This window comes from Halomonas sp. KO116, assembly GCF_000734975.2.
Classification (GTDB): domain Bacteria; phylum Pseudomonadota; class Gammaproteobacteria; order Pseudomonadales; family Halomonadaceae; genus Vreelandella; species Vreelandella glaciei.
This window is the reverse complement of the sequence record NZ_CP011052.1, coordinates 1-114,573: the sequence shown is the minus strand read 5'-3', so window position 1 is coordinate 114,573 and position 114,573 is coordinate 1. Positions and strand designations below refer to the sequence as shown.

Genomic DNA, 114,573 nt, shown 5'->3' with positions numbered 1-114,573 from the left:
CACCCACCCCCGTAGGAGAAATGCTGCTTGAGTACTGCGAACGTCGCGGCGCACTCGACGAAGGCTTTATCGCGTCACTTGAAGCCTACCAACGCATGGAAACCGGCAGGATATCCCTTACGGTAGGTGAAGGTTTTGTCAGTGACTTAGTCGCTTCCCCGCTGCACGAATTTATCCAGCTTTATGCGGGTATCCAACTCGATATCCATACGGCAGGCACCTCGGGCATTATTGATGCCATTGTCGGCGATCATAGCCATATCGGCTTGATGTTCCATGAGCGTACCCATCCCCAGCTGCGTTTTTGGTCATCTACCCCTCAGCCACTCATGGCTATTCTGCCGCCCAACCACCCTTTGACCAGACAGACGTCACCGATCACACTGACCCAGCTTAGCGATCAACCGATGGCCATGTGGGACACCACCCATGGGGTACGTCAAATGGTCGACCAAGCATTTCAGCAGTCACGCATAGTCCCGCGCATGGCAATGAATACCAATTCAATGGTGGTATTAGCACAATATGTGCGCAGCGGCATGGGTATCACCCTGCTGCCTGACTTTGCTGTTGCGCACGATTTGGAAGCTGGCACGCTAGTGGCGCGTCCGGTAGATAATCCGCTGTTTCAGCGCTCCCAGGCCCACATGGTCACGCGGGTAGGAAGGCAACAGCCCAAGGCCAGCATTCTGCTCCTACGCCACCTGCAGCGCTGGATGCAAGCGTTTCGCGATGTGAATTAGCGCGCAGTCGCAGGCAGTCCCACCAGTCGCTCCAGCGGTTACGCTTTTTGTGACAATGGCGCCAGCACCGATTCGCGAGCCCTCACCAATTTCAATATTGCCGAGCACAACGGCGTTTGCACCCAGAAAAGTATTCTCACACAGTGATTTGAGAAAAACGCAGCACCGTTCCGCCTAACACTTCAGGCGGTATATCGGCCTGATGGACGTTCAGTGGTACAAAAGGTAGCGAGCGCTTCTGCCAGTGATTAATCGCCACGGCAATATCATCACAGGCCAGTGTTAACGCCACCGCTCTGGCGGGCACTGACGGGAGCCCTGCCAACATTTCAAAGCGCTCGCCTATTGCCCAGTCGCTTAATAAGTGGCAAACCCCTTTATCGGTGTGGATTTTAAAGCCTCCTGTTTGCGTTTGAATCGCTTCATCGCCATGGATACGACGAAACTGCTCCAAGTCTCGAGCAGGGCTATCTGACACATACCAAATATCGGTAATAGACGTCGCCGTATTAGCGTGCCGCTCAAGGGTCGGGTCTGTGCGAAACAGCTCAGGACGCAATTGCTGGCACAAGAACTGGGTAAGGAAAGGCTGCTGAGGGTCATGGAGGATATTTAACGCTACGCCCACTTCTACATCACCACTGGCAAGATGTGCCAGTCGGCGAAACTCAATAGGCAAATGGCCTTCAAAACCACGCGCAGTCAACAGCGCATGATCCGTCGACATTGCTTCACTTTCTAATGCCACCATGGCGATCCCCTCGCCAATGGCTAAGCGATCTTCCACCAATTTGGCAAATTGAAAGCCATTGCTATCCCGATAATCCGTTAGCTCTGGATGTGCAATGCCAATCAATTCAATGAAATTATTGTGTAAAAACAGCAGGTGATTATCGGTACCCCAGGGGTGGCTGTGGCGCGGATTGAGGGTAAAACCCAATGCGGCCGCGCGCTCGGCGGCCACATCTAAATCGGCTACCGCGACTAAGGGGTGATCAATGCCAAAGCTCATTGCAGTAACTCCTCACGCTGCTGGAGCGAAGCGCCCCAGCAAGTTAGAACAATATCCTCAGGTCCCATGGGACAATCAACCAACGCCGCTGCCGTAGCCAAATGCCACGCTGGCTTCCGGTGCCGTTTCCACCCAGACGCTTTGCGGCACCGTGTATTCGCGCAGGCCGTCCAAACCGCTAGAGCGGCCAAAGCCGCTATCGCCAAAGCCACCAAACGGTGACATCACGCTGATCGCCTTATAGCTATTGATCCACACCGTTCCCGCCCGTAACTGGCCAGCGACACGATGTGCCCGCGCCACATCCTGGCTCCAAACGGCGCCGGCCAGTCCAAAACGGGTTTCGTTGGCGAGCTGAATGGCTTCGGCTTCGTCATTAAAGGCCATGGCGATCAGCACCGGGCCGAAAACCTCTTGCTGAGCGATCTCCATATCCGGCGTGACCTCGACCAGCACGGTAGGGGCGATAAAATAGCCGTGGGCCTCGTCTGGCAGTCCTTCGGGACGCTTGCCACCCGTTAACACTCTCGCGCCTGCCGCTTCGGCGGCCTCAATCATCCGGGTGACCTGCTCAAATTGTCGGCGATTCTGCAAAGGCCCCATGCGCGTCGCTTCATCGCTGGGAAGGCCGACCGCAATCTGTTCCGCGGCCCGGGCCAAACGGCTGGTGACCTGCTCAAACACCGAACGCTCAATCAACAGCCGTGAGCCCGCCACACAGCTCTGCCCTGCGGCGGCAAAAATCGCCGCTTGGGCACCGGCGACGGCTTCGTCCAGCTTGGCATCGGCAAAGACGATATTGGCAGATTTGCCCCCCAGTTCTAACACGCTGGGCACCAATCGGCGTGCGCCGGCTTCAGCAATCATGCGGCCACTCTGGGGAGAGCCCACGAATACCAGCTTGCTGATAGTGGGATGATCGGTCAGCGCTGCACCGGTCGACTTGCCCAGCCCATTGACGATATTGATCAACCCTTTAGGGAGCCCCTGACCGAACTTTCCAGAGCATTCAAGCAGCTTGGCAATTACCACCGATGAGAAGGGCGTCAGTTCGGAAGGCTTCAGTACTACGCCGTTGCCCGCTGCAATCGCCGGGGCCAGTTGCCAGGCGCAGGTGAACATCGGCGCGTTCCAGGGGGTAATTTGCCCCACCACGCCGTAAGGCACGTGGCGTACATAGTTAAGGTGCGAGGTAGGCACTGGAATCACTTCGCCGTGCTGCTTGTCGCACCAGCCCGCGTAGTACTCAAACATTTCCCGCACTTTGCCTACTTCAGCGCGGCAGTCGCGAATCGGCTTACCGGCAACGACGCTTTCTAGCTGCGCCAGCGCCTCTTCATGGCCCTCCAGCCCGCGTATTGCAGCATTCATGCGCCGTCCACGCTCGCTGGCGGTGAGCGCCATCCATTCACGTTGCCCACGCGTAGCCGCTTGAGTAGCACGCTCAATCAACGCCGTGCCCGCATCACAATAGCTCACCAGGGCTTCGCCGGTGGCCGAATTGATCAGGGTGATTTCCTCACCCTCCCCTGCGACTAATGCCCCATCAATCCAGTTGCTTAGCGGCGTGGCAGCGGCTAAGCCGAAACCTTTAAGCAGTTCAGCAAGATGGTCACAGGCATATTGGCTAAGTGAGTTCACTGGTTGCCCTCCGCTTGGCTGCCACGCGCTAATATCGGCGTGGTGATATGGTTAAAGTCGTCGCTATCAGCTGGCTGTTCGGGGTTCGCATGCCAAGCATCAACAACAGCTTGTAGCAACGGCAAGGGGATACCGAGTTGCTCAGCGGCATCCCGCGCCAGACGCAGGTCTTTACGCATCAAACCGGAGGTAAAGCCAGAATCGAAGCGCTCGCTCAGCACCCAATCCGGGAAGTTCACCTCGCTAACCGCGCTGCGCCCTGAGCCGCTATTAAGGCCCGCCAAGCAGGCGGCGGGATCAACGCCCGCTTTGGCTGCCATCGCCACGGCTTCGGCGGTGGTTAACAAGTGCGCGGCACACAGGTAATTATTGGCAAGTTTGACCACATGGCCGCTGCCCGGGCCGCCCACATGGGTGCGCTTGGACGACATCGCTTCCAGCATCGGCAATACCCGTTCGATAGTGCGTTCATCGCCTCCCAACAACATCCCCAACTTGCCGCTGGCAGCGCCTTTCGGGCCGCCGCTAACCGGAGCATCCAACCATAGAAGGCCCGCTGCGGTTACTTTTTCAGCCAATTCACGCGTCACGGCGGGGTCGCTGGTGGAGGTATCAACAATCACGCTACCTTTCGGCGCAAGGTTAAGCAGGCCTGGAGATTGCTCGATCACTTCACGCACATGGGCAGAGGTGGGCAGCGACAGCAGGTAAACGTCGCTTGCGGGTAGTTCTTCGGGAACCACAACGGTTAACCCTTGAGCAGCAAGGCGCGACCGCGCTTGCTCAAATACATCGCTACCCGTTACTTCAAACCCTGCTGCTTTGAGGGTGAGCGCCATATTGCCACCCATCTGACCCAGCCCAATGACGGTAATGGTTAAAGGCTCAGCTATTAAAGACATCCTAAAACTCCCTAAGCGCCCTTTTGATAACGAGACGCTATGCTTGGTATGGATATTTGGCGTAGACGCTCCCCTGCCCAGTGGGCATCAGAGAGCGTGTAACGTTAGTTCTTAAAGAGACTTAACCCTGGGTTTAGACGAGAAGCGCCCTTACCAGCTCCACCCAGTAGCGCACACCCATCGGCAGCAAGGCGTCGTTAAAGTCATAGCGTGGGTTATGCAGCGAAGCGGAATCCTCGCCATTGCCCATCCAGATATAGGCCCCTGGGCGCTCGGCCAACAGGAACGAGAAATCCTCAGAGGCCATGCTTGGCGGCGGGTTGCGAATCACATTGTCGCTGCCAAGTAAGTTTTCCAGCACCGAGGCGCAGTGCTGGGCGTGTTCAGGGGTATTGATCGTGGCGGGATAGCAGCGCTGGTAATCCAGCTCAACGGTTAAGCCGTGGAACTCCGCCAAGCTGGCAATCGCCTGCTTAAAGCGTGCCTCCAGGTGCTCTTTAAGCGCCATATCAAAACAGCGCAGCGTGCCACGAAGCGCCACCTGTTCGGGAATCACATTGAAGGTATCCCCCGCGTTAATGCTGGTAATACTCAGCACGGCAGATTTGTCCGGCGGCGTTTCACGACTCACCAGCCCTTGCAGTTGGCTGATCAGTTGGCAGCTCGCCAAAACCGTATCAGTACCTAAATGGGGCATCGCCGCATGGCAGCCCTTGCCAGTCAGCATCAGGCTAAAGATGTCGAAGGCAGCCATGACGTCGGTATCGTGCACCGCTGCGACGCCTACGGGCAGACCCGGCCAGTTGTGCAGGCCGTACACGGCATCCATAGGGAAGCGCTCAAACAACCCCTCTTCGACCATGACGCGTCCACCGCCTGCGCTCTCTTCGGCGGGCTGAAAGATAAACACCACCCGGCCTTTGAAATCCGGCTGCTGCTTTAGCGCCCAGGCGGCGCCCAATAGCATGGTCGTGTGGCCATCGTGGCCGCAGGCGTGCATCTTGCCCGGCGTTTGCGACGCGTAGGCAAGCGCAGTCTCTTCTCGTATATCTAAAGCGTCGATATCGGCCCGTAGGCCGATGGTTTTGCCTTCACCCTGTTGACCATCCAGAGCGGCTACCACACCCGTTCCGGCAATCCCGGAGGTTACCTCAAAGCCCCACTCAGTCAGCAGCTCGGCAATACGCGCACTGGTGCGGTGCTCCTCAAACGCCGTTTCCGGGTGCTGGTGAAAATCATGGCGCCACGCTTTTAGTTCTGCGCTATCCGGTAAGTCTACTGAAGCAGTCATCGTCTATCCTTAAAGCATCACGTGAGCGACAACGGCAGAGCCGATAAAGGTGCCGGTGAATACCAGCAGGGCCACAATCACCAGCTTCCAGCCGGTTTGCTTGAACATGGCAAACTCACGCCCGGTAAGCGCCAGCCCTGCGTAGGCCAATACCGGCGTGACCACAGCCAGGAAATCCACCTCGGCCAGCCGTGCGATAATCCAGCCATTACCCGGGAAGAATGGCAGCGTCGCGATAATACTGATCAGCGATACCCAGGCCACACTAGGCAGGTAAAAGGGGCATATGCGCCCGATGACCAAGCCGATAATGACCATGACATACAGAATCAACATGCCGGGCAGCGCATCTAATAAAGGCGAACCGTTGACGATATTGCTAAACCATGCCGCCACACACACGGCTGCCAGTACCAACGCGGTTTTGCCTAGCTGGTTTTCGGGACGTAGCTCTTTTAACGCCTCAGCATCGAACTGATCGATTGGGCTCTCATGAGTTTTCATGGCTAACCTCCTGGCGCGAGCCTTTTAAGCGCTTGTACATCCACTCGGTGATCGGTAGCGCGATAAATAGCGATATATACAGACCGGTGGCGTAAGTAAGCAGGTTGCTTGCCCCGGCAAAGGCGAGTAGTTCGTCTTTGGATGCGGGTACCGCTTCAGCTAATGCGGCCGAACACGCCGCCACCATACTGCCACTGCCCACCCCGCAGGCCATGGCCAAAGCACGAATATCGAGAATATCCAGCGAGGCGATGTAGCCTGCCATTAAGGCGAAGTAGAGCGTACCGAACATGGTGCCTACTACGTAAACGCCCATAATACCGATACCTTCAGGGCTTCTCAGCCCGTAACGGTCTGAAATAATGGCAATATTGGGCTCACGGGCGATAGAGTAGGTGGCACCGATTGCTTCACGGCCCATCTTGAGAACTAATACGGCAAAGGGTAGCGCTATCAGCATGGTACCGAGATTACCCAGTTCCTGGAGAATCAGCGCGGGGCCGGCAGCGATAATCTGCTCGATCGCAGGGCCAATGGTAGAACCGAACTTGGCGATAAATGGCAGGATGGCGATGAGAATAATCGGGCCAGCCGCATTGCTAACTGGCTTGGGAATGACCTTGCCCATTGCCGAGAAAAGATGAGGATTGAACAGTACGCCAATGATAAAAGCATAGAGCAGCGGTAGTAACAGCAGTGTTCCAGGCCCGAGGGGGATGCGTACGATGCCGACCCACTCGGCAAACATCGACGTCACTATCACCGTAAGATGTAGACGCCAGTCCAGCAGTAGCTTGAGATCCATAGGAGTGTCCCTGTTTTTTTTAGAGTCACTCCGAGTATCGAAAGGTTACTGTTTCAATCATAGGGCTTTAGTGCGCTATTTTTTAGAACACCCAAACGTTGAGTGCAGAGTAGCGACATCCAACGCCTACGCATTTATACTAAAGTCTAATAACCATCTATAAGAGCCTTTATGCCCATAACTTTGCCGCTACGGCGCCTTTGGACCCTGGATAAATTCGCCTACAGCCTGCGCGTTTTTATAGCGTTCAGCGGTGCGTTGCTATTTAGCGGCTTAATGGGCGATGTGGCGCTAGTCATTCCGCTTTTTCTGGGCATTATCGCCTGCGCGCTGTCTGAAACTGACGATAGTTGGCAAGGCCGTTTTCAAGCGCTGCTGGTAACGCTGGTGTGTTTTACCTCGGCGTCATTTATCGTGCAGTGGCTGTTTCCCTGGCCGTGGCTGTTTGTTGTGGGGCTAGGGCTTTCGACCTTTACCCTGATTATGCTCGGCGCTATCGGTCAACGGTATGCCACCATCGCTTCCGGCACGCTAATACTGTCGATCTACTCGATGATCAATATCGAGCAGCACGGCGGGGTCGATGAAGACGTGGCGGCACGCCAACTGCTGCTATTGGCGGGTGCGGTGTGGTACGGGTTAATTTCGGTGGTGTGGTGCGCGCTGTTCTCCCGCCAGCCGGTCAAGCAGAGCATGGCGCGGGTGTACAAAGCGCTGGGCGAGTTTCTGATACTCAAATCAGCGCTGTTTGAACCGGTACGCGGTGTGGATGTGGAAGCCCGCCGGGTGGCCCTGGCACGCCAGAACGGCAAAGTCGTCGATGCGCTCAACCAAGCTAAAGAGATGATTTTCAGACGCTTAGAGGGCCAGCGTGGCGACCAAAAACTCAACCGCTACCTGCGCATCTACTTTATCGCCCAGGATATTCACGAACGCGCCAGCTCCACCCACTACCCCTACAGCGCGCTCAGCAAAGCATTCTTCCACCACGATGTACTGTTTCGCTGTCAGCGGCTGCTGGATCAACAGGGGCGCTCATGCCGTCAGTTGGCCAAATCGCTGCTACTCAATAGGCCGTTCGACCACCAGCAGAGCGAAGAGGCGCTGGCCGATTTACACGCTTCCATTGAGAACTTACGCGACCGAGGTAAGCCCGAGTGGCGCCCGCTGCTCTATCCATTAAGTGCGCTAGCAGAGAATCTGGCCACCCTGGAAAATCAGCTCGCCAGTGCCCATAACCCTGGTGTCAGCGATGATCGTCGCGATAGCTCACTGTATGACCGCTCGCCCTCCAGCGTATTGGAAGCGTGGAAGCGGGTGCGCCTAAACTTTACTCTCGGCTCCCCCACTTTTCGCCATGCAGTGCGGCTCTCCATTGCCCTCACGACCGGCTATGGGCTGATGCAGTGGATCGACCCCGAACAGGGCTTTTGGATTCTGCTCACCACTCTGTTTGTCTGTCGGCCCAACTTTGCTACCACGCGACGATTTTTGTCACAGCGGATTATTGGCACGGTATTAGGCCTGGTGGTGGGCTGGGCGTCGATCAGCCTCTTTCCGCATCCGCTAGTGCAAAGCATAATCGCCGTGGCCGCCGGGGTTTCGTTTTTCGCCAACCGCGAAAAACACTACGTGATCGCCACGGCGTCCATCACCCTGCTGGTGCTGTGCAGCTTCAACCAAGTGGGCGACGGCTATAACCTAATCCTGCCGCGCCTACTCGATACCCTGCTGGGCTCGCTGATTGCGGGCTTGGCGGTGTTTTTTATCCTGCCCGACTGGCAGGGCCGGAGGCTTTACCGGGAGGCCGCCAACGCGCTAACCAATCACCGCCGCTATCTGGACGAGATCATCCACCAGTACGAGGAGGGCAAGCAAGATGACTTGGCCTATCGCCTAGCCCGGCGCAATGCCCACAACGCCGATGCAGCGCTCTCCACCCTGCTCACCAATATGCTCCATGAACCGGGGCACTACCGGAAATTGGACGCGGACAACGGCCTACGCTTTTTAGTACTCTCCAATACCCTGCTCAGCCACCTTTCAGCGCTAGGCGCCCACCGCCACCAGTTAGCAGACGATGAAGACGACGCCACACTGGTGCCGGTAGCAAAACGTATCGGTGAGCTGTTGGGTCAGATTGCGGAACGATTACACCAGCGCCAGCCGGTTGAGGCGCTAACGGATCAAGCCGCTGAACTGTTAGCCCAGTTAGAAGAGCAGAATGCGGTAGCAGCAGACAAACAAGCGGTCACCCTCTACCGACCTATCCAGAGCCAGCTACGTTTTATTACCGAGCAATTGGCCCCGCTGGGCGAAGCCGCTAATCGATTGGTGGGAAGCGGCAATGAAGATCACAGCCACCGCTAACGCCTAAACCTGCCCATAACGCCCTGCCGCTTCGCCCAGCCAACGACGCACCAACACAGCGGTGATGTCTGCGTTGCCCTGTAGCGTTTGAGCGAGCGCTGTGACTCGCTCTAACAAATCGGCATCGCGCTCCAAATCGGCGATTTTCATCTGTGCCAAGCCAGTTTGGCGAGTGCCGAGCACTTCGCCGGGGCCACGAATTTCCAGGTCTTTCTCGGCGATGCGGAAACCGTCAGTGGTTTCGCGCATCACCGCCAAGCGCTGGCGGGAGCTTTTCGACAGCGGCGGATGGTAGAGCAGTACGCAGAAGCTTTCCGTGCTGCCCCGTCCTACCCGGCCCCGTAGTTGGTGAAGCTGAGAAAGCCCCAGGCGTTCAGGGTTTTCGATAATCATCAGGCTGGCGTTGGGCACATCCACCCCCACTTCGATTACCGTCGTCGCTACCAGCAGGTCCAGCTCCCCCGCTTTAAAGGCGGTCATTACTTCGGCTTTCTCGCTCGACTTCATGCGCCCGTGCACCAACCCTACCGCCAATTCAGGAAGCGCTACGGTTAGCTCATCCCGGGTGACTTCGGCAGCCTGACACTGCAGCACTTCGGATTCGTCAATCAGCGTACAGACCCAATAGGCCTGACGGCCTTCGCTACAGGCCAGTCGAATACGCTCAACCACTTCAGGGCGACGCTCATCGGGCACCACCACGGTTTTCACCGGCGTACGGCCGGGAGGTAGCTCGTCGATCACCGAAACATCCAGATCTGCATAGGCACTCATGGCTAAGGTGCGGGGAATCGGTGTGGCGGTCATGATCAGCTGGTGTGGAGTAAGCCCGCCCGCTTCGCCTTTCTCGCGTAGCGCCAGGCGCTGATGCACGCCAAAGCGGTGCTGCTCATCAATAATCGCCAACCCCAGGCACTGGAAGTGCACGTCGTCCTGAAACAGCGCGTGGGTACCCACCACCATACGCGCGCGGCCATCGGCAATCGCCGCTTTGGCATCCAGCCGCGCTTTGCCTTTGAGCTTGCCCGCCAGCCACGCTACTTCGATGCCCAGCGGCTCAAACCAGGCTTTGAACGAGCGGTAGTGCTGCTCGGCGAGGATTTCAGTGGGCGCCATAATCGCCGCCTGACAATTGCCCGCCAAAGCGCTCAGCGCGGCCATGGCGGCGACCACGGTTTTACCCGATCCCACATCCCCCTGAATCAAGCGCAGCATCGGCGCGGGGCGGCTCAAGTCGTGGCCGATCTCTTCGAGTACCCGGCGTTGAGCACCGGTTAAGGCAAACGGCAATTGGGCCAGAAAGCGCGCCTGTAGGCTGCGCCCGGAGGGCAGCGAAGGAGCGCCATCCGCCTGTATGCGCAAGCGAACCTCGCGCAGGCTAAGCTGGTGAGCAAGCAGCTCTTCCAGCGCTAAACGCCGCGTGGCCGGGTGTTGGCCGCTGGTGAGTTGCTCGATGTTCACATCGGGCGGTGGCTGATGTAGCAGGTGCAGGCTGGCGTGCAAGCCCGGCAGCTGAAAGCGCTGAAGCAGCGTCTCGGGAATCACATCGGGCAACGCTTCGGGTGCGTTGTCGAGAAGCCCGAGCGCCTGTTGAGCCAGCGCGCGCAGCCGCGGTTGGTTCAAGCCTTCCGTGGTGGGGTAAATGGGTGTGAAATACTCATCGACCGGCGTTTCACTGCCACCACTGAGGCGGTATTCGGGGTGGTAGATCTCTAAACCGGTTGCCCCGGCTCGCGCTTCGCCGAAGGCGCGGACCGTCGCACCAGGGCGTAGCTGTTGCTGCTGGGCGGGCGAAAAGTGAAAAAAGCGCAGGCTCAGAATACCGCTGGCATCGCGCAGTCGTACCAACAGGCTGCGGCGACGACCTTTAACCACATCGCAGGCGGTCACTTCGCCTTCTATCACCGCCTCCTGCCCTGCCCGCAGCAGGCTAATCGGCGTCAGCCGCGTGCGATCCTGATAGCGCAAGGGCAGGTGAAACAGTAGGTCGCTAACGCGCTCAATCCCCAGCCGGCCAAGCTTTAGCGCCAGCGCTTCGCCTACGCCCTTCAGCGCGGTAATCGGCGCGGAAAGATCGCTCATGGGGCGCTTTTCACGGCTTGGGCAGGTTGACGGCAGTGGCTGATCGCCTGAATCAGCGCCTCGATGGCTTTGGGCCGGGGAAAGCTCGCCCGCCAGGCGATCGCCACGGTGCGCGAGGGCGCTGGGTCAACAAAGGGACGGCTCGCCAGCATGGCATTTTCATACTGGTCGGTGCCCAGCGCGGACTGCGGCAGCACGGTGATGCCCAATCGAGAGGCCACCATATGGCGAATGGTTTCCAGCGACCCGCCTTCGGCAATCAGCGTATTGTTGGGGCTGTTGAGCTTTTGGGTAATCGCCGGGCAGGCTTCCAGAATCTGGTCCCGGAAGCAGTGACCTTCGCCAAGCAGCAGCAGGCGCTCTTCGAGTAAGTCCTCTTTATTGATCGCTTCGCGCGACGCCCAAGGGTGATTGGCGGGCATCAGTACCTCAAAGTCTTCCTCATAGATGGCCTTTGTCACTACATCGGTTTCAGTAAACGGCAGCGCCACAATAATCACATCCAGCTCGCCACTTCTGAGCTTGGCGCGCAGCGTGCCGGTCATGCCTTCTTCAATATACAGCGGCATCTGCGGGGCCGCGTTGGCCAGCGCAGGGACCAGATGAGGAAACAGGTAGGGTCCGATCGTATAAATCGCGCCAATGCGCAGCGGGTTGGCCAACTGATCTTTGCCGCTACTGGCCAGCTCAAAAATCAGCGTACTCTGTTCCAGCACACGCTGCGCCTGAGCAACGATCTTTTCACCCAGCGGGGTCACTTGTACGGTGGACTTAGAGCGCTCAAACAGCGGCGTTTCAAGCTCCTCCTCCAGCTTTTTCACCGCCACGGAGAGTGTGGGCTGTGAAACGTGGCAGCGTTCTGCCGCGCGTCCAAAGTGGCGCTCCTGGGCGAGGGTTACGATGTAGCGAAGTTCTGTTAAAGTCATAGCGGTGCCAGTGGCATCCTCTCGTAGCAGCTTGTGACTAGGGTATGTACGAAAACAGTGTTTGTGCGAAAACAGCGTTGTACGAAAAACCTAGCATCATAGCAGTCAGCGGGATGGTAAAGGACAAGCAAGCTCTGCCGACGGTTTTCTCACCCGACAATGACACAGTTCAATGTCAACGTTGGTAAAGACTTTGCATCTAATAGGGAATATTAATCAAGAGGAGTGAGCACGGTGAAGCTAACCGTACTGATTATCGGCTGTGGCGATATTGGGATCAACCTTGGGCGCGAGTTGCTTGAGGAAGGGCACCAAGTGATTGGGATGCGGCGCAACGTCGAGGCCTTAAAAGGCACCGGTATTAAGCCGCTGAAGCTGGATTTAAACGACCTCGAAGACGCCGATGCCAAAAGCCTTCCCCACGCCGACTATGTGGTTTATACGGTCAGCGCTGACCGTTTCGAAGAGAGTGCCTATCAAACCGCCTACCCAGAAGGGTTAAAGCGCGTGTTGCGTGTGATGGAGCAGCACAAGACGCCGCCGCGCCGGGTGTTTTTCGTCTCTTCAACCAGCGTACATGGCCAGCAGGAAGGCGAAGTAGTCAATGAAGAGAGCCCCACTGACCCCAGCAGCTTCTCGGGCACACTGATGTGCGAAGCCGAGCAGGCGCTGATCAATCATCCGCTGCCCGGCACGGTCATTCGCTTCTCAGGCATTTACGGCCCAGGCCGCGACCGGCTAATTCATCAGGTCGCTGAAGGCCGCGTGGCGGCGATCACCCCGGTGATCTATTCCAATCGCATTCACCGCGACGACTGCACCGGTATTATCGCCCACCTGATTCGCTATCAGGAGAGCGGTGAAACGCTGGCTGATATCTATCTGGGCAGCGACTGCGAGCCGGTTACGATGCATAACGTGATGATGTGGCTGGCGACTCAGTTAAAAGTTGAAGCCAGCGAAACCATGCAGTCACCGTTACGCCGCCGGGCCAGCAAACGGTGCGATAACCAGCGCATTGTTAGCACTGGCTATCAGTTCCGCTTCCCCAGCTACCGCGAAGGTTATGCACAGGTGCTGAAAGAAGGCGGCTTTCTAGAGGTCAACAGCGTCTAACTCGATCCGGTTAATCGCCGATTACCATGACCGCTTCGGCTTCCACCTGGCTGCCTTTGGGCAGCGCTTTCACGCCGACGGCGGCGCGGGCGGGGAAAGGAGCGGAGAAAAACTCTTCCATGACTTGGTTAACAATCGCAAAGTTATCCAAGTCGACTAAATACAGATTCAGTTTAACGATATCGCTCAACGAGCCCGCCGCTTCTTCACACACCGCCTGCAGGTTGGTGAAGACCTGACGTGCCTGAGCTTCAAAATCCTCAGAGACAATCGTCATGGTGGTAGGGTCCAGCGGAATCTGGCCCGAGAGATATACCGTGTTCCCCGCTTTAATAGCCTGGGAGTAAGGGCCAATAGCAGCGGGGGCTTTGCTGGTGTTGATAACAGCCTTATTGCTCATGCGATGTCTCGCTCCTTCAGTGGGTAATAAGTAGTTCGAATTAGGCCCTACCGACTCAGCCAATAGTGAACACTACCGATATACCATCAGCATGCCGTTATAGACATATTAGTTGGCGAGTCGGGTAATTTTGCTAACGTTGGGTAGATTTCGGATGCGTTTAATAATGCTTGCCAGATGCACGCGTCCTTTTACCGACAGTGTCAAATTGACGGTGGAAAGCCTGGCATCACGCTCTTCAATGCCGATACGCTCGATATTGGCATCGGCATCGGTGACCAGTCCGGCCAGTTCTGCGACTAACCCGCGGCGGCTCTCAATTTCAATACGCAGTGCGACCGGGAAGTCCTCATCAATCGTATCCGACCATTCCAGCGCGAAGAGCTTATCGGGATCGTTTTTATCCGCAACGTTTTTACATTCGGCGCGGTGAACGACCAAGCCTTTGCCGGTAGAAAGGTGGCCCACCACTGGGTCGCCCGGGAGCGGGTGGCAGCAGCGCGCAAAGTTGGTCACCATGCCTTCACTACCGCTGATCACGACGGCTTTGCTGCCTTCAATACCCGCGGGATGCTCATAAGTATCATCACCGTGGGCGGTATCCACTAGGCGGCGTGCTACCACGTGAGTCATGCGATTGCCTAACCCCAACGATTCCAACAGAGACTCTTCAGAAGTGACGTCCAACTCTTTAAAGGCGCGTTTAATGGCGCTTTCATCCAGCTCTTCCAGGCTGGTATCGAACGGCGCCAGGGCTTTATTGAGCAAGCGCCGACCCAGCATAACGGCTTCGGTCTGCTGCTGGTATTTCAGCGCATGGCGAATCGCCGAGCGCGCCTTGGCGGTGGTCACAAAGTTAAGCCAGGCAAGATTCGGGCGCGCACCAGGGGCAGTGATAATTTCCAACGTCTGGCCGCTCTCTAAGCGCGTCGAGAGCGGTGCCAAATGGCGGTCAATCCGGCAAGCAATACAGTTATTACCGATATCCGTGTGTACGGTATAGGCGAAGTCAATCACGGTCGCGCCTTGTGGCAGCTCCATGATGTCGCCTTTGGGGGTAAACACGTAGATATCGTCGGGGAAAAGATCGTTTTTAACGTGTTCGATAAACTCAAGTGAGTCGCCTGCGTGGCGCTGCATTTCCAGCAGCCCCTTCACCCAGGCACGGGCGCGGGCATGGCTGCCTTCGGCAATCGGATGCGAGGTCTGACCCGCCTTGTAAAGCCAGTGAGCGGCGATGCCGTTATTGGCCATGGCTTCCATTTCACGGGTGCGTATCTGCACCTCAATGGGCATACCGCGGGAGCCAAACAGGGTGGTATGCAGGCTCTGGTAGCCGTTGGCCTTGGGAATCGCAATATAGTCTTTAAAGCGCCCCGGTACCGGCTTATAGAGGTTATGCACCACACCTAAAATTCGGTAACAGCTGGCCACATCTTCGGTAATGATGCGAAATCCAAACACATCCATAATTTCGGCGAAGGGCTTACGCTGGTCGCGCATCTTCTTGTAGATCGACAGTAGATGTTTTTGCCGCCCAATCACTGTGCCGTTCAGGCCATCTTCATCCAGGCTTTTTTGCAGCGAGGACTGGATTTCACGCATCGCGCTGCGCCGATGCCCGCGCGCTTTGGCCACCGCACGCTTGATGCGTTCGGCGCGCATCGGGTGAATCGCTTGAAAAGAGAGATCCTCAAGCTCAACACGAATAGTGTTGATGCCCAGCCGCCCGGCAATGCGGGCATAAATTTCCAGCGTTTCACGGGCAATGCGGCGCTTCTTATCCGGGCGTAGGGCGCCCAGGGTACGCATATTGTGCAGCCGGTCGGCCAGCTTCACGATGATGACGCGGATATCCCGCGACATCGCCAGCACCATCTTCTGGAAATTTTCCGCCTGGGCGACGGCTTTGTCTTCAAAGGTGATTTGGGTAAGTTTGGATACCCCATCGACCAGTTCTGCTACCGGTTTGCCAAACTGAGCCTCCAAGGCCTTTTTGGAAACGCCGGTATCTTCGATAACGTCATGCAGCATGGCGGCCATCAGGCTTTGATGATCCATGTGCATATTGGCAAGAATATTCGCTACCGCAAGCGGGTGGGTAACGTAAGGCTCGCCGGAACGCCGCCGCTGGCCATCGTGGGCCTGTTCAGCATAATAAAAGGCACGTTTGACCTGCTGGATTTCATCCGAGGGTAAATAGCCGCCGAGTCGATCGGCCAGGTCATCAATGGTGAACATCTACCGCGCCTCTATCGGTTCGTTGTAACGTTAGTCGTCGATATGAGTAGGCGCCATAGCTGGGCGCGGACGCACAGCCGCTTCAACGGGTTCGTCCAGTACTGTGTGATCAACCAGGCCTGCGGCAATTTCACGCAGCGCCATGACCGTGGGCTTGTCATTTTCCCATGGCAGCAGCGCATCGCGGGAGCCACGCGCCAGCTGGCGAGCGCGCTGGGTGGAAATCATCACCAGCTTGAAACGGTTTTCAACATTTTCAAGACAATCTTCAACGGTTACGCGAGCCATGGGAGCCTTCCTGTTATGACGGAACCGGGCCGACACCGTAGAGAACGGCGCCGACCCAGTGAAAAAATGGTGCGACCAAAAATAGTGCAACGCAATAGAAAGTAGTAGAACCTGTTAGATTACTCGACCGCAGGCGTCTGTGACAAGAGCGCAGCTAACAGTGGCGCATGGCGCTCACACATTACCGGACGGCTTAAACGTCGGCTGATGACTAATGATTGTAACTCTTGCAGCGCCGTCGTGAAGTCATCATTCACTACTAAGTAATCATATTCATGGTAATGGGACATTTCGCTTATTGCATCGCGCATACGCCGGGCAATCACGGCATGCTCATCGGTGCCGCGGCTAGCAAGGCGCCGCTCTAACTCTTCGCGTGAAGGGGGAAGTATAAAAATCGACACCGCATCAGGCATTTGCTCACGCACTTGCTGGGCGCCCTGCCAATCGATCTCCAGAATAACGTCCTGCCCAGCTGCCAGTAATACCTCGACCGCCTTCCGCGAAGTACCGTAGTAATTATCAAAGACGTTGGCATACTCAAAGAACTCGCCGCGCGCGATCATCGCTTCAAACTCGGCCACATTGGTGAAATGGTAATTCACGCCATCCACCTCACCCTCGCGCTTGGCACGCGTAGTGTGCGACACCGACACTTGAATCCCATCCAGGCTTTCGATTAGCTCACGCACCAAGCTAGTTTTGCCAGCACCCGACGGGGCAGAAACGATAAACAGCGTACCTTGGGACATGAAGTACTTTCCCTTCAGTTAGCGAAAATAAGCAGCGGAAAACGTAGTAAACGCTAGTAAAGTGACTGCAGCAGAGCAGCAAGGCTGCGCAGTATCGCACACCCATCGCTGCGACTGTAGCGTTGGTAGTGACATACAGGGAGGTAAGCATGCGCAGTACGTTATTTATTTTAGGCCTGATTGCGCTGGGCGTAGCCCTGCAAAAAGGCATTATTGAGATTCCCCGCCACTGGGCGCCTTGGGCACCGCTGCATATTGACGACCCCATTACGCCGGTCACTCAACTGAAGCTAAGCCGCTTGGCCGATGACCGTACCGGCTGTTTAGCGGCGCTGAAAACCGCTCCCGAGGGCGAGCTGCACTATACACCGCTGGCCGATTACACCCCCACGGCAAGCTGCCCGCTTTCCAACGTCGTGCGCATGCAGTCAAGCGATGTGACGTTTAATCGGAGCTTCGTGGCGTCCTGCCCGATGGCGCTGGCGTGGGTCATGTATGAACGCCACGCGTTACAGCCTGCCGCCGAGGAGATTATAGGCAGCCGGGTGAGCCAGGTTAACCATGTGGGAAGCTTTGCCTGCCGTAACGTTTACGGCCGCGAAACCGGCAGACGCAGCGAACACGCCACCGCCGAAGCGCTGGATGTAGTGGGATTTCAGTTTGACAACGGCCAGCGTATTACGCTGCTCAATGACTGGGATGATGAAGGCGAGGTAGGTGAGTTTTTACGCGCTGCGCGGGATGGCGCCTGCCATACCTTCGGTAATGTATTGGGGCCCGATTACAACGCCGCGCATGCGGATCACTTTCATATGGGCATGCGCGGATTTAGGCTGTGTCGCTAAGAGATCAACCATTACTTATTCGAGATTGATGTCATCTGCATCCGTGGCGGCACCGGTGGCAGCACCCACGCCACCGCCGATAACGGCGCCTTGAACGACGCTACCACCGGTGACGGCTGCGGCACCCGCGCCAATGGCAGCCCCGACACCCGCGCCGCTAGTAGCGCGCTCGCCAGTGGAGGTACCGCAGCCCGCCAAGCCAATGGTTAACGCCACCACCGCGCCGAGGGTCAATATACGTGTCGAATTCAATACCTGAACGTGCATGGTCATCTCCTTATGGGTTACTACCCTTACACAGTAGAGAGAATTCGATTTTTTAGCCATGTTAATTATCACTGTTCGATAACTAGGCAACTGATCAATAGCGATGCAGCGCTAGGCTCGCTGAGCCACGGCGCCGTAGGTGCGCTTTTCCAACCAGCGCCCAGCGGCAAAAATCACCAAGCCACAGAGCGCCAATCCCGCGCCGACCAAGCCCGTGCTCGACCAGCTAAAGCCAGCGCTGATCGCCAGGCCTGCAAGCCACGCCCCTAAGGCATTAGCACCGTTAAAGGCCGCATGGTTCAAGGAGGCCGCCATGGTTTGGGCATCCTCTGCCACATCCATTAAGCGGGTTTGTAGCGAAGGCGCCAGCGCCATGCTGGTACCCACCAGACCAACAAACAGTAGCCCCGTCCAAACGTTATTCGCCGCAAAGTAAAACAGCCCCTGGATCACGCCACACCAGAGCAGAATAGTCGGGATGGCACGCATCAGGTTTTTATCCGCCATGCGACCGCCGATTAAGTTGCCGGCAATGGAGCCCAGGCCAAAAATGACCAGCACCAACGGCCCCAGCGCTTCGCTCATCCCCGCCTGCTGGGTTAACGTCGGCATCACATAGCTAAAAATGGCGAACATGCCGCCGCAGCCGATGCAGGCAAGCGCCAGCGTCACCAACACCCGCTGTTTAAGCAGCGCAGACAGTTCACGCACCGGGCTGGCTAGGGTATCAACGGGCTGCACCGGCACATAAAGCCGAATCAACAGGGCGGTGAGCAGCGCAATGCCGCCGACACCCGCAAAGGCGATCTGCCAACCCAACAGGTTACCCGCCCAAGTACCCAGCGGCGCACCAATCAAAATCGCCACGGTTAAGCCCATCATTACCCGGGAAATCGCCCGTGCTCGTTGGTCTACTGGCACCGCTCCCGCGGCCACCAGCGCCGCGATGCCAAAATAGGCCCCATGCGGTAGGCCAGCCAGAAAACGCAGCCCCACGAATGACCAGAACCCTGGTGCCATGGCGCTGGCAATATTGCCCACCGCAAATACCAGCATCAGAATAATCAACAGTGGCCGCCTCGGCACCCGCGCGGCCAGCGCAGAAATCAGCGGCGCGCCGACCACCACGCCCAGCGCATAGCTGCTGATGGCATACCCCACTTGAGGCACGGTAACCTCTAAATCACCCGCTACGCGGTTCATCAACCCCATAATAACGAACTCGCTGGTGCCAATCCCAAAGCCACCTAGCGCCAACACAAATTCGGCCAAGCGCGGGTTGCGCGCCAGCCCTTGAGACGACGATGCTGTCGAGTCCTGCATGCTTATCTCCTTGGGATACCGCACAGTTGGTATCACGATGGCGCAAATGATCGCAGGATTAGACGAAAGTAGAAACATACTGCGTTCAAAAAGTTAGCGGGCGAAGAAGATAATCGAGTAGATAGCCGCCAAGGTTCCCCCTTCTACGCTCGCTTTGCTAGTGTGAAGCTTTTACTAGACGCGTGAGGCAATGATGACGCCCGACACCATTGAACAAGCCATGCAAGCGTTAGCTCAGGCCGACCCAGATATTGCCCGCGCCTACCCATTGGTCGGGCCTCCTGGCCCACGCCAGCGCGACCAAGGCTTTGCAACGTTTTTCAGTACTATCGTCAGCCAACAGCTATCCACTGAAGCAGCCCGCGCCATCATGGGACGTGTTAATACGCTGCTGCCCGAGCTGCACGCCAAGGCAGTAATGGACGTGGAGGGCCAAGCACTGCGCGATGCGGGGCTCTCCTGGCGTAAGATCGAGTATGCCAAGGGGCTGGCGGAAGCGGAGTTAGCAGGCACTTTTAGCGCCGACGGGTTAGCGCATCTAAGTGATGATGAAGCGATTGCTGCGATTACCGAGCTACGCGGCTTTGGCCGTTGGAGCGCGGAGATCTACCTAATGTTCTCGCTGAAACGCCCGGATATCTTCCCCGCTGATGATCTTGCTCTGAGAGTGGCATTAGGGCGCTTAAAAGGCATGGACGACAAACCCACGCCTAAACAGGCCCGCCAAATGGTGGAGCACTGGGCACCCTGGCGCAGCGTGGGTTCGCTGTTTTTGTGGCATTACTATCGCGGCGAGCCGTTGTAGTGAGTGGCTCACCTGATCCCTACCGTTATCTACAAGGAGTCACTAACAATGGCCAACCGAGCTCCAGCCTACCGCGCCAAACCAGGCTCGCCTCTATTCGTTGACCCGGCTTTTTACAACCGGATTGCCAAAGCAACCGATCAGCGGAGGCTGATAGAAACGCTAGAGGTGCCAATTCGCGACGCCCGCGCCTGGAAAGTACCCGCCGGTCACGTGATGCGCCTGTGTACGCGTCAAGGCCCTCAGGTGGGAGATTTCAATCTGTGGTCTTTGCACAACCCACGAGAACGCTTCTGGGCATCACGCACGCGCCAGCTTCAGCGCGCGCATGTCAGCGTTCACGACCGGCTATGGTCTTCACTGCCCTATCTTCGGCCAATGGCGACCATCACCGCCGATACCTTGGAGAACTACGGTGTCGACGAGGATGGCGGTCGTGTTCACGATTTATTAGGTACGCGCTGTGATCCCTATGTGAATCACTTGCTGACCGGTGAGGATTTCGACTTCCACTGTCACTCCAACTTAACCCGAGCCGTGGCGCCCTTCGGACTCACCGAATTTGATGTCCACGATGTGCTCAACGTCTTCCAATGCACCGGCCTTAATGAACAGGATCAGTACTTCATGAAGGCTTGCCCAGCAAAAGAAGGCGACTACCTGGAGCTATTTGCCGAGATTGACTTACTTTGTGCCCTCTCCTGCTGCCCAGGCGGCGATCTATCGGTTGATCTATGGGGCAGCGACGCCACCGATGACGACCTGTTGGCCACTTGCCACCCTATCGGCATCGAAATCTACGCGCTTGATGACGCACTGCTAGAGGGCTGGTCGCCGCCGACATCACCTAACTATCGCGGCAACCATGGCTTGCGCCCGCCCGAAGAGGATTGGAACGCCAAACGCAGTCGATGCTGCTGACGCTCATATCATGCGTCGAGCCCGCCAAATTTGCCGTTCTGATAGTCCTCGACCGCTTGGACAATCTCTTCGCGGGTAGTCATCACGAACGGGCCATGGGAGTAGACGGGCTCCTCGATCACCTCGCCGTGGCCAAACAGCAAGCGTGCGTCGCTGCTGGCTTCGATTTCGAGGCTGGTGCCATCGCGATCGACTTCAATTAAATGGTGGGCCTGAACTGGCTCACCGCCCACCTCAACCTCCCCATTCACCACGTAGAGAAACACCTGCCGCCCTAGCGCCACGGGCAACTGTTCCTGGCTACCGGCAGGCAACCGTAGCGTCGACATAAATACCCCCGTCAGCGAGTCGATAGGGCCAACGCTACCCTGCCACTCACCGGCGATCAGGTTCAGCTCACCGCCACCCGGCAGCGCAATAGCGGGGATTGATTCCTGCTGCAGCCCCACATAGCGCGGTTCACTCATTTTCAAGCGCGACGGCAGGTTAACCCATAGCTGCAGAATTTCCAGCGGGCCGCCCTCGCGCAGAAACTCCGGCGGTGAAATTTCCGCATGCACAATGCCGCTACCCGCGGTCATCCACTGCACGCCGCCCGCGTTGATTACGCTTTGATGCTTGGCGCTATCCGCGTGGGCCAGCGAGCCCTCTAAAATAAAAGTGACTGTTTCAAACCCGCGATGCGGGTGCGGGCCAAACGGCAGGCCACGGTTATTGGCCGGATAGGTCTGCAGGCCGTGATGGTTTAGAAAAAGAAACGGATCGAGCTGCTCAAGCTGCGGTCCCGGCAATGGCCGCCGGGTGACTAAATCACCGATATCATCGCGCTTGGCCGGGTGCTGGGCGATCACGCGGCGTGCTGTTTGGTTAGTATCTAATGGCATAGCTGACTCCTTATCAATACGCCCAGCGTAAAACCTCAACCAGCATATGAGGAGCGAATAATTTGCCCCGTTTCATTGAAGGAAATTGTTATGAGACGCCTCAGCGGTTTCCTCAAAACTCGGTCACCACCGTTACACCCGCCCCTTCGAACTTATCCATGTTCATCAGCGCATCAATGGACTGCTCAAGATTGATGCGTTTGCCGATAAGCTTTTCAGGCGCCAGCTTTCCTGACTCTATCATCGCCAGCATGGCGTCATAGCGATGCGCCTGCATGCCATGACTGCCCAGTATCTCAAGCTCATTGGCGATCACCTTGCTCATGGGAATGGCGGGCGTGCTGTTCTCGGCCAACATCAACCCGACCTGAACATGCTTGCCACGTTTACGTAGGTTACTGATGGAGTTAAAGCAGGTCGTTGGGTGGCCCAGCGCATCCAGCGATACATGAGCGCCTCCTCGGGTTATCTCCGCCACCGCTTCCACCACATTGGGCACCTTAGCGGCATTCACGGTGGCAGTAGCGCCCAATTGACGGGCCAGATTAAGCGCCTCTTCTGAAATATCGATAGCGACAACGTTGGCGCCAATCGCATTGGCAATCATCACAGCAGAAAGCCCAACACCGCCACAGCCGTGAACCGCCACCCACTGCCCTGCCGATGTTTTACCCTGATCAACCACTGCCCGAAATGAAGTGACAAAACGGCAGCCCAAGCTCGCCGCCGTCGCAAAATCCAGTGTTTCTGGCAGCGCGACCAAATTCACATCGGCGTAGTGAATACTCACGTACTCAGCAAAAGAGCCCCAGTGGGTAAAACCGGGCTGAAACTGGCTATCGCACACCTGATGGTTGCCGGAGTGGCACTCAGGGCAAGTGCCGCACCCACCCACAAATGGAACCGTGACGCGGTCGCCAATACGCCATTTTTTTACGTCTTTACCCACGACTTCGACCACGCCCGAAAGCTCATGTCCCGGGACATGGGGAAGCTGGATATCGGTATCATGCCCCACCCAGCCATGCCAGTCGCTTCGGCAAACCCCGTTTGCCATCACCTTCACAACGACCCCATGCGCCTCAGGCGTAGGGTCAGGTAATTGCTGGATGCGGGGAGGAGCGGAAAATTGCTCAAAAACAACGGCTTTCATAAAGGATTCCTAAACTATATCGCTTTTTACTTTATAAAGTCTTATGCGGATAAGAAGCAAATTATTGGCCACTAACGCTTAACCGCCCCACGATCTGCATCTCATCACCCGCTGGGCGCACCACAATCATTTCTCCCGGGCCCACACCGCTACCTACCAATGCCGTGATATTTACCTGGTGGGTGACTAGCAGCAAATTGCCCGGCCCCTGCCATGCGGTAATCTGCTCTTGGGCGGTTTGGGTGATTTGCGCTTGATCACCGCGCCCGCGAAAGAAGGAGTCTAACCAGGGTGTAGGCTCTACAGGCCCCACGGCCATTAACTCAGCGGTATCTAGCGCCCGGCACCAGCGCGATGAATACACTGCCGCAATGGGGATATCCCGCTCACGCAATGCACGGCCAGCGGCTTGCGCCTGAGAGCGGCCAGCCGCAGAAAGATTGCGCTGAGTCTCGCAGTGGCCACGTTCAAAGCCCGGCGGGTCGCCAATGCCTGGGGCTAGGGAGTGGCGCATTAGAATTACCAAGCTGCCTTCTTGCAGTGCTTGCCAGGTTGTTTCGTTAGCCTGGGTGCTGATGGGTAGGATGCTCAACACAGCGAGCAGTAGGGTTAAGGTGATGTGGCGTAGGGTGGGCATGAGGAGGCGTCCTTAAATCGGCAAAATTTGCTATCGTTAGGCCTAAACCAACTGCCATTACTACTCTATGACACCAGGGGTTAAGCCGATGACGGAGCAGAACCCAATCGCCTTTAGCAGCCTTGTTAGCGCGATTACCCAACAGATAGAGCAGGCACGCGGGCAGGTTCGCCAAGCCGTGAATACGGCCATGGTACAAAGTTACTGGGAAATAGGCCGTTTAATTGTCGAGCACGAACAGCAAGGCAATAGCCGTGCCGAGTATGGTAAGCAACAACTACAGCAGCTCTCACAACAGCTTACCGAGCGACTAGGCAAAGGCTTCGATGTCCGCAACCTACGCAATATGCGCCAGTTTTATCAAAGCTTTCCAAAACGGAACGCAGTGCGTACCGAATTGAGCTGGACTCACTACCGCACTTTGCTGCGGGTGGAAAACGCCCAAGCCCGCGACTGGTATTTGCAAGAAGCGATCAACCAAAGCTGGAGCGCCAGAGCTCTAGAACGCCAGATAAGCACCCTTTATTACGAGCGCCTGCTGGCCAGCCAAGACAAATCCCTGGTAGAAGCCGAAGCTCAACAAAACACCCAGCCGTTGGCGGAAAGCGCCAAAGACTACCTGCGCGATCCTTACATTTTGGACTTCCTTAACCTGCAAGATAAAACCTACCAGGAAAGCCAGTTAGAACAGGCCATTATCAGCAACCTGCAGCAGTTTCTGCTAGAACTGGGCAAAGGCTTTGCCTTCGTTGAGCGCCAGCAGCGTATTCGCTTTGACGATGAAGATTTCTACATCGACTTGGTGTTCTACAACTTCAAACTGAAGTGCTTTTTGCTGGTGGATCTAAAACTCGGCAAGCTCAGGCATCAGGATATCGGTCAGATGGATACCTACGTGCGCTTATACGATGAACAGCGCAAAGGCAGCGACGATAACCCCACCATCGGCTTGGTTCTGTGCAGTGAAAAAAGCGAGGCCGTAGTGAAGTACTCGGTACTGGCCGAACAAAAGCAGCTGTTTGCGGCGAAGTATCTGCCTTATTTGCCCTCAGAGGATGAACTCAAGCGCGAGCTAGAGCGTGAGCGGGCTCAAGCAGTGGAACAGCTTCAGCAGAGGGAACTGGGCAATGAGTGATCGTTAGCATTAGAAAACGTAAACCGAACACCACTGTCGCCAACCTTCAAAAGTAGACTTAGCTAAGCACACCCTATTTCATTAGTATGGGGTTTGATGAAGCGTTCGCAACAAAGCCAATTTGCAAAACGTGGAGAGTAAATCTAATGACAACATCCTATCCACCCAGCAACTTTGGCTTTTTAGCAGAGCATGACGCGCTATTTGTCGAACTAACGGCCTCCGCCGAACGCGCCTTTTCTGGCGACCCCAACACCACCTTGATCAAGCTACGCCAATTGGGGGAAGCGCTCGCCCAGCATATGGCAGCGATGTCCGGGGTAGATTTTGATGACCAAACCAGCCAAGCCGACTTACTCTACCGTTTAAATCGCGAGCTGCGCCTCGAACCTCAAGTAAAAGAGCTATTCCACACTCTGCGTATCGAGGGCAACAAAGCCACCCACCAGTTTCGCACCCGCCACAAAGAAGCAATGGATGGCCTGAAGCTTGCCCGCGAACTGGCCATCTGGTTCCAACGTTCGTTTGGCAAGGCAGGCACTGCCTTCAAGCCTGGCCCCTTTGTACCCCCCGCTGACCCCAGCGCGCAGTCGCGCCAGCTTCAGGCCAATATTGAAAAGCTCCGCCACGAGCTTCAACACGCCAACAAGGCACTGGACAGTAGCCAGCAGCTTAACCAACTGGTCGAGCAAGAAAAGCGGGAATACGAGGCACTGGCCTTGGCCATGGACGAAGAGTCACGCGCCCTGGCAAAACAGGCACAAAGCCACGAACACGCACTAGACCAGCAACAACAGGCTTACGAAGCCAAAATCCGCGCCCTGCAAACACAAATCACCGCCCAGGGCGAAAGCAGCGTTAATCAGCAGCGCCAACAGGTAGCCAGCAAAACCCAAGCCGCCAGCAACACTCTAATACTGAGTGAAGAGTTAACACGCATACTGATTGACCAGCAGCTCAATGAAGCGGGATGGGAAGCCGACAGCCAAGAGATTACCTATCAAAAAGGCGCTCGCCCCGAGAAAGGTACCTACCGCGCTATTGCTGAATGGCCCACTCAGCCAGCGCATCAAACCAATGGCCAAAAGGAACGAGCAGACTATGTGCTGTTTTGCGGCTTAACGCCGATTGCCGTGGTCGAAGCCAAAAAAGAGAACACCAATGTGGCGGGCAAGATTGACCAATCCGAGCGTTACAGCAAAGGCCTAAACGTTGAGCCACCGCTGGTCGGCGCCTGGGAGCTTGCCGGGCGAACTGTTGCATGGCCCGCGGATGAAGAGGGCCACTTTAAAGTACCCTTTGTGTACTCCTGCAACGGCCGTCCCTATCTGCCACAGCTTGCTGAGCAGTCGGGCACTTGGTTTCGAGATACAAGGGAACCCAGCAACACTCGACGCGCCTTACCTCGCTTTCATACCCCCGGCGGCCTGCTAAACCTGCTGGAACGCGATAGGGAAAACGCTGACAAGCTACTCAAACAAGAGCCTTTCGGTTACCTGCGGCTCAGGGAGTACCAGCAAAAGGCGATTCTGGCGACTGAACATGCATTGGCCCACGGCACCCGCTATGCGCTGCTAGCCATGGCCACCGGTACTGGTAAAACTCGCACCATTATCGGCCTGATGTACCGGTTTTTAAAAACCGAGCGTTTTCACCGCATTCTGTTTCTAGTCGACCGCACCGCCCTTGGCGACCAAGCGATTGATGCCTTCAACGAAGCGCCGCTGGAGCAGAACCAAACCCTAAGCAAAATCTACAACGTGGCAGAACTGGGCGATATGGCGGCAGAAGCGGAAACCCGCGTTCAGGTCGCCACCGTGCAGGCCATGGTGAAGCGCATTTTTATAAGCGACCAGCCACCGCCGATTGATCAATTCGACTGCATCATCATCGACGAAGCCCACCGTGGCTACACGCTAGACCAGGAAATGACCGAAGGCGAGCTAGCCACCCGCGATGCTAGCCAGTACCTCTCCAGCTATCGCCGGGTGCTTGATTACTTCGATGCGATCAAAATTGCACTCACCGCTACCCCGGCCAAGCACACCAGCGAGATTTTCGGCAAACCGGTGTACACCTACTCCTACCGGGAAGCGGTGGCGGACGACTGGTTGATCGACCACGAGCCACCCATCCGCTATGAAACCCTGCTGACCCAAGAGGGCATCCTGTTTGAGAAAGGTAAGCCCATCGAGGTAATTAACACCCAAACCGGCGAAGTCGATACCACTGAACTTGAGGACGAGCTGCGCTTTGACGTCGATGCCTTCAATCGCCAGGTCATCAACGAAAACTTCAACCGCGTAATCTGCGAGCAGCTAGCCGAAGAGCTAGACCCGTTTGGCGATGAAAAAACGCTGATTTTCTGCGCCACCGACCTTCACGCTGACATGGTCAAACGGCTGCTGGATGACGCCTTTAAAGCGCTTTACAACGGTAGCTACAATCAAGCAGCGGTGGCTAAAATCACCGGCAAAAGCGACAAGGTCGACCAACTGATCCGCCGCTATAAAAACGAGCGTTACCCCAATATTGCGATTACCGTCGACCTGCTAACTACCGGTATCGACGTGCCCAAAATTTGCCATCTAGTGTTTATGCGCCAGGTGCGTTCGCGGATTCTTTTTGAACAGATGATTGGCCGTGCCACCCGCCGCTGTGACGAGATTGGCAAAACGGTGTTCACCATCTACGACCCGGTGGATATCTACGCCGCCCTGGCGGAGGTCAACACCATGAAGCCGCTGGTGAGAGACCCCAATATCAGCCTTGAGCAGTTGGTAGATGAATTGACCGATGAGCACCAGCTGGAAAATGCGCTAAATAGCCCCGGCGAACAGCAGGGCGAAAGCCAAGCTGATGTCGTGTTAAGCCAGCTCAGTCAAAAAGTAATGCGTGTACTACGCAAAGCCGAGACCAAAGCAGAAAATAAACCTGCGCTTAAACAAAAGCTCAATGACCTGCACAACCTATGGGGCGTGGAGCCGAATAAGCTCCATGAGCATTTACATAAGCTGGGGCCAAGGGAGGCATCCGTGTTTCTTCGCCAGCACAGCGGCTTGCTACATCAGCTAGCCGAGGTGAAGCACCTGGTGGGCAGCGAACGTATGCCGGTGATTTCCGACCACGATGATGAGATTCGCGAGCGCAGCCAGAGCTACGGCGTTCATAAACGCCCGGAAGATTACCTGGATAGCTTCAATGCGTTTATCAAAGAGCAGATCAACCAATCTGCCGCCCTGGCCGTGGTGGTTAACCAACCTCGTGATCTAACCCGTCAGCAGTTGAAAGACGTCAAAGTGCTGCTGGATAACCACGGCTACTCGGAAGCTAACCTGCAAAGCGCCGTACGCAACCACACCAACCAGGATATTGCCGCCAGCATCATCGGCCACATTCGCCGCGCAGCCCTCGGCGAGCCGTTAAAACCGTTTGAACAGCGCGTGGCCGATGCCATGGATCGTCTCTACACCCAGCACGACTGGACGCCCAACCAACGTAAGTGGCTAGGAAAGCTGGCCAAGCAGCTCACCAAAGAAGTGATTCTCGACCGGGACACCGTCAACCAACTCCCCGCCTTCCAAGGCGGCGCGAAGCAGCTGGATAAAGTGCTGGGCGAGCAGTTGGACAGCGTGTTGGAAGAGCTGAATGAGGCCATGTGGCCGCCCAAAAGTGCGTGACCGCGCTATATAGTTTGAGTATTTTTTCGTCATAGCGCTTTTATGATGAGCCGCCACATATATAGAAAACCGGCTTTTCTTAACATGTGCTCAGTAACGTGCAAAGATTTCGGTCTTTTCTAACCATGTCAGCGCTTCAATCGCTTTTTATCGCCCTAGGAACCTCATGACCCACAACGACATCGTTCAAAAACTCTGGAATCTGTGTGACGTATTGCGCGATGACGGCATCAACTACTCCGATTACGTCACCGAACTGGTGCTACTGCTGTTTATCAAGATGGTGCATGAGAATACCGAAGCGGGCACTCTGAAAAAACACCCGCTGCCGGAAGGCTGCCGCTGGACCGACCTTAACAATAAATCCGGTATTAACCTGCTGGACGACTACAAGCGCATTCTGCTCAGCCTCTCCAGTGGCCGCGATGGTACAGGGCGCTTGATTCATACCGACCCGCTAATCAGTGCCGTGTACGCCGATGCGCAAACCCGCCTGCGGGAGCCTCGCCACTTAGAGCAAATGATCAAAACCCTTGATCAGATCGACTGGTTTAGCGCCCAACAAGATGGCCTGGGCGATTTATACGAAGGCCTGCTGGAGAAAAACGCCAGCGAAACCAAATCCGGCGCAGGCCAGTACTTCACGCCCCGCGCGCTGATCAACAGCATGGTGCACTGCCTAAAGCCCCAGCCCGGCGAGCTTATTCAAGACCCAGCGGCGGGCACCGCAGGCTTTTTAACCGCTGCCGACCAATACATTAAAGAGCACACCGACGACCTCGCCGACTTGGACGCTCAACAGCAGCGGTTTCAGCAAAACAAAGCCTTTGTCGGTATTGAGCTGGTGCCCGGCACCCGCCGCCTAGCGCTGATGAACTGCCTGCTACACGGTATGGAAGGCGACGACGAAGGCGTGGTGCACCTAGGCAACGCCCTAGGCCAAGCGGGCGCAAGCCTCGCCAAAGCCGACGTGATACTAGCCAACCCGCCCTTCGGTACCAGCAAAGGGGGTGACGCCAGCATTACCCGCGACGACCTAACGTTTAAGACCAGCAACAAGCAACTGGCGTTTCTGCAGCATATTTACCGCAACCTAAAACCCGGTGGCCGCGCCGCTGTGGTACTGCCGGATAACGTGCTGTTTGAAGCCGGTGTGGGCACTGATGTACGCCGCGACCTGATGGATAAGTGCAACCTGCACACCATTTTGCGTTTGCCCACCGGTATTTTTTACGCTCAGGGCGTGAAAACCAATGTGCTGTTCTTTACCAAGGGCAGCGCGGCAGACAAGTATCAGGAAGAGGGTTGCACCGAGAACGTCTGGGTGTATGACCTGCGCACCAATATGCCCAGCTTTGGCAAACGCACGCCTTTTGGCGAGCAGCATTTACAGCCATTCGAGGCGGTTTTTGGCGATAACTCTAACGGCCAGAGTGAACGCCAGGAAGGCGAATGGAGCTTCCACTCCGATAAGATCGAACTGCCGGAAGCCACCAAAGCCACTGACGAAAACCAGGGCGTTGATGAGCGCATGATTCACAGCCGCTGGCGCTGCTTTAGCCGCACGTGGATTGCCGAGCACAAAGGCGACTCGCTAGATATCAGCTGGCTAAAAGACAGCGACAGCGTGGATGCCGCCAACCTGCCGGAACCCAGCGTATTGGCGGGTGAAGCTATGAGCGAACTGGTGCAAGCGATGGGTGAACTGGATAGCCTGATGCGGGAACTCGGCGCTGAGGAGGAAGCCGATGGGCAAAGTGTGCTTTTGAAGGAAATGATGGGTGAGGTGAAGAGATGAGTCAGGCCTCTTTCCCTAAATCTTGGGTTGAAATTCCACTAGGCGAGATGAACCAATATCAATCTCAAAACTCCCAGCCGAAAGATTCACCAGATGAAACTTTCGAACTATGGAGCGTACCGACTTTCCCAACAGGAAAGCCAGAAACGGTAAGTGGCAGTGAGATTGGCTCAAGCAAACAAGCAGTTGCGCCCCATGATGTATTAATATGTAAAATTAACCCACGCATTAATCGTGTATGGGAAGTAGGTGAAAAGGACGGCTATCGGCAAATCGCTTCTTCAGAGTGGATCGTAGTTCGTCAACCGCTGATTGAACCCAGGTTCTTTTTACGCTTTTTCCAATCCAACCAATTCCGTTCAAAACTCTGCGCCGACGTAACTGGAGTCGGCGGCTCTCTGACTAGGGCACAACCAAAAAAAGTGGCAACTTTTTCGGTTACGCTCCCCCCTACAGCAGAACAAAAAGTCATCGCCGATAAACTCGACACCCTACTGTCCCAAGTGGAAAACACCAAAGCTCGCCTTGAACGTATCCCACAAATCCTCAAACGCTTCCGCCAATCTGTGCTGGCGGCAGCGGTGAGTGGGAGGTTGACGGAGGAGTGGCGGGAAGCAGAGGCTTTTGAGCGCGTTTCTATAACGGACATCAAACAAAGTCATCGCAACTATTTAATCGCTAAGACAAAAAAATATTTGGAACCTATCCGTTTCAAAAAAAATAATATCGCATACCAACTTCCTGAAACATGGGAGTGGTTTAGAGCAGAGGAGCTCTGCGACCTTATTACTAAAGGCACCACACCCAAAAAAACAGACATGTCCAGCGATGGTAATGTTCCTTTTATCAAAGTCTATAATCTAACATTTGATGGAATACTCAATTTCTCTATCGAACCAACATACATTCCACAACACATACATGAAACCGTTCTCAAGCGATCAAAGGCATATCCAGGCGATGTTTTGATGAATATCGTTGGCCCACCACTAGGAAAAGTATCAGTAGTCCCAGATACTTTTCCTGAATGGAATCTAAACCAAGCTATAAGCATTTTTAGGCCTGTTTGCGGTGTAATACCAAACTATTTAGCTCTCTGCTTGAGAGATACTGAATTGCTTGAGAAAACTAAGGCAAAGGCAAAGGCCACCGCTGGCCAATTTAATTTAACCTTGGAAATATGTCGTGACTACGCAGTTCCGGTTCCACCACTCAAAGAACAAACCGAAATCGTCCGCCGCGTGGATCAACTCTTCGTTTACGCCGACCGTATCGAGCAACAGGTCAATCAAGCGCGAGCGCGAGTAAACAACCTCACCCAATCGATCCTCGCCAAAGCGTTTCGCGGCGAACTCACCGAGCAGTGGCGCAAGGATAACCCCGAGCTGATTAGCGGCGAGAACAGCGCCGAGGCGCTGCTAGAAAGGATCAAGGCAGAGCGGGTGGCTAAAGCGCCAGCAAAACGCCGCAAACATAGTGCATAAGCAGCTGAAGACATTGGCAATTCGGCGCAACAAAGGTTAGGCAAGAAAGCGAAACATGAACTTTTAAGCGGTGGATACATCAAATTGATTGGAAAAAGTTACCATTATGGTAAACAATACAACCAACGTTAGCGCCTATTCAGGGCAACCGCCTAGCGAAGCCGGTAGCAAACGAATTCATATTGAAGGCGGGCCGCTGTACGCCGTAACTGACGTACTGGCGCTGCTGGATGCAGGTGACAAGCAGACTGTGCTATGGACGCGCAAGTGCATAGCAGATGTTCAACAGCTTGCTTATGACATATCAGACGTCCGCGCATTGCTAAAACAAGCGCTTACCGGTGGTCGGTATTTAAAGTCTGAATGGTGTGTGCAGAAGCCAACAGGCCCATGGGCTGCATGCGATAGCTACCGCTTGCAGCGAATCGAGTGGATAGAGCATGCACACAAAGAAATGCACATAGAATATTATGTAAAATTTGCGATTGGCAAAACGGGCAAGCTACTGCTGCTGGTTTCTTGCCATACCTAGTACCGAGGAGTGTCATGGCTAATCACATTTGTCCGATCTGCGAATCTGGGCAGCTTCATGCCCGTAGCGAATGGATAGACGTTGAGCACATGGGCGAACATGGCCGCATTGAAAGCCACTTTTTGGCTTGTGATGGCTGTGGTAGCGAGCAGGCAGGAACAAAGGAAGCACGTGATAATAAGCGCGCAATGACTGCTTTCAAGAAACAAGCGCAGGGGTTACTCACTGGCGCAGAAGTGCTCGCATTGCGTAACCGTTGGCAGTTAAGCCAGCAAGACGCTGCCCGCATCTTTGGTGGCGGCCCTGTGGCGTTTTCTAAGTACGAATCAGATGATGTCATGCAGTCTGATGCAATGGATAAGCTGTTACGCGTCGCCGATCAGGTACCAGCTGCGCTGGAGAAGCTGAAAGCCGATGCGGGAGTGACAACCAGAGAAACTCGCCTTTGGAAAACGACCTCTATCGTCGGGCTACGCTCACTCCCACGCAAGGTAAATACTAAGGTGATCCAGTCTCATGAGATCGGGCGTGAGGTCTGTTATGGCTAAAGCTAAAGTCAGCAAAAAGCTGCAACAAGCGATTGATAGCTTGGTCATCAACGACGTTTATCTCAAGTCCGCGCAAGCTGAGTGCGAAGACGATTTTGATCCCAAGTCAGCCGATAGTTTAGAAGTGCTGTCGGTGCAGCAAATGCACATTGTGCTTAAAAGCGAAGTGATACAAGTAGATGGCGACGGCCAACTGGTACGCATCCATATTCGCCTTGGGGCTCGTTGGGTTTCACAACAAGAAGAGGATGAAGAGCCTGATATTAAAGCGCTTATAGAAGGGCAGTTTATTGCAGAGTACCTAGTAACCGACTCAATAGAGCAAGAAGCAATAGATGAGTACGCGCTTAAAAACGCCAGTTATCACGTTTGGCCCTATTGGCGCGAATTCTTGAGCTCACAATGCGAACGCTTGCGCTTACCGCGAGTGGTTTTACCCACCGTTCAGTTTAGCAAGCAACCCGATCCTATAGGCCTATAACATATTGGGTGCTGTGCACGGTGCTGCTAGACTCACTTGATCTACGCAAATCGTTACTAGGAAAGCCCCCGTATGACCAAGGCAAATATCAACACCCAGATGCTGACCTGGGCGCGCGAGCGCTCCGGCATTCAGGTGCCTGAATTTGCACATAAGTGCGGGGTGAATGAAGCAAAACTGCTGGCCTGGGAAGCGGGTGAACAGTCCCTTACTTTCCGCCAGGCGATGCAGTTTGCCGAAAAGGCCTATGTTCCTTTTGGCTACCTGTTTCTCACAGAGCCACCCGAAGAAGTGCTGCCCATTCCTGATCTTAGAACGCTGGAAGGCCAAAGTGTCACTCGCCCGAGTGCTGAGCTTTTAGATCTGATCAAACTGATGCTTCAACGCCAGGAGTGGTACCGGGACTATTTAAAGCAGCACTTTACCGAGCCCAATCCAAATGTTGGCCGCTTTTCTGCCAATCACTCTGTCGCTGACCTCGTCGCCGATATGCGCGTTCAGTTAGGCGTTGGCGATCATCCAAAGCGTGGCAAATGGGATGACTATTACCGCGATTTAACCCAGCGAATCGAAGCACTAGGCATCCTGGTAATGCGTCAAGGCGATATGGGCCACTACACACGCCCTTTGCGCGTTGAAGAATTTCGCGGGTTTGCCATTGTAGATGACTATGCGCCTATCATTTTCGTCAATCATGGCGATGCGCTAGGTGCGCGCTTATTTACTCTGATCCATGAGCTTTGTCATATTTGGATTGGGCAATCTGGCATTTCCGATGGAAACGCTAATACGCACCGCCAACAAGAAGTGCTTTGTAATGCCGTCGCGGCAGAGTTTTTAGTACCAGAACTAGAATTCAGCTCTCTTTGGCAACACGATTTAGCGCACTGGCAAGATAACTTACCTGCGTTGGAAGCCCACTTTCACGTCAGCACTTGGGCATTGGCACGCCGTGCGCTGACGCTCAATTTTATCTCTCAAGCGCAATACGGCCATTATATTGCTGAACAGCAGGCACAACACAAAGCAAATGAGAGCAGTGGCGGGCCAACCTACTACCAGACTAAGAAATCCCAAATCAGCCAATCTTTTTCTAGAGCGGTGGTCAGTGAAGCACTGAGTGGTCAGTTGATGTTACGCGAAGCGAGCGACCTGCTGGGTGGAGTCAAACCGAATAAAATAGAGCGCTTCGCTAAGGAGCTGGGCATTTGAGATATTTACTGGACGCAAATACCTATATCGAAGCAAAAAACCAGTACTACGGAATGGATATTTGCCCCGCTTACTGGGACTGGCTGGATAGGCAGTTTGCGCTAGGTACCATTGCCAGTGTCGACATGATTGGCCGAGAGCTAAAAGAAGGTAACGATGAACTGGCTATCTGGGTTCGCGAGCGGCCAGGTCACTTCATCAGTAATGATGATGAGCTTACACAAACACTGTTTGCTGATATCGTGCAGTTCGTTATGGAAGGCGACTATAACCCCGGCAATCGCGATAACTTCCTGGCAAAAGCCGATCCATGGATTATTGCCAAAGCAAAAGCTATCGGTGCCAGTGTGGTAACGCATGAAGCTGTCGCTGCCGTTAATACGCGAAAAGTTAAAGTCCCTAATATCTGTCAGCAATTCGAAGTCCCCTGCCTCAACACTTTCCGGTTTCTGCGGGAATTAGAAGCTCGGTTTGTTCTTGGTCAATGATTAGCAGTACAAGAGCGGTTTAAAAGGGCAAGCTTACCGCCGTATATTTGAGAGCCCTATAGCGTCGAGTTTGAGCCGCCAAGTATAAGCAATCACTCTATTTTTGAAACGGCAACACATCCGCTTGCTTCGACCGGCCAGCCCTCCCGGTATTATGCTTAAGCTTGAGAGGCACCACGTTATCCCCAGCATCAGACTGAACACTTAGGTAACCTGGGCGTAAATTACATAGCATCTCTATCGTTGCTGGCGGTAAACCAATCTGGTGAACCAGTTCAGTTCGCTCAAAGATGCCGTTATCTAACAGAAGGTGCGCGCCACGCATCATCAGCTTGGGCTGCTCGAAAGCCAGGGCATCATCACCTGGCTCGCCTTTCGTCCATTTACGCGCCGAACGCCCTTTCCACAGCCTTAGCTCTAATTGTTCTCTCAGCAGCGATAAATCACGGCAGCGCACAATCATCGACGCCACCGAGACTTTCCAGCGCGACTTGAGCGAAAGCAGGTTATCCAGCGTCGGCCATACGACCTCTTGCGCAAAGCTCTCGGGCGGCATTAAAAAAGCACTGGCAAAGCGATGCGCTTGCCCTTCTAACAGGTCATACAGCTCTTTTTTAGCGTATTGCGCAGCCGGTATTTTGGCGTGCAGCACTACATGCCCAAGTTCATGCGCGGCATCAAAGCGGCTACGAATTGCATTCGCTTTGTCTTCAGCGATAAGCACATAGGGTCGGCCATCTAAAACGGAGACATGGGAAACACCGTCCATTTTGACGTGCCCCAGGGTGGCGCGAGTGCAAATAATCCCCGCATTTTCCATTATTTGGATCACATTTGGGATAGGGGCAGAACCTAACTTCCAAGCCTCACGGCACTCTCTGGCGATGTCTTCTATTTCTTCATCGCTGATCAATCGGCAATCGTCCGCGTCCAGCATCGGCACATTGACTTCTGGCCAATCCATCGCATCTTGAAAGAAGTCAGAAATCTCTTGGAGCCACGCCAAATACAGCTGTGATCGTTCACGCGCCTGCTTATGAACAGAGGCTTGAGAGCGGAAAAAGTAAGGTCGCTGGCTTTCCTGAACGACAGGAGGAACAGGCTTCAAAAACCACATGCGAGAGACTTGAAACACATGGCAAAGACGATCAAATGACTCGACTTCAGGTAGCTGGGTGCCTTTTTCCCAGGCCGAAACCGTACTGGAAGAGCGGCCTAGCTGCTCTCCCAGTTCCGCGAGGGTCAGATTTTGGGCCATGCGCAGTTGGTTCAACCGCTGGCCTTGAAAGCCATCAACCCCTGTTCTCATGTCACTCGTTTCCACCTTCGATTTGATCTCGGTTCTCTGCGCGACGCATCCTATCACGCAGGGTCGGATAGGCAATATCTTCTACCTCATCGCCTGCTTCGCTGTAGTACTGCCACAATTGACCTACATCCATATACAAATGAAACCCTGCCCGAGGATCACTGTAGGGAACTGCTATCGTCACGCCGATTGGACTACTGTGATCACTTTCTGACCACTTTGTTGTATGCGGCAGCAATAACGCATGAAGAGCCTCTTGGCTAGGCCCTAAAGGTGAGCCGGATGCCTTAAAAAGATCAGGATGTTGTTTCTCCAGCCTTTCATTTTCCCTACTAAGATCGCGCCGGAATTTAGCATCTCGAATAGGGGGTGTCCTACCCATCGTAATAACGCTAGTAGTGATTTGCATGGTAGGGGCACGAATAAGTGCGTAATAGCCGCCCGCAGGCTTAGTCGCTTGGTTACTCGCTTCGAATTTTTCATCTTTTGGCAGGCTCAGCAATGCTTCCTGCACGGTGAAATGATGTGACTGGGGCCCTGGCCCAGCCAGCGGTACATGCTTATAAGTCTCTTTGAGGTGACTATCGCTTTTCTGAAAAGCCGCCTCTATGCTTTCGAGCATTTGCTGTAAACGGTGACTAGGTAATTCCTGGCAAATAAAGCGGCACAACTCTTCTTTGTTCAGTTCTGCTTGATTCACGAGCGACTCCTGGGCAGGAAAGCGATCCGGTAAAGCGGATTATAGACCCATATTTTCCTGTTATCCATGTAACCATAAGCATTGGGTAGAGCCATAACCAAAAAAACATTGTCAGTTACAACAATGTTCGTTGCACCATTGCGCCATAAATAACCGTGACACCCAAAAAATTTGAAACTATAATTTCAAAATTTACGTATTAATGAAGGTATAGCTCTATGCCATCTCGTTCAGCGGTTGTGTTCCCTAAGGATCTCAAGGTGTTAAAAACGCTGGGCGAGAACATCTTGCTTGCCATGAAGCGCCGTAAAATAACCCAAACCCAGCTATCAGAGCGCACGGGGCTCTCTATGCCGACGCTGCGCAATATTCTGCGTGGCGAGCCTAGCGTCTCAATGGGCCATTACCTGGTGGTGTTATCGTCGCTTGGCCTTGCTAACGATTTAGCGAACGTAGCATTAGACGATGAGTTTGGGCGCAAGCTGCAAGATATCGAGCTGCTAAAAACGTCTAATAAGGCCACTATTAAGTCGAAACACGCTAGCTCTGTGGTTTATCGCCCTACCACCGAAGGCAGGCGTTGATCATGAGTAAATCGATATGGGTCTATGCTGATTGGCTTGCTACGAAGCCACCTGAGCTAGTTGGGAGGCTAGAAGTCGACCTTGTTCGGGGCAGCGAAGTCTACCGCTTCGCCTACGCAAAGACATGGCTCGACTCTCCGCTTGCGGTGCAGATTGACCCTAAGTTGCAGCTGTTTTCGGGGGATCAGTTCAATAATGACGCGCGCAACTTCCGGGTGTTCCTTGATTGACACCAATCTCGCTGTGGGAATTCTATCAATCCAGGGCCACAGTGCTCTAAAGACCTCACGGACTTAGCTATCTGGGTTTGGATAGAGGATATGTGCAGGCCTTTCCCGGAGTTTCCATTCGTATTTTCAACACAGAGCCAGTAGCGGACTCCGTCATATACAAGATGCGTCGGTCAGCGCCACCGAAAGCTAGATTGGTGAGCGTTTTCCCCTGGGTAGGAGAACGCAGCCGCCATAACGGCACACCATGAGGATCAAACACCCATACACAGCCGTTGCCAGCATCACATACAAAGAGGTTGCCTGCTTCGTCAATCGCCAGACCGTCAGCGCCGGACACACCACCAGCGAGTGAGACGAACATTCCCACCTTGCCGGGGGGTCCGTCTTCGCGCAGCGGGAGTCGCCAAACGCCGTTGCCACGAGTCATGGCCACAAACAACGCTTTTTCTTCCAGGTCGCAGACCAGCCCGTTGGGGCTGATCCCGTTGCTCAGTAGTCGATCAATATGGCCCGTATTGGGATCGAAGCGGTAGACCCTCCCGCTGGGATCCTGCAGGCCAGTCTGTCCCTGATCGGTGAAGTACAGCAAGCCGCGTCGGTCGAAGAACAAATCATTGACGCCCTTGAAGCTCTCGCTGCCGCAATGGGTGAGGATGGGCTCCGGCGTGCCGCCCTCTGGCGAAAGCGTCAGGATGCCATGACGGTAGTCGGCAATCCACAATCGGCCATCCGGGCCGAAGGCCATGCCATTCGGCCAGCCATCATACTGAGCGATGACCCGCCAGTTGCCCTCGGGGGAGACGCAGAAGATGCGACCATGGGGGATGTCAGTGAGGTAAAGTTGTCCCTGGTCATCGAACACTGGTCCTTCCAGGAAGCTCGGCACCTGCTGCCCCGGCTTGTTGGCGTCGATCCAGGCGGAAGGCGTATCGGAGAGTTTCAGTTCTTCCGGTACCTGACTGAAGACTTCGCAATAGCGAGTTTCGGGGGGAGCGTACAGGCTCATGACGATATCTCCGAGTTGGTTTTCACAATAGCCACCGAGTGTCGTACCTTGACGGCGATGAGTACCATGATCAACGTGGCGGCCAAGGAGATCACCAGCCCCTGTGTTAATGCCGCAATGCCGGCTACCGCCAGTACAAAGCGCTCCCATCCCTTGAGCGAGCGCTTAAAGAAGCCAACGTTGGCGGCACTGATCGCCAGGGTGGCCAATGCCATCATTGCAACGGTGAGTACAAGGATGGGAAGGTCGCCACCTGACAATGTCTCAAGATTGATTTCAGGGTGAAAGACCCAGGCGAAGGGCAATAGGAAGGCAACTACCGATAGGCGCAGGGCGCTCAGAGCGATACTGATTGAGCGATCCCCTGTTATGGCCGCGGCGGCAAATACCGCCAGCGCCACCGGCGGTGTGATGGCCGAGAGCACGGCGTAGTAGAACACGAAGAGATGCGCCTGGAGCAGACCGACACCGAGATCCAGGATCGCGGGGCCAGCGACGAAGATGACCATCAGATAAGAGGCCGCTGTAGGAAGCCCCATACCGAGAAGGATCGAGCAGCAGGCTGCGAGAATCAGGGCTAGCACCAAGTTGTCCTGGCCGAGGCTGACGATGGCCTGGTTGAGGGTGACACCTAGGCCGGTCACGCTGACGGCGCCGATGACGATGCCGATGGCGGCACAGGAAACCAGAACCGCGAGGCCATCTTTACCACCATCGACCACAACATCGCGCAGTCCGCTCAGACTGAGGCGTGTGCCGGGTAGCAACATAGCGACGACGAGCACCACAGCGGCGGCGCTCATGCCGCACCAGGTGGGTGAGTAGCCAGCCAGCAGAAGGCCTATAAGCGTCGTGAAACCGGCCATCAGCACCAAGCCTTGCGCACCTCGCCGAGCATCGAAGGGTTCGTCCCCCTCTTGCTCGGGGGTCAGGTTCAGCCGGCCGGCTTCGAAAGCGACCGCACCGGACAGGGCCAATAGATACAGGAAGGCGGGAATCACCGCCGCCAACACTATACTTGGATAGGGAATGCCTGTGATCTCGGCCATGATAAAGGCGCCTACCCCCATAATGGGAGGCATTAGTTGGCCCGAGCAGGAGGCCACAGCCTCGACGGCGCCGGCAAAACGACTTTGGTAACCGGCGCGCTTCATCATTGGAATGGTCAACACGCCAGTCGACATGACATTCGCTGGGGCCGAACCATTGATAGAGCCGAACATGGCCGAACCGATGATGGCCGCCTGAGCTGCACCAGAGCGCTTGCCCTTTGCCAAGCGAAGGGCCAAGAAGTTGAAGAAGTCCCCTGCCCCGGTATGCCGAAGCGTGGCACCGAGAACTACGAACATCAGTACCACATCGACCACCGCCGCCAGGGCTATACCGTAGATGCCCTGATAGCTGTAGCTGACCTCCAGAACCTCGTCGAGCCAAAACTCTCTATGTCCCAGGACACCTGGCAGCCAATGGCCGTAGAGCAAGTACAGAATCGCGCCACCAGTGATAGCGACCAGGGTCCAGCCCTCGACCCGGCGAGCCCCCTCAAGGACTAGCAATGTGCCAACGGCGTAGCACAGCATGTCTTGGTGATTAGGCAGTCCCTCGCGGAAGGCGGCAATGTCTTGGTACTCGATCAGGTAGTAGCCGCTGCTGACCAGCGTCAGGCCGATCAGGAGCCACGACAAGGCCTGGTCGGCAACGGGTAAACGCGAGAAGAGTGGACCGGGCTTAAGGGCGAAGGTTGCAATCAGACCAAGCATGAGACTGATGCCGTACATGATCTGACCGGGGTAGCGCACACCAACGGTCGTCCAGACGATGAAGGCCGTCAACGCCGCGCAGGCAGTCAAGCCTAGAACCCGCAGCGCGGGTCCTGGCGTATGGGAGTGGGATACCGACATGGATACCTCTTGGCCGAGAGGCCAGTATTATTGGATCAGGCCAATCTCGCGGAAGTAGCGCGCTGCACCGGGATGCAACTCGGCGGTCAGGCCGGAAGCGGCCTCGTCCAGGCGCAGCAGATTCAAGGCGCTGCTGGTCTTCTTGATCTCATCCAGATTGGCCCAGAGGGATTTAGTCAGATCATAGGCGGTAGCGTCGTCCATCTCGGCATCGACCACGAACATATAAGGGAAGCTCCAGAAGTGTATGTCCCCCTCGGCGGTAGCACGCCCTTGATAGGCATCCTCGATATCCTCGGCGGTAACCGTTTTCAGTTGATAGTGCTCGCCAGCCGTGATGTGTTCACGGAAAGCCTCCATCTTGTCTTCTTCCGGTGAAATGAAGGCCAACTCCATACTGCGTGAAGCATTGTCGATCGCCGCCTGGGGCAGACCACCCCACACGAAGGTGCCGTCGAGACGGTTATTGGCCATTTGATTGAAGGCATCGCTGTAGTCGATGAACTGGGTGTCGACATCCTCCCCCGGGGTCAGACCATAGGCTTCGAGGAAGGCGCTTGAGACACGTCCGGCATTGCCGCCTGGACGGCCGATGGCAATGCTGTGGCCGGCCAAGTCATCGAAGCTATCAATGTCGGCGTCCTTGCGCACCACGTATTGGCCAGCACTGGTGCTAATGGCGAACAGGCTCTTGAACCCCTTGTAAGCCTCGGTATAACGCTCGGGATCCTCACTGAAATTGCCCTTTCCCTCGATGGCATCGAGATAGTGAGGCGCCCCGATCACAGCAACATCGACGCGGGAGGCGGCCAGTTGGCGGAGTCCCTTGACGCTGCCATTATCCACCACGGTCAACCGCAGTTCACCGTCGGCGTCGGCCAACTGGTTCGACCAGGCCACGGCTAGTGCGTAGTCGTCGGAGGTCTGCGATGTTGCGCTGACGACCAGATCTTCGGCAAAGACACTGGCACTGGCTAGGCAGGAGGAGAGAGCAGTGAAGGCAGCTAGGTATTTGAAAGAATTGTTAGTCATGACCTTATCTCCGTTTCAGGGATTGCGTGCTGTATTTGTCAGTGGTTTAGTTTGACGTTTTGGAAGTCGCGTCGTCGACGCAACGGGGAGGAGGGCCGTCGTAGTGCCACAACCATCCCTTAGGAATGGGTCCTTTGTTACGCCCCCCTTGGCATTTCTGTTCCCACGCATGGGCGAGAATACCCACCGATCGGGACAGGCAGAACAGGCCACGCGCGAGTGGGGCGGGAAATGCCAGTTCGGCGTAGATGGCCGCCGTGGCACCATCAATGTTAAGTGGGATCGGTTTGCCTTTGGTCTCAGCCAACTGACGTTCGATCTCCCGGGCGATAGCGGCATAACGACCGTTAATCTCGCCACGTTCTGCGGCTTCGTCGATTAACTGCAACAGGCGCGGTGCTCTTGGGTCGACAGGATGAAAGCGATGACCGAAGCCTGGAATTATCTTGCCTTTATGCTCACGCCAGACGGAGAGCCCCTCCCGAGTGGCCTCAGCCAACGTCAGGCCACACTGGAGTCGTTCATCAATGATGTTATAGAGTTCCACTGCCTGCTCGCCTGCGCCGCCGTGCACGTCGTCAAGGACATTGACTGCAGAGGCCATGGCGTTGTTGAGACTGCTGCCACATGTCATCGCCATGCGTGCTATGGCAATACTGGGCGCCTGGGGGCCGTGATCCACAGCACTCATCAGGGCCGCCTCCAGCAGCGCCGACTGCGCCTGGGAGGGCAGCTCGCCACGAGTCATCAGCCACACCATATCAGCGAAGCCGACACGACCGATCAATTCTTCGATGGGGTAACCGTGATAGCGAATTTCACCCGGTTTCATATCAATAATTTTGGTTCGCCACCACTGAGCAGCTTGAGTGTCTAGAGATTCTTGTGTCATGCGCCTGACTCCTGACGGGGTTTTGTGGGCTGGGTTCCGAACCAGCGAGCATTATCGGCACCGAGCAAGGGAGGAGGCGTTGTCACTCGCGGAGCCTGACCATCGATCCGATAGCCCCCACTGACGACCTTGAGGGGACGACCAATGCCGGCATCATCAAAGCGCTCAATCAATCCTCTCTCACGTACCTGGGGATGATTGAGGGCTTCTTCGACACTGTAAACAGGACCTGCAGGCACCCCGACGCCTACCATGGCATGCCACCAATGTTCAGTGGTGTTTTCACTCAAGGCAGTCTCAATCAGACTTTTCAGTTCCTTACGATGCTCGAGTCTTGCCTGACGATTCGCGAAGCGTGTATCAGTGATCCACTCTGAATGTTTTAGCAGGTGACTGAGTGCCTCAAACTGCTCCTGCTTGTTGGCGGCGATATTCAACAAACCATCCCCTGTCCGAAAGGTGCCAGAGGGACTAGCCGTCACGTTGTCATTGCCCAGCGGAGTCGGGGCATGGCCTGCTACCAAAAGATTCGAGACAGCCCAGCCCATTGTCGCCAGCACTGAATCGAGCATAGACACATCGATGAAATGAGCGCGGCGCTCAGGTTCAGCAAGAGCTGCATTGATCGCCATAGCTGCGGTCAGTCCACCGATGGTGTCGGCCAGCGGATAGCCGACCCGGTAGGGTGAATGCTCGGCATCTCCTGTGATGCTCATCACTCCGGACATACCCTGTATGATCTGGTCATAGGCGGGAAACGTGGAGAGCGGTCCATCCTGGCCGAAGCCTGATATGGCGCAATAAATCAGCTGTTTATTGACCTGCTTAAGGGAGTCGAAGTCCAATCCTAGGCGCGCCATGACACCGGGGCGGAAGTTCTCCACCAGGACGTCTGCCTCCTTGACCAGGGCGATGAACTTGTCTTGATCCTCGGCACTCTTCAGATCAAGTGTGACTGAGCCCTTGCCTGCGTTCTGAGCCAGGAAGGAGACCCCCATATGTTCACGGTTTAGGTCTGCATCAGCGCCCAGTTGCCTGGCTAGGTCGCCACCACCAGGGCGTTCCACCTTAATCACTTCGGCTCCCAGGTGGGCGAGCTGGTGACAGCAGAACGGACCCGCCAGGACATTGGTTAGGTCGAGAATCCGGTAGCCTTTGAGAGGAGCCGACATGCAGTTTCCTTTGAGAGAACAAGTTTCACTAGAGAGAATAGTGATCCATTTGTCGTCTTGCAACCTTGTAGTGCCTATAGCAACATTGTGCTTTAGTCGTATAATTTAGGAGGCTTCAGTGGCCCAACGACGTGTAGAGGCGGTGGAGCGAGCGCTTACTCTATTGGAGGCCTTCAATGAGGATCACCGCGAGCTTTCTCTGACGGAACTTTCCCAGGCCACAGGCTTTTACAAGAGCACCATTCTGCGCCTCATGGCGTCCCTTGAAGTGTTTGGCTTCGTCGTCAGGGATGAGCGTGGGATCTATCGCATTGGTCCAGCTTGCGCACGCCTGTCCCCTCTGGCCGGGGAGGGTGTGCGACTGGAAGGCTTGGTCCGTCCGGTGCTGGAGGCCGTCCGCGATGCTAGTGGCGAAACCGCCTCGTTCTATATTCGCGATGGCGATGAGCGGGTGTGCCTGTATCGGGAGAATGGACGCCATGAGGTTCGTCATCACCTGGAGCAGGGGGCGCGTCTATCACTCGACCGGGGCGCTGCGGGAAGAATCCTGCGCGGCGCTAGCAAGGCGGGCGAGATCCAGGTTTCGATGGGCGAGCGAGAACCTTCAGTGGCAGCGGCGGCCATCGGCATTTTCCGTCCTGGGGGCGAGTTGCTTGGGGCCCTGGCGTTGTCAGGCCCTCGTGAGCGTTTCACCGAGTCCCTGGAACGTCACCGCCAGACATTGATAGAGAAGGCTGCAGAGCTCGAGGCACGACTGCCGCACGGGCCCGTCACCTTTTAGCCCGCGATATCCGAGAGAGCCTTGTGGGAATCTGATGCCCTGAGACGTGAGTGGGTTTTAGCGATCACTGCGGGAGGCGATTTTTACCTATCTAAATTAATGATGGGAGCAATCAGTTCTGACACCTTAGTTAGCGCCTGTTTGCGCTCTTCGTAATAGTCTTAGCGGTCATAGATACCTTCCACGCCCTTGAGCTTGTGATTTAGACAGCGCTCAGCAACATGTCCCGGTACACCTGCAGCAGCTAACAAGCTGCGGCAGGTACGCCGAAGGTCATGCACCGTAAGCTCTGAGAGATCACCCATTCTATTCTCAGGCTGATGCTTCTTAACCGGTTCCTTACCAAATAGCTTAGCAATGGCTCGATTCAGTGTGTCCTTGCCCATATGAGGCTGCTTGCTACTGCGGCGGCTGGGAAACACATACGGCGAACCACAAGCACGTACCTGCAGTTCCTCTAGCCACGCTATAGTTTTGGAGGTAAAGGAATCATAATCCCAACCCCCGACTTGCTGCGCTCGCCCGGTAAATCCCATTTAGCATCGCTTAAGTCGAACTCTGACCACTTGGCCTGAGTAAGCTCTGTTTTACGCACTCCTAAAACGATCAGAAGCGCACAAGCGATAGAGTTATCACGGGTGAAGCTAGTACGGTTCTCTCTGAACACTGTAAAGGCTTCACTGAGCTCATCAGGACTTAATGACCTATCACGGCTTTTCCCAACCCCACCCGCATCGTTAACGTTGAAAGCTGAGGCAGGGTTATAGGTAAGCAGCCCCAGCTTGATACCGTGATTAAAAAGTTGCTTTAAGTACACTAAGGCATCATTTGCAATGGTGGGCCGACCGCTGCTGGTCACTCTTCTGACGATGGCACGTACATCCATTGGCGTAACGCTATCCAGCGTTAGCGAACCGATGGTGGAAGCAATATCTCTTTTAAATACGCGTTTCGGGATATTGGGATGCTTGAGGCGCTTTTCTAAATCTTGGTACCAATCGTCGAATAGGTTCTGCACCGTGTTGATCGTTTTTTGCTCATCACGCCTGCGCTCTGCAAGGGGATCGATACCGCTACGGATAGCCTTCTGGGTCTCGACAACTTGTTCACGGGCTTCAGCCAGAGAACTGGGAGTACTTACCCAGCGGCATACCACGGCGTTTACCCGCGAAGGTATAGCGGCACATCCAGTAGGCAGCTCCTGCCTTAGGAATCATCAAGTACAAGCCGTTGCCATCACCATAGCGCCCTGGATTGGCTTCTCTGATCAATGACTGTACTTTCTTGGCAGTAAAGCTTCCCATTTTCCCCCTCCGCTAAAGCTTCAATATTTTTGCCACGTTCCAAAGTAATTTCAATTACTTGCGCCAAAAATGGGTAGTATTTTCAAGAAATACTGCCTCACTGGTGGTTAGAATGACATTTCACTACCCACTTTACGGTGGTTTAAGCTGGATTTTGGTAGACCAGCGTAGACAACCATTAAGAATAAATCATTCAAAAACATTAATTTATGGAATATTACAGACCGCCATAGACATTACTCAATATTTTGAATCTGCTCCCGCATCTGCTCAATCAACACCTTTAACTCCACTGCGCAGCGGGTCGTCTCTGCCACCACCGATTTTGATGAGAGCGTATTGGCTTCGCGGTTGAGTTCCTGCATCAGGAAATCCAAGCGGCGGCCTTTGGGGCCTTTCTGAGCGAGCTGGTGGCTCACTTCTTCGATATGCGCAGTTAGGCGGTCTAACTCTTCATCCACATCGGCTTTTTGCGCTACCAGCACCAGTTCGGCTTCCAGGCGCTGCGGGTCGAGTTCGGTTTTAGCGACTTCCAGGCGTTCCAGCAGTTGGGCGCGTTGGCGCTCCAGAATCTGCGGCAGCAGGCTGCGCACGGTAGCGACCTGCTCGCTTACTGCCGCCAAGCGGGTGGTGATCATCTCGGCAAGCTTTTCGCCTTCACGGGCGCGGGCGTCGATCAGTTCATCCAGCGCTTGGTCGAACAGGGTTTTGGCGGCGAGTTTGATGGCCTCTTGGTCAAGGTGCTGGGTTTCCATCACACCAGGCTGGTTGAGGAGCGCAAGTGTAGTGGGCGGCACGGCGCTGGGTACCTGCTGCTGTATGGCGGTTAGCGCATCAGCAATGGCGGCTAAGCGGGCGCTGTTAACGGCGGGGGCTTGAGCGGTTTCGGCGCTCTCAAACCGGACACTGCACTCGACTTTGCCACGGGCTAAACGGGTGCGCAGCGCTTCGCGCAGTACCGGCTCTAAATCACGCAGGCTTTCGGGCAGGCGGAAATGGGGCTCTAAGTAACGCTGATTCACCGAGCGAATTTCCACCTGCAGGGTGCCGAAAGGAGCTGCCTGCTCGGTGCGTGCGAAAGCGGTCATGCTGTGTACGCGGCTGGAAGTGGCCATGTTTCATCCTAATAGAGAACAACGGTGTATAAAGCATTGCCAACAGTCTACCCGATAGGCCAATCAGCGCACTCCCAGACGTGTACAATGGAGGGCTTTTACTAGTTACGCGTTTATTGAGAGGTACTATTTGTGAGCAGCGCTAAGCGTCCTGATGTTGTGCGTCCCAGCGGTCGCGAAGCCGACCAGCTCCGCGATATTCGCCTGACCCGCGATTACACCCGTCATGCGGAAGGCTCTGTGCTGGTGGAGTTTGGCGACACTAAAGTGCTGTGTAATGCCAGCGTAGAAGCCGGTGTACCGCGCTGGCTGCGCGGTAAGAATCAGGGTTGGGTTACCGCTGAGTACGGCATGCTGCCCCGCGCGACCCACACCCGTAGTGGCCGTGAAGCGACTCGCGGCAAGCAAGGCGGCCGCACCCTGGAAATTCAGCGTTTGATTGGCCGCAGCCTGCGCGCAGCCGTGAACTTGAAGAAGCTGGGTGAGTTCACCATTACCGTGGATTGCGATGTCATTCAGGCGGATGGCGGTACCCGTACCGCAGCAATTACCGGGGGCTGCGTGGCGCTGATCGATGCGATCCGTTACCTGCAGCGCGAGAAAAAGATCAAAGCCGACCCTTTCAAGCAGTTGGTGAGCGCCATTTCCGTGGGCATCTATAAAGGCGTGCCGGTGCTGGATCTGGACTACCCGGAAGACAGCAAAGCCGATACTGACCTGAACGTGGTGATGACCGAAAGCGGCGAGCTGATCGAAGTGCAGGGCACTGCCGAGGCGGGTGCATTCACCCGTGCAGAGCTAAACGCCATGCTCGATTTGGCCGAGAAGGCAGGCGATGCGCTTCGCGACCATCAGCGCGAAGCGCTGGGTATTCGTGGGTAGATAGAGCAATCAAGCACTATTGCTGACGGAAAAGATCGCCAGCAATAGTGTTATGCCATTACTTAACCGCAGTCACTACTAACTCTAAAAGGACGTTCTCTCCAAGGTCAGCAACACCTAACGTAGCTCGGGCTGGCAAATGGTCAGCATCAAACCATTGAGTCCACACATCGTTCATACCTTTCTTGAGATTCAAGTCAGAGACATAGGCAGTTGCGGTAACGATTCGCTTATTATCTGTACCTGCTTCGGCTAGATAGTTTTCCAGTTTATCAAGCACTTGACGTGTTTGGCCTGCCATATCAAGCGTAAGATCATCGGCAATAATTCCACCGAAGAAAACAAAGCCATTCGCTTCTACAGCGCGGTGCATAATAGGTGTTTGGATATGTCGTTTAATCATAATAATCTCCAGTTTGCCTTAATTGGCGTACGTTAACTCGTCCTATTCAGGACAAGGTGTTTGAAACCTTTGAATAGAAAAAGGAGTGATGGGGAGCTTGGGCTCTCGCTCCATGGCAAGGTCGGCGACTATTTCTCCAGTAATGGGGCCTAACTGATAGCCGTGAGCTGAGAACCCAAAAGCGTGAATAACATTGTCGTGTTGACTGCTGAGACCTATTACAGGAATGTGATCCTGCATCACTGCTTCGACGCCTGCCCAGGTTCGCATGATGCGTGCCTCTTTCATGAACGGAAACAGGCTGACGACGGTATCGGCATTCTCCGCCAACCCATCCAAGCGGGTTTCGGCCACATGGCGAACAGTATCCACAACACCGCGCACCCCTCCTCCAATCAAAACCGTACCGTTCTCAAACTGCTTAAAAGATAATGGCCGTGACGTGGCGCCCACTACTGTCCCTAAAAATGGCGATAGTCGCTCAGTGATCATTAACATGGGAGCCTCAGCAGTGATGGGAACCGGCTCTCCAAGCCATTTACAAAGCTCTCCTGCCCAAGCGCCAGCACAATTGACAAGCAAATCGGCATCAAAATGCTCTTCGCCTCCACTCAGACGCCAGCCATTTCCCTTAGGCTCTATACCCGTTATCTCAATACCTTCACGGAAGCAGGCGCCCTGGCGTTCAGCTTCGCGACGCCAGGCAGTAACAGTGCGATAAGGATTGGCAAAGCCATCGCCATCACACGTAAGCCCTCCTGGACAATGGCCAGCCAACGCTGGTAGCCGCTTGCGTAGCTCATCACGGTTGATAAGCTTTTCATGGTGGTACCCCAGGTTTTGCAATTGGTGCTCACGTTCGTTGAGGATGACCATATCATTATCGTTTTCAGCCACCTTGATTTGCCCAACAGGACGAAACCCACAATCGTCACCGACAATATTCGCCATGTTCTGCCAGCGCTCCCAAGCAGCTATCGCTAACGGTATCTCTGCCGGGTGCCTGCCGAGCCGACGTACACCACCGGCATTGACGCCCGAGGCATGGCGACCGGCATAGGCCTTATCAATGACAGTGACCTCATACCCTTGATTGCTTAATCGCAACGCAGCACTACAACCATGAAATCCCGCGCCCACAACCACTACACGACGAGACATCAGCCTTCCTCCGCTGCCTTTGCAAGCTGTCCGAGGGTGATCGGTTTGAAAGGTGGTCGCAGCCTGTAATAGCCGGTTTCTTCAACACTCTGCTGATTGGCGTCTGCCAACAGTTCGCTCACGGTAATACCGCACATACGGCCTTGACACGGCCCCATGCCACAGCGAGTGAATGACTTGGTTTGATTAGGCCCTCGGCAGCCCATTTCGGCCATACGCCGGATTTCTCCGCCGGTTACCTCTTCGCATCGGCAGGCTAGCGTATCGTCATCGGGTAAACGCCATTGTTTTGCAGGTCCATACAATACATCGAGAAAAGGCCTAATCGCGGTTTCACGCGCTAGTGCTTTACGAATTGGTTGGGCGCGTTGAGTACTGTTCTCCAAGGTTAATTTACCTAGCGCCAGGGCAGCCCCCAGCCCCGCTAATTGACCTTGCATGGCCGCGCCCTTGGCTCCTACGATACCGCCGCCATCACCCGCTACGGCAATACCTGGAATATCGGTGCCCAGCCACTCATCCAGACGTGGTCTCCAAGCTAATTGCTGCTCATCCCACGCATGATGGCAATCCACCGCCCGAGTGATTTGGGTATTGGGGATAACGCCTTGATGAAGCAGCAAGGTAGGCGTTTCAAGTGTCTGCCAATTATCATCGCCCTGTTGCTTCCATAAAACGCGCTCCAACTGACCACCACCTTCGGCGCGCAGAGCGCTTACGCCTTTAATGTGGCGAACACCTGCACGACGTAGTTCACGTAATAGTCCCACCCCCTTTAATAGGGTGCTGGCATTACGTAACGCACCGGGAACGTGCTTAAGAGCGGCGCGATAGCGATCCCGTGGCGTAGTATCAAGAATGGCCGCTATCTCGACACCTGCGCGAAGATACTGAGTGGCCAGCAGCAATAATAAGGGGCCACAGCCGGCTAGTACGACTGGTGCCTGAGGCACGGCCCCGGCACTCTTGAGCAATATTTGACCACTTCCTGCTGTCATGACCCCTGGCAATGTCCAACCAGGTATTGGCATAGGCCGCTCCATAGCTCCTGTGGCAAGGATAATATGTCGCGCACAAATCATTTCTGCCTTGTCATCATGCAATAGCCCAATTTCGCGCTGTCGGGTCAATTGCCACACGGTGGTTGCAGGACGATAGTCAATTTGAGGGTCTTTAAGCCCCTTGATTAGAGACTCGCCAGACCAGTAATCCTCGCCAAGAATCCGCCGATCACGCACAGGGGTACGTTCCAATGCACGATAAATTTGACCGCCCGCGGCAGGCTGCTCATCTATTACCACCGGCGTAATGCCATGTTCGAGGGCAGTAGTTGCTGCGGCCATACCTGCTGGGCCTGTACCGAGAATGACTAGGTCATGCGTAATCATGAAATTAATCTCCTGGCACCCTGCTGTGTATGGACATGCATCCCATCGCGAACCTCCACTTGGCAAGCCTGAACATTGGGATTGCCATCAACTTCCACCAAACATTCAAAGCACACACCCATCATGCAGTAAGGGGCACGAGGGGCATTACTGACCGGCGTACTCCGGCAGATACTAATACCCGAAGTGAGTAATGCCGCAGCGACAGTATCGCCAGGGCGAGCCGTCACGGTCTGCTCATCAAAGCGGAAAGTTACTACCGCTTCGTTAGTGGCTTCAGGCGGGGATAGACGTTTGAACATGGAATCTCTCCGCAGTAAAAGGGGTAATTTCAGAAGGTGCTTCAGCGCCCGCAAACCAGGGCGCCAAACACTTTGCATGAGCTGCGGCTAAGGTCACACCGCTATGGCAACAAGCGATAAAAGCCCCGGGATGACTTTCAGATGCTTGATAAAGCGGGTAGCCATCAGGTGTCATAACTCTTAAGGCCCCCCAACTGCGAACCACTCGAGTATTTGCAAGTGCCGGTAGCGCTCTTACGGCGCGCTTAGCAATTTGAGCAAGCACGGGGGTTTCAGTACCATCATTGAAACCGACGTCTTCATGAGAGTCGCCCATCAGAATTGAGCCCTCTCCGGTCTGACGTAGATAGGTCGTTGGTAAGTTAAGCAGTGGTCGCATTCGCTCAGTAACCAGGATTTCACCCCGATTAGGGTTTAACGGCGCATCTAGCCCTACCTGCGGAGCTAGTTCTCGGTTGCCAAGCCCTGCAGCTAAAATGACACGGCCCGCCGTAATGGTTTGATGATTGCTCTCAATCACATAACTCTCCCCATTACGCCGAATCCCCTTTACCTTGCCAACAGCAAGGAAGCGGCCTCCATGGCAACGAATGCCAGCATGTAGCGCTCGAAGCAGATAAAGAGGATTAGCGTGCCCATCCCAGCTTGACCATGAAGCGCCCGTTACGCTTTCGCCAATTTCAGGAATCAAGTCACGTAACTGGCTATGGTTCAGCATTTTGAACGAAAACTGGCGATCCGTTGCTTGAGACAGTGCATCAAGATCTACTTCGCGACTCGCCAATTCCGCTTCGCTATAGCAAAGATGAACTCCCCCCGGGTTGTGGTGCTGAGTTGCGACCCCAGTCAATTCAAAGAGCTCTTGAGACAGTGCCGACCACTTGGATGCAGAACACATACTCCATTGGGAATAACGCGGTATTTCTTGCCCTTTTCCTTGAACCCAAACCAATCCAAAATTACCTCGCGATGCACGATAGGCCACATCACCTTCATCTAGCACGCTAACTTGGTGACCTTGGCTGGCCAGTCCATAAGCAATTGCACTACCTACTAACCCCCCACCAATGACGGCGAAATCACACTGCTGCATAGTTGGCTCCTTAACCTTTACCGATAAGAACTTTGTCAATTCCATAGAGCCGGTCGAGCAGCACCATAAATAGCACCGTCAGAACGATTAACACCGTAGAAACAGAGGCAATTAATGGGTCCACGGTATGAGCAATATGGTTGTACATCTGAACAGGCAGCGTTGTTGTGCTGGGAGAGGCCACGAAAATGGTCATCGACAACTCATCAAAGCTGGTAGTAAACGCTAAGATCCAGCCACCGGCGACTCCTGGGAGAATCATCGGCATGGTGATGCGCCGAAACATCGTCCACTGGGAAGCGCCTAGTGATAAAGCAGCCTTTTCCGCACTACGATCCATGCCAAATACAGATGCCATCACCAAACGCATGGTATAGGGCATAACGATAATCACATGAGCTGCAATGAGCGCCCAAAAGCTACCGTAAATGCCTATTTGGGAGAAGAAACTAAGAAATGCTACCCCAAGTACAACATGAGGGATCATTAATGGAGATAAAAATAAACCCACTAATGCATCACGACCACGGAAACTATATCGGACAATAGCTAGTGCTGCCGGCACCGCCAACAGGGCCGAAATACTGGCAGCAGCAACGCCAAGATAAAGACTATTCCAGAAAGCACGGATAAAAGCATGGTGTTCAAATATTGCCGCGAACCAGCGAAGAGAGAATCCATTCGTCGGGTAAGAGATATAGCCATTCGGTGTAAAAGCTACCAGCATTACCACTACTAAGGGTGCAAGTAGAAAAACAACAAATAACGAGTGAAACGTAAGGGCGAGTTTACTGTTATGTAGCATTCGGGAGTCTCCTAGCCCAGGGTGCGACGAAAACGTCGCTCCATCATGCGGTTATAACTCATCACCACGACAACATTGGCCACCAGCAGCACAATGGCTATTGCAGCCCCCATAGGCCAATTCATAGTGTTGAGATACTCATCGTAAGCAGCAGTAGCCGCTACCTTTAGACGGCGCCCACCAATAATGGCCGGAGTGGCAAAAGCACTGGCTGACAAGGCAAATACAATCAAGCTGCCGGAGAGGATACCGGGCAATATTTGAGGAATGACTACGCGTCGAAAAACAGTCCCGTGACTAGCACCTAACGACAAACCAGCATGTTCTACCGCAGGATCAAGCTTCTGAAGAGCGGCCCAAACCGAGATCACCATCAATGGAACTAAAACATGTACCAGCGCAAGAATTACGCCGGTGTGGGTGTACATCAAGTTACCTGCACTAGACTCAGCAATACCAATACCTTCCAAAAATTTACCCAGTAAGCCATTACCCCCAATCAGCAATACCCAACCAAGTGTTCGCACTACTACTGAGATTAATAATGGTGCCAAAGTAACGACTAGAAATAACGAACGCCATGGATTACGCATTCTTGAGAGGATATAAGCTTCTGGTACGCCGATAAGAATACAGAGAATTACTACTGCTATACTAATACCATAGGTACGCAGAAATATTTCGTGGAAGTAACTATCTCGAAGAACTTCATAATAGTTTTCAAGGCCAAATGAAGAAACAATACCAATCGAATAATCAAAGCTATTAAAACTAAGTATCAGCGTCATTATTAGTGGCATGCCCAATAGGGCAAGAAAAAAAATAGCTCCTGGCGCACTCAGTAACCACGGCACCGGGTTAATTGAGCGAGTACGCGACACAGAAGGAGATAGGCTAGAGGTGAGCTCAGTCATGCGCTTGATCCCCCAGAATACGTACAGCTCCTTCCTGCCAGCTAATTCCTACATCATCGCCAACTGCGGCCCCCTGCACGCCTAAATTAGGTTGAGTAATTAATAGCTCGCCGACACTACTATCCACTTGGTATAACCAGTGATTCCCTAGAAATAGCCGTGTACGAACACGTCCGTTTAGTTGGCCAGCACCTTGTTGTGTTAGCTCTAATTTTTCTGGGCGGATTGATAGTTGAACCTGATCACCTTGCATATCGTTAGGCACAGAGATTTCAAGCTGATAATCACCTAGTTTGACCTGAGCTTGGCTACCGACTTGCTGATCTATGTGGCAAGCAAATAAATTGGTCTTTCCAACAAAAGATGAAACAAAGTTATTTTTAGGATTTTCATAGGCTGAAAATGGCTCATCAACTTGTACCACCTTGCCCTCATTCATAACCACAACACGATCACTAAGTGAAAGTGCTTCCGATTGATCATGTGTAACCATCAGGGTTGTAGTGCCAACCTGCTGCTGAATATTCCGCAGCTCAATCTGCATGTTTTCTCTTAATTGTGCATCAAGATTTGAAAGAGGCTCATCAAGTAACAACAATGGCGGACGAATTACGAGGGCACGAGCTAAGGCGACGCGTTGGCGTTGCCCGCCAGATAGTTCGCGAGGATATCGATCTTCCAGATGGTCAAGACGAACCAGCTCTAACGCTTCCCGTACTTGTTGGCGACTTTCACTGATCGGAACTTTGCGCATTTCCAGACCAAATCGAACATTTTCTGCGACGGTCATATGGGGGAAAAGGGCGTAGCTTTGAAACACAATTCCTATTCCCCGCTGATTGGGTTTACAGGACGTAATGTCATCGCCGTTCATCCAGATGCGCCCGCGGGTAGGTTCAACAAAACCAGCAATCATTTGCAATGTAGTTGTCTTACCACACCCTGATGGGCCAAGCAGGGAGACAAACTCACCTTGGGCAATATCAAGCGACATATCTTGCACAGCTACGTTATTGCCATAACGCTTAGTCAATGATTCTAAATGCAGAAAACTCATGGGTTAGGGCTCCCACACACCCTTACCTATCATATTGAAGGCAAGGGTGTGCTGTCTTAAGTGTTATCAATAAAGAAAGAGATTACGCGCTGGATTAGCGCTCAACCTGACGGTTCCATCGATTAGTCCACTCAAGACGATTGGGATTAATAACATCCCAATCCACAGTCACTAGCTGGTCAACCTTTTCCCCATAAGGAAGGATTTCCGCTAAATCATCGGATAATTCTGCATTGCGCTGCGCAGGCCCCCAGCCTTGCGTATCAGCCAACAGTTCTTGAGACTCAGGGGTCAGCAAATGTTCAACAAATGCTTCGGCTAACTCGCGTTCTTCGCTACCTTCTATTACACAAGCGGCAACCATCAAAGCAACGGCGCCTTCTTCAGGATATGCAAAGGCGCCAGGAAAACCGGTATTAGCAAGCGCCCGTAAACGTCCGCTACCCCAAACTGATAAGGCAATTTCCTCGTTTTGGAAAAGTTCTGACATTTTCCCTGCAGAAGGCTCAAAAGAGAGAATATTGGGCGCGGCCTCCTCTTGCATAAAGATGAAGCCAGGATCGATATTGCTTTCACTCCCACCGTTGAGTCGCGCCGCCATCACCAAGGCATGCACACCATACGTATTGCTAATGGAAGGAACGACTAGCTTGTCGGCAAATTTTTCATCGGCCAGATCATTCCACGATGAAGGTGGCTCCCATCCATTGCGCTCAAACATTTCGGCATTGTATGCAAAACCCGAAGCGACTAAACCAACCCCAACAGCCTTGTCATCAGGGAAGCGAGCGATGTCGTAGACATCGTCCAACATAGCGGTATTTTGCATCGGTGAGCAGAAGCCCAGATTAATAGCTTGGTACATCGGGCCATCATCCATCAGCACTACATCAAGCTCTTGGTTTCCACGCTGGGCTTGCAGCTTAGCTAAGGTATCGGTTGAGTTTCCTGCTACATAGATGATTTCAGCCTCATGCTCTTCAAGGAAAGCTGGAATGATTTCATCACGCATAGCTTGTTCGGTAGAACCACCATAGGAGCCTACGTATAGCGGTTCAGCAAGAGCGCTATTCATGCCAAGAAATACCAGTCCTGCCATTGCGGTCGTTTGCTTATTCAGTCTTTTCATATTTGCAGTGTCCTGTCATTGATGTTGGTGTTTTGCTTGTTGTTATCAATGGCCGCCACCGCTTCTGGTATTGCTAGAAAACGGTCAGAAGGCGTGGGCAGTGCGACCTTCAATGAAGCTAGCACTGCTTCAGGCATCAGGACTAATGCCTTTTGTTAGGCACCTTATTCGCTAATGTTATGGGTTAGCCAAAAAAGGGATTATCAAGCTGATTAGCCAGATAAACTTTTACTTCATCCAGAAATTCCAAAACTAGACGTGATGGAGGTCGAAATGCAGGAAGAACGGCACTGTAATGAAAAGGTATTTTGGGTGAAAAAGGACGTATAACTAGACCACGCGAGGCATAGCTACCTGCTGTAATAGGATCTATTAATGAAACGCCTGCACCCGACAAAACGAGCTCACAAGCAACACTTGATAATTGAGTTTCGATGCGCATACGCCGCGCAACACCGGCTTGCTGGAAAACATGGTCAATAAGAGGTCTGACATCCTGTGTCTGACCCAGTGAAACAAACGGCTCGCCTTCTAAATCTTCTGCAATAATAGCTGCCTGCTGGGCCAATCTATGCTCAGGCAACATTACTAAGCACAACTCACCGCTAGCAATAGGAAGTACGGTGACAGAGGGATCCTCCAAATGCATGCCTATTAAACCTGCATCACACTGCTGAGTCGCCACCCACTCTAATACTCGTTGCGAGCTATGTGCTTGTAATGAGACCGTTATTCCCGGATGACGTGATGTGAAGGAGTGAATAATAGGAGGTAATGCACTAAGCGCGAGAGCTGGCATGCAACTTAAGAAAAGTCTACCCGTCCGAAATTCTCTAATTTCTTTAGCAGTATCGGTAATTTTATCAAGCCCTACAAATGCTCTATCAACATCCTCATATAGCGCTAAGGCTTCAGGTGTTGGAATTAAGCGCCCCTTGCTCCGCTGAAATAATGAAAACCCTACGTAATACTCCAAGTCATTTATCAAACGGCTTACTGCAGGTTGTGAAACATGCAGAGTCTGTGCCGCCCTAGTAACGGTTTTATGTATCATCACCGCACGAAAGGCTTCTATCTGCCTAAGATTAATCATGCGTTATCAGTCCAATTTGAAAATACGGAGGCTTGTTTAAAATGCTCTCTAAACAGAATAATAAAATCCTTTGCAAGCTTAGATATTGGCTGGTCTCGTGTTGTTAACAGCGCAAAATTTTCACTCAGTGCGGGCTTGAAGGGACGTAAAATTAGCTCTTCTCCTTCGAAAACTTTTGCGCTGATTGGATCAACAATCGCAATTCCAACGCCTTGTCGAACCAATCGAACAGCTTGAAGAGCGAGAGAAACCTCCAAGTAATTTTTGGGTTTGATGCCGCGAGTTTCCATAAGTTTTTCAAGATCAAGTCGCAAAGGATCCTGAGGTTCAAAACTGATTAGCGTCTGGTTATCTAAATCATCTACTTCTATTGTTTCATGGCCTGCCAAAGGGTGGTGACGAGGTAAAGCGCATAGGCTACCAAGGCTGAATACCTCGCTATCCACTCGATCATCGGCTTCAGCAACAATAGCAAAGCCCATATCACACCGCTGTGTAATCACATCCTCAACAACTTGCTCCGAACGAAAAGTAGCCAGTTCAAGTCGAGCATCAAGGTGATAAGGGGCAAAAGCCGCCAACACATCAGGTAAAAAAGTAATCCCCAACAAAGGCATAGCACTAATACGCAATCCACCCACTTCTCTTCCGCTAATACGCCGTGCGGTCTCGCGGAGATGTTCCATTCCATTCCACATTCGCTGCACCTCACGATGAAATAGGCGTGCTTCAGGTGTCGGCACCAAGCGCCCTCGTACACGTTCAAATAACGTAAAACCGACATCATGCTCCAGTTGCTTTAACAAACGCGTAACACCTGGTTGGGCGATCAACATACGTCGTGCTGCACCGGATACAGTGCCAATTTCCATGACATGCTTAAATGCAAGGACTTGACGGTCACGCAGATGAAGAGAGGGAGTAGTCATAACTTTTACACATAAGGTGGATAATTATTGGTATTGGATCGTATAGCCTATACCTACCTATAGTCGAGCTTACTTTAAACTTGATTGAGCAAGCGGCATGCAATTTGACTTCTTGATTATTGGTGGTGGCGTAGTAGGCATGGCTGTTGCCTATGGCCTACTGCGCAGAGGTCAAAAAGTTATCATGCTGGACGAAGGAGATGATGTTTTACGCGCATCACGAGGTAACGCAGGACTAACGTGGGTACAAGGAAAAGGGGTGGGCATGCCTCGCTATGCAGAGCTGAGTCTACAGTCAAGCGATGCATGGCCTTTCTTTGTTAGTGAGCTTAGCGAGCGCAGTGGTGTACCACTTGAGTACTCTCGCCGGGGTGGCATTGATATTTGCTTTGACGTTCAGGAAGCTGAGGCACGTGTGGACAGTTATCGTAAACTTCAGGCTTCATCACCCTATCTCGCGCGCTATTTTCAATGGGAATACTTAGATAGGCAGGCGCTGTTAACCCATCTCCCTGGCTTGGGTGAAAGCATTCACGGAGGCACTTGGTCTCCCCATGATGGTCATTGCAATCCGCTATTGCTCCTACGTGCACTTTTAACAGCTAACCTTAAGATGGGTCTTAGCTATCATCCAGGTTGCTCAGTTCAGCGCCTCGAATCAAATAGTGTGGGCTTCAAAGCCAATACTCTAGGCGGTACCTTTTCAGCCGAGCGTATTATCGTAGCTGCAGGCCTAGGAGCGAAACACCTCTCCCCTATGCTGGGTATGAGTGGAGAAGTATCCCCAGTGCGAGGGCAGATCCTCGTAACGGAAAAAATGCCTCTAATATCGCAACTTCCTACACCACAGATAAGGCAAACCGATAACGGTAGCTACTTGATCGGTGACACCCATGAGCATGCAGGTCTAAATCGGGATGTGACTACCAGCATCATGGCGCAATTAGCTGCTCGAGGGGTGCGTATTTATCCGCACCTGAATAACGCCAAAATAGTGCGTGCCTGGGGTGCGTTAAGAGTAATGACACCTGATGGGTTTCCTCTTTATGAATCGTCCAAAGTCTACCCAGGTGCCTATAACATAAATTGTCATAGCGGAATTAGTTTAGCTGCTTTCCACGCCGAAGAGCTGGCTCAAGCCTTGCTGCATGACCGACTGAGCTATGAATTTAGCGAATTTTCCAGTGCCCGTTTTAGCAAGATTAACTAACAAAAAACTTTATATCGAGAGTACGACGCCTCACAAAAACCATTGATAAAACCAAGAGGAATGCGAAATGCGTCAAGTTACCTGCTGCTTACTTTTCACGACAGTATTAATCGGCGGTATAGCCCAGGCCGATAGTAAACCACTACGTATTGGGGTCGATGTGCCCTATGCACCTTATCAATATAAAGAGCCTGATGGCACCATCACAGGGTTTGAAGTTGAATTAGTCAATGCTGCTTGTGAACGCATGCAGCGCGAGTGCGAATGGGTAGAACAAGGTTGGGATGGAATTATTCCTGGGTTAATGGCGCGTAAATACGACCTTATAGCGTCAGCAATGAACATCACTGAAGAGCGTTCGCGGCAAGTTAGCTTCTCGGCTCCCTACTACCAAGTACCATCCGTTTGGGTTAAAAACATAAATAATGAGTACGATCTAGAAGGTGACTTGGCAGATGTAGCAATCGGCGTGCAGCAGGCCACTATTCAAGATGAATATGTTACTACCTACTATCCTGATGCGGATATTCATCGATATGGTGATTCAGGCTCTGTAGTTACCGACATGCATGCTGAGCGCCTTGATCTGGTTTTCACCGCCTATTCTCTTGCTCAAGAAACGATGCTCCAGGACGAGCGTTTTATACAAACAGGGGGCTTAATTACCGGCCCTGAGTCAATTTATGGCCCCGGTATCGGTGCTGCTTTTCGCCCACGAGATGAAGCGCTAATAGAATCTTTTGATAAGGCGATGAAAGAAATTAAAGAAGACGGAACATTTGACAACATTTATAACGATTACTTTAAAGATCAGTAACCTAATGGTTATTTGTCTTCTTTCCTAAGCACAACACAACAAGCCGACTCAAGGGTCGGCTTGTTGCTTATTACCACTGACTGTTTCTAAGAACGAGCTGTTGCTAAGAACGAGAGGCGACGCGGGAAAAGTTCGTTGCCTAGCGCTTAGAGCGCTAGGTCGTACTCAACAATTAGCGGTGCGAACTCGGAGAAGGTCGCATCGTAATCAATCCACGCGTCGACCACGTGGCGACGGAAGTTGGGGCCGACTAACTGGTAGTCGATCCGCCAGCCTTCCTGGCGTTCACGGGGCACGTCTTGGTCAAGCTTCGGCCACCAGGTGTACTCGCCTGCATCGCGGTTAATTTCGCGGAAGGTGTCGATAAACCCGGTGGGGCCAAGCACCTGATCCATCCAGGCGCGCTCTTCCGGGCGAAAACCCGACGTGAGCTGGTTATCAGACCAGTTAGCCAAATCAACGGTTTTATGGGCAATATGCCAAGTGCCGCAGAGGATGTATTCGCGGCGTTTGCGCGACATCTTCGTCAGGTACTCTTGGTACTGCTCCATAAACGCCTGTTTGGCTTTTTGGTCACTTCCATCAGGCATCAGGAAAGAGACAATACTGAAGCGTTCATAATCCGCCTGCAGAAAACGTCCTTCATGATCGCACTGAGGAAACCCAAGGCCATACATAATCGCCTTGGGAATTTTACGGCAATAGAGTGCCACACCGGAGAAACCATCCTCTTCGGCATCCAGGAAGTAGCCTTCATAGCCTTCCGGATACAGAATGTGGTCACCCAGTTCAAAACTTTTTGCCTTGATGTTCTGCACGCAGACTACGTCGACATCCTGCTGAGCCAGCCAGTCCAGGAAGCCACGATCGACGGCATCACGAATACCATTGACATTGATGCTGGCAATTTTCATAAATCGTCCCTTTTGCGTCGCTGCTGTATGATACCCGACGTTTAGACGTTTGGGTAAAGGCAGCGACTAAAACTTGCCATTTACCCTACTTTTATTGTTGCTTTCGTGCCGATTTAAACCTACCGCCTAGTGAGGAACGCCGTGGCTACCACTCTACAACCCTACCAGCGCGATTTCATTGCCTTTGCCATTGAGCAAGGCGTGCTTAAGTTTGGCGAGTTTACGCTTAAATCTGGCCGTGTCAGTCCTTACTTTTTCAACGCTGGGCTATTTCAAACCGGGCGCGCGTTGGCCAAGCTGGGGCGTTTTTACGCTCAAGCGATTGTCGATAGCGGCATCAATGCCGATGTGTTGTTTGGCCCAGCGTACAAGGGCATTCCGCTGGCAGCGGTCACCGCGGCAGCCCTGGCCGACCATCATGATATTGATATGCCCTACGCCTTCAACCGCAAAGAGGCTAAAACCCACGGTGAAGGTGGCAATATCGTTGGCGCACCGCTTTCCGGCGATATTTTAATTATTGATGACGTGATTACCGCGGGCACCGCGATTCGCGAAGTGATGACGTTGATTGATCAGAGCGGTGCCCACGCTGGCGGGGTGATCATTGCCCTTGATCGGCAGGAGCGCGGCCAAGGCGAGCAGAGCGCGATTCAGGAAGTACAGGCTCAATACGGTATGCCGGTGATCAGCATCGTCACCCTTGAGCAAGTGCTTACTTACCTTGAAGAGCACGCCGGTGGCGAAATGCTCGCCTACGCCGAAGCGATCAGGGCTTATCGTGACCGCTATGGGATTACGCGCTGATTAAACCGGTAGCGCGCCAGTGAAACCTTGCTGGCGCCACGCTTCGTAGCTCACAATAGCCACGGCGTTGGAAAGGTTCAGGCTACGGTTGTTGGGCTGCATAGGCAGGCGCAGTTTATGCTCAGCGGTTAGCGCTTCGTGTACCTGGGGCGAGAGCCCAGCGGTTTCAGAACCAAATAGCAGCACATCGCCCGGGGCAAAGTCGGCATCGCTGTAGGTGCGCGTGCCTTTGGTGGTGATCGCCCAGATGCGCCGCCCCTGCATCGCCTGCTGAAAGGCGTTAAAATCCGCATGGCGAGTGACATTGTCGAGATCACGGTAATCCAGCCCGGCGCGGCGCAGCTTTTTCTCTTCCAGGTCAAAGCCAAGCGGCTCAATCAGGTGTAACCGGCAGCCATTGTTGGCCACCAAGCGCATGATATTGCCCGTATTGGGCGCCATACGCGGTTCAAACAGCGCTACTTCAAACATCTCCACCTGCCTATTTATTATGCCTTCGCCAAGTGGCTGATTGTACTTGAAACCGTACTTGAAATCGTAATTGAAACCGCCTGCAACTCTCGTAGAGGACGACCGACGCCATGACGCCTGCCACGCCCAAAAGCATTCTTAGCCGCATTAAAGGGCTAAACCCGCGCCAACAGGAAGCCGTGCGCTACATTGATGGCCCTTGCCTGGTGTTGGCGGGTGCAGGTTCCGGTAAAACCAGCGTTATCACCACTAAAATTGCCTATTTGGTGCAAGAGTGTGGGATGAGCGCGCGCAAAATCGCGGCGGTGACCTTTACCAATAAAGCCGCCCGGGAAATGAAAGAGCGCGTCGGCCAGATGCTCCACGGCAAAGAGGGACACGGGCTAACGGTTTCCACCTTTCATACCCTGGGGCTGAATATTATTCGCGGCGAGCTTAAAACGCTGGGCTACAAGCCGGGCTTTTCGCTCTTTGACCCAGAAGACGCCAAGGCGCTGTTGCGCGATTTGATGAACAAAGACGCTCAGGTGGATGCCGAGCAGATCAACGCCGTGCAGAGCAAAATTTCCACCTGGAAGAATGACTTGGTACTGCCCAGCGATGCGCTCTCGTTTGCCGCCGACGACGATGAGCACTTTGCCGCCCGGGTGTATGAAGCCTACGTTCGCCATTTAAAAGCCTACAACGCGGTGGATTTCGACGACCTGATTCTGCTGCCGGTGGTACTGCTCAAGAACGATCCGGAAGCGCTCGAGCGCTGGCGGCGCAAAATCCACTACATGCTGGTGGATGAGTATCAGGACACCAACGTTTCCCAGTACCTGCTGGTGAAACTGTTAATGGCGGAGCGTTCCACCTTTACCGTGGTGGGCGACGATGACCAATCGATCTACGCTTGGCGCGGCGCTCGGCCTGAAAACCTGATTACCCTGGGGGAAGATTTCCCGCGCCTAAAAGTCATCAAGCTGGAACAAAACTACCGCTCTACCGCCACGATACTGCGCGCCGCCAATACGCTGATCGCCAATAACCCCCACGTTTATGAGAAAACGCTGTGGTCCGATATGGGCGACGGCGCGCCCATTCGGGTAATCGTGAATCGGCATGAAGAGGCAGAGTCCGAGCGGGTCGCCAGCGAAATGCTCACCCGGCGTATCAAGGAAAAGGCCGAGTGGCGCGACTTTGCGGTGCTTTATCGCGGTAATTTCCAGGCCCGCTTATTAGAGCTTAAGCTGCAGCACTACCAAATTCCTTACAAACTCTCCGGCGGCACGTCGTTTTTCTCTCGCAACGAGATTAAAGACACCATGGCTTACCTGCGCCTGTTAATTAACCCCGCCGACGATAACGCCTTTTTACGCATCGTGAACGTACCGCGCCGTGAAGTGGGCCCTGGAACGGTAGAGAAACTCGCCAACTACGCCACTGAGCGCTCAATTTCGCTGTTTGCCGCCTGCCACGAGCTTGGCCTGGAACAAGTACTGCCAACCCGAGCGACAGAGCGCTTAAGCCGCTTTACCCACTTTATTGATGGCGTGCGTAAGCGCATGGACCAAGGCGACGCCATTGCCGCCATCCGCGATATGCTGCGAGATATGGATTACGAAGCCTGGCTGTATCAAAACGCCAGCGCGCCTACCGTGGCCGAGCGGCGCATGGCCAACGTGTGGATTTTGATCGACCAGCTAGAGAAGTCGCTTAACCGCGACCCGGAAGAGAGTACCGACTCCTCTGATACCGAAACCGATGGCGTTCAAGCGGCTATTTCACGCTTGGTACTGCGCGATATTCTGGAGCAGCAGGCAGAAGAGGATGACTCTGACCGAGTGCAACTACTCACCATGCATGCCTCGAAGGGCCTGGAGTTCCCGCATGTGTATTTGATGGGGCTTGAGGAAGACCTGTTGCCCCACCGCAACGCCATTGAAGTAGGCACCGTGGAAGAGGAGCGGCGCTTGGCCTATGTGGGGATTACCCGGGCGCGGCGTACGCTGACGTTGACACTTGCCCGCCAGCGGAAAGCCTACGGCGAGCTGATGGACTGCCAGCCGAGCCGCTTTTTAGAAGAGCTGCCCGCCGAGGATCTGGAGTGGGAAGGTCGTGCAGATAAAGAAGACCCAGAGAAAAAACAGGCCCGCGGCAAAGATGCGATTGCTGGGCTGCGCTCGCTGCTGGGGTGATCGATCATTAGGCAGACAAAAAATAATCCACAGGACAATGTTTAAAACGCCCTGTGGATAAATTACTTAAACGCTAGTGGTTGGCGACGCCTTATTGCGCTTCTGCCATTAAGTAATCAACGACGGCCATCACTTCTTCATCAGACAGATTGGGGTTACCGCCTTTGGCAGGCATGGCGCCAATGCCGTTGATCGCGCTGGCGTAAAGCTCGTCAGCACCCTTTTCTAAACGCGCCGCCCAGGCTTCTGAGTCACCTTTGGTCGGTGCACCGGCAACGCCGCTATCGTGACACGCCGCACAGCCAACGCTTGCGTAAAGCGCAGCGCCATCCAGGTCGCTACCGCCACTCGCCGCTTCTTCTTCGTTTGCTGAGGCGTCTTCTTCACTCGCCGCGTCGTCGTTAGCAGCCATCTCTTCTTCAGCGGCAGCATCACCTTCCGCAGCGGCGGTCTCTTCGGTGGCTGCTTCTTCTGAGCCAGCCTCTTCAGAGGCGGCTTCATCGCCACCGCCTAACTCAGGCACTTCCATCACCGGCTCAACCATATAGGCTACCGCCGCTTCTACTTCTTCATCGGAAAGGCTGGCGTTACCGCCTTTCGCTGGCATCGCGCCAATACCATTAATGGCATGATCTACGAGTGTCGCAAAACCTTGTTCGGTACGTGCCGCCCAGGCGTCTTCCTCGCCACGGATGGGCGCACCCGCCGCGCCGGATGCGTGACACGCGCTACAGACGTTGCCGTAAATACCTTCCCCGTCGATATCACCGCCACTGCTAGCGCTGTCGCCTGCAGGCGCGGCCGCCGTTCCACAGTCTTGGCCTTGTAAACAGAGTTGCCCTACCGGCGCTAAACGCTCGGCAATCGCATCACGTGCGGCGTCTTGAGCGTAAGCACCTGAAGTGCCCGCCATGAAGCCGAGGGCCGCCAGCCCGCTCATGATCAGCTTTGCTTTCACTCTCACCACCTCTTGAGTATTGTCATCAACCGTTTGTTCTTAACTTCTGCCTTAACCCCTGCGCGCGGCAGCGCCAATCTGTGAAAAGCACCGCTGAGACGCCAAGACGCGTGTATAGAGCTAGTATAACGGCAACGCAAAGCGCAAGAAAATGCTACTAAGCGCGCCTATGCCACCAATCACGACTATTTAGGCATTAGTGGGGGGCTTCACTCCTTTCGCCACCCCCTTTCCACGCTAATAAACGCTGTTGCGCATATTGCTTAAAACCCGCCTGCTGGGCAAGTTCAAGGGCGCTATTCAATAGCGCGCGGGCATGGACTCCTTCGGCCTTGGGTAACCACAGCTGGGCCATGTTCATCGGCAAGGGTTGCACCCAGATAGCGCCCGTTAGCTGTCCCGCGTCAAGGCTTATCCATAACCCGCCCCACTGTTCGTCTGGCTGATCGTACATTGCCTTTACCGCCCCTCTCAGGGCGGTTTGCTGCTCAGAATCATGAGCAGCAGCCAACTGCAGCAGTGCCTCGCGACGTAGCGAGGGGGCACTGCACGGTCTCAAGGGGCGTTACCTCTCCATTGCTCGGTCAAAACAGCGATAAATATTTATCCCTGCTTAAGTTTTCGTTAAGTAAACCCGCCCAGAGTGTCGGAAAACACGATGGAGATCACCCGATGGCTCGCCTACGTTCACTCCCCACTCCGCTGGCAACACTGGATTGGCACGAAGCCCTCAATTGGCAGGAAAAAGCGATGCTTCAGCAACTGATTCAGCAACGCTTCGCCCAGCAACACAGTGCTTATATTCAGCATTTTCTGCCCCGCCTGTTTGGGCTGTGGCAGGCGGGACTACCGCAAGCGGCGGTGGGGCTGCGCCTTGCCAGCAGCGGGCCACTCTTTCTGGAGCGCTACCTGGATGGCAAGGCTGAACAGGTTATTAACCATGGGTTTCAGCAGTCACTTGCCCGTCGGGATATTGCCGAAATTGGCAACCTGGCCAGTTTACGCCCTGGCTTGCAGCGCCAGCTATTCATCTATCTGGCTCATCAACTGGCGGCGGAAGGCATCGCTTGGCTGCTATTTACGGCCACGCCTGAAGTCGCCAACGGCCTGCGCCGCCTAGGGCTTGAACCGCAACCGATTACCCCTGCCGATCCTACCCGCCTGGGCGAAGCGTCGCATCTCTGGGGGCGCTATTACCAGCATCGCCCGTGGGTGATGGCCGGTGATCTGCGCAGCGCCATGCACACGCTTCAGGCTCACTCAGCCTTCACTGAAATCGCCAGGGAAGAGGTGCTGCATGCACGCCTTGCCTAATGCGCTGATGGTGCGACTTGCCCATCATGCCCAGCACAGTCCACAGCGTACCGCACTTACCGATGGCGAGCAGAATTTGTCGTATGCGGACGTCATTCACCATGTCGCCCAACGGCGCCAGCGCTTACGTGACGTTAATGCCCGGCGCGTCGCACTAGCGCTGGATAATGGGCTGGAGTGGGCGTTATGGGATTTAGCCCTGATGGCCGAAGCGTGTGTGGCAGTGCCTATTCCCGGTTTTTTCAGTGAACAGCAGCGCCGCCACGTGGTTCAGCAGGCGGGCCTGGATAGCTGGATTGGGCATGGCGGCGAGGCCTTCGGCTTCAAAGCCACCCACGACGCAGCCATTGCCCAGCGCCGGGTTGATCATTCCCCTGCGTTACACGCAGGCACCACGCGCATCACCTTTACCTCGGGCACTAGCGGCACCCCCAAGGGCGTGTGTTTGGATAATACGGCGCTATTAACCGTTACTGAAAGCCTGGCGAAGGTAGTGGCGCCGCTTGATATACGCCGCCACTTAGCCATATTGCCCCTCTCAACGCTGCTCGAAAATATCGGCGGGCTTTATCTGCCGCTATGGGTGGGTGCCTGCAGCATTTTACCGGGTATGGCCACGTTAGGCTGGCAGGGAGCCAGCGGTTTTAACGCTCGGCTCGCCCTTGATGCCATTGAGCGCTATCAACCCCACAGCATGATTTTGGTGCCTCAACTGCTTCAAGCGTTGGTCGGCGAGTCCTCAACGGCGCCAGATAGCCTGCGCTTTGTGGCGGTGGGTGGCGCGCAGGTGGCCAATACACTGCTCTCTCACGCCCGGCGTGGCGGATGGCCAGTCTATGAAGGCTATGGTTTATCCGAAGGCACCTCGGTGGTCTGTCTGAATCGCCCAGGCGAGCCAAGCTGCGGCGTTGGACGCCCACTGCGCCATGCCCAGATCCGCATTGATCGCGAAGGCCAGCTGCATATTCGCGGTGCCTTGATGCTGGGTTATATCGGTGAAGCACCTTGCGGCGATTGGTACGCCACAGGGGATACCGGCCAGTGGCAAGACGGCACCATCGCGCTCAATGGCCGCCAGCGGGAAGTCTTTATTACCGCCTATGGCCGTAACGTCAACCCGCAATGGGTAGAGGGCGAACTCTGCACGCAGCCTGCCATTGCCCAAGCCATGGTGTATGGCGAGGCCCTGCCCGCTAACCGCGCGTTAATCGTCCCCGCCGCGCCCCATATTACCAACGCCCAAATAGACACGGCCCTCAATGCAGTCAATCGCGCGCTACCCGATTACGCCCAAGTGCATGAGTGGCAGCGCGCCGCCCCCTTTACGCCCCATAACCAACAACTCACGACCAACGGCCGCCTACGCCGCGACACCCTGCTATCCGCCTATGGCCACTGGCTAAGGGCCGTCGTGACTGACACACCCAAAGGAGTAACACCATGACCGCTTACCAACAGTTGCAAGACGCTACCCAGGAAGCACGCACCTGGCTACTGACCACCCCTATCGTCAACCGCGCCCTGGCGGGCAATGTCTCCCTAGAGGAGTATCTCGCCTTTTTAGGTCAGGCATATCACCACGTTCGTTTCACCGTGCCGCTAATGATGGCCTGCGGCGCACGGCTGCCCGACCGGCTCGACTGGTTACGCACGGCGCTAGTGGAGTACATCGAAGAGGAGCACGGCCATGAAAAATGGATACTGGACGATATCCGCGCCGCGGGCGGGGATGCAGATACCGCCGCTGCCGCCCTGCCAGACCCCGCCACCCGGTTAATGGTGGCCTGGATTCGTGATGCCGTAGAACACGGCAACCCGGTGGCATTTTTCGGCATGGTGCAGGTGCTGGAAGGCACCAGTACCGCGCTTGCCACCCAGGCCGCCGAGCGCTTACAGGCGAGTCTTTCGCTTCCTAACAATGCCGTGCGCTACCTCACCTCCCACGGCAGCTTGGATATTGGTCATTTGGCCTTTTTTGAAGAGCAGATCAATCAGCTAGGTGCCGACGATCTGGCCGTGGTGATTGATAGCGCCAATATGTTCTACCGCCTGTACGGGGCCATGTTTAGAGGCATCGAAGCCCGCTGTCAGAGCGGCAGCGCGGTGGAGGAACTTAGTCATGCGCTTGCCTAGCCTGCGTTGGCCTAGAAAAAATAGGCTGCCTGGCGGATGGCCGGGCCAGCGGATTTTAATCACCGGCGCCAGCGGCGGTATTGGTATGGCCCTGGCCGAATCGCTGGCGCAGCGAGGAGCGCGCCTACTGGTAAGTGGTCGTCAACAAGACGCGCTGGCTTCGTTAGTCGACCGTTTTCCCAATCACATCACCGCCGTTAGCGCTGATTTAACCAACGCCAGTGATCGCAGCCGCTTAGTCAACGCTGCGCATGGGGCAGGCTGCAATATGTTGATTAATGCCGCTGGCAGCAATCAGCAGGGATTTTTTGATACCGCCAGTGACAGCGATATCGAACAGCTGGTGGCGATTAATCTGACCGCCACCCTGCAACTGACCCGCGCGCTGCTTCCGCAGCTAATGGCTGGCCCCCAAGCGACGATTATCACCATTGGTTCGACGCTCGGGCGGCTGGGCTACCCAGGCCAAGTCACTTACTGCGCGACCAAATTCGCCCTGCGCGGGTTTAGCCAAGCGCTGCGCCGAGAGTTGGCTGATACCCGTGTGCGGGTGATGTATATCGCCCCACGGGCCACCCGCACCGCGATGAACTCGCCCCAAACCGAGGCACTCAATGCGGCCCTGGGCAATACCGTCGACACTCCTGACGCCGTTGCCCTGGCCATTATCAATGCCGTGGAACAGCAGCGTGAGGAACTACAAATTGGCCTGCCAGAACGTTTTTTTACCCGCCTCAATACGCTATGGCCAGGCGCTGTTGACCGGGCCCTGTTACGTCAACTGCCCGTCATTCGCCGGTTCGTTGCCACCAAGGAGTCTTCCTTATGATCATGCTATCTTTCAAAACGCTGCGTACCACGCTATTGGCTAGCGCCATTGGCTTGATAAGCCTTCAGGGGATCGCCAGTGAGGGGGATAGCGCGGCTGTCGCCGCATCGCTTGCCGAACTACAGCAGCGTTGGGCGGAAATTAACTATACGCTGCCGCCAAATGAACAGGCGGCAGCCTTCAGCCGCTTGGGCGAACAGGCTGAACAGCTCGTCGAACGCTACCCGGACGCCGCCGAACTGCATATCTGGGCCGGCATTATTCGCTCTACTGAGGCAGGCGTTAGCGGCGGCTTAGGCGCGTTAGGGCTTGTTAAACAGGCCAAAACAGAGTTTGAAACCGCCCTGACATTAGATCCATTAACGCTGGATGGATCGGCTTATACCAGCTTAGGCGCGCTCTATTATCAGGTACCTAGCTGGCCGATCGGCTTTGGCGATGAAGAAAAAGCTGAATGGCATTTGCAGCGGGCCCTTGCGATTAACCCCGAAGGGATCGACAGTCTCTACTTCTGGGGAGACTATTTACATGAGCAGGGTCGTGATGCAGAAGCACGCCAAGCGTTGGAGCGCGCCTTGATGGCAGCGCCTCGGCCTGGTCGCGAACTGGCTGACAGTGGCCGCCGTGACGACATCCATCAGTTGATGTCAGAACTTCAATAGGAAGGAGCCCTATGCGCATTTTGCTGGTAGAGGATGACCCAAGCCTAGCTTCAGGCATCCGTTTGGCTTTAAAGCCCGAGCACTACACGGTGGATCATCTGAGCGACGGCACTACCGCGCTAAACGCGCTAACAGAGGGGGAACCCTTTGATGCGGTGATTCTCGATTTGGGGCTGCCGCGCATGGATGGCATGGCGGTATTAAACGCTGTCAGGCGCCACGGCAGTCAGGTGCCCATTTTGGTACTGACGGCCCGCGACGCGGTGGATGACCGCATCGCGGGGCTGGATGCTGGCGCCGATGATTATTTAACCAAACCGTTTGAAGTGGCTGAGCTGAAAGCCCGACTACGCGCCTTGCTACGCCGCAGCCAAGGCCAGATCAGCAGCATATTGAGCTTTCGTGGTATCCGCCTGGACCCGCACACCTTTAACGTCAGCTATCAGGGCCAAGATGTGAGCTTGTCGCGGCGCGAGTTGACGCTACTGCAAGAGTTTATGAGCCACCCGGGCCGGGTGTTTACCCGCGATACCTTGACCCGCTTGGTCTACGGCTGGGATGAGGATGTCGAGAGCAATGCCATTGAGGTCCATATCCACCATTTACGACGCAAGCTATTCACCGACGTTATCCGCACGGTGCGCGGCATTGGCTATGTGATGGATAAGCCAAAGGATGACATATGACGTCTATTCGCCAACGTACCCTAGGGCTGGCGCTACTGGTATTTGGCCTAAGCATGCTGGTAATCGGCTTTGTCAGCTACCGTTATGCCGCCCATGAAATAGAAGAACTTTACGATGCCAGCCTGGCGCAGAATGCACGCTTGCTGGAAGGGTTGTTACAGGCACCACTGCCGGATACTGACCGCAATGTGCTACTAAACAGTCTGGAAAGCGCCTTGCAGCGCGCTCGTCAGTCCGACAAGCGCTTTGCGGGCCACCGTTATGAAAGCAAACTGGCCTTTCAGTTGTGGGAAAACGAGCAACTGCTGCTGCGCTCTGCCACGGCCCCTGAAGCCCCCCTTGCCCAACAGCCTATCGGCTACTCGACGCTGACCGTGGACGAGCACGATTGGCGGGTATATGTACTTGAAGTGCCGGACTCATCAAACCGTGTGGTAGTGAGCGAGCGCGAAGACGTCCGCGGGGAACTAATCAGGGCGGTAGCGCTCCGAACGCTGCTGCCCGACCTGATCGGCCTGCCGCTCCTCTCCGCGCTGCTATGGTGGTCGATTGGCTGGGGGCTGGCACCGTTATCCCGCATGGCCGAGCAGATTCGCAGTCGTGACCCGCACAATTTGCAGCCCTTGACGCTTAGCCCCTTGCCCCACGAGTTGGACACCATCGCCGGCGCGCTTAACCGGCTGTTAGAGCGCATCCGCATCATGCGCGTACGCGAAAAGCGCTTTATTGCCGATGCCGCCCATGAGTTACGCACCCCCTTAGCAGTGCTTGACCTACACGCCCAGAACGCACTGACCGCCGATAATCTTGAAGATCGCCAGGAGGCGCTCAGCCACCTGCGCGGCGGCGTTGCCCGGGCCACGCGCTTGGTTACCCAGTTGTTAACGCTGGCGCGCCTGGACCCTGAAGAAGATTCACAACCTGAGTACCGCGCCACCAACCTACTCAGTGAAGTGCGGGAAACCCTGGCCAAGCTTTCGCCACTGGCCGCTGAACGCCAGCAGCAACTGCTGCTAAACGCCGATGAGCAGGGGGAGTGGTCCATCACAGAAGAGCCCGGCGCGATTGAAACCTTGGTACAAAATCTGGTCGGTAATGCCATCCAGCACTCGCCTAACCAGAGCGCCATCAACATCACGCTGGCGACGACACCACACGGCTTTCAGCTCATGGTGGATGATCAGGGACCCGGCATCCCGGTCAATGAACGCAAAAAAGTGGTCGAGCGCTTTCAGCGCTCAGGCCCCAGCGCGGGTTCGGGGTTAGGGCTTTCCATCGTTGAGCGTTTGGTCACTCGCCATGGCGGCACTCTTCAACTTGATGATGCGTCCAGCGGGGGGCTACGCGTACGTATTGTTCTACAACGTCCAGAAAAGCAATAAATTTTTCTTTGCTTCCTAAGCTGAGTTTTATGGATCTCTTAAGGTTCTGATAAGAATTGCATGCAACTGTGGAGGCACACTGCGAGCCAGATACCCACGGCTCGCTCTTTTCTCCACATGGAGGTCCCCCGATGAACCAAGTAACCTTTTCACCTAAGCCATTAGTTCAACTAGGCTCAACCCCTCTTTTGGCGATGCCTGCCCCACGGCGGCTGTTGCCCACCAGTCCTGCCATGACGGTGCTTACCGACTTTTCCCAGGTAATGCCGCAGTCGGTTGAAGCCGACACGCCTATCGACGAGGCACACCTTAAGATGCGGCATGGCGGTGTACGACTGTTGTTCGTCATGGATAAACAAGCGCACTGTATCGGCGTTATTACGTCGAAAGAAGTAATCGGTACCCGGCGCATCAACCTGGCCATGCAGCAGCGTAACCTGACCCGTGCAGAAGTCACCGCTGAAATGATCATGACGCCATGGCACAAGCTGAGCGCTATGCCTGTCGCGCAACTGGCATCGCTGACCATCGAAGACCTGGTACTATCAATGGAAGCCGTTACCGACCAGCATCTGTTGATCACCGAGCAAAATGATAATCACGAACTTAGAATTCGCGGCATTATCTCAGCAAGCGATATACAGACGGCGGTAGGCAAAGAGATCAATCCGGTGCCGATGGCGAAAAGCTTTGCCGACATCTGCCATGTCGTAACCGGTCACGATCTATAACGCTTCAGCATGGCTAGCCTTTAGGTTAAATAGAAACGCCCTTCACCGATTTCTCGGTGAAGGGTGTTCGCATTTGAGGAGCGCTTTCTATCTAGAACATTGAGGCGTTAATCCACAAGTGGGTAACGATGCTAGCAGCATAGCCTAATAAAATGGCTGGCATCCAGCGAAGGTGAACGGCAAAGGTATAGATCCCCCGCGCCTGCCCCATCAAGGCGACGCCCGCAGCAGATCCCATCGAAAGCAAACTGCCCCCCACGCCTGCGGTTAGCGTAATCAACAGCCAGTTACCCTCGGTCATGTCCGGGGCCATGGAAAGTACCGCGAACATCACCGGGATGTTATCCACAACCGCCGAGATAAGCCCCAGCACCACGTTAGCCCACACTGGGTTCCAGCTACCGTAAAGCGTTTCGGAAAGCAGGCTTAGGTAGCCCATAAAGCCAAGGCCACCGACACACATCACGACCCCGTAGAAGAACAGCAGCGTGTCCCACTCGGAGCGCGCAATACGGCTGAAAATATCAAACGGCACCACGCTACCCAACTGTTCAAGCTTCTTCCAATCGCCGCGGCGAGAGTAGCGCTCGCGCTTGCGTTCCAAGGAACGCGGCAGACTGCGACGCAAGTAGTAACCAAAGAACTGCAGTAGGCCTAAACCAAACATCATGCCCATAGCAGGTGGTAAGTAGAGGATCGAGTGGCACAGCACGGAGATGGCCACAGTAATCAAAAACAGCACGATAATCCGCCGTGCGCCGCGCTTGAGCCAAACGTTCTCTTTAAGCGAGGCAGGCTGACGATTAACAATAAAGAAATTCATGATCACTGCAGGCACCATGAAATTGACCACGGCCGGCACCAACAATGCGAAGAAGCCTTCAAACGGTACTTGGCCCGCCTGCCACACCATCAACGTAGTGATATCGCCAAACGGGCTAAAGGCACCGCCTGCGTTAGACGCCACCACCACGTTAACGCAGCAAAGGCCGATAAATTTCTTATCACCTTCAGCCACTTTGAGTACCACGGCACACATCAACATGGCGGTGGTCATATTGTTGGCGATCGCTGAAATACCAAACGCCATGACGCCGGTAATCCAGAATAGGCTGCGATAACTAAAGCCTTTGCGCACCAGCCAAGAGCGCAGTGCATCGAATACTCGGCGCTCTTCCATGGCGTTGATATAGGTCATCGCGACCAGCAAAAATAGCAGCAGCTCGGCGTATTCAAGCAGCGTTTCACGGAAGGCGGTTTGCGCCTCTTCCGGCATGCCCGCTTGCACATAAACCCAGGCTACGAGCGCCCAAATAAGGCCTGCAGCGACCAAGACAGGCTTCGACTTACGCATATGCAGTAACTCTTCAGTCATCACCAATGCATAGGCGAGCACGAAGATCACGACAGAAGAGATACCGGTTAGCGAAAGAGTAAGATCGAGGGGCCCAGCGGCGGCATAAGAGAGCGAAGGAAAGACAAAAAGCGTACAGGCGAGCAACAACCAAGCGGCCCGGCTAGCGTAATGCCGAGTTGCGAGGACGTTTGGTGGTTTCATGGCGATGTTATCCAATCAGGGGGGAGAAAGACCGCCACGATAATAAGCACCCTAACCACATGCTGCAACGCAACGGCTGTGCATAAGATGCGGCTAATTGTCGCATCTTGTAAAGCGTTTTTATTGGCTTAACTAAATCTAAAGTCTGACACCTAAATCATTCCACCGTCACACTTTTAGCCAGATTGCGAGGCTGGTCAACATCCGTACCTTTGAGCACGGCCACGTGGTAACTCAATAGCTGTAGCGGCAGGGTGTACAGCAGCGGCGCCAGCGCTTCATGCACGTGGGGAAGTGTGAGTACACGGATATCTTCCTGGGGATCCATACCCACACTTTCGTCGGCAAACACGAACAACTGGCCACCACGGGCGCGGACTTCCTGAAGGTTGGATTTAAGCTTTTCCAGCAGGTCGTCATTGGGGGCGACCGAAATCACCGGCATTTCGCTGTCCACCAGCGCCAGCGGGCCGTGTTTTAACTCCCCGGCGGGGTACGCTTCGGCATGAATATAGGAGATCTCTTTGAGCTTAAGTGCCCCTTCCAGCGCAATTGGGTAATGGGCACCGCGCCCCAGAAATAGCGCATGATGTTTTTCAGCAAATGCTTGGGAAAGCGCTTCGATCTGACTGTCCAGCGCCAGCACCCGTTGGCACACCTCGGGCAGTGTGCGCAGTGCGGCGATGATATCTGGGTATTCGGCCTGCCCTTTTGCTTTGCTCACGGAAAGCGTGAGTAGCATTAACGCCACAAGCTGAGTCGTAAAGGCTTTGGTGGAGGCCACACCAATTTCAGGACCTGCGCGTGTCATCAGCGTAATATCCGACTCACGCACCAATGAGCTACCGGGCACGTTGCAAATCGCCAACGACCCGACATAGTTCAGCGTTTTTGCAAAACGCAGCGCCGCCAGCGTATCTGCAGTTTCACCCGACTGGGAGAGGCTGACAAACAACGTACCTTCGGGCACGACGGGGTGGCGATAACGGTACTCAGAGGCCACTTCAACCTGAACCGGTACACCGGCGTAACGCTCTAGCCAGTAACGCGCCACCAGCCCGGCGTGGTAGCTTGTGCCGCAGGCGATAATATGCACTTGGCGGGTACGCTGGAAAAGCGCCAGAGCATCGGGGCCAAAGCTCTCCACTAACACGCTTTGAGCACTCAACCGCCCTTCTAATGCTGCCTCGATCACCTTCGGCTGTTCAAATATTTCCTTGAGCATGTAATGACGGTATTCGCCTTTGCTGGCAGCACCGTCACCGTGCTCAAAGGTCTGAATAGGACGCTCAACGTGGTTACCATGACGATCCACAATGCGAATAACACCCTGCTCGCGTAGCTCAACCAGGTCACCCTCTTCAAGATAAATAAAGCGATCCGTCACTGGCAGTAGTGCCAGCGGGTCAGAGGCTAAAAAGGCTTCATTAATCCCCACGCCAACTACCAGCGGGCTGCCCTGGCGGGCACCGACCACCACACCTGGTTCTTTAGCGCTCATCACGCCCAAGGCATAAGCGCCACCTAAGCCGTTAACGATCTGTTGCGTCGCGTCAAACAGGGTGAGGCCATCGTTCAGCTTTTCGGAGAGTAAGTGGGCAATCACTTCGGTATCGGTTTCGGAGTTAAACGCGTAGCCGCTGCGCTGCAAGTTATCTTTTATATGCTCGTAGTTTTCAATAATCCCGTTATGCACCACCGCCACTTGGTTTTCATCAATGTGAGAGCCGCTATGATGCGGGTGGGCATTGGCTTCAGAGGGTTTGCCGTGGGTTGCCCAACGGGTGTGTGCAATGCCTGAAAAACCCGGTAGCGCGGAAGCTTCCAATTGCGCGGCGAGCGCCGCTACTTTTCCGAGCGCCCGGCGGCGGGTCAGCACGCCATCGCTAAACACCGTCATACCGGCCGAGTCATAGCCACGATACTCCAGGCGTTTTAGACCTTCTAATAGAATTTCTTGGACGTTGCGCTGGGCAACGGCGGCAACAATGCCACACATAATCACTCTCCTAGGTCATTAACCAGAGCACTTCACAAATACTACTCAACCAATCCACAGAACGGTAAAACGACAGCCACTGATTATGAATACGGCTTTTTAATGATCCTTAGCACCATTTTAAGAACTATGGCTCTGTGCGCTTGCTGGGGCGCAGCCAGTCGTTTTTTTCTAGCTGGCGGCCACGCGTGACGGCTAAGGCATAATCGGTAACGTCTTTAGCAATTGTCGACCCTGCCCCTACGGTAGCGCCTTTGCCTACCGAGACAGGCGCGACCAAGGCTGTGTTCGAGCCAATAAAAGCATTATCACCTATTTCTGTGTGGTGTTTGTTAGCGCCGTCGTAGTTGCAGGTAATCGTGCCCGCACCAACGTTCACATCCCGGCCTAAGCGTGCGTCACCTACATAACTTAGGTGATTTATCTTACTACCCTCACCGACATCGGCATTTTTGGTTTCAACAAAATTGCCCACCTTGGCTTTTACCGCCAACCGCGTCCCCGGGCGTAACCGCGCAAAGGGGCCGATCTGGTTCAAGCCCGCTGCCACGGAGCCCTCTATCACACTATGGGTGTCTACCACGCTTTCGGCTCCAATAGTGCTATTTTTAATCACGCAGTAAGGACCAATACGCACGCCTTCACCCAGTTCAACGTCACCTTCAAAAACACAGCCCACATCAATAAAGACATCATGACCGCAGGTTAAACGCCCGCGCACATCCAAGCGTGCGGGGTCGGCAAGCGCCACGCCCTGCGCCATTAACTTATCGGCCAACTGGCGTTGATAAACGCGCTCCAAGCGGGCCATTTGCGCGCGATTATTAACCCCTTCCACTTCAACCGCAGTGGCTGGCTGGGCCGTGCATACCTTGATGCCTTCATCGGCGGCCATGGCGATTACATCGGTCAGGTAGTACTCACCCTGGGCATTTTCTGCGGAAAGCTGCGGTAACCAGCGTTTTAGCTGGGCGCTGGTCATGGCCATAATGCCGGTATTGCATTCACTGATCGCAAGCTGTGAGCTGCTGGCATCTTTTTGTTCAACAATCGCCACTGCATGGCCCGCGTCGTTGCGTACAATCCGGCCATAGCCCATTGGGTCATCCAGCGTCACCGTCAATAGCCCGATGTGCTGTTCATCCACTTGGGCCAACAGCTCCCTCAGTGAATCACGCTGTAACAGGGGGACATCGCCATAGAGGATAAGCACCTTGCCGTTACCGAGCTGCTCAAGCGCTTGAGCCACCGCGTGACCGGTGCCTTTCTGTTCGGCCTGCACCGCAAACTGCACCTTGGTGTCGGCCAGCGCCTCGCGCAGCTGTTCCGCACCATGGCCGATGACGACATGGGTACGATCAGGCTGCAGCCCTGATGCTGTCTCCAGTACATGTTGCACCATTGGCTTACCTGCCAAGGTATGCAGTACTTTAGGGGTTTGCGAACGCATACGCGTACCTTTACCCGCGGCGAGAATGACGATATCCAGTTCATGCATGTTATTCACCTGTTACGGGTTGGTTGGTGGGCGCCGGAGTAGGGAGTTGTTCAATACCCAGCTCATCAACCAGAGATTCACCGAAATAGTTAACAAATTCAGGCGTAGCAATGCTGCGCCACTGCTCCCCCTCGCGAACGAGCAGAAGTACTTTGAGGTTATTCTCGATGGCCATTTGCATAGCGTCTTGCTCGCCGACGACTAATAGTGCCGTCGCCCAAGCATCCGCCCAAGCGTTAGAGGGATGGAAGACTGACACCGACGCTAATTGGTGAGTGACGGGTCGGCCTGTGCGCGGGTCAATGGTATGGGAGAAGCGCTCACCCTCTACTTCAAAATAGTTGCGATAGTCACCTGAGGTAGCGACTGACATGCTTTCTAGCGGAATAATATGCTGTGCACGCTGCTGGCCATCTTCAGGCACTTCAATGCCAATCTGCCAGGGCGTTTGTTCTTGCTCATCACGCAGTCCGCGGGCAATCAGTTCCCCGCCTAAATTGACCAAGTAGTGTTCCATGCCCTGCTGATCCAGATAAGCAGCTACCCGATCGGTCGCATGGCCTTTGGCAACGCCGGAAAGGTCGACAAACACATCGCGGGTACGCCGCGCTTGCATGTTTTGGGTGTCGATTTCTAGCGCATCAATGCCTATCTGGGCAAGCTCCTCGGACAGGGCATCGTCGGAAGGCACGGTTTCAGGCCGTGCTCCGGGGCCAAAGCTCCATAAATTGACCAGGTCGCCTACAGTAATATCAAAAGCGCCGTGGCTGGCTTCAGCGACGGATTGGCTAATCGCCAATACTTCAATGAGCTCATTGGAGAGCGGCTGCCACTCATCTAAAGGCGCTTCGTTGAAGGCGATCAGTTCGGAATCGTCACGGTAGGTGGACATCGCCTGATCAACGCTCTCCAGCTCTGCTTTGAAACCCTCTTCCAGTTCAAGAGACTCGCCTTGAGTGAGCGGATCCATAATGGTGACTTGATAAAAGGTGCCAAAAATATTGCCGTCAAAACGGACGGGGGGCTCCAGCGGACGATCACTCTCGGAACAGCCGGGCAATATCAGCAGAGCGCCCAGCAATACGCCTAACCCTCCTAATTCCCTTCCCCACCTACCCGACCTTTCTACCCACTCAGTTTTGCCAGACTTTTTCTTATCAGACCTGTTCATAGCTGCCTTGCCCTGGAAATAAAACTTTAAAAATTAAGCTTTTAAAATCAAGTTTTGAAAACAAGCTGTTAAAAATAAAAGAACCACAGCAGCCAAGCACCAAACAATACGCGGTAAATAACAAACGGCTGCATTCCCAGTTTTTTGATGATGACTAGGAAATAGTGAATACACAGGTACGCGCTGACCCCAGATAGTAACGTACCCACTAGCATCGCGACCCAATCAATCGACTGCGATGTGTTAAAAAGGCCTATGGCTTCCAAACCACCGGCCAACACAATCACCGGAATCGACAGCAAAAAAGAGAACCGCGAGGCACCTTCCCGGCTCATTCCCACCATTAACGCCGCCGTAATAGTAATGCCCGAGCGCGAAGTGCCCGGAATTAGCGCCAGCGCCTGGGCACCGCCAATAATTAGCACATCCTTCAAACACAGTTGATATTCGCTGCGCGTTCCCCCTTTTCGCCAATCGGCATACCCCAACAATAGCCCGAAACTAATTAAACTGATGCCGATAATCAGCGTAGAGCGCATATAGTGAGAAATAACATCGTGCAGCAGTAACCCAATAATACCCACGGGAATGGTGGCTAATGTCACCCAAAAGGCGAGACGTGCATCTTCGTTGACGCCTTTGCCGCGCATAGCAGCTAGGCTGCTGGTAATCATCTGCCAAATTTCGTGGCGAAAATAGAGTATTACCGCGGAAAGGCTGCCCAAATGCAGCGCTACATCAAAGGCTAAGCCTTGATCTTCCCATTCTGTCAGCACAGGCACCAAAATCAGGTGGGCAGAGCTTGAAACGGGTAAAAATTCAGAAATTCCCTGAACAACCGCTAACACCACCACCTGGAGCCAATCCATAAAAAATCCTATGTATAGAAACAATTTAATGGTTTGCAATGGCGTTTAAGGATACACATCCACCTATTCTTTGTCCGCCATTGCCTTTGCTGACATTAGCCTCCACTGACACGCAAAGGTGCCGTTTCACGGCTTGAAAGCAGTGGACGCTATAGAGGATATAAGGAGTGCGCTACAATGGACATCTATTGTATGCGTGCTTCCTTGCAAGGTACCCATGACTCAGACCATCGAAACGCCAGTGGTTCACGACCAAGCGCGACTTAGCCAAGAAGCCAAGCGTGTCACCTACATAGGTGCGTGGCTGGATGCCCTGTTGAGTATCGTTAAAGTGACCATTGGTTTTATGGTCGGCTCAGCGGCGTTGATCGCCGACGGCATTCACTCCCTATCGGATTTAGTCACCGATGGTTTTGTCCTGGCAGCCATTCATTACGGCCGCCAGGAGCCCGATAAAGACCACCACTACGGCCATGGCCGAATCGAAACCCTGACTACCCTATTGCTGGGAAGTGTGCTGATCTTCGTGGCTGGCGGTATTGCCTGGTCGAGCCTGGATCGACTGTTTAGCGGCGCTGCCGTAAATGCCCCTGGCGCACTGGCAATCGTAATGACGGTGATTGCGCTGTTTAGCAAAGAGTGGATTTTTCGCTACACCATGCGGGTCGCCAAGCGGGTAAAGTCAAAATTGCTTGAAGCCAACGCCTGGCACTCACGTAGCGATGCATTATCCACCGCTGTGGTGCTGGTAGCACTGGTAGGCGCTCAATTTGGCTTGGGTTGGCTGGATGCCGTGGCCGCCATCATTGTGGGTTTATTGGTCGGCAAAGTAGGTTTGGACTTGCTGTGGGAGTCGGCTCGCGAGTTGGTCGATACCGCGCTGCCGGTGGATGTTCAGGATCAGATGCACGATGTGGCTTGCAGCGTACCGGGGGTGGATAGCGTCCACGACCTGCGCACCCGACAGTCGGCGGGCTGGGTAATGGTCGATCTACACGTGGTGGTCGGGCCTAAGATTACCGTTTCGGAAGCCCACGAAATAGGTAACGAAGTAAGCCGCCGTCTACGCCATGAATTCCCCGCGCTCACCGATGTGATCTTCCACGTTGACCCCGAAGACGACGCCGGGGCGGGTGATCCTAGCCGCCTTCCCGGCCTTCCGCTGCGCCCTGAAGTAGAGGCCGCGCTGGATGCGCGCTGGTATAAGCATCCGGTATGGCGCACGCTCAACGAGCTTCAGCTGCACTATTTGGACGATAAGGTCTCGGTATCGCTGATCATTGATGACGCGGTGCAGCAGCCACCCCAGTGTCTCGCCAGCCAGCTAAAAGCGCTGGCTAGCGATATTGAGTGGCTGGGTCACGTTGAGGTGCTGTTTATCACCCGCGCCGCCAGTAGCTCAATGCGCTAAGCCCTCAATGACTTACTCGTCACGAAAGCAGCAGCGTGGCTATACTGAAGTAAATCACTACCCCAGAGGCGTCAATAAGCGTGGTCACCAGCGGAGCCGAGGCCGTCGCTGGGTCGACCTTAAAGCGCTCGAGTACGAACGGCAGGCACATCCCCAGCAGACTTCCGAACAGAACAATGGTGACCATACTTAGCGCGACGACCATCGCTAGAGCTTCACCGCCACGCATGATACCTATTGGTGTCACCGCAATGGCCATGGTGATACCTAACGCCCCTGCAACGAGAAGCTCTCGGCCGAGTAATTTTCCCCAATCTTTGACACCTACGTCGCCAGTCGCCATACCGCGCACCATTAGCGTGGCGGCCTGGGCCCCAGCATTACCGCCACTACCGATCAACAGCGGTAAAAAGAACACCAGCGCTACCTGGGCGGCAATGGTCTCTTCAAAATAGGCAATCCCGGCACCCGAGAAAAGGTTGGCAAAGACCAGCAGTACCAGCCAAAACACCCGCTTACGGTAGAGACTCCAGAGCTTCACGCGGCTTACGCCATCTTCCAGTTGGCCGATGGACATACCTTTGTGGAAATCTTCGGTGGCCTCGGATTCGGCTACGTCCATGGCGTCATCGTGGGTCACAATACCGACCATACGATCATCCGCATCAATCACCGGCAGCGCTAACAGGTCGTACTTCGCCACAATACGGGCAACATCTTCCTGAGCATTATCAACCCGCGTACTGATGACATCTTTGATCATGATGTCATCAACAATGGCGCCGGGGCGTGCCACCATCAGTTGGCGCAGCGACATGGTACCAATCAATTGCCCGTCGCTATCCAGAATATACAGCTGATAGACCGTTTCCGCGTCGGGAGCGGTCTGACGTACCCTCATCATGGCCTGCGACACCGTCATGCCACTGGCTATGGAGACATAGTCAGAGGTCATGATGGCGCCGGCGGTACCCTCTTCGTAGCTGGCAAGCCGTTTGAGATCTTCCCGCTCGCGGTGGGCCATACGACGCAGCAGTGCTTCACGGCGGTCTTCACTGAGTAGATTAAACAGGTCGGCGCGTTCGTCCGAACCCATCTCCTCCAGCAGCTTGAGTACCTGGCTGTCATCCAGTTCCCCGACCACCTCAAGCTGGCTCTCACCGGGCAAATAACCCAGTACGTTCGCAGCACGCTCGGCAGACAGAATATCCAGCAATGCGAGCGCTGCGGGCAGCTCTTCGTCGTCTTCAATCATCTCCTCAAGCACTTCACCGATATCCGCGGAGCGGGTTTCGGCCAAACGCAAAGAGAGTACCGATTTACTGGGCACTTCCTTGGCCAACTCGTCGAGCAGTTCGGCTTTTAATGCCTGTAGACTTTCATCATTCAGTGCCATAGCTCTCACCCCTCGCGCTTACAAGCGTCGTGCTGCCGAACACATCCATCGCCCAGCCCATCCTACTGACCAAGCTCATCATACTTACTTATCTGTCTGCCAAACAAAAAACGCCCCTTAAACCCTGGTAGCGGGTTTAAGGGGCGTTGGACACACGCCAAGTGCGTGGGTGTTAGCCTTTACCCGCCTTTTTACGCAGCTGCTGAATCGTTCGCAACTGAGCAACGGCTTCGGCAAGTTCAGCAGCAGCTCGAGTGTAATCAAGCTCCGATGACTTCTCATTAAAGGCTTTCAGCGCCTGCTGACGCGCTTCTTCGGCAGCGGCCTCGTTGAGGTCGCTGGCACGCGACGCAGAGTCGGCCAGAATCGTCACGACATCCGGTTGGACTTCCATGAAACCACCAGTGACGTAGAAGTTCTCTTCTGTGCCACCATCATAGATCACGCGAACCGGACCCGGCTGAAGCTCAGTCAGCAGCGGAGCGTGACCTGGCAAAATGCCCAGATCACCCATCATTCCGGAAGCAATCACCTGCTCAACAGTACCTGAGAAGATGGATGCTTCAGCGCTGACGATATTGCAAGTAAAGCTATTCGCCATAGCGAATCCCCCTAATGGACGGGATTACTTCTTCATCTGGTTGGCTTTCTCGACGGCTTCGTCGATGGAGCCGACCATGTAGAAGGCCTGTTCCGGCATATCGTCGTATTCGCCAGCAAGAATGCCCTGGAAGCCACTGATGGTGTCTTTCAGTGAGACATACTTACCTGGTGAACCGGTAAATACTTCGGCCACGAAGAACGGCTGCGACAAGAAGCGCTGGATTTTACGCGCCCGGGAAACGGCCAGCTTGTCTTCATCAGACAGCTCGTCCATACCCAGAATGGCGATAATATCCTTAAGCTCTTTGTAGCGCTGAAGAACGTTCTGCACACCGCGAGCGGTAGCATAGTGCTCTTCACCGACGACCAGCGGATCCAACTGACGTGAGGTGGAGTCCAGCGGGTCGATCGCCGGATAGATACCCAGTTCGGCGATAGAACGCGCCAATACCACGGTAGCATCCAGGTGCGAGAAGGTGGTCGCCGGCGACGGGTCGGTCAAGTCATCCGCGGGCACGTAAACGGCCTGTACGGAAGTGATTGAACCGGTTTTCGTCGAGGTAATACGCTCCTGCAGAACGCCCATCTCTTCAGCCAGCGTCGGCTGATAACCTACCGCTGACGGCATACGGCCCAACAGTGCCGATACTTCGGTACCTGCCAGGGTGTAGCGGTAGATGTTATCGACGAACAGTAGAACGTCGCGGCCTTCATCACGGAATTTCTCAGCGATGGTCAGGCCAGTCAGCGCTACGCGCAAACGGTTACCCGGAGGCTCGTTCATCTGACCGTAAACCAGCGATACCTTATCGATAACGTTGGATTCAGTCATTTCGTGATAGAAGTCGTTACCCTCACGCGTACGCTCACCAACACCGGCGAATACAGAGTAGCCGCTGTGCTCGGTAGCGATGTTGCGGATAAGCTCCATCATGTTAACGGTTTTACCCACACCGGCGCCGCCGAACAGGCCAACTTTACCACCCTTGGCAAACGGGCAGACCAAGTCGATAACCTTGATGCCAGTTTCCAGCAGCTCGTTAGAGGCTGCTTGGTCGGCATAGCTCGGTGCTTTACGGTGAATCGGCATACGCTCTTGCTCGCCGATTGGTCCTGCTTCGTCGATCGGCTCGCCGAGTACGTTCATAATACGGCCCAGCGTTTCCTTACCTACCGGTACGGAAATAGCAGCACCTGTGCTGGTCGTTTCCATGCCACGCTTCAAGCCCTCGGTGGAGCCCATGGCGATGGTGCGCACCACGCCGTCGCCCAGCTGCTGCTGGACTTCGAGGATGGTCTCAACATCGGAGACCTTCAGCGCGTCGTAGACCTTGGGCACAGAGTCCCGCGGAAACTCTACGTCAATCACCGCGCCGATGATTTGTACGATACGTCCGCTCATCTTGGTTCCTCTCTAAAACCTGCAAATGAAACCTGTCTGCCGGGAGCCGCTAAAAGCGTCGGCTCCCTAGGCGTTATACGGCAGCAGCGCCGCCGACGATCTCAGAAATTTCCTGGGTGATGGCGGCCTGACGGGCCTTGTTGTAGACCATCTCCAGATCGTCGATCAGGCCGCCTGCGTTGTCAGTGGCACTTTTCATAGCGATCATTCGAGCAGCTTGTTCACAAGCGCCGTTTTCCACTACCGCCTGATACACCTGCGATTCGATGAAACGAACCAACAGGCTATCGAGCAACGCCTTGGCATCCGGTTCATACAGGTAGTCCCAGCTTCCGGGACGGGCGTTTTCGTCGTCTTGCTCAGCGTCTGCGCCCATATCGGGCGACAGGGGAAGAAGCTGACGAACCACTGGCTTTTGCGTCATGGTGTTCACAAACTCGTTGTGCACCACGTACAGCCGGTCGAGACGTCCTTCATCGTACGCTTCGAGCATGACCTTAATACTGCCAATCAAACCTTCAACGGTCGGGGCTTCGCCTAAACCGCTCTTCGCCGCCACCAAATTGCCACCGTAGTTGCGGAAAAAGGTACTGGCCTTAGCGCCTAGAGCACAGAAATCCTGCTCTGCGCCCTGCTTTTTCCACTCGCTGGCCTGTTTGAGTAAGGCTTTGAAGAGGTTGTGGTTCAAGCCACCGCACAGACCACGGTCTGTAGAGACCACAATGTAACCAACGCGCTTAACCTCGCTACGCTCGACCATATAGTCGTGTCTGTACTCGGGGTTCGCGTCGGCAATGTGGCCGACCACATTGCGGATCTGCTTAGCGTAAGGCTGACTGGCTCTCATCAGATCTTGCGCTTTACGCATTTTCGATGCAGCCACCATTTCCATGGCGCTGGTGATCTTCTGCGTATTTTTAATGCTCCCGATCTGGGTGCGTATCTCTTTTGCAGCTGCCATAGCGATCTACCCTTCGTTCGTGGCTCTCAGAAAGCATGCAAACCCGCCCGCAGGCGGGCCAGACATTACCAGCTCTGAGTCGCCTTGAACTTCTCGAGACCCGACTTCAAGCTGTCTTGAATCTCACCGTTGTAGTCGCCGCTCTGGTTGATCTTATCGAGCAAATCGCCGTGTTCAGACTTCATGTAGTCGTGCAGAGCACGTTCAAAGTCCAACACTTTGTTTACTTCGACATCATCCAGATAACCTTCGTTGGCGGCATACAGCGAGAGCGCCATTTCAGCAACCGACATTGGCGAGTACTGGTTCTGCTTCATCAGTTCGGTAACACGTTGACCGTGTTCGAGCTGCTTACGCGTGGCTTCATCAAGATCAGACGCAAACTGCGAGAAGGCCGCCAGTTCACGGTACTGAGCCAGTGCCAGACGTACACTACCGCCGAGCTTTTTGATGATTTTGGTCTGCGCCGAACCACCCACACGAGAAACCGAGAGACCTGCGTTAATCGCCGGACGAATACCGGAGTTAAACAGGTTGGTTTCCAGGAAGATCTGACCATCGGTGATCGAGATCACGTTGGTCGGAACGAACGCAGAAACATCGCCACCCTGGGTTTCGATGATCGGCAGCGCGGTTAAGGAACCGGTCTTGCCTTTCACTTCACCGTTGGTGAACTTCTCAACGTAGTCGACGTTAACGCGCGCAGCACGCTCAAGAAGACGTGAGTGGAGATAGAAAACGTCACCAGGATAAGCTTCACGGCCCGGCGGACGACGCAGCAGCAGCGATACCTGACGGTACGCAACGGCCTGCTTGGAAAGGTCGTCATACACGATGAGGGAGTTTTCGCCGCGGTCGCGGAAGTACTCGCCCATGGTGCAGCCAGAGTAAGGTGCCAGGAACTGCATCGGTGCCGGGTCGGCAGCGCCAGCAGCCACGACAATGGTGTGTTCCATCGCGCCGTGCTGTTCGAGTTTGCGCACCACGTTGGCAATGGTCGACTGCTTCTGACCAATGGCAACGTAGACACAGGTCACGCCCTTGCCTTTCTGGTTGATGATCGCATCGATGGCAATGGCGGACTTACCAATCTGACGGTCACCGATGATCAGCTCCCGCTGACCACGGCCGATCGGCACCATGGCGTCGATAGACTTAAGACCGGTTTGAATCGGCTCATCGACGGATTGACGGGTGATAACGCCCGGTGCCACTTTCTCAACGGCATCGGTCATGGTGGTGTTAATGTCACCTTTACCATCAATGGGGTTACCCAGCGCATCGACCACGCGACCAATCAGCTCAGGGCCCACCGGCACTTCGAGGATACGACCGGTACACTTGGCGGTCATGCCCTCTTCGAGCTGCAGGTAGTCACCCAGCACTACGGCACCCACGGAGTCACGCTCCAGATTGAGTACCATGCCAAAGATGCTGTTGGGGAATTCGATCATTTCACCAAACATCGCGTCTTCGAGGCCGTGAATTTTCACGATACCGTCGGAAACGGTGACGATGGTGCCCTGATTATGGGCTTCGGATGCGACGTCAAGCTTTTCAATTCGCTGCTTGATGATGTCGCTGATCTCGGAAGGATTCAGTTGCTGCATGCCATGTCCCTCAGACTCAAGCGGTTAGCGCGTCAAAAAGGCGGTTCAATCGACCACGTACGGAGCCGTCAATAACGGTATCACCAGCACGCAGGATGACACCGCCAATAAGCGACTTGTCCACCTGAGTAGTAATAGAGATTTCGCGATTCAGACGTTTCTTAAGCGCGTTCGCTAGCTTCGTTTCTTGCTGACTATCGAGCTCGTAAGCAGAGGTGACGTTCACTTCAACCCGCTGCTCATGTTCAGCACGCAGGTGCTCAAACTGATCAGCAATGGATGCCAACGCCATCAGGCGGCCCTGGTCAGCCAAAACAGTCAAAAATCGCTGTAAAGCCTCATCCTGTTGCTCAGGAATAAGCTCGACAAGCAGCGACACTTTTTGTTCGCTGTCTAATTTGGGACTGTTCAGCCGATGGCGCACGACGTCATCTGCTACCGCAACACTTAAAAAACTCAGCGCTTGTGACCAGCTATCAAGCGCCTCATGATCACGCGCGTATTCAAACGCTGCCTTAGCGTAAGGACGAGCGACGGTCAGTAATTCCGCCATGGTTCACCTCCTTACAGTTCAGCAGCAAGCTCATCGAGTAACTTGCGATGGGCTTGTTCGTCGACCGACGCTTCAAGAACACGCTCGGCACCCATAACGGCGAGATAAGAGACCTGGGCACGAAGCTCATCCTTAGCGCGATTCACTTCTTGCTCAATCTCGGAACGTGCACTCGCTACTAGGCGTTCGCCTTCGGCGCGGGCCTGTTCGCGGGCTTCTTCAACTATCTGGGCAGAGCGTTTGTTAGCCTGCTCAAGAATTTGCGAAGCTTGCTCCTTGCTTTCGCGCAGCGTCTGTTCTGCCCGTTCTTGAGCAAGCTCAAGATCACGGTTAGCACGGCTGGCTGCATCCAAGCCATCAGCAATTTTCTTTTGACGCTCATGAAGCGCGTTGCTGATCGGAGGCCACACATACTTTATGCAAAACCAGACAAAGATCGCGAAGGCGATCGTCTGCCCGATTAGCGTCATGTTGATATTCACAGGAATGTACCTCTGACAAGTTCGTGGCGACCGGAGTGAAACAAAACCGAGCGTTTAACGCTCGGCTCAGCAGTCATTAACCGGCAACAACAAAGATCAGGTACATTGCGATACCAACACCGATCATCGGAACCGCATCCAACAGACCCGCCATAAGGAAGGTTTTGGTTTGCAGTTGGTCGCCTAGCTCCGGCTGACGCGCTGTAGATTCCAACAGCTTGCCACCCAAAATAGCGAAGCCAATGCCGGTACCTAGCGCGCCAAGACCGATCATGATGGAAGCGGCAATGTAGATAAGTTCCATGGTAATGCTCCTAGTTTTTCAAGTTAAAGTCTAAGGTTGAGGGTTAAGGGTATTGTCTTACAAACAGTGTTTACTTCAGTGATGTTCGTGCGCTGCGCTCAGGTAAACAACGGACAGCACGGTAAAGATAAATGCCTGTAACGTAACGATTAATATATGGAAAATGGCCCAAGGCACATCCAGCACCCAGATTGCCCAGAAAGGCAACATTGCGATTAAAATAAAGATGACTTCGCCGGCGAACATGTTACCAAATAGACGCATTGCCAAACTGAATGGCTTAACCAACAAAGCGACGATTTCCAATACAAGGTTGAAGGGAATCAATGCCCAATGATTGAAAGGCGTGAAAGACAACTCTTTGGCAAAACCGCCTACACCTTTAACCTTAAAGCTGTAGTAGAGAATCAGGCAGAAAACGCCCAACGCCATACCCAGGGTAGCATTGACGTCCGTAGTAGGGACGATTTTCATGTAATCCACGCCGAGCTTGGCAAATAAGACCGGGAAGAAATCCACCGGAATTATTTTTAGCGAGTTCATCAGGAATATCCACACGAACAGCGTTAATGCCAATGGGGCAATAATCGGGTTACGTCCTTTGAACGTTCCTTGAATCATGTTCTCGATAAATTCAAACACCATTTCTACTGCGTTTTGCAGACCGCCGGGGACACCGGTGGTGGCCATTTTTCCCGCTTTGCGGAAAATCCAGATAAACAGCAGCCCCATGGCAATCGACCAGCCCATGGTATCCAGGTGGATGGCCCAAAAACCCATTTCACTTGCTTCTTCTGCCGAATGCGCCAGCGACCAACCGTTTTCAGGGTGATTGCCAAAGGTCAAATTCTGCAAGTGGTGCTGGATATAGTAAGTCGTTGAGACTTCGTTTCCTGCGGCCATGGATGTGTCACCTCAATTTAATTGTGCAATTTTCTAAGCATTGGCGTTTTTTGGCATTAACCAAGGCGTAAGCCAATGCGTTAGAACAACCGCAACATAAGCATAAAAAAAGAAAGTAGGGTTTGACGGGGGCGCTATCACGAACACTGCAATAAACAGTGCCACCGTCAAACCAAACTTGCCAGCCTCGGCACGAAACAGGCGCATCGCAGCCTTTGAAGGGCTAGTCCCGCGCAAAACCCCCATTCGCTTGATAAAAAAGGCATGCGGTAATAAGGCTACCAGCGCCCCTTTAAACACCGATGACACACCTTCTAAATCGGCGACTAGATAGGCAGCTAGCATACCAACGAAGGTGATCATCAGTTGCGCGATCGTGAGTCGAACGACATAGGCTTTTCGACGCTGGGTTTCGTATCGCTGCATACCGGCCCAGCCTCACTGATAAAAACCAATACCTCGACAAGCTAATAGCTAGACAAACCAAGGCAACCTGCACAAATCTTGCGCGATTATAGGGAAGCGCTATCACACCTTCAACCGAAGTCGCACCGATTTTGCCCGCTTAAGGGCTGATTTGCGACCAAAGGGGGAAAACGTGTGCGCTTCTTACGGGATATTGAATAGCCTGCTATTTAATATGATTTAAGATACCGTCTAATTCTTCGAGGCTGGTATAGCGTATCGTTAACTTACCTTTTCCTTTTTGGCCATGATCAATGGAAACTGGCGCGCCAAGCAGTTCGCCAAGGTGGGTTTCAAGCTTGGCCACATCGGGCTGTTTGCTTTGCCGGCTAGACGTTTTGATTGGCGTTTGGCTGGTTTGGACTTTTTTCACCAGCGCTTCGGTGGCCCTCACCGTCATATCGTTATTGACCACCTCATGAGCCACCTGCCGCTGCTGGGTACTGTTCAGCGTCAGCAACGCTCTTGCGTGTCCCATATCCAGGTCACCCCGTTCGAGCAGGGTTTGCACTTCCGGATCTAGCGCCAGCAGACGCAACAGATTGGCCACCTGGGTGCGTGATTTCCCCACCGCGTCGGCAATCTGCTGCTGGGTAAGCTCAAACTCTTCCCCCAGTCGCTTGAGCGCCATGGCTTCTTCGATGGCGTTGAGGTTTTCACGCTGAATGTTTTCAATCAGCGCCAGCGCCAGGGCAACTTCATCGCTGACTTCCCGGATGACTGCCGGAATGACGTCCAGCTCGGCAAGTTGGGCTGCCCGCCAGCGGCGCTCACCGGCAATAATTTCGTAGCGATCCACGCCGATGGGGCGCACAACAATGGGCTGCATCACGCCCTGGGCGCGAATGGAGTCCGCCAGCTCTTCTAACGCTTCGGGCTGAATATCCCGGCGCGGCTGATATTTACCCCGCGTTAATTGCCCTAACGGCAAGCGCTCAAGGCGATCCTCGGCAACGTCGCTGGCCACAGCGCTGCGCGCGGCGTCAGAAAGCTCCAACGGGGTGCCGCTACCGGCAAGTTCTAAGCTGTCACGGCGACGGGCACCGGCACCAATCAGGGCATCCAGGCCACGTCCCAGCGCGGGTTTACGCGTCATTCGCTTTTCCTCATTTTATAACGCTAGGCGACGAATCATCTCTTTCGCCAGCACGCGGTAGGCCTGGCTGCCCCGGGAGAACCGTGCATATTGCGTAACGGGCAGCCCATGGCTTGGTGCTTCGGCAACTTTCACGTTACGCGGGATGGTCGTTTTCAATAGCATATCGCCAAAATAGTCACGCAACTGCTTATCCACTTCCCGCGTTAGGCTGGTGCGCTTGTCGTACATGGTGCGCAAAATGCCCGCAATGGCCAGATCTGGATTCACATTTTGCTTAATCTGCTCAACGGTATCGAGCAGGGCTGACAGCCCCTCCAGGGCGTAAAATTCGCACTGAAGAGGGATCAGCACGCTATCGGAAGCCGTTAATGCATTCACGGTTAGCATGTTCAAAGAGGGCGGGCAGTCGATCAGCACTACGTCATAGGCATCCGAGACCGAAGCCAGTGCGTTGGTTAAGCAGCTCTCGCTTTTATCGCGATCCAGCAGCTCGACTTCGGCGGCGGTGAGATCACCGTTACCCGGCAGTACGTCGTACTTGACCGCCAGCTTTTTGACAATCGTTTCAGCAGCCGTTGCTTCGCCCAGTAGAACGTCAAGAACGCTTTTATCGAGCTCGTATTTATCGATGCCACTGCCCATGCTGGCATGGCCTTGGGGGTCAAGATCCACCAGCAGTACGCGACGGTCGAGCGCAGCGAGACTGGCCGCCAGGTTAACGGCCGAGGTGGTCTTGCCCACGCCGCCTTTTTGGTTGGTCAGGGCAATGATCTGGCTCACTTGCTCAACTCCTTCTGGGGGTCAGAATCAACGTTCAGCTTTAAATATTCAGCTCTCAAAATTCAAGATCAGCAACTGCCGCTGGGCTGCTTCAAAGGGTACTTCTAACAAATGACGCTGGTGTAAACGTATACCGGCGGGCAGGTCGCGCAGTTCATCATCCGCCCCAGGGCCTTTCATGGCTAACCACTGGCCGTCGGCGCTGGGTAGCTGGCGGGTCAAGGTGACAAAATCGACCAAGCTGGCAAATGCCCGGGAAATCACCTGATCAAAAGCGGCGGCTTCAAACTGTTCCACCCGCGCCTGTACGGGAGTGACGTTTTCAAGCCCTAGCTCCATTACCGCCTGTCGCTGAAAGCGCACCTTTTTGCCATTGCTATCCAGCAGTGTCACATCAAGCTGGGGGGCTAATATCGCTAATACGATGCCAGGAAGTCCAGGGCCCGCGCCCACGTCCAGTAGCCGCGGCCCCTGCACATAGGGCAACACAGCGGCGCTATCCAACACGTGGCGCGACACCATGTCATCCACCTCGCGTACCGCTGTGAGGTTATAAGCCCGGTTCCACTTGTGCAACAGTGCCAATAAGCCTAACAGCTGTTCGCGTTGATGTTCGTCAACGGCGATGCCTAACTGGCTAAGCCCTTGATCAAGCCGTAGTGCAACGCTTGCAGGCAGAGTTTTCAACAGTGGGTTCAACGAACTCATCCGTTAACTACCTCAGCCGCTGCCACCAATCGGCGCTTTTTCAGATGCACCAGCAAAATAGAGACGGCCGCCGGGGTGACGCCTGAAATCCGCGCCGCATGGGCAAGCGTTTCTGGCCGCGCTTCAGCCAGTTTTTGGCGAATTTCGTTAGACAAGCCTTCCACTTTCAAATAATCCAGTTCCGCAGGCAGTGGCGTGGCTTCGTGGCGCTTGAGCTTATCGATCTCATGCTGCTGGCGATCAATATAGCCTTGATACTTAGCCTGAATTTGTACCTGCTCGGCGACTGCCGGGTCAGTGACCAGGGTGCCCTCGATACCGGGCAGATTGGCCAAATCGCTGTAATTTAATTCAGGGCGTTTAAGCAGATCACTCAGGCAATACTCGCGAGTGAGCGGTGCGCCGGTTTTTTCGGCCACTTGTTCAGCCGCTGGACTTCCCGGTTGTATCCACAGGGTGGTTAACCGCGCGCGCTCTTGTTCGATAGCCTCACGTTTCTGGCTAAACGCTGACCAGCGCGTGTCGTCGACAAGCCCCAATTTTCGGCCCGCTTCAGTTAAACGCAGATCCGCGTTGTCTTCGCGTAGCAGCAGGCGGTACTCCGCCCGGGAGGTAAACATCCGGTAGGGCTCTTTGGTGCCCATGGTGATTAGATCATCGACCAGCACACCGAGATAGGCTTCATCGCGGCGGGGATACCAGGCATCCAGCTCTTGAGCGCGACGGGCGGCATTCAGGCCTGCGAGCAAACCTTGAGCACCGGCTTCTTCGTAACCGGTAGTGCCGTTAATCTGGCCGGCAAAAAACAGGTTGTGGATAAATTTTGTTTCCAGCGAGTGTTTTAAATCCCGCGGATCAAAAAAGTCGTACTCAATGGCGTAGCCAGGCCGGGTGATATGGGCGTTTTCCAGGCCTTTGATAGAACGCACGACTTGAATCTGAACGTCAAACGGCAGCGAGGTCGAGATGCCGTTGGGGTAGAGCTCATGGGTATCCAAACCTTCGGGCTCGATAAACACCTGATGGCTCGATTTATCGGCAAAGCGATGAACCTTGTCTTCAATCGATGGGCAGTAACGCGGCCCGATGCCTTCGATCACACCGGAATACATCGGCGAGCGATCAAGGTTGGCCAGAATCAGATCGTGAGTCTGCTGATTGGTGTGAGCAATATGGCAACTCACCTGCTGAGGATGCATTTCCCGTGATCCCAGGTAGGACATAACCGGCGTTGGGCTATCGCCGGGCTGCTCTTCCAACTGGGAAAAATCCACGCTTTTGGCATCAATACGCGGCGGTGTGCCGGTTTTTAGGCGATCAACGCGAAATGGCAGTGCGCGCAGACGTTCGGCCAGCGCGTTGGAGGGCGGATCGCCTGCTCGGCCACCTTTGCTTTGATCCAAACCAATGTGAATCACGCCACCCAAAAATGTCCCGGTACACAGCACGACGCTGTCGGCATGAAAGCGGATGCCGGTTTCCGTGACGACGCCTCGTACGGTGTCGTTATCCACAATCAGATCGCCAGCGGCTTGCTGGAAGATCGTTAAGTTGGGCTGGTTTTCCAGCATTCCGCGGATCGCTGCCTTGTAACGGATGCGGTCAGCCTGGGCACGAGTGGCCCGAACGGCGGGCCCTTTGCTGGCATTGAGCACGCGAAACTGGATGCCACCCAAGTCCGTGGCAAGCCCCATGGCACCGCCCAGTGCATCAATTTCCTTGACCAAGTGACTTTTGCCGATGCCACCGATGGCGGGATTACACGACATTTGGCCCAGAGTTTCGATGTTATGGGTGAGCAGCAGGGTCTGACAGCCCATGCGAGCAGAGGCCAGTGCGGCTTCAGTTCCCGCATGGCCACCGCCGATGACAATCACGTCAAAGCGGTCGGGGTAATTCAAGAGACACCTCGTCTTGTGCCTATCGGCACGGATGATGTGGCCAGTGCAGTCGATTCTAGACGCAGCCACCTTAGATCAATGAGGCGGCAAGTATAAACCCCCTGTGGGTAACCGTCAGGTTTTTCCACACCCCAAATTGTTAAACAGTCTCTATTAATAACAACATAAATATAAAATAAGAGAAGTTCTGTAAATGTTGTAATTACTAGTGTGGACAATTTCTGTGTGTAAGCGATTTATTCTTAATAATTTCATGCGCTTATATTGTTGACTTCTACATGTTTGAAGGCGGGAGTTCCTGGGCAGAAAGGGTGTTAAGCCTGTGGATGGAATAGTGCTTTATCCACAGCTGTAATTAGCCACGGCTTATCCACCGTCCAGTACCTGGGTTGTTACCGCACCTGTGAACAATCAACGATTGGTGTGGAGCTAACGCTAAGCGATGTACATGGTGGGCCTTACGGAGATAAAACCGATCAATGTAAAAAAAGTTTATCCACAGGCAAAAAAATGGCCTGTCGTGTCGACAGGCCAGTAAAAAAGCGTTATTCAGCGTGAATTGGCGGTTATTTTAACGCGTAGAAGGGGCTCAATTTAATGTTTGAGCACGCGAGCAAGGAAGGATTGAGTACGTTCGTGTTGAGGAGAATCGAACAGTTTTTCAGGGTGGCCCTGCTCGGTAATCTCGCCTTTATGGATAAAAATCACCCGGTCGGCGACCTCGCGGGCAAAGCCCATTTCATGGGTAACAATCACCATGGTCATGCCCTCTTTGGCCAGCTCGCGCATGGCATCCAGCACTTCACCGATCATTTCCGGATCCAGCGCCGATGTGGGCTCGTCAAACAGCATCAGGCGGGGTTCCATCGCCAGGGCTCTGGCGAGTGCCACACGCTGCTGTTGGCCGCCTGAGAGCTGGCTGGGGTACTTGTCAGCCTGATCAGCGATACCTACCCGGTCAAGCAAGCGTTTGGCGTTGCTGACCGCGTCGTCACGGCTTAAACCACGTACTTTCATCGGTGCCAGGGTGACGTTATCGATCACGCTGAGATGGGGAAAAAGATTGAACTGCTGAAACACCATACCCACTTCGGTACGGATGGTTTGCAGCGCTTGGGTACTCTTTCCATGGGGCAGTAGTTCGTTGCTGTCGACCACCAGGCTGCCCGATTGGAACTCTTCCAAACCGTTAATACAGCGAATTAGTGTGGATTTGCCTGAGCCACTGGCACCGATAATCACCACTACTTCACCAGGCACAATCGTCAGATCAATATCGTTGAGTACGTGCAGACTGCCAAAGTGTTTATTGAGCTGCTGCATACGCACAATTGGTTGCGTTGTGTTGCTCATTGTCTCGCTCATTGCGCGTATCCTTATTGTCCGGCCAGGCCTCTGCGCTCGAGTTGACGCAGGATGATGGAGAGGGTCCAGGTGATTGCCAGGTACATCAGGGCGACCATGAAGTAGACCTCAAGCGCCGTAAAGGTGGTGGCGATATAGATCTGCCCCTGACGCACTAGCTCACCGACGCCTATCACTGAAAACAGTGAGGTGTCTTTGATGCTGATGATGCCCTGGTTACCGAGGGGAGGAATCATGCGCCGAAACGCCTGGGGCCAGATAACGTAGCGAAATGCTTGAGTGCGGGAGAGCCCTAGGGAGAGTGATGCTTCACCCTGGCCGCGTTCAATTGATTGCACACCGCCACGCACAATTTCTGAAATGTAAGCACCGGAATTAACCGCGATCGCAGCAATACCGGCGACCAGCGCGTTAATTGGGCTGCCTAATAGTTGCGGCAAGCCGTAAAAAATAAACAGTACTTGTACCAGGATAGGCGTGCCGCGAAATACTTCGACGTAAACGATGGCTGGCCAGCGTAGCCAACGCAGGCGGCTAATACGTAATAGGCCAAAGAATATTCCGATAAAGAATCCGATGGCGAGACCGCCAAACGAGATAAGCAGCGTCCAGGGAATACCCGGCAGCAGGTAAGGGATAGACCCAAACGCTGCCGACCAATCAAACTGAAAATTGACGTCCACGCGTAGACTCCTGAAACAAAAGCAGATGACAAAAAACACATGAGAAATGCAGCAGGGCCGGGGGTTGTGGCCACCCGGCCCTGTAACAGCGTTACGCTAATAGAGAGCTTTTATACTCACTCTTCGCTAGGCGCTTCACCAAACCACTTGGTGTAGATCTCATCGTAGGTGCCATCTTCGCGCATGGCGGCCAACGCTTCGTTAGTCGGCTCTACCCACTCACTGCCTTTGTGGAACACGATGCCGTACTGCTGACCTTCATACAGAGGGCCAACAACCTTGGTACGGCCTTCACCGCGAGTTTGCGAGAAGTAAGAGACGTTAGGGGCATCATAGAGCACGGCGTCGACGTTGCGGCCTAGCAGCGCCATGTACATGTCGGCAGTCCCTGGGAAGGGGGTGATTTCAGCATCTTCGCCGAGTTCTTGCTGAAGGTAGTCATAACTGGTGGAACCAATTTTGGTACCGACGGCGAGGTCTTGGAGGTCTTCTAGTGTCTCGACGCTGTCGTTATCGGCGCGGACAATGATGCGTAAACCTGAATCGTAGTAGGGGTCGGAGAAGTCAACGACTTCAGAGCGCTCGTCAGTGATGGTGGTACCGGCGATGGCGATCTCTTGACTACCCGTTTGCACGGCGGGAATGATGCCGGAGAATTCCATGGTCGTCAGGTTGACTTCAAAGCCTGCACGTTCGGCGACTTCGTTGATGATATCCATATCGAAGCCGACCATTTCGCCGGTCTCTTGATCCATCATTTCAAATGGCACAAAGCTTGGGTCAGTGGCCACGTTCACCGATGGCGTTTGAGCCATGGCGGCAGTGGCGCTGCCCAATCCCAGTGCGAGTGCAAGCGTTGTTTTGGTCAGGCTGAGTGGTAGTGCAACTTTCATAAGTTTCCCCGTGCTTTATGTGGCTAGTAGCGGGTTTCCGAGCAAGGTATGGCGCTCGAATATCCTTTTTAGCCGTTATTGACCTATCAACCTTGGCGAGAAACCGTCAGGGCGTCAAGTCACGGGGAGCGTCGTGGGCCAACGCTGTTTAGACCATAAAGGAAGCGCCGCAGCCGCAGGTGGTGGTGGCATTGGGGTTTTGAACGCGAAAACGTGCGCCCGCTAAGCCTTCTTCGTAGTCGACCGTGGAGCCCACCAGATACTGGTAAGAGAGGGGGTCGACGACCAGTGCGGCCTCACCGAACTCAATCACAGTGTCATCGTCGGCGACATTGTCAGCAAAGTCGAAGCCGTACTGAAAACCCGAACAGCCGCCACCGGTCACGTAGACCCGCAGTTTGAGTGATGGGTTATTTTCTTCTGCAATCAGTGCGTTAATACGTTTGCGTGCACTATCAGAGAGCAGTAGTGGGGTCGGAACAAAGGCTTCTGCACCGCTCATGGGTACCTCCCGCGAGCTTAAAGAACGAATAAATCGGCATTGGGGGGTGATTATGGGTAATTCCCAGCAAATTGGTCAACTATTGCTGGGAATGAGTTGTCACAGCCTGCTGGTTTTGGAGGTGTTTAAGGCATCACTGCTGGGGTGGTAAGTCCAGTATTCTCGTCAAAGCCGAACATCAGGTTGAGGTTTTGGATCGCTTGGCCCGAGGCGCCTTTGACCAAATTATCAATCACCGATAGCACCACGACCGTATTGCCATTGCTGGGGCGATGGACCGCTAGGCGGCAGGTATTGATGCCTTTGACGCTGCGCGTCTCTGGGTGACTGCCAGCAGGCATCACATCGACAAAGGGTTCGTTAGCGTAGCGCTGCTCAAATAGAGCCTGCAGATCGCCGGGCTCAGTGGTGAGCTGGCCGTAAAGGGTGGCGTGAATGCCGCGGATCATCGGCGTTAAGTGGGGCACAAAGGTTAAACCCACCGTGGACTGCTGGATATCCCTAAGTCCTTGGCTAATTTCCGGCAGGTGGCGGTGGCCCGAGGCGCCATAGGCTTTCATCGACTCGCTGGCTTCAGCGAGCAGTGAACCTACTTTAGCGCCACGACCTGCGCCGGTAACGCCGGATTTGCAGTCGGCAATCAGTTGACCTGGGTCGATCAAACCCGCTTCCAGAAGCGGCAGGTAGCCCAATTGAACGGCAGTGGGGTAGCAGCCGGGTACGGCGATTAAACGTGCTTCTTTGATTTTCTCACGGTGCATTTCCGGCAGCCCGTAGACCGCCTCTTGCAACAGTTCCGGGGCGCCGTGGGCCTGGTCGTACCAACGGCTCCACTCGTCGGCATCGCGCAGCCGGAAGTCGGCCGATAGATCGATCACCCGAGTGCCGTTTTCGAGTAGCTCACCCGCCAGGGCGTGAGCAACGCCGTGAGGTGTGGCAAAAAATACCGCATCCATGGCGCCCAGCTGTTTGGCGTCCGGCTCGCTAAACGCCAGCGTGTCGTAATGGCCGCGCAGGTTGGGGTACATATCGCACACCTTGACGCCGGTTTCCGAGCGCGAGGTAATCATGGCTACGTTGACGTGGGGGTGCTGGGCGAGTAGCCGCAGTAGTTCAACGCCGGTGTAACCGGTACCGCCAACAATGCCGACCTTAATCACAAATCACTCCTTACGGATGCCGCTGAGTAGAAAACCAAATTCGCTATTAGCTTAAGCATAGGACACCAAGCTGTTTAAGCGTATCCAGCTATGATACACAAGAGTGTAAAGATACAAGAGCAAGGAAGGTCGCTGTGGCGCGTTTTTCCCGATCGGATTTTACCTTAGAGAGTTTTCGTCGCCAGTTGGCCAACGTCGACGCCCTTCCGCAACTCTGTTTGCTGGGCCTTGTCTCGGGGGTTATTACCGGCGCTGTGATGGTGGCGTTTCGACTGCTATTGGAAGCGGGCGCCGCGCTTTACATGACCGATGGCGATCCAGAAGCGTTTGAAAGCATGGCACCCTGGCTACGTGCGCTGCTACCCATGCTGGCGGTTACCCTTGTGGGTGTGCTGCTGTACCGGCAAAAACCGGCAGCGCGCAAGCTGGGCGTTGGCCACGTGATTGAGCGGCTTACCTATCATCAAGGCCGTTTTCCGTTACGCAACTGGCTCAATCAGTGGTGGGTGGGCGTTGTCGTGGTGCTAGGTGGTTTGTCTGCGGGTCGTGAGGGCCCGGCTATTCACTTGGGGGCAGCGGCGGCTAGCGGGCTTGGTCAGCAGATACGTTTGCCTAATAATAGCCTTAGAGTACTCGTGGCGTGCGGCACCGCAGCTGCTATTTCCGCCTCTTTTAACACCCCTATCGCGGGTGTCATCTTTGCCATGGAAGTGGTGATGATGGAGTACACTTTAATGAGCTTTATGCCCGTGATTTTGGCCTCTACCATGGGCGCGCTGGTGGCGCAGTTGGCGTATGGCAACGAACCCGCTTTCCGTATCCCCGAGATAGCACTGGGCTCACTGATCAACTTGCCGTGGATAGTGGTTACCGGACTGGTGATTGGTCTGCTTGCCGGGCTGTTTATTCATATTTCACGCAGTCAGCGGATTATGCAGTGGCCGCTTTGGTTGCGTCTTGGCTTGGTAGGGGTGGCAACTGGCGCGGTGGCCTGGTGGTTCCCCCAGGTTCAGGGCATCGGCTATGACAGCGTGGCGGCGGCGCTCAATAACCAGCTGGAAGTTAAAGTGCTGCTGGCGCTAATGATCGTCAAACTGCTGCTTACGGCGCTAACCGTCGCTGGCGGTGTTCCCATCGGTATTATCGGCCCGGTGTTGGTCATAGGCGCTGCCACAGGCGCGCTGTTTGGTTTACTGGGGGGCTGGCTTTGGTCCGATAAAGCCGCGGATCCTGGCATTTACGCGATGCTTGGTATGGCTGCAATGATGGGGGCGGTGTTACAAGCGCCCCTGGCTGCGCTAATGGCGCTTTTGGAGTTAACCCACACGCCGAGTATTATGCTTCCCGGCATGTTGGCGGTGGTGGTGGCGTGTTTAACCTCGCGTCAATTGACTGGCTGTGAAGGCTTTTTTATCAGCACGGTGCGCTACGGACTGCACCCGCTTCAGCAACCGTTGATGCAAGCACTCTCACGGGTTTCGGTGCCTGCGGTGATGGAGCGTCAACTGGTGCGCACCGATCGCATGATCACGCCTGATCAAGCGCGACTTTTATTAGAAACCAACCCGGTGTGGTTAGTTATTGAGCGCTCAACAGAGGAAAAACCAGTGCTGGCGCTAAAAGCAGCTGAATTGGCACGCTGGCTACTTGAACACGATGAGGCGCTGCAGGGTGAAGAGCCGCCTGCGGATGAGTTGATTGATCTACTCGAAATCCCTGGGCAGCGTTTGGAGCTGGCGCCGATTGGTTTACAGGCGACGCTTTCTGAAGCGTTTCTAAAACTGCAGGATAATGCCCTAGGGGCGCTCTACGTTGTGCACGGCTATCGGCCAAAGCAGCGGCGTATTTCAGGTATTATCACCCGTGGCGCCATCGAGCGTTATTATCACTACACTGACCCACGCGGCGCCGATGACCTTGGCACTGATAAACGCGAGAAGGATTCATCACTTTAAGGAGCGACAATGTACCTATGGGTGAAGGCTATTCACTTAATGGCCGTAGTGACGTGGTTCGCTGCGCTGTTCTATTTACCCCGCCTGTATGTGTATCACGCCACTGCGCGGGATAATGGCGACGAACTGGCTATCAGTTATTTCAAAACCATGGAGCGTAAGCTCTACCGTGGCATCATGACACCCTCGATGATTGCGGTGCTCATTTTTGGTGGCTGGATGCTCTACCTGGTGCCCGAATGGTTTAGCCAGGGCTGGATGCACGCCAAGCTGGCGCTAGTGGTTCTGCTTATTGCCTATCATCACGTTTGTTTGATCTATTTAAAGCAGTTTGCCCAGGATCGTTGTACCAAAGGACATGTGTTTTTCCGCTGGTTTAACGAAGCACCGGTGATTGCGCTGGTGGCGATTATTATTCTCGCCGTTGTGAAGCCCTTTTGATGCGTCAACCACTTCCTCCCGTGGTGTTGGTACTCGCCGGGCATGATCCGACTGGTGGGGCAGGGTTAATCGCTGATAGCGAATCTATTGCTGCCTGTGGTGGTTGGGCGGTAACGATCCCCACTGCGCTGACGGTACAAAATTGTCATAATGTGACACGCGTGATCCCTGCTGATCCGACCGCGATGCGCCAAATGGCCGAGGCAATTAGTGAGATGCAGGTCGCGGCGATTAAGCTTGGCCTACTCGCCGACGAAGACACCCTGCGCGCCGCAGAGCAAATTATTCGCCGTTTTCCAGGCATTCCCGTGGTGGCCGATCCGGTCTTTAAAGCCGGTGGCGGAACTGAGTTATCCACACCTGCTTTGCGTCAATTGTTTATTGATCGCTTGCTACCGCTTGTGGATATCTTAACGCCGAATCGCGCTGAGTTGGCCCAGCTTACGCCCGACATCATCACCCCTTTCGATGATACGGCCCGCGCGGTGGCACTGATGTCACAGGGGTGCCAAGCCATCCTGGTCACGGCTACGGATGAACCGTTGCCCGGCAATGACCAGCAGGTAGTGCACACACTGCACTCGCCCGATACCACTCGCCAGTGGCAGTGGCCGCGTTTGCCCGAACTCTTCCATGGCTCTGGCTGCACGCTGGCATCGGCCATTGCCGCACGTATTGCTGTTGGTGAGCGCTTACCAACTGCTTGTGAGCAGGCCCAGCGCTTTACCTGGCAAAGTTTGTCTCAAGGCTTTCAACCGCCCAGCGGCCAATGTTTGCCGCATCGTTTTTCACGGGCTGTCCGTTTTTGATCCTATCTTCTGTACGCCATTGACCGAGAGGATGCCATGACTACATCAGCTGAACTGTTTGAACTTGCCAGTCGTCATATACCGGGCGGCGTAAACTCACCCGTTCGGGCGTTTAAAGGGTTACACCGCCCGCCAGTCTTTATGGAGCGTGCTCAAGGTGCCTTTCTGTTTGACGTTGAAGGCAATCGCTACGTGGACTATGTCGGCTCCTGGGGACCCATGATCACTGGGCATGCCGACCAAGACGTATTGGCTGCCGTGCGAGCGCGATTAGACAACGGTCTGTCCTTTGGTACCCCGACCGCCGTCGAAACCACCATGGCGGATTTGATCTGCGAAATGATTCCCTCCATGGATATGGTGCGCATGACCAGCTCGGGCACCGAAGCGACTATGTCGGCGATACGCCTGGCGCGAGGTACCACCGGCCGCGATAAGATCGTTAAGTTTGAAGGTAATTACCACGGCCATTCTGATTCGTTGCTGGTTAAAGCGGGCTCAGGTGCGCTTACCCACGGCGAACCCAGCTCGCCGGGCGTGCCTGCGTCGCTGGCTGAACACACCATTACGCTCTCGTTTAACGACCCTGAAGGGGTTGAGGCGTGTTTCAACGAAATCGGTGATCAGATTGCCTGCATTATCGTTGAACCCGTTGCTGGCAATATGAATTGCATTCCGCCGCAACCGGGCTTTTTGGAAACCCTGCGCCGGGTATGTAACGAGTACGGTAGCGTGCTGATTTTTGACGAAGTGATGACCGGTTTTCGAGTGGCATTGGGCGGTGCCCAAGCCCACTACGGTATAGTGCCCGATCTAACCTGCTTGGGAAAAATTGTCGGTGGTGGCATGCCGGTGGGCGCCTTTGGTGGCAAGCGCGAGATAATGCAAAACATCTCCCCTCTGGGGCCGATTTACCAAGCGGGCACGTTGTCGGGTAACCCGCTGGCCATGGCCGCAGGCGTTGCACTACTTACCAAGCTACAGGTACCAGGCTTTCACAATGCGCTTACCCAGCGGGTTAACACGCTTTGCACTGGCCTTCAGGAGCGTGCCAATGCCGCACGGGTGCCGATGATGACGCAGTCGGCGGGCGGTATGTTTGGGCTCTTCTTTACCTCTCAAAGTCGTGTCGATAACTTTGCCCAAGCCACCGCCTGTAACCCGGATGCCTTCCGCCGTTTCTTTGGCGCGATGCTTGATCACGGTGTTTATTTGGCGCCTTCTGCTTACGAAGCAGGCTTTATGTCCAGCGCACACACACCGGAAGACATCCAGTTCACCCTGGATGCAGCAGAAAAAGCCTTTGCCGTTATGTAACGGCAAGTAACTAAAAGCCCGCTATACTGCAATAGCCGCTCAAGGTGAGCGGCTATTGCTTAGATGAGAGTTACACTCATGATACGACCAGCGGCTTGGCGATACGTGACCTGCGCGGCGGGGCTGCTAGCCTGTTTCCCGCTCGCTGCACAGACGCCTCAGGAGCAAAACATGACCCAGATCCATATCACCATGAGCGGTTCGCCGGGCGCAGAGTTTTCCGCCCATTGGCGGATTACCCACGAAGGCGAAACCACCGAGCACGTTGAAGAGAGCGGGACAGTACCTGCTGAGTACACCTTTACGGGTACAGAATTGGAAGGCACAGTAAAGCTGTTAAGTGATGATGAACGGCTAGAGGTAGATATTCAAAAAGGCAGCAATCGGTCGCGTTCGTCTACTCATGGGGCGGGAGGTACCTTGATGCTCATGATTAGTTAATAATCGACACAGGGGCTGTGCTAGCTTAGTTGGGCACCCGGTATGTTTATTCAAGTATTCAGCGAACAGCTGAGCTTGGGGACTTTTATCGGTAACGATATAGACCTAGCCAGTAGACTTTTCCTGCGACATTGGGTCGCCCTCATGGAAAGAAAGAGTGAGCAGGTAACCCCTGAAGTGTTGCTTATAAGATAAGTTTCGTAAAGTTTTGTTATTAGATAAGAGGTAAAAATAAATTGAATAACCACCTATGTTTTTAGAATTTTGGTGAAATATATATTTATCAGGATCTTAATTACAGACATATAATTTTCAACGTGGCTTCATTTCAGATACGTTGAGCAATATTTTGCTGGCTTTTGATACGTTCAATGAGCGCGTAAACTGGTGCTCTACTGTTTGGAGTGCGTGTCATGGCATCAGTTAATACACTTGTCCTAGCCAGCGGTAATGCTGGAAAGTTACGAGAATTCAATCAATTACTATCTCCGCTAGGCTTCGATGTGCGTCCTCAGGCAGACTTTGGTGTTACTGAGGTTGAAGAAACAGGGTTAACATTCGTTGAAAATGCGTTATTAAAGGCTCGAGAAGCGAGTCTTATTAGTGGATTACCTGCATTAGCAGACGATTCAGGGCTTGAGGTAGACGCCCTACAAGGCGCACCGGGTATTTACTCGGCCCGTTACGGTGGTGAACCAAAGAGCGATGAGAAAAATAATGAAACGTTGTTAGCCGCACTCAGCGATTGTGCAGAAGGACAGCGTAGTGGCCGTTACTGGTGTGTACTTGTTTATTTACGTCACCCGAAAGACCCAGTGCCGGTGATTGTGCAACGCAGTTGGGAAGGCGAGATTCTTGCCCATCCACGGGGGAAAGAGGGGTTCGGCTATGATCCGCTTTTCTGGCTACCCGACCAGGGTATGAGCGTTGCCGAGTTGCCGAGTGAAAGTAAAAATCGCCTTAGTCACCGTGGGCGCGCGCTGCAAGGCTTGGTGGAGTTACTGCAGGTGGCGCATGGTTGATACGTTGCCGCCACTATCTCTATATATCCATACCCCCTGGTGTGTCCGTAAATGCCCGTATTGTGATTTCAACTCCCATGAGCCGGGTACACACGGTTTTACGCCTCGCGATTTGCCTGAAGCCGCTTATCTCGACGCATTGTTACAAGACCTGGATAGCGATCTCGCCTTAGCGGCTGGGCGAGAAATACAGACAATCTTTATCGGTGGCGGGACACCCAGCCTGCTGTCGCCTTGGTTTTATGACCGTTTATTGAGCGAGATTGAAGTCCGTTTGCCGTTTGCTGATGGCATCGAGATTACCTTGGAGGCAAATCCCGGCACCACGGAACAGGCGCGATTTATCGGTTATCGAAAGGCAGGCATTAATCGTTTATCGCTAGGTATTCAAAGCTTTCAGCCCGATCAACTGCATGCGCTGGGGCGAATTCATAGCGGTGACGAAGCGGTCACTGCGGTTACGCAGGCTCGCCAGGCGGGTTTTACAAATATTAACATTGATCTTATGCATGGCTTGCCTGGTCAGACGCCTCAACTGGCGATGGATGATATTGCCCAAGCGCTGTCGTTAGCGCCGGAGCATCTCTCCTGGTACCAGCTTACCCTTGAGCCGAATACGGCCTTTCACTCCCATCCACCGACGTTGCCTGAGGAAGAAGCACTCTGGGATATCCAGGACAGCGGTCATCAGCTTTTGGAGCAGGCCGGGTTTAAGCGCTACGAAATTTCGGCCTATGCAACCGATGGTCGTCAGAGTCTGCATAACCTTAATTACTGGCAGTTTGGCGACTACCTTGGGATTGGCGCCGGGGCCCATGGCAAGCTAAGCCATATTGATCCAGACGGTGAGTGGCGTATTGAGCGGCGTTGGAAAACCCGCCAGCCGGATGCTTATTTAAAGCGCATGGATGACCTGCGTGGCTTTATAGCGGGTAAGCAGGTTATATCAGCGGACGAGCTACCTTTGGAGTTTGCCATGAATGCTCTACGGCTCACTGATGGGGTGTCGCTCGAGGCATGGAAGGCCAATACTGGGCTCTCTTCTGATATGTTACTTACGCGTTTACAAACCGCCGAGAAAAAAGGACTTTTGATGCAAATGCCTGAAAAACTGCGTGCATCGCCTCAAGGTCTATTATTCTTGAACGAGTTGCTGGCTTTAATTAATGAAGATTGACCAGTGAATAAAAAGATGTCCTGAACATAAACAAGGAGTGAGTGATGCGTATTTCTCGACTACTGACACCGCTGGCAGCCGCTATTTTATTAGCAGGTTGCGCCACATCGGATCCTTACGGTGGCCAAACGCAGCGCTCTAGCACCGCGATGGGCTCTGGTATTGGTGCCGCTGTGGGTGCCGCTGCCGGTGCGCTGTCTGGCGACGGTAGTACTAGCCGCCGTGATCGTGCACTGATTGGTGCGGCCGTAGGTGCGGCAGCCGGTGCTGGCATTGGTGTCTATATGGATCGCCAAGAGCAGCAACTGCGTGAAAACTTGCAAGGATCGCGCATTGAGATTGATCGCCGTGGCGACGATATCGTGCTCAATATGCCTAGCGGTGTCACCTTTGGTTTTGACTCAGCTGAACTGACCAGCGAAGCGCGCGGCTCTCTTAATGAAGTCGCTAATGTTCTCACTCAGTACCAAGACACCCGCGTTAGTATCGCCGGCCACACCGATAGCACCGGCGATGCTAGCTACAATCAGCGTCTCTCCGAGCGTCGCGCTCAAGCCGTATCGAGCTACCTCACCCAGAATGGCGTTTCGTCCACGCGTCTTAATACCTCGGGCTATGGTGCTACTCAGCCAGTGGCCAGTAATGACAATGAGCAGGGTCGAGCCCAGAACCGTCGCGTTGAAATTACCCTAACCCCTACCGGTAATGGTCAAGGTTGATACGTTCTTGAATTAACCTGGCTGTTGCCGACTAAAGCCCGCTATGCTCCCATAGCGGGCTTTTTTATTCACTTGCTGATGAGTCTTCATGCTGTCCTACCAACATGCCTACCATGCCGGTAATTTTGCGGATGTGCATAAACATCTGACACTTTACGCGGTGATTAATCATTTATTACGTAAAAAAACGGCTATTACATATGTCGACACTCATGCAGGACGAGGGCTTTATCCCCTTAATGCGCAAGAGACGCAACGTTTGCAAGAGTATCGCGAAGGCATAGGGCCGCTGTGGCAAACCCGCAATGAGCTAAACGATCCGTTGCTGATCGCGTGGCAAGCAGCGGTAGCCACTGCTCAAGCCTCCTCAGCAACCCTGACGCACTACCCAGGCTCTCCCTGGTGGCTGAGTCATTCGTTGCGTGAGCAGGATCAACTGCGGCTGTTTGAGCTGCATCCCGGCGAGCACGAGCAACTTTCTACTCAGGAGTTGCCAGCTAACGCCCAGCGTGTGTTTGGCGATGGACTGGCGGGGCTGGAGGCCATGTTGCCCGCGATAACACCACGGCTATGTGTACTCATCGACCCCAGTTATGAGCGCAAAGTGGAATATCAGGAAGTGGCCGATACCGTCGCTTATACACTGGAGAAAGCGCGCCATGCCGTGGTATTGATCTGGTATCCGCTGCTACCCGCTGGCCACCATCACACGCTATTAGATGCCTTGAAAGAGAGCGGGCAGCGCAAAATATGGCGCAGCGAGCTGCTGCTGCGTGAATCCGGTGAGCAGGTTCACGGCATGTTTGGCAGCGGCATGGTGGTGATTAATCCGCCCTGGGGCTTGGATGAGCGACTAGCCGCTGCAATGGCGGAAATTACGCCGTTATTAGGTTCTTCTAGTCGCTATCAGGCGGATTGGTGGGTGGGAGAGTAGTGTTGGTAACGAGGGTAACGAGTAGCTCTCTTACTTACCGATGCAGAAGCTGCCGAAAATCTCGCCTAGTAAATCATCGGCGCTGAATTCACCGGTGATTTCGCCCAATGCCTGCTGAGCATCGCGCAGATCTTCCGCTAGCAGCTCTCCTGCGCCGTAGCCATCAAGCTGAGCACGGCCTGTATCAAGGGCTGCCATAGCACGATCTAAGGCATCTAAATGCCGTCGGCGGGCAGAGAAGCGACCCTCGGTGGTGGCGGCAAAGCCCATGATATCTTTTAAATGTGCTTTTAAGTTATCCACACCCTCGCCCGTTTTAGCGGATAAACGTACGGTGGGGGGCGTTGTGGATAAATCTAATCCAGGCGGTTCCGCACTGGTATCAATCTTATTGCGCACTAACGTCAAGCGCTGCTGATCGGGCAGGCGGGCGACAAACTCGGGCCAGATGGCCATGGGGTCGGTTGAGGCGGTCGTGCTGGCATCCACTAACAGCAGTACGCGATCGGCTTTCTCTATCTCGGCCCAGGCGCGAGCGACACCGATCTTCTCAACGGCATCAGGTGTATCGCGCAGTCCGGCGGTGTCGATGATATGCAGCGGCATACCGTCGATATGAATATGTTCGCGCAGCACATCCCGGGTCGTACCGGCAATATCCGTTACAATGGCGGTGTCTTGCTCCGTGAGGGCATTCAGCAGGCTCGATTTGCCTGCATTGGGCCGCCCTGCGATTACCACGCTCATACCTTCACGCATCAGAGCGCCCTGGCCTGCTGCTTGGCGCACGTCGATTAACGTTTGCTGAACGCTGTTCAAGTGCTCAGCCACATGGCCGTCGGCAAGAAAGTCGATCTCCTCTTCTGGGAAATCAATCGCCGCCTCAACGTAAACACGTAGCTCGATCAGCCGCTGCACCAACGCTGACACGCGCTTCGAGAATTCCCCCTGGAGCGAGCGCACGGCATTTTCGGCCGCTGAGCGGGAAGTGGCATCAATCAGATCGGCGATAGCTTCTGCCTGGGCCAGATCGAGCTTGTCATTGAGAAAAGCCCGTTCAGAAAACTCGCCAGGGCGCGCTAGACGTGCGCCGAGAGCCACACAGCGCTCCAACAGCATATCCATAATAATGGGACCGCCGTGGCCCTGTAATTCAAGGACGTCCTCACCGGTAAACGAGTGGGGACCGTTGAAGAGCAGGGCGATGCCTTCATCAATAATGCTTTCAGCGCCCTGGAAGGGGCCGTAATGGGCGTAACGAGGAGAGGGGCAGTGACCTAGTATGGCCTCGGCGATAGCGCGGCAGGCAGGCCCTGAGACGCGAATGATACCAACACCACCGCGTCCAGGAGGGGTAGCCAATGCGGTAATCGTATCTTGAGTATAAAGTCGTTCAACCATGGCGAGCCTCTTTAATGGATGCGTACAGTGTGAGTTTGTCATCTTTAAAACGCCAGACCCCCGCACTGGGCGGGGGTCTGAAGGCTTCAACTACCACGGCAGGCTATTTGGTCTTCATGCCTTTGCCGATGGTCGGGTCATTCTCGATTTTGCGCGTAATGTAGTACTGTTGCGCCACCGAAATGATGTTGTTGACCACCCAGTAGATGACCAGACCCGCCGGGAACCACAGGAAGAAGAAGGTAAAGATGATGGGTAGCATCTTCATGATCTTCGCCTGCATCGGATCCGGGGGCGTCGGGTTCAACATTTGCTGAACGAACATCGAAATACCCATCAGGATCGGCAGAATGAAGTACGGATCCTTCACCGATAGATCCTGAATCCAGAAGATAAACGGTGCGTGTCGCAGTTCGACCGATTCCAGCAACATCCAGTAAAGCGCGATGAAGACCGGCATCTGAATCACAATAGGTAGACAGCCCCCCAGCGGATTGATCTTCTCCTTCTGGTAGAACTTCATCATTTCTTGCGACATCTTCTGACGATCGTCGCCATACATCTCTTTCAGGCGCTGCATTTCAGGACCGAGCTTACGCATGCGGCCCATGGATTTGTAGGCTTTGGCGGAAAGCGGGAACAGCACGGTCTTAACCAGCACCGTTAGCAATACAATCGACCAGCCCCAGTTACCGACGATGTCGTGGATCTTATCCAGCAACCAGAAGAGGGGGTTAGCGATAAACCATAGCCAACCGTAATCCACGGTTAAGCGAAGGTTTGGTGCCACCTGCTCTAGGTAGTCCTGAATCTTCGGACCCATATAAAGGGTAGCACCTAACGTGGCTTCGCCTTCTGCGGCAATGCTGCTAGTGGGGCCAGCAAAGGCTACGACGTTACGATTACTTGAGTCGGTGGTAACGTAGTAGAGGTTTTGCTGATCCTGCTGAGGTGCCCATGCCGAGACAAAGTAGTGCTGAATAATTGCAATCCAGCCGCCCTGTGCTTCGCGGTTTTCAAAGTTACTGGCTTGAATATCTTCAAAGTCGATCTTTTCGTATCGTGCATCCGGCGTTGAGTAGGCAGCCCCCAGATAGGAGTTCATACCCATTGAAACGCCGCTTGAAGGATCGGGGCTATTATCGCGTGCCAACTGACCAATAAAGCGCGCACTAACCGGTGCATCGGTGTTATTGGCTAGGTAGTAATTGACGTTAACCGCATAACTGCCGCGCTCAAATGTGAGGCGCTTAATAACCTCGACGCCGTTAACGTCGGCGGTTAGGTCGATGCTCAGCTCTTCATCGTTATCGCCTAAACGATAGTCGGTATTTTCAGGCGTGAACGCGATGCGGCTTGCTTGACCATCAAGCTGAAGGCCTGAGCGAGCCACGTAGCTGCGGCTGCTGTTATCCGACAACAGCACGTAGTTCCGCTCTGACTCGAGGGAAAGTTTGTGCTGAGGTAACGCGGCGTAAACAATATCGCCACCGTGTGGATCAATACGTACATCAAGAACATCGGTCGTTACGGCAATGAAATCACGGCTAGACGTTTCGCTTTCAGTATCGCCAGGAATACCTTCACCAACCGCATTTGGCTGCGATGTGGTACTCGGAACGGCTAAGCCGCCCTCGCCATCGTCAACATTGCGGGATGGTACTGAATTGCTAGATGGTACTGAATTACTGCGTTGAGTCGTTTCAGGCACTGAATCGTAATTCGGCTGCCCGTAATCCTGATTCCACTGGACGACTAGCAAGTACGCCAGTACGGCTAGTGGAATCAGTAATAAAAGTCGTTTTACGTCCATGAGGGTTCTGCCCGCTGGGTGGTGAACATGCTAATGGCGCAGTGTCATTTACTCGACCCTTGACACACGAAAGCCTGCCAGACGGCAGGCCGAGGTCGAGCGGCGAGGTGTGCACCAAAGGTCACGTGTCACGCTCTGGCGTTGGTGCTGCGATCACCGCCTGTGCGTCACGCTGAAGTCGCTTCCACATGCCGTGTAACTGGCGATGCAAGGTGTCGTTGTCGATATCCTGAACGCCGCGTCGGGCAAGCACCACGATATCCACAGAGGGTAAGTGATCTTGACGAAGACGGACAGATTCTCGAACGAGACGCTTGAAACGGTTGCGATCTACGGCGCGTTTGACATTTTTTTTGCTGACTACCAGTCCAAGGCGGGGGTATCCCCGAGTACTTAAGCGAACTAACGCCATCATACCTTTGCCATGCACTTTCAGGTCGGCTTGCTCAAACACGTGACTGAAATCCCCAGCATTTAGTAACCGTAACTGCCGGGGAAAGCCTTTCTGTGGCACACGCAATCCGAGATCAGGCGCTCAGACGCTTGCGGCCCTTGGCACGGCGACGTGCGAGGACGGCGCGACCGTTTTTGGTTGCCATACGAGCACGGAAGCCATGCGCGCGCTTGCGCTTGAGAACGCTAGGTTGAAAAGTGCGTTTCATAACTCGTTATTCCCACGTGGTTTAGGACGGAAAGTGAATTCCAAAAAGCCCGGTCCAGTGAGGAACTAGCCGGGGAGATTCAATTCAAGACCGGAAATTGTAGAGACTTCCTTTGCTGGGTGCAATTTTTCCTTGCATAAAAAGCGTTGTGGCGTCATTGCGGCCATGCTGGCAGTGAGAATTATAGCAATCTATGTTCTGGCTATTATTACTAATAAGTAGTTCTAAACCTGTTGTTATTAATAGTGGGGATACTATTTGTGGATAAGTGGTTTTAATTATTATTTATCAATTGCCTATAGACATAAAAAATCTGTGTGTAAGTTCCGTATAAACAGTCTACAAGATGTTAAGTAGATGTGTTTAACCTAAACGTAAGTCGCTTTTTTGTTAATTATCCCCGTTCCTCCACATGGTTTTCCCGTAGGCTCACTGCAAGTTGTCCACAGGGCAATATTCAAGCTTAAACCCGTGTGGATAACCGAGGCTTTGGGCGCTACAATGGTCGGCCGTTTTCAACCGATGGTGAGATGAGTGTCACTGACGCTTTGGCAACAGTGCCTGGACAACCTGCAGGATGAGCTGAATTCACAGCAGTTCAATACCTGGATACGCCCGCTGCAGGCAGAAGAAGGAGAGTCCAACGAGCTGCGCTTATTGGCGCCGAATCGCTTTGTGCGCGATTGGGTGAGCGATAAGTATGCCAAGCGGATTAGTGAACTAATGCGTGAGCTCGCGCCGGCCAAGCCGCCGAAAGTGAGTTTGACGGTAGGTAGTCGCCGTCCGGCCACGCAGGCACCTCAGCATCGCGACTTGGGCAACCCCGTATCGGCTTCTCCATCGCGTCCTTCGGCACCGGCTGTTCATACGCCTCCGCGCGGCGATATTGCCGATGAGCGTGAAATAGGCAGGCTGCGTGATGAAGCTCCCAGTCGGCGTAATAATGAGCGCCAGGTACAGGTAGAGGGCAGCCTGAAACATGGTAGCGGACTAAACCCGAATTTTACTTTCGATACTTTTGTTGAAGGTAAATCAAACCAACTGGCTCGCGCTGCCTCCCGCCAGGTGTCTGAAAACCCCGGCGGCGCTTATAACCCGCTGTTTTTATACGGCGGCGTGGGTCTTGGTAAAACTCACTTGATGCACGCCGTGGGTAATGCGCTGGCAACGCGGCGCGAAAATGCCCGCGTGGTCTATCTGCACTCAGAGCGTTTTGTCGCCGATATGGTCAAGGCGTTACAGCTCAATGCGATTAACGATTTCAAGCGCTTTTATCGCAGTGTTGATGCATTACTTATTGATGATATTCAGTTTTTCGCTGGCAAAGAGCGTTCCCAGGAAGAGTTTTTTCATACCTTCAATGCGTTATTAGAAGGTGGTCAGCAAATGATCCTGACCTCTGACCGCTATCCTAAAGAGATCAGTGGGGTAGAGGAGCGCCTTAAATCACGCTTTGGTTGGGGGCTCACGGTCGCGATTGAACCGCCGGAACTTGAAACCCGCGTAGCCATCTTGATGAAAAAGGCCGACCAAGCTAAGGTCGATTTACCTCACGATGCAGCTTTCTTTATTGCTCAGAAAATTCGTTCCAACGTGCGCGAATTGGAAGGTGCATTGAAAAAGGTCATCGCTGATTCGCACTTCATGGGCAAAACAATTACCCAAGACTTTATTCGCGAATCGCTGAAGGATTTGTTGGCCCTTCAAGACAAGCAGGTGGGCGTCGATAATATTCAGCGCACAGTCGCGGAGTATTACAAGATCAAGGTAGCGGACTTGCTCTCCAAGCGCCGTTCACGTTCGGTTGCCCGCCCTCGTCAGGTGGCGATGGCGCTTGCTAAGGAGCTAACCAATCATAGTTTGCCGGAGATTGGTGATGCCTTTGGTGGGCGTGACCACACAACGGTGTTACACGCTTGCCGAAAAGTGAAATCATTGCAGGAAGAGAGCGCGGATATTCGTGAGGATTACAAGAATCTGCTGCGCCTGTTGACCAGTTAACCACCCTATGGGACGGGCCTGTTACGCGCAGGTCTTTCAGGATATAGAACCGGAGTATTG

At 54.2% G+C, this 114,573-nt stretch carries 115 protein-coding genes (1 of these 115 only partly in view); 42 read left to right on the top strand and 73 right to left on the bottom strand.

All coding sequences use genetic code 11. From position 1 onward, the window contains the following. Positions 1-743: the 3' portion of a LysR family transcriptional regulator gene (locus KO116_RS00555; protein WP_045812024.1), read on the top strand. Its footprint begins 172 nt before the window's first position; only the last 743 of its 915 coding nucleotides appear in the window; the start codon falls outside the window, past its left edge; the stop codon is at positions 741-743. On the opposite strand, the gene KO116_RS26225 is transcribed toward KO116_RS00555, so the two are convergent. From KO116_RS26225 to KO116_RS00525, 7 genes are all read right to left on the bottom strand, one after another. Further along, positions 696-851, bottom strand: a complete 156-nt coding sequence (locus KO116_RS26225) for a hypothetical protein (protein ID WP_200897120.1) — start codon at positions 849-851, stop codon at positions 696-698. The two genes, KO116_RS00555 and KO116_RS26225, sit on opposite strands and share 48 nt — an antisense overlap. A 28-nt stretch (positions 852-879) precedes the next feature. Further along, positions 880-1,755 (bottom strand): VOC family protein, encoded by an 876-nt coding sequence (locus KO116_RS24035; RefSeq protein ID WP_052703690.1) that lies wholly within the window; start codon positions 1,753-1,755, stop codon positions 880-882. A 75-nt stretch (positions 1,756-1,830) separates the two neighbouring features. Continuing rightward, positions 1,831-3,396, bottom strand: a complete 1,566-nt coding sequence (locus KO116_RS00545; RefSeq protein ID WP_035556181.1) for an aldehyde dehydrogenase family protein — start codon at positions 3,394-3,396, stop codon at positions 1,831-1,833. After that, positions 3,393-4,298, bottom strand: coding sequence for an NAD(P)-dependent oxidoreductase (locus KO116_RS00540; RefSeq protein ID WP_035556183.1), 906 nt, complete (start codon positions 4,296-4,298; stop codon positions 3,393-3,395). Before KO116_RS00540 ends, KO116_RS00545 begins: the two co-directional genes overlap by 4 nt. A gap of 133 nt (positions 4,299-4,431) precedes the next feature. Continuing rightward, on the bottom strand, positions 4,432-5,589 hold the full coding sequence (locus KO116_RS00535; RefSeq protein ID WP_035556185.1) for a M20 aminoacylase family protein: 1,158 nt from the start codon (positions 5,587-5,589) through the stop codon (positions 4,432-4,434). 9 nt (positions 5,590-5,598) lie between these two features. Further along, the gene (locus KO116_RS00530; RefSeq protein ID WP_035556187.1) at positions 5,599-6,093 is read right to left on the bottom strand and encodes a hypothetical protein; all 495 of its coding nucleotides are present in this window, start codon (positions 6,091-6,093) and stop codon (positions 5,599-5,601) included. Further along, complete coding sequence (locus tag KO116_RS00525) at positions 6,080-6,898, bottom strand: DUF3100 domain-containing protein (RefSeq protein ID WP_022521099.1); 819 nt, start codon at positions 6,896-6,898, stop codon at positions 6,080-6,082. The genes KO116_RS00530 and KO116_RS00525 overlap by 14 nt, the downstream gene beginning before the upstream one ends. Before the next feature lie 171 nt (positions 6,899-7,069). Here KO116_RS00525 and yccS point away from each other — a divergent pair, with 171 nt between their 5' ends. Beyond that, the gene (yccS, locus tag KO116_RS00520) at positions 7,070-9,268 is read left to right on the top strand and encodes a YccS family putative transporter (protein ID WP_035556189.1); all 2,199 of its coding nucleotides are present in this window, start codon (positions 7,070-7,072) and stop codon (positions 9,266-9,268) included. A gap of 3 nt (positions 9,269-9,271) precedes the next feature. Here the strand turns inward: yccS and recG are convergent, their stop codons facing one another. Together recG and KO116_RS00510 are read right to left on the bottom strand one after the other, a co-directional pair. Beyond that, positions 9,272-11,350, bottom strand: a complete 2,079-nt coding sequence (recG, locus tag KO116_RS00515; RefSeq protein WP_035556191.1) for an ATP-dependent DNA helicase RecG — start codon at positions 11,348-11,350, stop codon at positions 9,272-9,274. Further along, positions 11,347-12,276, bottom strand: coding sequence for a hydrogen peroxide-inducible genes activator (locus tag KO116_RS00510; protein ID WP_035556193.1), 930 nt, complete (start codon positions 12,274-12,276; stop codon positions 11,347-11,349). Before KO116_RS00510 ends, recG begins: the two co-directional genes overlap by 4 nt. Before the next feature lie 234 nt (positions 12,277-12,510). On the opposite strand from KO116_RS00510, the gene KO116_RS00505 reads away from it, so the two are divergent. Continuing rightward, the gene (locus tag KO116_RS00505) at positions 12,511-13,392 is read left to right on the top strand and encodes an SDR family oxidoreductase (protein WP_035556195.1); all 882 of its coding nucleotides are present in this window, start codon (positions 12,511-12,513) and stop codon (positions 13,390-13,392) included. A 10-nt stretch (positions 13,393-13,402) separates the two neighbouring features. Here the strand turns inward: KO116_RS00505 and KO116_RS00500 are convergent, their stop codons facing one another. The 4 genes from KO116_RS00500 to gmk form a co-directional block, all read right to left on the bottom strand. Further along, positions 13,403-13,792, bottom strand: coding sequence for a RidA family protein (locus KO116_RS00500; RefSeq protein WP_035556197.1), 390 nt, complete (start codon positions 13,790-13,792; stop codon positions 13,403-13,405). A gap of 108 nt (positions 13,793-13,900) precedes the next feature. Further along, positions 13,901-16,033, bottom strand: a complete 2,133-nt coding sequence (locus KO116_RS00495; RefSeq protein WP_035556199.1) for a RelA/SpoT family protein — start codon at positions 16,031-16,033, stop codon at positions 13,901-13,903. Between the two features lie 30 nt (positions 16,034-16,063). Beyond that, positions 16,064-16,321, bottom strand: coding sequence for a DNA-directed RNA polymerase subunit omega (rpoZ, locus tag KO116_RS00490; RefSeq protein ID WP_007112267.1), 258 nt, complete (start codon positions 16,319-16,321; stop codon positions 16,064-16,066). Positions 16,322-16,440: 119 nt separating this feature from the next. Then, positions 16,441-17,073: a guanylate kinase gene (gmk, locus tag KO116_RS00485; RefSeq protein WP_035556201.1), complete on the bottom strand. Its 633-nt coding sequence runs from the start codon at positions 17,071-17,073 to the stop codon at positions 16,441-16,443. A 149-nt stretch (positions 17,074-17,222) separates the two neighbouring features. On the opposite strand from gmk, the gene KO116_RS00480 reads away from it, so the two are divergent. Then, positions 17,223-17,918: an extensin-like domain-containing protein gene (locus tag KO116_RS00480; protein WP_035556203.1), complete on the top strand. Its 696-nt coding sequence runs from the start codon at positions 17,223-17,225 to the stop codon at positions 17,916-17,918. Between the two features lie 15 nt (positions 17,919-17,933). Here KO116_RS00480 and KO116_RS00475 read toward each other — a convergent pair whose 3' ends face one another. Together KO116_RS00475 and KO116_RS00470 are read right to left on the bottom strand one after the other, a co-directional pair. Continuing rightward, positions 17,934-18,185, bottom strand: coding sequence for a hypothetical protein (locus KO116_RS00475; RefSeq protein WP_035556206.1), 252 nt, complete (start codon positions 18,183-18,185; stop codon positions 17,934-17,936). A gap of 111 nt (positions 18,186-18,296) precedes the next feature. Next, the gene (locus KO116_RS00470) at positions 18,297-19,508 is read right to left on the bottom strand and encodes an MFS transporter (protein ID WP_035556208.1); all 1,212 of its coding nucleotides are present in this window, start codon (positions 19,506-19,508) and stop codon (positions 18,297-18,299) included. Between the two features lie 193 nt (positions 19,509-19,701). On the opposite strand from KO116_RS00470, the gene KO116_RS00465 reads away from it, so the two are divergent. Further along, a complete protein-coding gene (locus KO116_RS00465) occupies positions 19,702-20,313 on the top strand; it encodes a DNA-3-methyladenine glycosylase family protein (protein ID WP_035556210.1) in 612 nt (203 codons plus the stop codon). Between the two features lie 48 nt (positions 20,314-20,361). Then, positions 20,362-21,234 carry an urea carboxylase-associated family protein gene (locus KO116_RS00460; RefSeq protein ID WP_035556211.1) on the top strand — a complete coding sequence of 291 codons (873 nt, stop codon included), beginning with the start codon at positions 20,362-20,364 and terminating at the stop codon, positions 21,232-21,234. 8 nt (positions 21,235-21,242) lie between these two features. Here the strand turns inward: KO116_RS00460 and KO116_RS00455 are convergent, their stop codons facing one another. The 3 genes from KO116_RS00455 to KO116_RS00445 all read right to left on the bottom strand — a co-directional run bounded on the left by KO116_RS00455 (position 21,243) and on the right by KO116_RS00445 (position 23,908). After that, positions 21,243-22,118: a pirin family protein gene (locus KO116_RS00455; protein ID WP_035556213.1), complete on the bottom strand. Its 876-nt coding sequence runs from the start codon at positions 22,116-22,118 to the stop codon at positions 21,243-21,245. 112 nt (positions 22,119-22,230) lie between these two features. Next, on the bottom strand, positions 22,231-23,271 hold the full coding sequence (locus tag KO116_RS00450) for a zinc-dependent alcohol dehydrogenase family protein (protein ID WP_035556215.1): 1,041 nt from the start codon (positions 23,269-23,271) through the stop codon (positions 22,231-22,233). A 61-nt stretch (positions 23,272-23,332) separates the two neighbouring features. After that, positions 23,333-23,908 (bottom strand): histidine phosphatase family protein, encoded by a 576-nt coding sequence (locus tag KO116_RS00445; protein ID WP_035556218.1) that lies wholly within the window; start codon positions 23,906-23,908, stop codon positions 23,333-23,335. Positions 23,909-23,996: 88 nt separating this feature from the next. Here KO116_RS00445 and KO116_RS00440 point away from each other — a divergent pair, with 88 nt between their 5' ends. The 9 genes from KO116_RS00440 (at position 23,997) to KO116_RS00400 (ending at position 35,266) form a co-directional block, all read left to right on the top strand. Beyond that, complete coding sequence (locus KO116_RS00440) at positions 23,997-25,043, top strand: PDDEXK nuclease domain-containing protein (protein WP_035556220.1); 1,047 nt, start codon at positions 23,997-23,999, stop codon at positions 25,041-25,043. Between the two features lie 146 nt (positions 25,044-25,189). After that, entirely contained in the window at positions 25,190-28,723 is a 3,534-nt protein-coding gene (gene hsdR / locus KO116_RS00435) for a type I restriction-modification system endonuclease (RefSeq protein WP_035556222.1), read from the top strand. 166 nt (positions 28,724-28,889) lie between these two features. Then, the gene (locus KO116_RS00430; RefSeq protein WP_035556223.1) at positions 28,890-30,521 is read left to right on the top strand and encodes a class I SAM-dependent DNA methyltransferase; all 1,632 of its coding nucleotides are present in this window, start codon (positions 28,890-28,892) and stop codon (positions 30,519-30,521) included. Next, the gene (locus KO116_RS00425) at positions 30,518-32,005 is read left to right on the top strand and encodes a restriction endonuclease subunit S (protein WP_035556226.1); all 1,488 of its coding nucleotides are present in this window, start codon (positions 30,518-30,520) and stop codon (positions 32,003-32,005) included. The genes KO116_RS00430 and KO116_RS00425 overlap by 4 nt, the downstream gene beginning before the upstream one ends. An 88-nt stretch (positions 32,006-32,093) precedes the next feature. Continuing rightward, complete coding sequence (locus KO116_RS00420) at positions 32,094-32,537, top strand: hypothetical protein (RefSeq protein ID WP_200897119.1); 444 nt, start codon at positions 32,094-32,096, stop codon at positions 32,535-32,537. A 14-nt stretch (positions 32,538-32,551) separates the two neighbouring features. Continuing rightward, entirely contained in the window at positions 32,552-33,085 is a 534-nt protein-coding gene (locus tag KO116_RS00415) for a type II toxin-antitoxin system MqsA family antitoxin (protein ID WP_035556230.1), read from the top strand. Then, positions 33,078-33,566: a hypothetical protein gene (locus tag KO116_RS00410; protein WP_035556231.1), complete on the top strand. Its 489-nt coding sequence runs from the start codon at positions 33,078-33,080 to the stop codon at positions 33,564-33,566. Before KO116_RS00415 ends, KO116_RS00410 begins: the two co-directional genes overlap by 8 nt. Before the next feature lie 72 nt (positions 33,567-33,638). Next, positions 33,639-34,778, top strand: a complete 1,140-nt coding sequence (locus KO116_RS00405) for an ImmA/IrrE family metallo-endopeptidase (protein ID WP_035556233.1) — start codon at positions 33,639-33,641, stop codon at positions 34,776-34,778. Next, the gene (locus KO116_RS00400) at positions 34,775-35,266 is read left to right on the top strand and encodes a DUF4411 family protein (RefSeq protein WP_035556235.1); all 492 of its coding nucleotides are present in this window, start codon (positions 34,775-34,777) and stop codon (positions 35,264-35,266) included. The genes KO116_RS00405 and KO116_RS00400 overlap by 4 nt, the downstream gene beginning before the upstream one ends. 97 nt (positions 35,267-35,363) lie before the next feature. Here KO116_RS00400 and KO116_RS00395 read toward each other — a convergent pair whose 3' ends face one another. Continuing rightward, the gene (locus KO116_RS00395; protein WP_045812023.1) at positions 35,364-36,575 is read right to left on the bottom strand and encodes a helix-turn-helix domain-containing protein; all 1,212 of its coding nucleotides are present in this window, start codon (positions 36,573-36,575) and stop codon (positions 35,364-35,366) included. A gap of 1 nt (position 36,576) precedes the next feature. Further along, on the bottom strand, positions 36,577-37,275 hold the full coding sequence (locus KO116_RS00390; RefSeq protein ID WP_035556238.1) for a hypothetical protein: 699 nt from the start codon (positions 37,273-37,275) through the stop codon (positions 36,577-36,579). Positions 37,276-37,493: 218 nt separating this feature from the next. On the opposite strand from KO116_RS00390, the gene KO116_RS00385 reads away from it, so the two are divergent. Together KO116_RS00385 and KO116_RS00380 are read left to right on the top strand one after the other, a co-directional pair. Further along, positions 37,494-37,859, top strand: a complete 366-nt coding sequence (locus tag KO116_RS00385; protein WP_082072522.1) for a helix-turn-helix domain-containing protein — start codon at positions 37,494-37,496, stop codon at positions 37,857-37,859. A 2-nt stretch (positions 37,860-37,861) separates the two neighbouring features. Beyond that, positions 37,862-38,089: a hypothetical protein gene (locus KO116_RS00380; RefSeq protein WP_035556239.1), complete on the top strand. Its 228-nt coding sequence runs from the start codon at positions 37,862-37,864 to the stop codon at positions 38,087-38,089. A 67-nt stretch (positions 38,090-38,156) separates the two neighbouring features. On the opposite strand, the gene KO116_RS00375 is transcribed toward KO116_RS00380, so the two are convergent. From KO116_RS00375 to KO116_RS00355, 5 genes are read right to left on the bottom strand one after another with little or no spacing between them, the layout of a single operon-like run. Beyond that, positions 38,157-39,098 carry an SMP-30/gluconolactonase/LRE family protein gene (locus KO116_RS00375; RefSeq protein WP_035556241.1) on the bottom strand — a complete coding sequence of 314 codons (942 nt, stop codon included), beginning with the start codon at positions 39,096-39,098 and terminating at the stop codon, positions 38,157-38,159. Further along, positions 39,095-40,999, bottom strand: coding sequence for a TRAP transporter permease (locus KO116_RS00370; protein WP_052703689.1), 1,905 nt, complete (start codon positions 40,997-40,999; stop codon positions 39,095-39,097). The genes KO116_RS00375 and KO116_RS00370 overlap by 4 nt, the downstream gene beginning before the upstream one ends. A 27-nt stretch (positions 41,000-41,026) precedes the next feature. After that, positions 41,027-42,031: a TAXI family TRAP transporter solute-binding subunit gene (locus KO116_RS00365; RefSeq protein WP_035556243.1), complete on the bottom strand. Its 1,005-nt coding sequence runs from the start codon at positions 42,029-42,031 to the stop codon at positions 41,027-41,029. A gap of 46 nt (positions 42,032-42,077) precedes the next feature. Next, positions 42,078-42,923, bottom strand: coding sequence for a citryl-CoA lyase (locus KO116_RS00360; RefSeq protein WP_035556245.1), 846 nt, complete (start codon positions 42,921-42,923; stop codon positions 42,078-42,080). Continuing rightward, complete coding sequence (locus KO116_RS00355) at positions 42,920-44,095, bottom strand: CaiB/BaiF CoA transferase family protein (RefSeq protein ID WP_045812022.1); 1,176 nt, start codon at positions 44,093-44,095, stop codon at positions 42,920-42,922. Before KO116_RS00355 ends, KO116_RS00360 begins: the two co-directional genes overlap by 4 nt. 118 nt (positions 44,096-44,213) lie before the next feature. On the opposite strand from KO116_RS00355, the gene KO116_RS00350 reads away from it, so the two are divergent. Further along, positions 44,214-44,876: an IclR family transcriptional regulator gene (locus KO116_RS00350; protein ID WP_035556247.1), complete on the top strand. Its 663-nt coding sequence runs from the start codon at positions 44,214-44,216 to the stop codon at positions 44,874-44,876. A gap of 161 nt (positions 44,877-45,037) precedes the next feature. Here the strand turns inward: KO116_RS00350 and KO116_RS25585 are convergent, their stop codons facing one another. From KO116_RS25585 to KO116_RS00340, 4 genes are all read right to left on the bottom strand, one after another. Then, the gene (locus KO116_RS25585; protein ID WP_235272460.1) at positions 45,038-45,262 is read right to left on the bottom strand and encodes a hypothetical protein; all 225 of its coding nucleotides are present in this window, start codon (positions 45,260-45,262) and stop codon (positions 45,038-45,040) included. 80 nt (positions 45,263-45,342) lie between these two features. Next, a complete protein-coding gene (locus KO116_RS25580; protein WP_235272458.1) occupies positions 45,343-46,032 on the bottom strand; it encodes a tyrosine-type recombinase/integrase in 690 nt (229 codons plus the stop codon). Next, positions 45,992-46,180, bottom strand: a complete 189-nt coding sequence (locus KO116_RS25575) for an Arm DNA-binding domain-containing protein (protein WP_235272456.1) — start codon at positions 46,178-46,180, stop codon at positions 45,992-45,994. Before KO116_RS25575 ends, KO116_RS25580 begins: the two co-directional genes overlap by 41 nt. Positions 46,181-46,416: 236 nt before the next feature. Beyond that, positions 46,417-47,295, bottom strand: coding sequence for a YicC/YloC family endoribonuclease (locus tag KO116_RS00340; RefSeq protein ID WP_035556248.1), 879 nt, complete (start codon positions 47,293-47,295; stop codon positions 46,417-46,419). Positions 47,296-47,454: 159 nt separating this feature from the next. Between KO116_RS00340 and rph the strand changes: the two genes are divergently transcribed. Further along, positions 47,455-48,177: a ribonuclease PH gene (gene rph, locus KO116_RS00335; RefSeq protein WP_179916306.1), complete on the top strand. Its 723-nt coding sequence runs from the start codon at positions 47,455-47,457 to the stop codon at positions 48,175-48,177. A gap of 58 nt (positions 48,178-48,235) precedes the next feature. Here the strand turns inward: rph and KO116_RS00330 are convergent, their stop codons facing one another. The 12 genes from KO116_RS00330 to KO116_RS00280 form a co-directional block, all read right to left on the bottom strand. Beyond that, on the bottom strand, positions 48,236-48,580 hold the full coding sequence (locus KO116_RS00330; RefSeq protein WP_035556252.1) for a RidA family protein: 345 nt from the start codon (positions 48,578-48,580) through the stop codon (positions 48,236-48,238). Positions 48,581-48,622: 42 nt separating this feature from the next. Further along, positions 48,623-49,741: an NAD(P)/FAD-dependent oxidoreductase gene (locus KO116_RS00325; RefSeq protein WP_035556254.1), complete on the bottom strand. Its 1,119-nt coding sequence runs from the start codon at positions 49,739-49,741 to the stop codon at positions 48,623-48,625. Further along, entirely contained in the window at positions 49,741-51,129 is a 1,389-nt protein-coding gene (locus tag KO116_RS00320) for an NAD(P)/FAD-dependent oxidoreductase (RefSeq protein ID WP_035556256.1), read from the bottom strand. Before KO116_RS00320 ends, KO116_RS00325 begins: the two co-directional genes overlap by 1 nt. Further along, positions 51,126-51,431 (bottom strand): (2Fe-2S)-binding protein, encoded by a 306-nt coding sequence (locus KO116_RS00315; RefSeq protein WP_035556259.1) that lies wholly within the window; start codon positions 51,429-51,431, stop codon positions 51,126-51,128. Before KO116_RS00315 ends, KO116_RS00320 begins: the two co-directional genes overlap by 4 nt. Then, positions 51,406-52,524, bottom strand: coding sequence for an NAD(P)/FAD-dependent oxidoreductase (locus tag KO116_RS00310; RefSeq protein ID WP_035556261.1), 1,119 nt, complete (start codon positions 52,522-52,524; stop codon positions 51,406-51,408). Before KO116_RS00310 ends, KO116_RS00315 begins: the two co-directional genes overlap by 26 nt. Before the next feature lie 10 nt (positions 52,525-52,534). Continuing rightward, positions 52,535-53,329, bottom strand: coding sequence for an ABC transporter permease (locus tag KO116_RS00305; protein ID WP_035556263.1), 795 nt, complete (start codon positions 53,327-53,329; stop codon positions 52,535-52,537). Positions 53,330-53,340: 11 nt separating this feature from the next. Next, the gene (locus KO116_RS00300; protein ID WP_082072521.1) at positions 53,341-54,243 is read right to left on the bottom strand and encodes an ABC transporter permease; all 903 of its coding nucleotides are present in this window, start codon (positions 54,241-54,243) and stop codon (positions 53,341-53,343) included. Continuing rightward, entirely contained in the window at positions 54,236-55,300 is a 1,065-nt protein-coding gene (locus tag KO116_RS00295; RefSeq protein ID WP_035556265.1) for an ABC transporter ATP-binding protein, read from the bottom strand. Before KO116_RS00295 ends, KO116_RS00300 begins: the two co-directional genes overlap by 8 nt. Positions 55,301-55,394: 94 nt before the next feature. Beyond that, positions 55,395-56,429 (bottom strand): ABC transporter substrate-binding protein, encoded by a 1,035-nt coding sequence (locus KO116_RS00290; protein WP_045812021.1) that lies wholly within the window; start codon positions 56,427-56,429, stop codon positions 55,395-55,397. Further along, the gene (locus KO116_RS25275; protein ID WP_155705954.1) at positions 56,426-56,566 is read right to left on the bottom strand and encodes a hypothetical protein; all 141 of its coding nucleotides are present in this window, start codon (positions 56,564-56,566) and stop codon (positions 56,426-56,428) included. The genes KO116_RS00290 and KO116_RS25275 overlap by 4 nt, the downstream gene beginning before the upstream one ends. 47 nt (positions 56,567-56,613) lie before the next feature. After that, on the bottom strand, positions 56,614-57,522 hold the full coding sequence (locus tag KO116_RS24410; protein ID WP_035556267.1) for a LysR substrate-binding domain-containing protein: 909 nt from the start codon (positions 57,520-57,522) through the stop codon (positions 56,614-56,616). Beyond that, positions 57,519-58,451 (bottom strand): LysR family transcriptional regulator, encoded by a 933-nt coding sequence (locus KO116_RS00280; protein WP_082072520.1) that lies wholly within the window; start codon positions 58,449-58,451, stop codon positions 57,519-57,521. The genes KO116_RS24410 and KO116_RS00280 overlap by 4 nt, the downstream gene beginning before the upstream one ends. 97 nt (positions 58,452-58,548) lie before the next feature. Between KO116_RS00280 and KO116_RS00275 the strand changes: the two genes are divergently transcribed. Beyond that, positions 58,549-59,661, top strand: coding sequence for an NAD(P)/FAD-dependent oxidoreductase (locus KO116_RS00275; protein WP_035556272.1), 1,113 nt, complete (start codon positions 58,549-58,551; stop codon positions 59,659-59,661). A 67-nt stretch (positions 59,662-59,728) separates the two neighbouring features. After that, positions 59,729-60,478, top strand: a complete 750-nt coding sequence (locus KO116_RS00270) for a transporter substrate-binding domain-containing protein (protein ID WP_035556274.1) — start codon at positions 59,729-59,731, stop codon at positions 60,476-60,478. A gap of 146 nt (positions 60,479-60,624) precedes the next feature. Here the strand turns inward: KO116_RS00270 and KO116_RS00265 are convergent, their stop codons facing one another. Next, positions 60,625-61,392: an exodeoxyribonuclease III gene (locus KO116_RS00265; RefSeq protein ID WP_009286323.1), complete on the bottom strand. Its 768-nt coding sequence runs from the start codon at positions 61,390-61,392 to the stop codon at positions 60,625-60,627. A gap of 141 nt (positions 61,393-61,533) precedes the next feature. Here KO116_RS00265 and pyrE point away from each other — a divergent pair, with 141 nt between their 5' ends. Then, the gene (gene pyrE / locus KO116_RS00260) at positions 61,534-62,199 is read left to right on the top strand and encodes an orotate phosphoribosyltransferase (RefSeq protein WP_035556276.1); all 666 of its coding nucleotides are present in this window, start codon (positions 61,534-61,536) and stop codon (positions 62,197-62,199) included. Here the strand turns inward: pyrE and KO116_RS00255 are convergent, their stop codons facing one another. Next, a complete protein-coding gene (locus KO116_RS00255) occupies positions 62,200-62,670 on the bottom strand; it encodes a tRNA (cytidine(34)-2'-O)-methyltransferase (protein WP_035556278.1) in 471 nt (156 codons plus the stop codon). It abuts the gene before it with no gap. A gap of 110 nt (positions 62,671-62,780) precedes the next feature. On the opposite strand from KO116_RS00255, the gene rep reads away from it, so the two are divergent. Then, positions 62,781-64,850: a DNA helicase Rep gene (gene rep / locus KO116_RS00250; protein ID WP_035556279.1), complete on the top strand. Its 2,070-nt coding sequence runs from the start codon at positions 62,781-62,783 to the stop codon at positions 64,848-64,850. 91 nt (positions 64,851-64,941) lie between these two features. Here the strand turns inward: rep and KO116_RS00245 are convergent, their stop codons facing one another. Both KO116_RS00245 and KO116_RS25415 read right to left on the bottom strand, forming a co-directional pair. Further along, entirely contained in the window at positions 64,942-65,808 is an 867-nt protein-coding gene (locus KO116_RS00245) for a c-type cytochrome (protein ID WP_035556281.1), read from the bottom strand. A gap of 196 nt (positions 65,809-66,004) precedes the next feature. Then, positions 66,005-66,367, bottom strand: coding sequence for a hypothetical protein (locus KO116_RS25415; protein ID WP_035556283.1), 363 nt, complete (start codon positions 66,365-66,367; stop codon positions 66,005-66,007). A 113-nt stretch (positions 66,368-66,480) separates the two neighbouring features. On the opposite strand from KO116_RS25415, the gene KO116_RS00235 reads away from it, so the two are divergent. The 8 genes from KO116_RS00235 to KO116_RS00200 all read left to right on the top strand — a co-directional run bounded on the left by KO116_RS00235 (position 66,481) and on the right by KO116_RS00200 (position 73,545). Then, positions 66,481-67,122 carry a thermostable hemolysin gene (locus tag KO116_RS00235; protein WP_035556285.1) on the top strand — a complete coding sequence of 214 codons (642 nt, stop codon included), beginning with the start codon at positions 66,481-66,483 and terminating at the stop codon, positions 67,120-67,122. Continuing rightward, positions 67,106-68,566 (top strand): AMP-binding protein, encoded by a 1,461-nt coding sequence (locus KO116_RS00230; RefSeq protein ID WP_035556287.1) that lies wholly within the window; start codon positions 67,106-67,108, stop codon positions 68,564-68,566. The genes KO116_RS00235 and KO116_RS00230 overlap by 17 nt, the downstream gene beginning before the upstream one ends. After that, entirely contained in the window at positions 68,563-69,255 is a 693-nt protein-coding gene (locus KO116_RS00225) for a TenA family transcriptional regulator (protein WP_035556289.1), read from the top strand. Before KO116_RS00230 ends, KO116_RS00225 begins: the two co-directional genes overlap by 4 nt. Then, entirely contained in the window at positions 69,242-70,084 is an 843-nt protein-coding gene (locus KO116_RS00220; protein WP_082072519.1) for an SDR family oxidoreductase, read from the top strand. Before KO116_RS00225 ends, KO116_RS00220 begins: the two co-directional genes overlap by 14 nt. Next, complete coding sequence (locus KO116_RS00215) at positions 70,081-70,746, top strand: tetratricopeptide repeat protein (protein WP_045812020.1); 666 nt, start codon at positions 70,081-70,083, stop codon at positions 70,744-70,746. Before KO116_RS00220 ends, KO116_RS00215 begins: the two co-directional genes overlap by 4 nt. Positions 70,747-70,757: 11 nt before the next feature. Further along, entirely contained in the window at positions 70,758-71,432 is a 675-nt protein-coding gene (locus tag KO116_RS00210; RefSeq protein WP_035556291.1) for a response regulator transcription factor, read from the top strand. Beyond that, complete coding sequence (locus tag KO116_RS00205) at positions 71,429-72,814, top strand: ATP-binding protein (RefSeq protein ID WP_035556293.1); 1,386 nt, start codon at positions 71,429-71,431, stop codon at positions 72,812-72,814. The genes KO116_RS00210 and KO116_RS00205 overlap by 4 nt, the downstream gene beginning before the upstream one ends. A 131-nt stretch (positions 72,815-72,945) precedes the next feature. Next, complete coding sequence (locus KO116_RS00200; RefSeq protein WP_008959062.1) at positions 72,946-73,545, top strand: CBS domain-containing protein; 600 nt, start codon at positions 72,946-72,948, stop codon at positions 73,543-73,545. A 91-nt stretch (positions 73,546-73,636) separates the two neighbouring features. Here KO116_RS00200 and nhaD read toward each other — a convergent pair whose 3' ends face one another. The 5 genes from nhaD to KO116_RS00175 all read right to left on the bottom strand — a co-directional run bounded on the left by nhaD (position 73,637) and on the right by KO116_RS00175 (position 80,640). Continuing rightward, on the bottom strand, positions 73,637-75,103 hold the full coding sequence (gene nhaD / locus KO116_RS00195; protein ID WP_035556295.1) for a sodium:proton antiporter NhaD: 1,467 nt from the start codon (positions 75,101-75,103) through the stop codon (positions 73,637-73,639). Between the two features lie 157 nt (positions 75,104-75,260). Continuing rightward, a complete protein-coding gene (gene glmS, locus KO116_RS00190) occupies positions 75,261-77,102 on the bottom strand; it encodes a glutamine--fructose-6-phosphate transaminase (isomerizing) (RefSeq protein WP_035556297.1) in 1,842 nt (613 codons plus the stop codon). A gap of 127 nt (positions 77,103-77,229) precedes the next feature. Continuing rightward, on the bottom strand, positions 77,230-78,600 hold the full coding sequence (gene glmU, locus KO116_RS00185; protein WP_035556299.1) for a bifunctional UDP-N-acetylglucosamine diphosphorylase/glucosamine-1-phosphate N-acetyltransferase GlmU: 1,371 nt from the start codon (positions 78,598-78,600) through the stop codon (positions 77,230-77,232). A 1-nt stretch (position 78,601) separates the two neighbouring features. Then, on the bottom strand, positions 78,602-79,771 hold the full coding sequence (locus KO116_RS00180) for an FAD:protein FMN transferase (protein ID WP_052703687.1): 1,170 nt from the start codon (positions 79,769-79,771) through the stop codon (positions 78,602-78,604). A gap of 68 nt (positions 79,772-79,839) precedes the next feature. Next, positions 79,840-80,640 carry an undecaprenyl-diphosphate phosphatase gene (locus tag KO116_RS00175; protein ID WP_035556303.1) on the bottom strand — a complete coding sequence of 267 codons (801 nt, stop codon included), beginning with the start codon at positions 80,638-80,640 and terminating at the stop codon, positions 79,840-79,842. 217 nt (positions 80,641-80,857) lie between these two features. On the opposite strand from KO116_RS00175, the gene KO116_RS00170 reads away from it, so the two are divergent. Beyond that, positions 80,858-82,051: a cation diffusion facilitator family transporter gene (locus tag KO116_RS00170; RefSeq protein WP_035556306.1), complete on the top strand. Its 1,194-nt coding sequence runs from the start codon at positions 80,858-80,860 to the stop codon at positions 82,049-82,051. A gap of 19 nt (positions 82,052-82,070) precedes the next feature. Here the strand turns inward: KO116_RS00170 and mgtE are convergent, their stop codons facing one another. From mgtE to argC, 19 genes are all read right to left on the bottom strand, one after another. Continuing rightward, on the bottom strand, positions 82,071-83,447 hold the full coding sequence (mgtE, locus tag KO116_RS00165; protein WP_035556307.1) for a magnesium transporter: 1,377 nt from the start codon (positions 83,445-83,447) through the stop codon (positions 82,071-82,073). Positions 83,448-83,619: 172 nt separating this feature from the next. Then, the gene (locus tag KO116_RS00160) at positions 83,620-84,048 is read right to left on the bottom strand and encodes a F0F1 ATP synthase subunit epsilon (RefSeq protein ID WP_035556309.1); all 429 of its coding nucleotides are present in this window, start codon (positions 84,046-84,048) and stop codon (positions 83,620-83,622) included. A gap of 24 nt (positions 84,049-84,072) precedes the next feature. Beyond that, positions 84,073-85,452, bottom strand: a complete 1,380-nt coding sequence (atpD, locus tag KO116_RS00155) for a F0F1 ATP synthase subunit beta (RefSeq protein WP_035556311.1) — start codon at positions 85,450-85,452, stop codon at positions 84,073-84,075. A 73-nt stretch (positions 85,453-85,525) separates the two neighbouring features. Beyond that, the gene (gene atpG, locus KO116_RS00150) at positions 85,526-86,413 is read right to left on the bottom strand and encodes a F0F1 ATP synthase subunit gamma (RefSeq protein ID WP_009286339.1); all 888 of its coding nucleotides are present in this window, start codon (positions 86,411-86,413) and stop codon (positions 85,526-85,528) included. A gap of 65 nt (positions 86,414-86,478) precedes the next feature. After that, positions 86,479-88,023 carry a F0F1 ATP synthase subunit alpha gene (gene atpA, locus KO116_RS00145; protein WP_035556314.1) on the bottom strand — a complete coding sequence of 515 codons (1,545 nt, stop codon included), beginning with the start codon at positions 88,021-88,023 and terminating at the stop codon, positions 86,479-86,481. Between the two features lie 16 nt (positions 88,024-88,039). Beyond that, on the bottom strand, positions 88,040-88,576 hold the full coding sequence (locus tag KO116_RS00140; protein ID WP_035556316.1) for a F0F1 ATP synthase subunit delta: 537 nt from the start codon (positions 88,574-88,576) through the stop codon (positions 88,040-88,042). 11 nt (positions 88,577-88,587) lie between these two features. Further along, positions 88,588-89,058 (bottom strand): F0F1 ATP synthase subunit B, encoded by a 471-nt coding sequence (locus KO116_RS00135; RefSeq protein ID WP_035556318.1) that lies wholly within the window; start codon positions 89,056-89,058, stop codon positions 88,588-88,590. A gap of 76 nt (positions 89,059-89,134) precedes the next feature. Further along, positions 89,135-89,362 carry a F0F1 ATP synthase subunit C gene (atpE, locus tag KO116_RS00130; protein ID WP_022521051.1) on the bottom strand — a complete coding sequence of 76 codons (228 nt, stop codon included), beginning with the start codon at positions 89,360-89,362 and terminating at the stop codon, positions 89,135-89,137. Positions 89,363-89,437: 75 nt separating this feature from the next. After that, the gene (atpB, locus tag KO116_RS00125; RefSeq protein ID WP_035556320.1) at positions 89,438-90,265 is read right to left on the bottom strand and encodes a F0F1 ATP synthase subunit A; all 828 of its coding nucleotides are present in this window, start codon (positions 90,263-90,265) and stop codon (positions 89,438-89,440) included. A gap of 33 nt (positions 90,266-90,298) precedes the next feature. Then, positions 90,299-90,691 (bottom strand): ATP synthase subunit I, encoded by a 393-nt coding sequence (locus tag KO116_RS00120; protein WP_035556323.1) that lies wholly within the window; start codon positions 90,689-90,691, stop codon positions 90,299-90,301. 205 nt (positions 90,692-90,896) lie between these two features. Further along, entirely contained in the window at positions 90,897-91,826 is a 930-nt protein-coding gene (locus tag KO116_RS00115; protein ID WP_035556326.1) for a ParB/RepB/Spo0J family partition protein, read from the bottom strand. Positions 91,827-91,841: 15 nt separating this feature from the next. After that, complete coding sequence (locus tag KO116_RS00110; RefSeq protein WP_035556329.1) at positions 91,842-92,609, bottom strand: ParA family protein; 768 nt, start codon at positions 92,607-92,609, stop codon at positions 91,842-91,844. Positions 92,610-92,657: 48 nt separating this feature from the next. Further along, positions 92,658-93,317: a 16S rRNA (guanine(527)-N(7))-methyltransferase RsmG gene (rsmG, locus tag KO116_RS00105; protein WP_035556332.1), complete on the bottom strand. Its 660-nt coding sequence runs from the start codon at positions 93,315-93,317 to the stop codon at positions 92,658-92,660. Beyond that, positions 93,314-95,218 (bottom strand): tRNA uridine-5-carboxymethylaminomethyl(34) synthesis enzyme MnmG, encoded by a 1,905-nt coding sequence (mnmG, locus tag KO116_RS00100; RefSeq protein WP_035556333.1) that lies wholly within the window; start codon positions 95,216-95,218, stop codon positions 93,314-93,316. The genes rsmG and mnmG overlap by 4 nt, the downstream gene beginning before the upstream one ends. A gap of 594 nt (positions 95,219-95,812) precedes the next feature. Further along, complete coding sequence (locus tag KO116_RS00095) at positions 95,813-96,571, bottom strand: amino acid ABC transporter ATP-binding protein (protein ID WP_035556479.1); 759 nt, start codon at positions 96,569-96,571, stop codon at positions 95,813-95,815. 23 nt (positions 96,572-96,594) lie between these two features. After that, a complete protein-coding gene (locus tag KO116_RS00090; RefSeq protein ID WP_007112208.1) occupies positions 96,595-97,266 on the bottom strand; it encodes an amino acid ABC transporter permease in 672 nt (223 codons plus the stop codon). A 116-nt stretch (positions 97,267-97,382) separates the two neighbouring features. Then, positions 97,383-98,159, bottom strand: coding sequence for a transporter substrate-binding domain-containing protein (locus KO116_RS00085; protein ID WP_035556337.1), 777 nt, complete (start codon positions 98,157-98,159; stop codon positions 97,383-97,385). Positions 98,160-98,307: 148 nt separating this feature from the next. Next, positions 98,308-98,661 carry an iron-sulfur cluster insertion protein ErpA gene (gene erpA / locus KO116_RS00080; protein ID WP_008959085.1) on the bottom strand — a complete coding sequence of 118 codons (354 nt, stop codon included), beginning with the start codon at positions 98,659-98,661 and terminating at the stop codon, positions 98,308-98,310. Positions 98,662-98,786: 125 nt separating this feature from the next. After that, a complete protein-coding gene (gene argC, locus KO116_RS00075) occupies positions 98,787-99,821 on the bottom strand; it encodes an N-acetyl-gamma-glutamyl-phosphate reductase (protein ID WP_035556341.1) in 1,035 nt (344 codons plus the stop codon). 134 nt (positions 99,822-99,955) lie between these two features. Here argC and KO116_RS00070 point away from each other — a divergent pair, with 134 nt between their 5' ends. The 9 genes from KO116_RS00070 to KO116_RS00030 all read left to right on the top strand — a co-directional run bounded on the left by KO116_RS00070 (position 99,956) and on the right by KO116_RS00030 (position 108,636). Continuing rightward, positions 99,956-101,776: a chloride channel protein gene (locus KO116_RS00070; protein ID WP_035556343.1), complete on the top strand. Its 1,821-nt coding sequence runs from the start codon at positions 99,956-99,958 to the stop codon at positions 101,774-101,776. Positions 101,777-101,785: 9 nt separating this feature from the next. After that, positions 101,786-102,217, top strand: a complete 432-nt coding sequence (gene hemJ, locus KO116_RS00065; RefSeq protein WP_035556346.1) for a protoporphyrinogen oxidase HemJ — start codon at positions 101,786-101,788, stop codon at positions 102,215-102,217. Further along, complete coding sequence (thiD, locus tag KO116_RS00060; protein WP_035556349.1) at positions 102,217-103,026, top strand: bifunctional hydroxymethylpyrimidine kinase/phosphomethylpyrimidine kinase; 810 nt, start codon at positions 102,217-102,219, stop codon at positions 103,024-103,026. The genes hemJ and thiD overlap by 1 nt, the downstream gene beginning before the upstream one ends. Before the next feature lie 36 nt (positions 103,027-103,062). Beyond that, positions 103,063-104,343 carry a glutamate-1-semialdehyde 2,1-aminomutase gene (hemL, locus tag KO116_RS00055; RefSeq protein ID WP_035556353.1) on the top strand — a complete coding sequence of 427 codons (1,281 nt, stop codon included), beginning with the start codon at positions 103,063-103,065 and terminating at the stop codon, positions 104,341-104,343. Between the two features lie 171 nt (positions 104,344-104,514). After that, on the top strand, positions 104,515-104,784 hold the full coding sequence (locus tag KO116_RS00050) for a hypothetical protein (RefSeq protein ID WP_235272453.1): 270 nt from the start codon (positions 104,515-104,517) through the stop codon (positions 104,782-104,784). Between the two features lie 413 nt (positions 104,785-105,197). Beyond that, on the top strand, positions 105,198-105,806 hold the full coding sequence (gene rdgB, locus KO116_RS00045) for an RdgB/HAM1 family non-canonical purine NTP pyrophosphatase (protein ID WP_035556355.1): 609 nt from the start codon (positions 105,198-105,200) through the stop codon (positions 105,804-105,806). Continuing rightward, on the top strand, positions 105,799-106,983 hold the full coding sequence (gene hemW, locus KO116_RS00040; protein WP_035556358.1) for a radical SAM family heme chaperone HemW: 1,185 nt from the start codon (positions 105,799-105,801) through the stop codon (positions 106,981-106,983). Before rdgB ends, hemW begins: the two co-directional genes overlap by 8 nt. A gap of 44 nt (positions 106,984-107,027) precedes the next feature. After that, the gene (locus KO116_RS00035; protein WP_035556360.1) at positions 107,028-107,702 is read left to right on the top strand and encodes an OmpA family protein; all 675 of its coding nucleotides are present in this window, start codon (positions 107,028-107,030) and stop codon (positions 107,700-107,702) included. Between the two features lie 88 nt (positions 107,703-107,790). Beyond that, positions 107,791-108,636, top strand: a complete 846-nt coding sequence (locus tag KO116_RS00030; protein ID WP_035556362.1) for a 23S rRNA (adenine(2030)-N(6))-methyltransferase RlmJ — start codon at positions 107,791-107,793, stop codon at positions 108,634-108,636. 30 nt (positions 108,637-108,666) lie between these two features. Here KO116_RS00030 and mnmE read toward each other — a convergent pair whose 3' ends face one another. From mnmE to rpmH, 4 genes are all read right to left on the bottom strand, one after another. Further along, positions 108,667-110,037 (bottom strand): tRNA uridine-5-carboxymethylaminomethyl(34) synthesis GTPase MnmE, encoded by a 1,371-nt coding sequence (mnmE, locus tag KO116_RS00025; RefSeq protein ID WP_035556364.1) that lies wholly within the window; start codon positions 110,035-110,037, stop codon positions 108,667-108,669. 103 nt (positions 110,038-110,140) lie between these two features. Beyond that, positions 110,141-111,850: a membrane protein insertase YidC gene (gene yidC / locus KO116_RS00020; RefSeq protein ID WP_035556366.1), complete on the bottom strand. Its 1,710-nt coding sequence runs from the start codon at positions 111,848-111,850 to the stop codon at positions 110,141-110,143. 121 nt (positions 111,851-111,971) lie between these two features. Further along, on the bottom strand, positions 111,972-112,364 hold the full coding sequence (gene rnpA / locus KO116_RS00015; RefSeq protein WP_082072518.1) for a ribonuclease P protein component: 393 nt from the start codon (positions 112,362-112,364) through the stop codon (positions 111,972-111,974). A gap of 13 nt (positions 112,365-112,377) precedes the next feature. After that, positions 112,378-112,512: a 50S ribosomal protein L34 gene (gene rpmH, locus KO116_RS00010; protein WP_008959105.1), complete on the bottom strand. Its 135-nt coding sequence runs from the start codon at positions 112,510-112,512 to the stop codon at positions 112,378-112,380. Between the two features lie 534 nt (positions 112,513-113,046). Here rpmH and dnaA point away from each other — a divergent pair. Further along, complete coding sequence (gene dnaA / locus KO116_RS00005; RefSeq protein WP_035556369.1) at positions 113,047-114,513, top strand: chromosomal replication initiator protein DnaA; 1,467 nt, start codon at positions 113,047-113,049, stop codon at positions 114,511-114,513. The last annotated feature ends 60 nt before the right edge of the window (positions 114,514-114,573 follow it).

Excerpts from the sequence above, each read along its gene's own strand:
- KO116_RS24035 (WP_052703690.1), bottom strand. The coding sequence starts at position 1,755 with ATGAGCTTTGGCATTGATCACCCCTTAGTCGCGGTAGCCGATTTAGAT.
- KO116_RS00540 (WP_035556183.1), bottom strand. The coding sequence starts at position 4,298 with ATGTCTTTAATAGCTGAGCCTTTAACCATTACCGTCATTGGGCTGGGT.
- KO116_RS00535 (WP_035556185.1), bottom strand. The coding sequence starts at position 5,589 with ATGACTGCTTCAGTAGACTTACCGGATAGCGCAGAACTAAAAGCGTGG.
- KO116_RS00530 (WP_035556187.1), bottom strand. The coding sequence starts at position 6,093 with ATGAAAACTCATGAGAGCCCAATCGATCAGTTCGATGCTGAGGCGTTA.
- KO116_RS00525 (WP_022521099.1), bottom strand. The coding sequence starts at position 6,898 with ATGGATCTCAAGCTACTGCTGGACTGGCGTCTACATCTTACGGTGATA.
- yccS (WP_035556189.1), top strand. The coding sequence starts at position 7,070 with ATGCCCATAACTTTGCCGCTACGGCGCCTTTGGACCCTGGATAAATTC.
- recG (WP_035556191.1), bottom strand. The coding sequence starts at position 11,350 with ATGAGCGATCTTTCCGCGCCGATTACCGCGCTGAAGGGCGTAGGCGAA.
- KO116_RS00510 (WP_035556193.1), bottom strand. The coding sequence starts at position 12,276 with ATGACTTTAACAGAACTTCGCTACATCGTAACCCTCGCCCAGGAGCGC.
- KO116_RS00500 (WP_035556197.1), bottom strand. The coding sequence starts at position 13,792 with ATGAGCAATAAGGCTGTTATCAACACCAGCAAAGCCCCCGCTGCTATT.
- KO116_RS00495 (WP_035556199.1), bottom strand. The coding sequence starts at position 16,033 with ATGTTCACCATTGATGACCTGGCCGATCGACTCGGCGGCTATTTACCC.
- rpoZ (WP_007112267.1), bottom strand. The coding sequence starts at position 16,321 with ATGGCTCGCGTAACCGTTGAAGATTGTCTTGAAAATGTTGAAAACCGT.
- gmk (WP_035556201.1), bottom strand. The coding sequence starts at position 17,073 with ATGTCCCAAGGTACGCTGTTTATCGTTTCTGCCCCGTCGGGTGCTGGC.
- KO116_RS00480 (WP_035556203.1), top strand. The coding sequence starts at position 17,223 with ATGCGCAGTACGTTATTTATTTTAGGCCTGATTGCGCTGGGCGTAGCC.
- KO116_RS00475 (WP_035556206.1), bottom strand. The coding sequence starts at position 18,185 with ATGCACGTTCAGGTATTGAATTCGACACGTATATTGACCCTCGGCGCG.
- KO116_RS00470 (WP_035556208.1), bottom strand. The coding sequence starts at position 19,508 with ATGCAGGACTCGACAGCATCGTCGTCTCAAGGGCTGGCGCGCAACCCG.
- KO116_RS00465 (WP_035556210.1), top strand. The coding sequence starts at position 19,702 with ATGACGCCCGACACCATTGAACAAGCCATGCAAGCGTTAGCTCAGGCC.
- KO116_RS00460 (WP_035556211.1), top strand. The coding sequence starts at position 20,362 with ATGGCCAACCGAGCTCCAGCCTACCGCGCCAAACCAGGCTCGCCTCTA.
- KO116_RS00455 (WP_035556213.1), bottom strand. The coding sequence starts at position 22,118 with ATGCCATTAGATACTAACCAAACAGCACGCCGCGTGATCGCCCAGCAC.
- KO116_RS00450 (WP_035556215.1), bottom strand. The coding sequence starts at position 23,271 with ATGAAAGCCGTTGTTTTTGAGCAATTTTCCGCTCCTCCCCGCATCCAG.
- KO116_RS00445 (WP_035556218.1), bottom strand. The coding sequence starts at position 23,908 with ATGCCCACCCTACGCCACATCACCTTAACCCTACTGCTCGCTGTGTTG.
- KO116_RS00440 (WP_035556220.1), top strand. The coding sequence starts at position 23,997 with ATGACGGAGCAGAACCCAATCGCCTTTAGCAGCCTTGTTAGCGCGATT.
- hsdR (WP_035556222.1), top strand. The coding sequence starts at position 25,190 with ATGACAACATCCTATCCACCCAGCAACTTTGGCTTTTTAGCAGAGCAT.
- KO116_RS00430 (WP_035556223.1), top strand. The coding sequence starts at position 28,890 with ATGACCCACAACGACATCGTTCAAAAACTCTGGAATCTGTGTGACGTA.
- KO116_RS00425 (WP_035556226.1), top strand. The coding sequence starts at position 30,518 with ATGAGTCAGGCCTCTTTCCCTAAATCTTGGGTTGAAATTCCACTAGGC.
- KO116_RS00415 (WP_035556230.1), top strand. The coding sequence starts at position 32,552 with ATGGCTAATCACATTTGTCCGATCTGCGAATCTGGGCAGCTTCATGCC.
- KO116_RS00410 (WP_035556231.1), top strand. The coding sequence starts at position 33,078 with ATGGCTAAAGCTAAAGTCAGCAAAAAGCTGCAACAAGCGATTGATAGC.
- KO116_RS00405 (WP_035556233.1), top strand. The coding sequence starts at position 33,639 with ATGACCAAGGCAAATATCAACACCCAGATGCTGACCTGGGCGCGCGAG.
- KO116_RS00395 (WP_045812023.1), bottom strand. The coding sequence starts at position 36,575 with ATGAGAACAGGGGTTGATGGCTTTCAAGGCCAGCGGTTGAACCAACTG.
- KO116_RS00385 (WP_082072522.1), top strand. The coding sequence starts at position 37,494 with ATGCCATCTCGTTCAGCGGTTGTGTTCCCTAAGGATCTCAAGGTGTTA.
- KO116_RS00380 (WP_035556239.1), top strand. The coding sequence starts at position 37,862 with ATGAGTAAATCGATATGGGTCTATGCTGATTGGCTTGCTACGAAGCCA.
- KO116_RS00375 (WP_035556241.1), bottom strand. The coding sequence starts at position 39,098 with ATGAGCCTGTACGCTCCCCCCGAAACTCGCTATTGCGAAGTCTTCAGT.
- KO116_RS00370 (WP_052703689.1), bottom strand. The coding sequence starts at position 40,999 with ATGTCGGTATCCCACTCCCATACGCCAGGACCCGCGCTGCGGGTTCTA.
- KO116_RS00365 (WP_035556243.1), bottom strand. The coding sequence starts at position 42,031 with ATGACTAACAATTCTTTCAAATACCTAGCTGCCTTCACTGCTCTCTCC.
- KO116_RS00360 (WP_035556245.1), bottom strand. The coding sequence starts at position 42,923 with ATGACACAAGAATCTCTAGACACTCAAGCTGCTCAGTGGTGGCGAACC.
- KO116_RS00355 (WP_045812022.1), bottom strand. The coding sequence starts at position 44,095 with ATGTCGGCTCCTCTCAAAGGCTACCGGATTCTCGACCTAACCAATGTC.
- KO116_RS25585 (WP_235272460.1), bottom strand. The coding sequence starts at position 45,262 with ATGGGCAAGGACACACTGAATCGAGCCATTGCTAAGCTATTTGGTAAG.
- KO116_RS25575 (WP_235272456.1), bottom strand. The coding sequence starts at position 46,180 with ATGGGAAGCTTTACTGCCAAGAAAGTACAGTCATTGATCAGAGAAGCC.
- KO116_RS00340 (WP_035556248.1), bottom strand. The coding sequence starts at position 47,295 with ATGGCCACTTCCAGCCGCGTACACAGCATGACCGCTTTCGCACGCACC.
- KO116_RS00330 (WP_035556252.1), bottom strand. The coding sequence starts at position 48,580 with ATGATTAAACGACATATCCAAACACCTATTATGCACCGCGCTGTAGAA.
- KO116_RS00325 (WP_035556254.1), bottom strand. The coding sequence starts at position 49,741 with ATGTCTCGTCGTGTAGTGGTTGTGGGCGCGGGATTTCATGGTTGTAGT.
- KO116_RS00320 (WP_035556256.1), bottom strand. The coding sequence starts at position 51,129 with ATGATTACGCATGACCTAGTCATTCTCGGTACAGGCCCAGCAGGTATG.
- KO116_RS00315 (WP_035556259.1), bottom strand. The coding sequence starts at position 51,431 with ATGTTCAAACGTCTATCCCCGCCTGAAGCCACTAACGAAGCGGTAGTA.
- KO116_RS00310 (WP_035556261.1), bottom strand. The coding sequence starts at position 52,524 with ATGCAGCAGTGTGATTTCGCCGTCATTGGTGGGGGGTTAGTAGGTAGT.
- KO116_RS00305 (WP_035556263.1), bottom strand. The coding sequence starts at position 53,329 with ATGCTACATAACAGTAAACTCGCCCTTACGTTTCACTCGTTATTTGTT.
- KO116_RS00300 (WP_082072521.1), bottom strand. The coding sequence starts at position 54,243 with ATGACTGAGCTCACCTCTAGCCTATCTCCTTCTGTGTCGCGTACTCGC.
- KO116_RS00295 (WP_035556265.1), bottom strand. The coding sequence starts at position 55,300 with ATGAGTTTTCTGCATTTAGAATCATTGACTAAGCGTTATGGCAATAAC.
- KO116_RS00290 (WP_045812021.1), bottom strand. The coding sequence starts at position 56,429 with ATGAAAAGACTGAATAAGCAAACGACCGCAATGGCAGGACTGGTATTT.
- KO116_RS25275 (WP_155705954.1), bottom strand. The coding sequence starts at position 56,566 with ATGCCTGAAGCAGTGCTAGCTTCATTGAAGGTCGCACTGCCCACGCCT.
- KO116_RS24410 (WP_035556267.1), bottom strand. The coding sequence starts at position 57,522 with ATGATTAATCTTAGGCAGATAGAAGCCTTTCGTGCGGTGATGATACAT.
- KO116_RS00280 (WP_082072520.1), bottom strand. The coding sequence starts at position 58,451 with ATGACTACTCCCTCTCTTCATCTGCGTGACCGTCAAGTCCTTGCATTT.
- KO116_RS00275 (WP_035556272.1), top strand. The coding sequence starts at position 58,549 with ATGCAATTTGACTTCTTGATTATTGGTGGTGGCGTAGTAGGCATGGCT.
- KO116_RS00270 (WP_035556274.1), top strand. The coding sequence starts at position 59,729 with ATGCGTCAAGTTACCTGCTGCTTACTTTTCACGACAGTATTAATCGGC.
- KO116_RS00265 (WP_009286323.1), bottom strand. The coding sequence starts at position 61,392 with ATGAAAATTGCCAGCATCAATGTCAATGGTATTCGTGATGCCGTCGAT.
- KO116_RS00255 (WP_035556278.1), bottom strand. The coding sequence starts at position 62,670 with ATGTTTGAAGTAGCGCTGTTTGAACCGCGTATGGCGCCCAATACGGGC.
- rep (WP_035556279.1), top strand. The coding sequence starts at position 62,781 with ATGACGCCTGCCACGCCCAAAAGCATTCTTAGCCGCATTAAAGGGCTA.
- KO116_RS00235 (WP_035556285.1), top strand. The coding sequence starts at position 66,481 with ATGGCTCGCCTACGTTCACTCCCCACTCCGCTGGCAACACTGGATTGG.
- KO116_RS00230 (WP_035556287.1), top strand. The coding sequence starts at position 67,106 with ATGCACGCCTTGCCTAATGCGCTGATGGTGCGACTTGCCCATCATGCC.
- KO116_RS00225 (WP_035556289.1), top strand. The coding sequence starts at position 68,563 with ATGACCGCTTACCAACAGTTGCAAGACGCTACCCAGGAAGCACGCACC.
- KO116_RS00220 (WP_082072519.1), top strand. The coding sequence starts at position 69,242 with ATGCGCTTGCCTAGCCTGCGTTGGCCTAGAAAAAATAGGCTGCCTGGC.
- KO116_RS00215 (WP_045812020.1), top strand. The coding sequence starts at position 70,081 with ATGATCATGCTATCTTTCAAAACGCTGCGTACCACGCTATTGGCTAGC.
- KO116_RS00210 (WP_035556291.1), top strand. The coding sequence starts at position 70,758 with ATGCGCATTTTGCTGGTAGAGGATGACCCAAGCCTAGCTTCAGGCATC.
- KO116_RS00205 (WP_035556293.1), top strand. The coding sequence starts at position 71,429 with ATGACGTCTATTCGCCAACGTACCCTAGGGCTGGCGCTACTGGTATTT.
- KO116_RS00200 (WP_008959062.1), top strand. The coding sequence starts at position 72,946 with ATGAACCAAGTAACCTTTTCACCTAAGCCATTAGTTCAACTAGGCTCA.
- nhaD (WP_035556295.1), bottom strand. The coding sequence starts at position 75,103 with ATGAAACCACCAAACGTCCTCGCAACTCGGCATTACGCTAGCCGGGCC.
- glmS (WP_035556297.1), bottom strand. The coding sequence starts at position 77,102 with ATGTGTGGCATTGTTGCCGCCGTTGCCCAGCGCAACGTCCAAGAAATT.
- glmU (WP_035556299.1), bottom strand. The coding sequence starts at position 78,600 with ATGCATGAACTGGATATCGTCATTCTCGCCGCGGGTAAAGGTACGCGT.
- KO116_RS00180 (WP_052703687.1), bottom strand. The coding sequence starts at position 79,771 with ATGAACAGGTCTGATAAGAAAAAGTCTGGCAAAACTGAGTGGGTAGAA.
- KO116_RS00175 (WP_035556303.1), bottom strand. The coding sequence starts at position 80,640 with ATGGATTGGCTCCAGGTGGTGGTGTTAGCGGTTGTTCAGGGAATTTCT.
- KO116_RS00170 (WP_035556306.1), top strand. The coding sequence starts at position 80,858 with ATGACTCAGACCATCGAAACGCCAGTGGTTCACGACCAAGCGCGACTT.
- mgtE (WP_035556307.1), bottom strand. The coding sequence starts at position 83,447 with ATGGCACTGAATGATGAAAGTCTACAGGCATTAAAAGCCGAACTGCTC.
- KO116_RS00160 (WP_035556309.1), bottom strand. The coding sequence starts at position 84,048 with ATGGCGAATAGCTTTACTTGCAATATCGTCAGCGCTGAAGCATCCATC.
- atpD (WP_035556311.1), bottom strand. The coding sequence starts at position 85,452 with ATGAGCGGACGTATCGTACAAATCATCGGCGCGGTGATTGACGTAGAG.
- atpG (WP_009286339.1), bottom strand. The coding sequence starts at position 86,413 with ATGGCAGCTGCAAAAGAGATACGCACCCAGATCGGGAGCATTAAAAAT.
- atpA (WP_035556314.1), bottom strand. The coding sequence starts at position 88,023 with ATGCAGCAACTGAATCCTTCCGAGATCAGCGACATCATCAAGCAGCGA.
- KO116_RS00140 (WP_035556316.1), bottom strand. The coding sequence starts at position 88,576 with ATGGCGGAATTACTGACCGTCGCTCGTCCTTACGCTAAGGCAGCGTTT.
- atpE (WP_022521051.1), bottom strand. The coding sequence starts at position 89,362 with ATGGAACTTATCTACATTGCCGCTTCCATCATGATCGGTCTTGGCGCG.
- atpB (WP_035556320.1), bottom strand. The coding sequence starts at position 90,265 with ATGGCCGCAGGAAACGAAGTCTCAACGACTTACTATATCCAGCACCAC.
- KO116_RS00120 (WP_035556323.1), bottom strand. The coding sequence starts at position 90,691 with ATGCAGCGATACGAAACCCAGCGTCGAAAAGCCTATGTCGTTCGACTC.
- KO116_RS00115 (WP_035556326.1), bottom strand. The coding sequence starts at position 91,826 with ATGACGCGTAAACCCGCGCTGGGACGTGGCCTGGATGCCCTGATTGGT.
- rsmG (WP_035556332.1), bottom strand. The coding sequence starts at position 93,317 with ATGAGTTCGTTGAACCCACTGTTGAAAACTCTGCCTGCAAGCGTTGCA.
- KO116_RS00095 (WP_035556479.1), bottom strand. The coding sequence starts at position 96,571 with ATGAGCAACACAACGCAACCAATTGTGCGTATGCAGCAGCTCAATAAA.
- KO116_RS00085 (WP_035556337.1), bottom strand. The coding sequence starts at position 98,159 with ATGAAAGTTGCACTACCACTCAGCCTGACCAAAACAACGCTTGCACTC.
- erpA (WP_008959085.1), bottom strand. The coding sequence starts at position 98,661 with ATGAGCGGTGCAGAAGCCTTTGTTCCGACCCCACTACTGCTCTCTGAT.
- hemJ (WP_035556346.1), top strand. The coding sequence starts at position 101,786 with ATGTACCTATGGGTGAAGGCTATTCACTTAATGGCCGTAGTGACGTGG.
- thiD (WP_035556349.1), top strand. The coding sequence starts at position 102,217 with ATGCGTCAACCACTTCCTCCCGTGGTGTTGGTACTCGCCGGGCATGAT.
- hemL (WP_035556353.1), top strand. The coding sequence starts at position 103,063 with ATGACTACATCAGCTGAACTGTTTGAACTTGCCAGTCGTCATATACCG.
- KO116_RS00050 (WP_235272453.1), top strand. The coding sequence starts at position 104,515 with ATGACCCAGATCCATATCACCATGAGCGGTTCGCCGGGCGCAGAGTTT.
- rdgB (WP_035556355.1), top strand. The coding sequence starts at position 105,198 with ATGGCATCAGTTAATACACTTGTCCTAGCCAGCGGTAATGCTGGAAAG.
- hemW (WP_035556358.1), top strand. The coding sequence starts at position 105,799 with ATGGTTGATACGTTGCCGCCACTATCTCTATATATCCATACCCCCTGG.
- KO116_RS00035 (WP_035556360.1), top strand. The coding sequence starts at position 107,028 with ATGCGTATTTCTCGACTACTGACACCGCTGGCAGCCGCTATTTTATTA.
- KO116_RS00030 (WP_035556362.1), top strand. The coding sequence starts at position 107,791 with ATGCTGTCCTACCAACATGCCTACCATGCCGGTAATTTTGCGGATGTG.
- mnmE (WP_035556364.1), bottom strand. The coding sequence starts at position 110,037 with ATGGTTGAACGACTTTATACTCAAGATACGATTACCGCATTGGCTACC.
- yidC (WP_035556366.1), bottom strand. The coding sequence starts at position 111,850 with ATGGACGTAAAACGACTTTTATTACTGATTCCACTAGCCGTACTGGCG.
- rpmH (WP_008959105.1), bottom strand. The coding sequence starts at position 112,512 with ATGAAACGCACTTTTCAACCTAGCGTTCTCAAGCGCAAGCGCGCGCAT.